The organism is Micromonospora sp. ATLC16 (assembly GCF_057196645.1).
The window spans coordinates 1-114,735 of the sequence record NZ_JBXUOW010000006.1 but is presented as its reverse complement, the minus strand read 5'-3'; the positions used below and the strand labels follow the sequence as shown (position 1 = coordinate 114,735).

General features: G+C 70.9%; 95 protein-coding genes, 1 tRNA gene and 7 pseudogenes (1 of these 103 only partly in view). 65 read left to right on the top strand and 38 right to left on the bottom strand.

The features are described 5' to 3' along the window. A protein-coding gene (gene erm, locus AC2CHE_RS04775; protein WP_484503654.1) for an ErmE/ErmH/ErmO/ErmR family 23S rRNA (adenine(2058)-N(6))-methyltransferase crosses the window boundary here: on the top strand, window positions 1-291 show its 3' portion. Its footprint begins 507 nt before the window's first position; 291 of the gene's 798 nt are visible here — the last part of the coding sequence; its start codon lies beyond the left edge, outside the window; its stop codon occupies window positions 289-291. A gap of 5 nt (window positions 292-296) precedes the next feature. Here the strand turns inward: erm and AC2CHE_RS04770 are convergent, their stop codons facing one another. Beyond that, window positions 297-488, bottom strand: coding sequence for a DUF2795 domain-containing protein (locus tag AC2CHE_RS04770; protein WP_093405351.1), 192 nt, complete (start codon window positions 486-488; stop codon window positions 297-299). 86 nt (window positions 489-574) lie between these two features. Between AC2CHE_RS04770 and AC2CHE_RS04765 the strand changes: the two genes are divergently transcribed. Then, window positions 575-1,831: an erythromycin esterase family protein gene (locus tag AC2CHE_RS04765; RefSeq protein ID WP_484503653.1), complete on the top strand. Its 1,257-nt coding sequence runs from the start codon at window positions 575-577 to the stop codon at window positions 1,829-1,831. Between the two features lie 85 nt (window positions 1,832-1,916). Here AC2CHE_RS04765 and AC2CHE_RS04760 read toward each other — a convergent pair. The 3 genes and pseudogenes from AC2CHE_RS04760 to AC2CHE_RS04750 all read right to left on the bottom strand — a co-directional run. After that, window positions 1,917-3,050, bottom strand: a pseudogene (locus tag AC2CHE_RS04760) (MMPL family transporter); the annotation flags it as partial. 113 nt (window positions 3,051-3,163) lie between these two features. Further along, window positions 3,164-4,169: pseudogene (locus AC2CHE_RS04755) on the bottom strand (MMPL family transporter); the annotation flags it as partial. A gap of 35 nt (window positions 4,170-4,204) precedes the next feature. Beyond that, window positions 4,205-4,756: a TetR/AcrR family transcriptional regulator gene (locus tag AC2CHE_RS04750; RefSeq protein WP_484503652.1), complete on the bottom strand. Its 552-nt coding sequence runs from the start codon at window positions 4,754-4,756 to the stop codon at window positions 4,205-4,207. 126 nt (window positions 4,757-4,882) lie between these two features. Between AC2CHE_RS04750 and AC2CHE_RS04745 the strand changes: the two genes are divergently transcribed. From AC2CHE_RS04745 to AC2CHE_RS04730, 4 genes and pseudogenes are all read left to right on the top strand, one after another. Continuing rightward, the gene (locus tag AC2CHE_RS04745) at window positions 4,883-5,653 is read left to right on the top strand and encodes an isocitrate lyase/PEP mutase family protein (RefSeq protein ID WP_484503651.1); all 771 of its coding nucleotides are present in this window, start codon (window positions 4,883-4,885) and stop codon (window positions 5,651-5,653) included. A gap of 125 nt (window positions 5,654-5,778) precedes the next feature. Continuing rightward, window positions 5,779-6,741 (top strand): DNA polymerase domain-containing protein, encoded by a 963-nt coding sequence (locus AC2CHE_RS04740; RefSeq protein WP_484503650.1) that lies wholly within the window; start codon window positions 5,779-5,781, stop codon window positions 6,739-6,741. A 773-nt stretch (window positions 6,742-7,514) separates the two neighbouring features. Then, window positions 7,515-7,889 (top strand): annotated as a pseudogene (locus AC2CHE_RS04735) (IS701 family transposase); the annotation flags it as partial. A 121-nt stretch (window positions 7,890-8,010) separates the two neighbouring features. Next, a pseudogene (locus AC2CHE_RS04730) lies at window positions 8,011-9,428 on the top strand (IS1380 family transposase). Window positions 9,429-9,926: 498 nt separating this feature from the next. On the opposite strand, the gene AC2CHE_RS04725 reads toward AC2CHE_RS04730, so the two are convergent. Continuing rightward, window positions 9,927-10,178, bottom strand: a complete 252-nt coding sequence (locus AC2CHE_RS04725) for a winged helix-turn-helix transcriptional regulator (protein ID WP_484503649.1) — start codon at window positions 10,176-10,178, stop codon at window positions 9,927-9,929. Window positions 10,179-10,387: 209 nt separating this feature from the next. Between AC2CHE_RS04725 and AC2CHE_RS04720 the strand changes: the two genes are divergently transcribed. Continuing rightward, window positions 10,388-11,227 (top strand): LacI family DNA-binding transcriptional regulator, encoded by an 840-nt coding sequence (locus AC2CHE_RS04720; RefSeq protein ID WP_484503648.1) that lies wholly within the window; start codon window positions 10,388-10,390, stop codon window positions 11,225-11,227. A 170-nt stretch (window positions 11,228-11,397) separates the two neighbouring features. Here AC2CHE_RS04720 and AC2CHE_RS04715 read toward each other — a convergent pair whose 3' ends face one another. The 7 genes from AC2CHE_RS04715 to AC2CHE_RS04685 all read right to left on the bottom strand — a co-directional run bounded on the left by AC2CHE_RS04715 (window position 11,398) and on the right by AC2CHE_RS04685 (window position 17,115). After that, entirely contained in the window at window positions 11,398-12,000 is a 603-nt protein-coding gene (locus tag AC2CHE_RS04715; protein ID WP_484503647.1) for an HAD family hydrolase, read from the bottom strand. Beyond that, a complete protein-coding gene (locus tag AC2CHE_RS04710; RefSeq protein ID WP_484503646.1) occupies window positions 11,997-12,299 on the bottom strand; it encodes a hypothetical protein in 303 nt (100 codons plus the stop codon). Before AC2CHE_RS04710 ends, AC2CHE_RS04715 begins: the two co-directional genes overlap by 4 nt. Before the next feature lie 834 nt (window positions 12,300-13,133). Next, window positions 13,134-14,075: an IS701 family transposase gene (locus AC2CHE_RS04705; protein WP_484503672.1), complete on the bottom strand. Its 942-nt coding sequence runs from the start codon at window positions 14,073-14,075 to the stop codon at window positions 13,134-13,136. 586 nt (window positions 14,076-14,661) lie between these two features. Continuing rightward, window positions 14,662-14,733, bottom strand: a tRNA-Arg gene (locus AC2CHE_RS04700). 59 nt (window positions 14,734-14,792) lie between these two features. Continuing rightward, complete coding sequence (locus AC2CHE_RS04695; RefSeq protein ID WP_484503645.1) at window positions 14,793-15,485, bottom strand: winged helix-turn-helix domain-containing protein; 693 nt, start codon at window positions 15,483-15,485, stop codon at window positions 14,793-14,795. A gap of 171 nt (window positions 15,486-15,656) precedes the next feature. Beyond that, complete coding sequence (locus AC2CHE_RS04690) at window positions 15,657-16,310, bottom strand: DUF305 domain-containing protein (RefSeq protein ID WP_484503644.1); 654 nt, start codon at window positions 16,308-16,310, stop codon at window positions 15,657-15,659. Window position 16,311: 1 nt separating this feature from the next. Continuing rightward, window positions 16,312-17,115: a thioredoxin-like domain-containing protein gene (locus tag AC2CHE_RS04685; RefSeq protein ID WP_484503643.1), complete on the bottom strand. Its 804-nt coding sequence runs from the start codon at window positions 17,113-17,115 to the stop codon at window positions 16,312-16,314. 99 nt (window positions 17,116-17,214) lie between these two features. Here AC2CHE_RS04685 and argS point away from each other — a divergent pair, with 99 nt between their 5' ends. The 11 genes from argS (at window position 17,215) to prfA (ending at window position 32,845) form a co-directional block, all read left to right on the top strand. Next, window positions 17,215-18,879 (top strand): arginine--tRNA ligase, encoded by a 1,665-nt coding sequence (gene argS, locus AC2CHE_RS04680; protein WP_484503642.1) that lies wholly within the window; start codon window positions 17,215-17,217, stop codon window positions 18,877-18,879. A gap of 58 nt (window positions 18,880-18,937) precedes the next feature. Then, window positions 18,938-20,323, top strand: a complete 1,386-nt coding sequence (lysA, locus tag AC2CHE_RS04675) for a diaminopimelate decarboxylase (RefSeq protein WP_484503641.1) — start codon at window positions 18,938-18,940, stop codon at window positions 20,321-20,323. Next, window positions 20,320-21,642: a homoserine dehydrogenase gene (locus AC2CHE_RS04670; RefSeq protein WP_484503640.1), complete on the top strand. Its 1,323-nt coding sequence runs from the start codon at window positions 20,320-20,322 to the stop codon at window positions 21,640-21,642. Before lysA ends, AC2CHE_RS04670 begins: the two co-directional genes overlap by 4 nt. Window positions 21,643-21,677: 35 nt before the next feature. Beyond that, window positions 21,678-22,727, top strand: coding sequence for a threonine synthase (gene thrC / locus AC2CHE_RS04665; protein WP_484503639.1), 1,050 nt, complete (start codon window positions 21,678-21,680; stop codon window positions 22,725-22,727). 125 nt (window positions 22,728-22,852) lie between these two features. Next, window positions 22,853-23,092, top strand: a complete 240-nt coding sequence (locus AC2CHE_RS04660) for a hypothetical protein (RefSeq protein ID WP_484503638.1) — start codon at window positions 22,853-22,855, stop codon at window positions 23,090-23,092. An 8-nt stretch (window positions 23,093-23,100) separates the two neighbouring features. Further along, window positions 23,101-26,379 carry an efflux RND transporter permease subunit gene (locus AC2CHE_RS04655; protein ID WP_484503637.1) on the top strand — a complete coding sequence of 1,093 codons (3,279 nt, stop codon included), beginning with the start codon at window positions 23,101-23,103 and terminating at the stop codon, window positions 26,377-26,379. Window positions 26,380-26,467: 88 nt separating this feature from the next. Continuing rightward, complete coding sequence (locus AC2CHE_RS04650) at window positions 26,468-27,706, top strand: MFS transporter (protein ID WP_484503636.1); 1,239 nt, start codon at window positions 26,468-26,470, stop codon at window positions 27,704-27,706. A 49-nt stretch (window positions 27,707-27,755) separates the two neighbouring features. Further along, entirely contained in the window at window positions 27,756-28,700 is a 945-nt protein-coding gene (gene thrB, locus AC2CHE_RS04645) for a homoserine kinase (RefSeq protein WP_484503635.1), read from the top strand. Between the two features lie 298 nt (window positions 28,701-28,998). After that, window positions 28,999-31,104, top strand: coding sequence for a transcription termination factor Rho (gene rho, locus AC2CHE_RS04640; protein ID WP_484503634.1), 2,106 nt, complete (start codon window positions 28,999-29,001; stop codon window positions 31,102-31,104). Window positions 31,105-31,401: 297 nt separating this feature from the next. Continuing rightward, window positions 31,402-31,626 (top strand): 50S ribosomal protein L31, encoded by a 225-nt coding sequence (rpmE, locus tag AC2CHE_RS04635; protein WP_484503633.1) that lies wholly within the window; start codon window positions 31,402-31,404, stop codon window positions 31,624-31,626. Window positions 31,627-31,756: 130 nt separating this feature from the next. Then, a complete protein-coding gene (gene prfA, locus AC2CHE_RS04630) occupies window positions 31,757-32,845 on the top strand; it encodes a peptide chain release factor 1 (protein ID WP_484503632.1) in 1,089 nt (362 codons plus the stop codon). 3 nt (window positions 32,846-32,848) lie between these two features. Here prfA and AC2CHE_RS04625 read toward each other — a convergent pair whose 3' ends face one another. Beyond that, entirely contained in the window at window positions 32,849-34,399 is a 1,551-nt protein-coding gene (locus tag AC2CHE_RS04625; RefSeq protein ID WP_484503631.1) for a GGDEF domain-containing protein, read from the bottom strand. 127 nt (window positions 34,400-34,526) lie between these two features. Here AC2CHE_RS04625 and prmC point away from each other — a divergent pair, with 127 nt between their 5' ends. The 4 genes from prmC to AC2CHE_RS04605 all read left to right on the top strand — a co-directional run bounded on the left by prmC (window position 34,527) and on the right by AC2CHE_RS04605 (window position 38,902). Then, entirely contained in the window at window positions 34,527-35,435 is a 909-nt protein-coding gene (gene prmC, locus AC2CHE_RS04620; RefSeq protein ID WP_484503630.1) for a peptide chain release factor N(5)-glutamine methyltransferase, read from the top strand. Next, window positions 35,435-36,079, top strand: coding sequence for an L-threonylcarbamoyladenylate synthase (locus AC2CHE_RS04615; RefSeq protein ID WP_484503671.1), 645 nt, complete (start codon window positions 35,435-35,437; stop codon window positions 36,077-36,079). Before prmC ends, AC2CHE_RS04615 begins: the two co-directional genes overlap by 1 nt. Beyond that, window positions 36,080-36,691, top strand: coding sequence for an arsenate reductase/protein-tyrosine-phosphatase family protein (locus tag AC2CHE_RS04610; RefSeq protein WP_484503629.1), 612 nt, complete (start codon window positions 36,080-36,082; stop codon window positions 36,689-36,691). It begins immediately after the preceding gene. Between the two features lie 96 nt (window positions 36,692-36,787). Beyond that, window positions 36,788-38,902 carry a transglycosylase domain-containing protein gene (locus AC2CHE_RS04605; RefSeq protein WP_484503628.1) on the top strand — a complete coding sequence of 705 codons (2,115 nt, stop codon included), beginning with the start codon at window positions 36,788-36,790 and terminating at the stop codon, window positions 38,900-38,902. A gap of 5 nt (window positions 38,903-38,907) precedes the next feature. On the opposite strand, the gene AC2CHE_RS04600 is transcribed toward AC2CHE_RS04605, so the two are convergent. Beyond that, the gene (locus AC2CHE_RS04600) at window positions 38,908-40,401 is read right to left on the bottom strand and encodes an SDR family oxidoreductase (RefSeq protein ID WP_484503627.1); all 1,494 of its coding nucleotides are present in this window, start codon (window positions 40,399-40,401) and stop codon (window positions 38,908-38,910) included. Window positions 40,402-40,435: 34 nt separating this feature from the next. Here AC2CHE_RS04600 and AC2CHE_RS04595 point away from each other — a divergent pair, with 34 nt between their 5' ends. The 14 genes from AC2CHE_RS04595 (at window position 40,436) to AC2CHE_RS04530 (ending at window position 52,536) form a co-directional block, all read left to right on the top strand. Then, window positions 40,436-41,722, top strand: a complete 1,287-nt coding sequence (locus tag AC2CHE_RS04595; RefSeq protein ID WP_484503626.1) for a serine hydroxymethyltransferase — start codon at window positions 40,436-40,438, stop codon at window positions 41,720-41,722. A 26-nt stretch (window positions 41,723-41,748) separates the two neighbouring features. Beyond that, window positions 41,749-42,192 carry a hypothetical protein gene (locus tag AC2CHE_RS04590; RefSeq protein WP_484503625.1) on the top strand — a complete coding sequence of 148 codons (444 nt, stop codon included), beginning with the start codon at window positions 41,749-41,751 and terminating at the stop codon, window positions 42,190-42,192. A gap of 164 nt (window positions 42,193-42,356) precedes the next feature. Continuing rightward, window positions 42,357-42,578 (top strand): hypothetical protein, encoded by a 222-nt coding sequence (locus AC2CHE_RS04585; protein WP_093405421.1) that lies wholly within the window; start codon window positions 42,357-42,359, stop codon window positions 42,576-42,578. Continuing rightward, window positions 42,579-43,400, top strand: coding sequence for a F0F1 ATP synthase subunit A (gene atpB, locus AC2CHE_RS04580; RefSeq protein ID WP_484503624.1), 822 nt, complete (start codon window positions 42,579-42,581; stop codon window positions 43,398-43,400). Window positions 43,401-43,495: 95 nt separating this feature from the next. Beyond that, window positions 43,496-43,717: an ATP synthase F0 subunit C gene (gene atpE, locus AC2CHE_RS04575; RefSeq protein WP_013735640.1), complete on the top strand. Its 222-nt coding sequence runs from the start codon at window positions 43,496-43,498 to the stop codon at window positions 43,715-43,717. A gap of 29 nt (window positions 43,718-43,746) precedes the next feature. Continuing rightward, on the top strand, window positions 43,747-44,277 hold the full coding sequence (locus AC2CHE_RS04570; protein WP_484503623.1) for a F0F1 ATP synthase subunit B: 531 nt from the start codon (window positions 43,747-43,749) through the stop codon (window positions 44,275-44,277). Next, on the top strand, window positions 44,277-45,098 hold the full coding sequence (locus AC2CHE_RS04565; RefSeq protein WP_484503622.1) for a F0F1 ATP synthase subunit delta: 822 nt from the start codon (window positions 44,277-44,279) through the stop codon (window positions 45,096-45,098). Before AC2CHE_RS04570 ends, AC2CHE_RS04565 begins: the two co-directional genes overlap by 1 nt. Window positions 45,099-45,189: 91 nt before the next feature. Next, the gene (atpA, locus tag AC2CHE_RS04560) at window positions 45,190-46,836 is read left to right on the top strand and encodes a F0F1 ATP synthase subunit alpha (protein WP_484503621.1); all 1,647 of its coding nucleotides are present in this window, start codon (window positions 45,190-45,192) and stop codon (window positions 46,834-46,836) included. 9 nt (window positions 46,837-46,845) lie between these two features. Beyond that, window positions 46,846-47,775 (top strand): F0F1 ATP synthase subunit gamma, encoded by a 930-nt coding sequence (locus AC2CHE_RS04555; RefSeq protein WP_484503620.1) that lies wholly within the window; start codon window positions 46,846-46,848, stop codon window positions 47,773-47,775. Further along, the gene (gene atpD / locus AC2CHE_RS04550) at window positions 47,775-49,229 is read left to right on the top strand and encodes a F0F1 ATP synthase subunit beta (protein ID WP_484503619.1); all 1,455 of its coding nucleotides are present in this window, start codon (window positions 47,775-47,777) and stop codon (window positions 49,227-49,229) included. Before AC2CHE_RS04555 ends, atpD begins: the two co-directional genes overlap by 1 nt. A gap of 302 nt (window positions 49,230-49,531) precedes the next feature. Then, window positions 49,532-50,677, top strand: coding sequence for an LCP family protein (locus AC2CHE_RS04545; protein WP_484503618.1), 1,146 nt, complete (start codon window positions 49,532-49,534; stop codon window positions 50,675-50,677). An 88-nt stretch (window positions 50,678-50,765) separates the two neighbouring features. Beyond that, complete coding sequence (locus AC2CHE_RS04540; protein ID WP_093405444.1) at window positions 50,766-51,050, top strand: F0F1 ATP synthase subunit epsilon; 285 nt, start codon at window positions 50,766-50,768, stop codon at window positions 51,048-51,050. Between the two features lie 12 nt (window positions 51,051-51,062). Continuing rightward, the gene (locus tag AC2CHE_RS04535) at window positions 51,063-51,518 is read left to right on the top strand and encodes a DUF2550 domain-containing protein (RefSeq protein ID WP_484503617.1); all 456 of its coding nucleotides are present in this window, start codon (window positions 51,063-51,065) and stop codon (window positions 51,516-51,518) included. A gap of 427 nt (window positions 51,519-51,945) precedes the next feature. Continuing rightward, window positions 51,946-52,536, top strand: a complete 591-nt coding sequence (locus AC2CHE_RS04530) for a hypothetical protein (protein ID WP_484503616.1) — start codon at window positions 51,946-51,948, stop codon at window positions 52,534-52,536. 140 nt (window positions 52,537-52,676) lie between these two features. Here AC2CHE_RS04530 and AC2CHE_RS04525 read toward each other — a convergent pair whose 3' ends face one another. Both AC2CHE_RS04525 and AC2CHE_RS04520 read right to left on the bottom strand, forming a co-directional pair. After that, window positions 52,677-53,093 (bottom strand): VOC family protein, encoded by a 417-nt coding sequence (locus AC2CHE_RS04525; RefSeq protein ID WP_484503615.1) that lies wholly within the window; start codon window positions 53,091-53,093, stop codon window positions 52,677-52,679. Further along, window positions 53,069-53,641, bottom strand: coding sequence for a cob(I)yrinic acid a,c-diamide adenosyltransferase (locus tag AC2CHE_RS04520; protein ID WP_484503614.1), 573 nt, complete (start codon window positions 53,639-53,641; stop codon window positions 53,069-53,071). The genes AC2CHE_RS04525 and AC2CHE_RS04520 overlap by 25 nt, the downstream gene beginning before the upstream one ends. Here AC2CHE_RS04520 and murA point away from each other — a divergent pair. Both murA and AC2CHE_RS04510 read left to right on the top strand, forming a co-directional pair. Beyond that, complete coding sequence (gene murA, locus AC2CHE_RS04515; protein WP_484503613.1) at window positions 53,640-55,082, top strand: UDP-N-acetylglucosamine 1-carboxyvinyltransferase; 1,443 nt, start codon at window positions 53,640-53,642, stop codon at window positions 55,080-55,082. The genes AC2CHE_RS04520 and murA overlap by 2 nt on opposite strands. A gap of 236 nt (window positions 55,083-55,318) precedes the next feature. Continuing rightward, window positions 55,319-56,167 carry a 3-hydroxyacyl-CoA dehydrogenase family protein gene (locus AC2CHE_RS04510; RefSeq protein WP_484503612.1) on the top strand — a complete coding sequence of 283 codons (849 nt, stop codon included), beginning with the start codon at window positions 55,319-55,321 and terminating at the stop codon, window positions 56,165-56,167. Window positions 56,168-56,205: 38 nt separating this feature from the next. On the opposite strand, the gene AC2CHE_RS04505 is transcribed toward AC2CHE_RS04510, so the two are convergent. Both AC2CHE_RS04505 and AC2CHE_RS04500 read right to left on the bottom strand, forming a co-directional pair. Continuing rightward, window positions 56,206-57,054, bottom strand: a complete 849-nt coding sequence (locus AC2CHE_RS04505) for an ABC transporter permease (RefSeq protein WP_484503611.1) — start codon at window positions 57,052-57,054, stop codon at window positions 56,206-56,208. Beyond that, window positions 57,051-57,899, bottom strand: coding sequence for an ABC transporter ATP-binding protein (locus AC2CHE_RS04500; protein WP_484503610.1), 849 nt, complete (start codon window positions 57,897-57,899; stop codon window positions 57,051-57,053). Before AC2CHE_RS04500 ends, AC2CHE_RS04505 begins: the two co-directional genes overlap by 4 nt. A 59-nt stretch (window positions 57,900-57,958) precedes the next feature. On the opposite strand from AC2CHE_RS04500, the gene AC2CHE_RS04495 reads away from it, so the two are divergent. Beyond that, complete coding sequence (locus tag AC2CHE_RS04495; protein ID WP_484503675.1) at window positions 57,959-58,171, top strand: hypothetical protein; 213 nt, start codon at window positions 57,959-57,961, stop codon at window positions 58,169-58,171. A gap of 42 nt (window positions 58,172-58,213) precedes the next feature. On the opposite strand, the gene AC2CHE_RS04490 is transcribed toward AC2CHE_RS04495, so the two are convergent. Together AC2CHE_RS04490 and AC2CHE_RS04485 are read right to left on the bottom strand one after the other, a co-directional pair. Beyond that, window positions 58,214-58,513 carry a DUF1540 domain-containing protein gene (locus tag AC2CHE_RS04490; RefSeq protein WP_210830096.1) on the bottom strand — a complete coding sequence of 100 codons (300 nt, stop codon included), beginning with the start codon at window positions 58,511-58,513 and terminating at the stop codon, window positions 58,214-58,216. Between the two features lie 84 nt (window positions 58,514-58,597). Next, window positions 58,598-59,218, bottom strand: coding sequence for a DUF4126 domain-containing protein (locus AC2CHE_RS04485; protein WP_484503609.1), 621 nt, complete (start codon window positions 59,216-59,218; stop codon window positions 58,598-58,600). Between the two features lie 71 nt (window positions 59,219-59,289). On the opposite strand from AC2CHE_RS04485, the gene nucS reads away from it, so the two are divergent. Next, window positions 59,290-59,949 carry an endonuclease NucS gene (gene nucS, locus AC2CHE_RS04480; protein WP_484503608.1) on the top strand — a complete coding sequence of 220 codons (660 nt, stop codon included), beginning with the start codon at window positions 59,290-59,292 and terminating at the stop codon, window positions 59,947-59,949. 12 nt (window positions 59,950-59,961) lie between these two features. Here the strand turns inward: nucS and AC2CHE_RS04475 are convergent, their stop codons facing one another. After that, window positions 59,962-61,458, bottom strand: a complete 1,497-nt coding sequence (locus AC2CHE_RS04475) for an aldehyde dehydrogenase family protein (protein WP_484503607.1) — start codon at window positions 61,456-61,458, stop codon at window positions 59,962-59,964. Window positions 61,459-61,709: 251 nt separating this feature from the next. Here AC2CHE_RS04475 and AC2CHE_RS04470 point away from each other — a divergent pair, with 251 nt between their 5' ends. From AC2CHE_RS04470 to AC2CHE_RS04450, 5 genes are all read left to right on the top strand, one after another. After that, a complete protein-coding gene (locus AC2CHE_RS04470) occupies window positions 61,710-62,174 on the top strand; it encodes an FHA domain-containing protein (RefSeq protein WP_484503606.1) in 465 nt (154 codons plus the stop codon). Between the two features lie 39 nt (window positions 62,175-62,213). Further along, window positions 62,214-63,311 carry an alpha/beta fold hydrolase gene (locus AC2CHE_RS04465; RefSeq protein WP_484503605.1) on the top strand — a complete coding sequence of 366 codons (1,098 nt, stop codon included), beginning with the start codon at window positions 62,214-62,216 and terminating at the stop codon, window positions 63,309-63,311. Window positions 63,312-63,471: 160 nt separating this feature from the next. After that, a complete protein-coding gene (locus AC2CHE_RS04460; RefSeq protein ID WP_484503604.1) occupies window positions 63,472-65,256 on the top strand; it encodes a 3-hydroxyacyl-CoA dehydrogenase family protein in 1,785 nt (594 codons plus the stop codon). Between the two features lie 35 nt (window positions 65,257-65,291). Beyond that, window positions 65,292-65,621, top strand: coding sequence for a hypothetical protein (locus AC2CHE_RS04455; protein ID WP_484503603.1), 330 nt, complete (start codon window positions 65,292-65,294; stop codon window positions 65,619-65,621). Then, window positions 65,618-66,427, top strand: coding sequence for an alpha/beta hydrolase (locus AC2CHE_RS04450; RefSeq protein ID WP_484503602.1), 810 nt, complete (start codon window positions 65,618-65,620; stop codon window positions 66,425-66,427). Before AC2CHE_RS04455 ends, AC2CHE_RS04450 begins: the two co-directional genes overlap by 4 nt. Window positions 66,428-66,624: 197 nt before the next feature. On the opposite strand, the gene AC2CHE_RS04445 is transcribed toward AC2CHE_RS04450, so the two are convergent. Together AC2CHE_RS04445 and AC2CHE_RS04440 are read right to left on the bottom strand one after the other, a co-directional pair. Beyond that, window positions 66,625-66,807: a DUF397 domain-containing protein gene (locus tag AC2CHE_RS04445; protein ID WP_484503601.1), complete on the bottom strand. Its 183-nt coding sequence runs from the start codon at window positions 66,805-66,807 to the stop codon at window positions 66,625-66,627. Window positions 66,808-66,865: 58 nt separating this feature from the next. Beyond that, window positions 66,866-67,153: pseudogene (locus AC2CHE_RS04440) on the bottom strand (helix-turn-helix domain-containing protein); the annotation flags it as partial. 224 nt (window positions 67,154-67,377) lie between these two features. On the opposite strand from AC2CHE_RS04440, the pseudogene AC2CHE_RS04435 reads away from it, so the two are divergent. Further along, window positions 67,378-67,592 (top strand): annotated as a pseudogene (locus tag AC2CHE_RS04435) (hypothetical protein); the annotation flags it as partial. Between the two features lie 165 nt (window positions 67,593-67,757). Here AC2CHE_RS04435 and AC2CHE_RS04430 read toward each other — a convergent pair. The 4 genes and pseudogenes from AC2CHE_RS04430 to mce all read right to left on the bottom strand — a co-directional run bounded on the left by AC2CHE_RS04430 (window position 67,758) and on the right by mce (window position 72,340). Further along, a complete protein-coding gene (locus tag AC2CHE_RS04430) occupies window positions 67,758-69,935 on the bottom strand; it encodes a coiled-coil domain-containing protein (RefSeq protein ID WP_484503600.1) in 2,178 nt (725 codons plus the stop codon). A 185-nt stretch (window positions 69,936-70,120) separates the two neighbouring features. Continuing rightward, entirely contained in the window at window positions 70,121-71,389 is a 1,269-nt protein-coding gene (locus AC2CHE_RS04425) for a DivIVA domain-containing protein (protein ID WP_484503599.1), read from the bottom strand. Between the two features lie 290 nt (window positions 71,390-71,679). Further along, window positions 71,680-71,847: pseudogene (locus AC2CHE_RS04420) on the bottom strand (crotonyl-CoA carboxylase/reductase); the annotation flags it as partial. Window positions 71,848-71,866: 19 nt separating this feature from the next. Beyond that, window positions 71,867-72,340: a methylmalonyl-CoA epimerase gene (mce, locus tag AC2CHE_RS04415; protein WP_484503598.1), complete on the bottom strand. Its 474-nt coding sequence runs from the start codon at window positions 72,338-72,340 to the stop codon at window positions 71,867-71,869. 61 nt (window positions 72,341-72,401) lie between these two features. Between mce and AC2CHE_RS04410 the strand changes: the two genes are divergently transcribed. From AC2CHE_RS04410 to AC2CHE_RS04385, 6 genes are all read left to right on the top strand, one after another. After that, window positions 72,402-73,601 carry an acetyl-CoA C-acetyltransferase gene (locus AC2CHE_RS04410; protein WP_484503597.1) on the top strand — a complete coding sequence of 400 codons (1,200 nt, stop codon included), beginning with the start codon at window positions 72,402-72,404 and terminating at the stop codon, window positions 73,599-73,601. Window positions 73,602-73,666: 65 nt separating this feature from the next. After that, window positions 73,667-74,602, top strand: coding sequence for a methylmalonyl Co-A mutase-associated GTPase MeaB (meaB, locus tag AC2CHE_RS04405; RefSeq protein ID WP_484503670.1), 936 nt, complete (start codon window positions 73,667-73,669; stop codon window positions 74,600-74,602). Window positions 74,603-74,699: 97 nt separating this feature from the next. Beyond that, window positions 74,700-75,092, top strand: coding sequence for an Asp23/Gls24 family envelope stress response protein (locus AC2CHE_RS04400; RefSeq protein WP_484503596.1), 393 nt, complete (start codon window positions 74,700-74,702; stop codon window positions 75,090-75,092). Window positions 75,093-75,196: 104 nt separating this feature from the next. Beyond that, entirely contained in the window at window positions 75,197-76,885 is a 1,689-nt protein-coding gene (icmA, locus tag AC2CHE_RS04395) for a coenzyme B12-dependent isobutyryl-CoA mutase large subunit (RefSeq protein ID WP_484503595.1), read from the top strand. A 99-nt stretch (window positions 76,886-76,984) separates the two neighbouring features. Further along, a complete protein-coding gene (locus tag AC2CHE_RS04390; RefSeq protein ID WP_484503594.1) occupies window positions 76,985-77,896 on the top strand; it encodes a tetratricopeptide repeat protein in 912 nt (303 codons plus the stop codon). Window positions 77,897-78,188: 292 nt separating this feature from the next. Continuing rightward, window positions 78,189-79,379 (top strand): arginase family protein, encoded by a 1,191-nt coding sequence (locus AC2CHE_RS04385; protein WP_484503593.1) that lies wholly within the window; start codon window positions 78,189-78,191, stop codon window positions 79,377-79,379. Window positions 79,380-79,738: 359 nt separating this feature from the next. Here AC2CHE_RS04385 and AC2CHE_RS04380 read toward each other — a convergent pair whose 3' ends face one another. Beyond that, window positions 79,739-81,694 (bottom strand): penicillin-binding transpeptidase domain-containing protein, encoded by a 1,956-nt coding sequence (locus AC2CHE_RS04380; protein ID WP_484503592.1) that lies wholly within the window; start codon window positions 81,692-81,694, stop codon window positions 79,739-79,741. 286 nt (window positions 81,695-81,980) lie between these two features. Between AC2CHE_RS04380 and AC2CHE_RS04375 the strand changes: the two genes are divergently transcribed. Further along, window positions 81,981-87,035 (top strand): NAD-glutamate dehydrogenase, encoded by a 5,055-nt coding sequence (locus tag AC2CHE_RS04375; RefSeq protein WP_484503591.1) that lies wholly within the window; start codon window positions 81,981-81,983, stop codon window positions 87,033-87,035. 138 nt (window positions 87,036-87,173) lie between these two features. On the opposite strand, the gene AC2CHE_RS04370 is transcribed toward AC2CHE_RS04375, so the two are convergent. Both AC2CHE_RS04370 and AC2CHE_RS04365 read right to left on the bottom strand, forming a co-directional pair. Next, window positions 87,174-87,872, bottom strand: coding sequence for a class F sortase (locus AC2CHE_RS04370; protein WP_484503590.1), 699 nt, complete (start codon window positions 87,870-87,872; stop codon window positions 87,174-87,176). Continuing rightward, window positions 87,856-88,755, bottom strand: a complete 900-nt coding sequence (locus AC2CHE_RS04365) for a hypothetical protein (protein WP_484503589.1) — start codon at window positions 88,753-88,755, stop codon at window positions 87,856-87,858. Before AC2CHE_RS04365 ends, AC2CHE_RS04370 begins: the two co-directional genes overlap by 17 nt. Window positions 88,756-89,287: 532 nt before the next feature. Between AC2CHE_RS04365 and AC2CHE_RS04360 the strand changes: the two genes are divergently transcribed. Further along, entirely contained in the window at window positions 89,288-91,123 is a 1,836-nt protein-coding gene (locus tag AC2CHE_RS04360) for a glycoside hydrolase family 6 protein (protein WP_484503588.1), read from the top strand. A 200-nt stretch (window positions 91,124-91,323) separates the two neighbouring features. Here the strand turns inward: AC2CHE_RS04360 and AC2CHE_RS04355 are convergent, their stop codons facing one another. From AC2CHE_RS04355 to AC2CHE_RS04345, 3 genes are all read right to left on the bottom strand, one after another. Next, the gene (locus AC2CHE_RS04355; protein WP_484503587.1) at window positions 91,324-91,704 is read right to left on the bottom strand and encodes a hypothetical protein; all 381 of its coding nucleotides are present in this window, start codon (window positions 91,702-91,704) and stop codon (window positions 91,324-91,326) included. A gap of 154 nt (window positions 91,705-91,858) precedes the next feature. Next, window positions 91,859-92,824: a hypothetical protein gene (locus AC2CHE_RS04350; RefSeq protein WP_484503586.1), complete on the bottom strand. Its 966-nt coding sequence runs from the start codon at window positions 92,822-92,824 to the stop codon at window positions 91,859-91,861. Between the two features lie 10 nt (window positions 92,825-92,834). Further along, on the bottom strand, window positions 92,835-93,434 hold the full coding sequence (locus AC2CHE_RS04345) for a hypothetical protein (RefSeq protein ID WP_484503585.1): 600 nt from the start codon (window positions 93,432-93,434) through the stop codon (window positions 92,835-92,837). 297 nt (window positions 93,435-93,731) lie between these two features. On the opposite strand from AC2CHE_RS04345, the gene AC2CHE_RS04340 reads away from it, so the two are divergent. From AC2CHE_RS04340 to AC2CHE_RS04310, 7 genes are all read left to right on the top strand, one after another. Next, on the top strand, window positions 93,732-96,515 hold the full coding sequence (locus AC2CHE_RS04340) for a sensor histidine kinase (RefSeq protein ID WP_484503584.1): 2,784 nt from the start codon (window positions 93,732-93,734) through the stop codon (window positions 96,513-96,515). Further along, the gene (locus AC2CHE_RS04335) at window positions 96,515-96,934 is read left to right on the top strand and encodes a roadblock/LC7 domain-containing protein (protein WP_484503583.1); all 420 of its coding nucleotides are present in this window, start codon (window positions 96,515-96,517) and stop codon (window positions 96,932-96,934) included. The genes AC2CHE_RS04340 and AC2CHE_RS04335 overlap by 1 nt, the downstream gene beginning before the upstream one ends. Beyond that, window positions 96,924-97,313: a DUF742 domain-containing protein gene (locus AC2CHE_RS04330; RefSeq protein WP_484503582.1), complete on the top strand. Its 390-nt coding sequence runs from the start codon at window positions 96,924-96,926 to the stop codon at window positions 97,311-97,313. Before AC2CHE_RS04335 ends, AC2CHE_RS04330 begins: the two co-directional genes overlap by 11 nt. Beyond that, window positions 97,294-97,896, top strand: a complete 603-nt coding sequence (locus tag AC2CHE_RS04325; RefSeq protein WP_281564464.1) for a GTP-binding protein — start codon at window positions 97,294-97,296, stop codon at window positions 97,894-97,896. Before AC2CHE_RS04330 ends, AC2CHE_RS04325 begins: the two co-directional genes overlap by 20 nt. Before the next feature lie 127 nt (window positions 97,897-98,023). Continuing rightward, entirely contained in the window at window positions 98,024-99,058 is a 1,035-nt protein-coding gene (locus AC2CHE_RS04320) for a lactonase family protein (RefSeq protein ID WP_484503581.1), read from the top strand. Window positions 99,059-99,202: 144 nt separating this feature from the next. Then, window positions 99,203-100,966, top strand: a complete 1,764-nt coding sequence (locus AC2CHE_RS04315) for a substrate-binding domain-containing protein (protein WP_484503580.1) — start codon at window positions 99,203-99,205, stop codon at window positions 100,964-100,966. 206 nt (window positions 100,967-101,172) lie between these two features. Then, window positions 101,173-102,657: a sugar transferase gene (locus AC2CHE_RS04310; protein WP_484503579.1), complete on the top strand. Its 1,485-nt coding sequence runs from the start codon at window positions 101,173-101,175 to the stop codon at window positions 102,655-102,657. A 19-nt stretch (window positions 102,658-102,676) separates the two neighbouring features. Here the strand turns inward: AC2CHE_RS04310 and AC2CHE_RS04305 are convergent, their stop codons facing one another. Then, window positions 102,677-103,801 carry a PP2C family protein-serine/threonine phosphatase gene (locus AC2CHE_RS04305; RefSeq protein WP_484503578.1) on the bottom strand — a complete coding sequence of 375 codons (1,125 nt, stop codon included), beginning with the start codon at window positions 103,799-103,801 and terminating at the stop codon, window positions 102,677-102,679. A 92-nt stretch (window positions 103,802-103,893) separates the two neighbouring features. On the opposite strand from AC2CHE_RS04305, the gene AC2CHE_RS04300 reads away from it, so the two are divergent. Next, on the top strand, window positions 103,894-104,442 hold the full coding sequence (locus tag AC2CHE_RS04300; protein ID WP_484503577.1) for a MarR family winged helix-turn-helix transcriptional regulator: 549 nt from the start codon (window positions 103,894-103,896) through the stop codon (window positions 104,440-104,442). Between the two features lie 61 nt (window positions 104,443-104,503). Here AC2CHE_RS04300 and AC2CHE_RS04295 read toward each other — a convergent pair whose 3' ends face one another. After that, window positions 104,504-106,183, bottom strand: coding sequence for a PP2C family protein-serine/threonine phosphatase (locus AC2CHE_RS04295; RefSeq protein WP_484503576.1), 1,680 nt, complete (start codon window positions 106,181-106,183; stop codon window positions 104,504-104,506). 126 nt (window positions 106,184-106,309) lie between these two features. Next, complete coding sequence (locus AC2CHE_RS04290; RefSeq protein ID WP_484503575.1) at window positions 106,310-107,569, bottom strand: ROK family transcriptional regulator; 1,260 nt, start codon at window positions 107,567-107,569, stop codon at window positions 106,310-106,312. A gap of 49 nt (window positions 107,570-107,618) precedes the next feature. On the opposite strand from AC2CHE_RS04290, the gene xylA reads away from it, so the two are divergent. The 3 genes from xylA to AC2CHE_RS04275 all read left to right on the top strand — a co-directional run bounded on the left by xylA (window position 107,619) and on the right by AC2CHE_RS04275 (window position 111,851). Further along, window positions 107,619-108,806, top strand: coding sequence for a xylose isomerase (gene xylA / locus AC2CHE_RS04285; protein WP_484503574.1), 1,188 nt, complete (start codon window positions 107,619-107,621; stop codon window positions 108,804-108,806). Between the two features lie 10 nt (window positions 108,807-108,816). Continuing rightward, the gene (gene xylB, locus AC2CHE_RS04280) at window positions 108,817-110,274 is read left to right on the top strand and encodes a xylulokinase (RefSeq protein WP_484503573.1); all 1,458 of its coding nucleotides are present in this window, start codon (window positions 108,817-108,819) and stop codon (window positions 110,272-110,274) included. A gap of 131 nt (window positions 110,275-110,405) precedes the next feature. After that, the gene (locus tag AC2CHE_RS04275; protein WP_484503572.1) at window positions 110,406-111,851 is read left to right on the top strand and encodes an MFS transporter; all 1,446 of its coding nucleotides are present in this window, start codon (window positions 110,406-110,408) and stop codon (window positions 111,849-111,851) included. Between the two features lie 26 nt (window positions 111,852-111,877). Here AC2CHE_RS04275 and AC2CHE_RS04270 read toward each other — a convergent pair whose 3' ends face one another. Together AC2CHE_RS04270 and AC2CHE_RS04265 are read right to left on the bottom strand one after the other, a co-directional pair. Continuing rightward, on the bottom strand, window positions 111,878-113,521 hold the full coding sequence (locus AC2CHE_RS04270) for a glycoside hydrolase family 13 protein (protein WP_484503669.1): 1,644 nt from the start codon (window positions 113,519-113,521) through the stop codon (window positions 111,878-111,880). A 60-nt stretch (window positions 113,522-113,581) separates the two neighbouring features. Continuing rightward, window positions 113,582-114,613: a LacI family DNA-binding transcriptional regulator gene (locus AC2CHE_RS04265; protein ID WP_484503571.1), complete on the bottom strand. Its 1,032-nt coding sequence runs from the start codon at window positions 114,611-114,613 to the stop codon at window positions 113,582-113,584. Window positions 114,614-114,735 lie beyond the last annotated feature (122 nt).

Sequence of the window (114,735 nt, the reverse complement as noted above, 5' to 3'; positions counted from 1 at the left end):
GTGCCGCGTACCGCGTTCCGCCCGGTGCCCCGGGTCGACGCGGGCATCCTGCGCATCGCGCGACGGACACAGCCGCTGCTGCCACCTCGGGCGCTGCCGGCGTACCGGCGGATGGTCGAGCTGGGGTTCGGCGGGGTCGGCGGCTCGCTCGCCGCCTCACTTGCCCGCGAGCATCCACGGGCCCGGCTGACGGCGGCGCTGCGCGCCAGCCGGCTCGACCCGGACCTTCCGGTCGGGCAGGTCTGGCCGGAGCAGTGGCTGGTGCTGTACCGCCTGCTGCACGCCCGCTAGGCGGCTCAGGGCAGGGTGCCCAGCGCCTCGGTCAGCTCGGTTGGCGAGCTGAACTGGTCCACCGGCAGCGCCCGTACGGCCTGCAACTGTTCGGTGCTCGCGCCGTTCTCCTGGCACCAGCGGATCAGGTCCTCGCGGGAGACGGGATAGTCCAGCCCGGCGAGGTATTCGTGCAGGGCGGCACCGCTGTCGGTCATGCTGTCCGATCTACCCGCGCAGGAGCCCCGGCACACCCCCGGCGGGCCGCTGCGTTTGCCCGTCGGGGTGCCGGGTAGCCGCTGGCATGCTGGTACAGCGGCTCGGTGCGCCGAGCGACCTCGATCCGTTGCTGGAGCGTGTCCGGGACGCGCGGGTGGTGATGATCGGGGAGGCGACGCACGGCAGCTACGACTACTACCGCATCCGGGAACAGTTGACCCGGCGGCTGGTCGCCGAGTGCGGCTTCTCCTTCGTGGCAGTGGAGGGTGACTGGCCGGACTGCGACCGGGTGCACCGTTCGGTGACCGGGACCCGCGGCGGGGCGGCCGAGCCGCAGACCGCGCTGGAGGGCTTCGAACGGTGGCCGACATGGATGTGGGCCAACGCCGAGGTGGCCCGCTTCTGCCGTTGGCTGCGGGCCTGGAACATGGAGCGGGCCGAGGCGGCCCGGGTCGGCTTCCACGGTCTGGACGTCTACAGCCTCTGGGAGTCGATGCAGGCGATCTTCGACTACCTCGGCGAGGAGGAGCCGGCGTCGTTGGAGGCCGCCCAGGACGCGTACCGGTGCTTCGAGCCGTACGGCAAGCGGGTCGAGGAGTACGGTGCGGCGAGCCGGTTCGTCTCCGCCCGGTGCGAGCAGGAGGTGATCCGGCTGCTGGCCCGTACCCGCGAACACGCCGCCACCGACGGGCCGGGCGCCTTCTCGGCCTGGCAGAACGCGGAGGTGGTGGCCGGCGCGGAGCGCTACTACCGGGAGATGGTGGCCGGGGGGCCCGGTTCGTGGAACGTCCGGGACATCCACATGACCGACACCCTGGACCGGTTGCTCGACCGCTACGGGCCGGGTGCCCGGGGCGTCGTGTGGGCGCACAACACCCACGTCGGTGACGCGCGGGCGACCGACATGGCCGCCGACGGGATGGTGAACATCGGCCAGTTGGCGCGGGAACGCCACGGCACGGACCAGGTGGCGTTGATCGGCTTCGGCAGTTGGCGGGGCACGGTGATCGCCGCGCCGCGCTGGGGCTCGCCTTCGGAGGCGATGGTGGTGCCGCCGGCCCGAAGCGGTTCGCTGGAGCACCGGCTGCATGAGCTGATGCCCGAGCGCGCGGTGTTGGTCTTCGGCGGTCCGGACCAGCCGGGCTGGGTCACCGACCTGCTCGACCACCGGGCGATCGGGGTGGTGTACGACCCGTCGTTCGAGTCGTGGGGCAACTACGTGCCGACCCGGCTGGGGGAACGATACGACGCCTTCATCTGGTGCGACGAGACCACCGCCCTGCATCCGTTGCCCGCCCTGGCCGCCCCGGGCGAGATGGAGACCTACCCGGCCGGCGTCTGAGTTGCGCCGCCCTGAGCCGGGGCGCGGATGTGGGAGGGGCCCCCGGCCACGCACCAGGCGTCAGCCGGGGGCCCCTGCGCACCCGTCAGGTGCCCGCACCGACCTTGTCGTCGAGCCTGGCGCGCAGCTTCTCGCCCTCGATGTCGACGTTAGGTAGCGCCCGGTCCAGCCAGCGGGGCAGCCACCAGGCCACCTTGCCGAGCAGTGACATCACCGCCGGGACGATGGTCATCCGGACCACGAAGGCGTCGATGGCCACGCCGATGGCGAGTGCGAAGCCCATCGACTTGATCACCGGGTCGTCGAGGAAGATGAAGCCGCCGAAGACCGAGGCCATGATCAGGGCGGCGGCGGTGACCACGCGTGCTCCATGCCCCATCCCGTTGATGGTGGCCTGCTGGGCGGTGTCACCGTGGACGAAGTCCTCCCGCATCCGGGAGACCAGGAACACCTCGTAGTCCATGGCCAGGCCGAACAGGATGCCGATCAGCAGGATCGGTAGGAAGCTGATCAGGGGACCGGGAGTGTCCAGGCCGACCAGGTCGGCGAGGTGCCCCTGCTGGAAGACCGCGACCGTGATGCCGAAGGTGGCGGCGACGGTGAGCAGGAAACCGAGCGCCGCCTTGACCGGCACCAGCACCGAGCGGAACACCAGCATCAGCAGCAGGATCGACAGGCCGACCACCAGTGCCAGGTAGATCGGCAACGCGTCGGAGAGCTTCTCCGAGATGTCGATGCCGATCGCGGTCACGCCGGTGAGCAGCACGTCGGCACCCTGGATGCCGCCGACGGCGGTGCGGATGTCGTGCACCATCGTCTCGGTGGCCGGGTCGGTCGGACCGGTCTGCGGGATCACCGCGAGTAGCGCGGTCCGGCCGTCCGGGCTGAGCTGCGGTGGGGCCACGGCGAGCACGTTGTCGGTGCGCTGGACCAACGCGGTGACCTGAGGAACGGCTGCGGCGGTGGCGCCGGCGTCGTCGCCGGCGACAACCACTGCGAGCCGGCCGGTGAAGCCCGGGCCGAAGCCCTCCGTGATCAGGTCGTTGGAGACGCGGGCGGCGGAGCCGACCGGAGCGGTACCGTCGTCGGGCAGCGCCAGGCGCATGTCCGGTGCCGGCAGCGCGAGCAGCCCCAGGCCGAGCAGTCCGACGAGGATCACCGGGATTCGGAGCCGGGTGATCAGTCGGGCCCAACGGAAGCCGAACGCCGAGGTGTCCTCGCTGTGGTTGGTGGCGGTCTCCGACGCCGCGCGGTGGATGGTCACGTCGCTGCGGCGGGCAGCGTCGTCCGGGATGTCGTCGGCGGCCGGGGCCACCGACACCGACGAGCGCAACCTGCGGGGCAGTACCCGGCGTCCGGCGAAGCCGAGCAGCGCCGGTTGCAGGGTGATCGCCACCAGCACGGCGACGGTGACGGTGCCGGCGGCCGCCAGGCCCATCACGGTCAGGAACGGGATGTTCACCACCGCGAGACCGGCCAGGGCGATGACCACCGTGGCTCCGGCGAAGGTCACCGCCGAGCCAGCGGTGCCGACCGCCCGGCCGATCGCCTCGTCCGCCGGCACGCCGTCGAGCAGGTTCTGTCGATACCGCGACGTGATGAAGAGCGAGTAGTCGATGCCGACGGCCAGGCCCAGCATCAAGGCGAGGATGGGTGCGGTGCTGGTCAGCTCGACCACGCTGCTGAGTGCGAAGAGGCCGGCCATGCCGACGCCGACGCCGATGAGCGCGTTGAGCATGGTCATGCCCGCGGCCACCAGCGAGCCGAAGGTGACCACCAGGACGACGAGGGCCACCGCGACGCCGATCGCCTCGGTGGAGCCGACCTCGGGCGGGGTGTTGAGCACCTCACCGCCGGGCGCCACCTGCCAACCCTGGGCCTCGGCTTGGGCGCCGAGCTGCTCGTACGCCTCCCGCTGTTCCTCGGTGATCTGGTCGGCACCGTCGTTGAACTGCACCTGGATCAGCGCGTACTGGCCGTCGGGAGAGACCGAGCCGACCTGGAACGGATCGACGGCGGCGAGCACACCGGGGACGGTGGTTGCCTCCTGAATGATCGACTGGATCGCCGCCTGGCCATCGGGTGTGCCGAGCTGTCCCGGAGCCGGTGCCTTGACCGCGATGGTGCCGGTGGCGCCGGCCGCCGCTGGGAACTGCTCGTTCAGCAGGTCGAGCGCACGCTGCGACTCCGTGCCGGGCATGGTGAAGTTGCTGGCTGCCGGGCCGCGCAGGGTCGCCGCTGCCAGGCCGAGCCCGACGAGTACGACGAGCCAGATCGCGGCGACGAGTCGCCGCCGACGCATCGATCCCCGGCCTAGCCGGTAGAGCAGGGTCGCCATGAGGTCCTTTCCTCGGTCGTGGATGGTGGGACGGGTCAGTGGGCGGGCGGTTCGAGCGCCCGCCGCAGCAGGGCCAGCAGCGCATCGCCCAGTTCCTGGTCGGGCACGTCGGCGAACTGGCCGCAGGTCTCGGCGATGCCGGCGAGCAGCACCAGCGCGGTGATCCGGGCGGAGGCCCGCTCGGACTGCCCGGCGAGCGTATCGATGAGCCGTTCGGAGATCTGGTGAATGTGGACGAAGTCGGGCTGTTGCAGCAGTTCCGGGAACTCGCCCCGGAGCAGGGCGATCTCGCTGCGGAACCGGACCGCGAGATCGACGAAGCCTTCGGCGGCGACCCGCTGGGCGGCGGCCGGCCCGGGCTGGGCCGCGATCCGGTCGTCGAGCGACCGCAGCACCTCGATCGCGGGCGCCATCAGCGCGGTGAGGATCGCCTCCTTGTTCGCGAAGTGGTACAGCACCGCCGCCTTGGAACAGCCCACCTCGGTGGCGATGTCTTGCAACGACGTGCCCCGGTAGCCGGTTGCGGCGAAACGTCTCGCCGCGGCCGCCAGGATCTCGCCGTGGGTCTGCGGGGTGGTGCGGGCCATGACTCTCAGCATGCCTGACCGATCGGTCAGACGCTGACCGATCGGTCAGATCAGTGACGATCCCCACAGCCAGCGGTGCCGAATTGGCTCTGCGGATGGGCGTCGCGCCGGGCCGAGAATGAGATCGTGACCGACTCGACGGCGGCCCGGGCGGTCGCGCTTCGTGCCCTGCACCGACCCGGCGACCCGCTGGTGCTCCCCAACGCCTGGGACGCCGGCTCGGCCCGGGCGGTGACCGACGCCGGCTTTCCGGCGGTGGCCACCGGCAGTGCCGCCGTCGCCGAGTCGCTCGGATACGCCGACGGCGAGCGCATCCCGCCGGGGGAGATGTTCGCGGCCGTGACCCGGATCGCCCGCGCGGTCGCCGTGCCGGTCACCGCCGACCTGGAGCGGGGTTACGGTCTGCGTCCGGCCGAACTGGTCTCCCGGCTGCTCGACACCGGGGCGGTCGGGCTCAACCTGGAGGATTCGGATCCGCGTACCGGCGTCATGGTCGATGCCGAGGACCAGGCCGACGTGCTGGCCGGTGTCCGGGCGGCGGCGGAGGACGCCGGGGTCGCGGTGGTGGTGAACGCCCGGGTGGACGTCTTCCTACGGCCCGGCGGTGAACCGGCCGACCGGCTCACCGAGGCGATCCGCCGGGCGCGCCGCTACCTGGCCGCCGGGGCGGACTGCGTCTACCCGATCCTGCTGGCCGACCCGACTCAGCTGCGGAGTTTCGTGCAGGACGTGGCGGCACCGGTCAACGTACTGGCCCGACCCGCTGCGCCGGGGCAATCGGAGCTGGCCGCCCTGGGGGTGGCCCGGATCAGCTACGGCTCCGGCCTGTACGCGGCGACCCGCGCCCACACCACCCGCCTGCTCGCCGCCGTCGCCGCCGGAGATCTCCTCGTCTGAGCGGTGGCTGGCCCGTCAGGCGGTGGCCCGCAGGCAGGTGCCGCTGACTGTCGAGCTGACGGCGCGGACGGATCGGGCGCGCCGTTACGGTTGACCGCCGGGCGTCCGGCCGGGATGGTGATCGGATGAGCGGGGCTGATGAAACCCGGCACGGGGTCGCGCTGACCAATCTCGATCAGCCGTTGTCCGACGGGTCGGGAGAGAGCAAGCGCGACCTGGTCGACTACCTCGACGCGGTGGCCGACCGGATCGTCCCGCAGTTGCGCGGCCGTCCGCTGTCGGTGGTCCGGGTGCGCCCGGGACAGCCGCAGTTCATGCAGAAGAACCTGCCGCGTTACACGCCGGACTGGGTACGTCGGGTGTCGATCTGGGCCGAGGCATCCCGTCGGGAGATCGCGTACGCGCTCTGCGACGACCGCCGTACCCTGCTCTGGTTCGCCAACCAGCGGGCCGTCGAGTACCACCCCACCCTGGCCGTGGCCGACGACCTGAGCCGTCCCACCCACCTGGTGCTGGACCTCGATCCGCCGGAGACCGGTGGGTTCGGGGGCGCGGTGGCGGCCGCGCTGCTGGTCCGGCAGGCTCTCGCCGACGCCGGGCTGGCGGGCGCGGTGAAAACCAGTGGCGCCAAGGGGGTGCACGTCTTCGTCCCGGTCGAACCCGGCCCCGACGCCGAGGAACTGGCCGCTGCCACCCGGGCCCTCGCGGCTCGGGCGGAACGACTGGATCCGGCGCTGGCGACCACCGCGTTCATCCGCGAGGACCGGGGCGGCAAGGTCTTCGTCGATCCCACCCGCACCGGCGGCGCGACAGTCGTGTCGGTCTACAGCCCCCGGCTGCGTCCCGGCGTGCCGGTCTCCTTCCCGGTGCCCTGGCCGGACCTGGAATCCGTCACCCCGGCGGACTTCACCATTCGGACGGTGCCGGAGCTGCTCACGCAGGGGGACCAGTGGAGCGACCTGATGCCGGCGCCGGTGCGGCTCCCCGGTGACCTGATCGAGGAGGGCCGCGCCATCCCGGTGCCGAGGGTGCAGGCCATGCACGAGGGTCGCCGCCGGGCCCGCGCCCGACGCGCCGCCACCGACTGAGGAGGTCGGTGCCCAGCCGTCGCCGTGACACCCGTCGCCGGACCGTGTTCACGGGTCCGCCCGAGCGGTGGTCGCCAAAGCTCGTGCCCCCTCCGGACATCCCAAATCTGCTCCCATCGGGTCGGCTGGCCACGGCGGCTGACCTGGCGATCGGCTACGTGTAGCAAGCCAAGTCGACCGAGGTCGTCGACGTGCGGATCTGCCGGGAAGCGGATGCCTGCACCTGTGTCGCGGCACTTGGTCGCGCGGCCCGAACGGCAAGAGGTGGTTGCTGCTGTGCGCGACCGCCGGTTCGGCTGTCGGCGCTCTGGTCGGGCACCGAGTGACGGGCGCCCGACCAGAGGCATCTGGGACGTCGGCCGCCGGCATGGTGCCCCGCAGTCGGACCCGACCCAGCGTGACGTTGCCAGAGAAGTGCAAGGCCTTCATGATGCGCCCACGGCGGTGGCATGGTCGGCTGCACCGGCCTCTTCGTGCTGGTCTTGGATGGTGCCCCCGGCAGGGCACGTCACAGAACTGCAAATGGTCGCCGCCCCCGCCGTCGTCGTCGCCGGGGGCAGCTTCGTTTGCGCTGGTATGGCGGTGGGTGGCGGGGTGGGGGCCATCTGCGGTAGCGCGGGTTAGCCGGGCCAGGTGTGGGGCGGCGTGTTGGCTGACGGTGGCTCGGAACGCGACCTGGTTGGTGCGGACGTCGTGGTAGATCTGCACGGCGAAGGCGTCCAGAAGGCGACGAAGACGGTCCGTGGGTAGCAGGCTGAGTTCCGCTGCGCATGCTGGTCAGGGTGGCCGGGACCCGATGGTCGATCGAGACCTGCTTCCAGACCGGCAAAACCATCGGCCTGGACGAACCCCAGGTCCGCCGCTGGCACGCCTGGCACCGCCACGTCACCCTCGTCATGCTCGCCCACGCCATCCTCACCGTGATCGCCGCCCGCGAACGCGGCGACCACGAGGCGGCCGATCAAACCCTCATCCCGTTGACCCTGCCCGAAATCCGCCGCCTCTTCGCGAAGCTGATCACCAACACCGTCCACCCGATCAGCCACTGGCTGACCTGGTCACACTGGCGACGCCAACACCAAGCACGCGCCCGGACCAGCCACTACCACCGCCGCACCCAACCGATCCATCAACCAGCATCTACATAACGAACCCGGACTGCCGTACTAGCCTCGGCCCTTCGTTAAGGGCTGCGTGGCGGCGGTCGCGGGGACGCGAAAGTGCCTTCTGATCTGGAACGATGTGACTTGTCTAGGGTCTCATCCATCCATCACGGAAGGCACTTTCGAGGTGCAGCGTACCGGCATGCGTCCCAAGCTTGCGGTCTCTGGTGGAGGTCGAGGCGTGGTCGGTCACGCCGGTGCCCGCCTGCTGGCCGACATCGCCGAGGTGACTGGGTTGGTCAGCGGTTTTGGTGATGCGCTGGCCGGGTTGCGGCAGCGACGCTCGGTTCATGAGCCGGGCCGGGTCGCCGTCGATCTGGCGTTGATGCTCGCCGACGGCGGTGAAGCGATCGCTGATCTGGGCGTGTTACGCCATCAGCCCGAATTGTTTGGGCAGGTCGCATCGGACGCGACCGGGTGGCGGGTCCTGGACAGCCTCGACACGGCAGCGTTGGCCCGGTTGCGGCAGGCCCGCGCGGCGGCGCGGGAAGTCGCGTGGGCACAGACCTGTGAGACCCGCGGCCGGTTGCCCGCCTCGGTCGCGGCGGGCCGCGAGGTCCCCGGGCTGGTCTTGGACATGGATGCCACCCTGGTCGTCTGCCATTCCGAGAAGGAATCGGCGACGCGGACGTGGAAGAAGACATTCGGCTACCACCCGCTGCTGTGCTTCCTCGACAACACCGGCGAAGCCCTGGCCGGACTGCTGCGCGAAGGACGGGCCGGGTCGAACACCACCGCCGACCACATCACCGTCCTGGATGAGGCCCTCACGCAGATCCCGACGCCCACCGGCACGGGACACCGTTGCTGATCCGCACCGACGGCGCCGGCAGCACCCACGGCTTCCTCGCCCACATCCGAGGCCTGCGCGAGCACGGCATCGACGCCCGATTCAGTGTGGGCGCCGCGATCACCGCAGCAGTCAGGGCCGCGATCGAACAGGCCAACGACTGGATCCCCGCGATCAACACCGACGGCGGCCTGCGTGACGGCGCCGAAATCTGCGAACTCACCGGCTTGGCCGACACCAGCGGTTTCCCGGCCGGGACCCGCCTGTTCGCCCGCCGGGAACGACCACACCCCGGCGCCCAGTTGTCGCTGTTCGACACCGTCAACGGCATGCGGCACCAGGTCATCGCCACCGACACCCCGCCCGGTCAAGGATCCCTGCAGTTCCTGGAGGCCCGTCACCGCGCCCACGCCCGCGTCGAGGACCGCATCCGCACCGGCAAAGCCACGGGCTTCGGCCGGTTCCCGTCACGAATCTTCGCGATCAACCAGGCCTGGTTGCAGTTGGCGTTGACCGGCATTGACCTGCTCGCCTGGACCCAAACCCTGCTGCTCGACGGCGACCTCGCCCGCGCGGAACCGAAGAAACTGCGCTACCGGCTCCTGCACGTCCCAGCCCGCATCGCCCGCACCGCACGCCGAACCTGGCTACGCATCGCCGACAGTTGGCCCTGGGCCGCGGAGATCATCACCGCGTTCACGCGGCTCACCAACCTGCCCCGACCCCTTTCCTGAACCACAATCCCCGCCCCAGCAACAGCATCGAGGAACCCGGCCACGCGTCGGGCCCACACCATGCCTACCGGCAGAAACACCACCAGCCGCACCCACAACACCAAGATCAATCACTCATGAAAGACCGAGGCTAATTGGCCCGCCGTTTTGCCGTAAATAGTACCGCCAACTATCGCGCTGACGACACCCACTGTTACGAAGCGTATCCCTTCCGAGTCGCGCCTGGAAGCTGGCGACGCGGCAGCTTCTCTCCGGCGGCGTTGAGGGCCGGAATCCGGGTGTGTCCGGCTCAGTCCGGAGCGGTCCGTCCGGGTAGTTCGACGTCCGAGCACAACGCGAGCACAACGCGAGCACAAGACCCGCGGCTTGCAGCCCGCACGCTTGCAGACCGGATGGACCACGTTCGAGGCCCGGCGGGAGGCAGGCTCGCCGAACTGCCGCACGTCGGTGCCGGGCGCCACAGCGACGACACCGCCATGCTTCGCCTGCGCTGGCCCATCAACCAGCCGGCGACCGAGGACGGGCGGTCGCCTGGGTGGCCACGAACGAGAGCGCCTGCTCCGGCGGCATGTGTGCTTCGACCACGGGTCCCTGGTCGATCAGCTCACGGACGGCTTCAGAGATCGTCGGAGGGGTCAGACCCATGGTGCCCGTCAACTCGATTCGGCTGATCGAGCGGGCCGCCCTGATGAGGTCGAGCACCATGCCGGATGTTCTGGGCCGATTCGCCCACACCAGGCCGGTCACCATGCAATCCCCTCCGCGGCCATCGATCGGCCTCGCCGGTCAGCTTACGGAAGCCGCTCGACACCGAACGCTCCCCTCGCTGGTGCGGTGACTGGATACGGTGCGCCAGAGGTGGTGCGAAGATCCGACATGGCGCCATCATGGTGTCAGATAGGGGAATGCGCCCACCCACCCCGGTCTCATAAGGTTGGGGGAAACTGGAGGAGAGTGGGATGAAGCGGCCGACGATGGCTGACGTGGCAAGGCGCGCCGGCGTGTCGAAGGTCGCCGTGTTCTATGCCCTGAATGGCCGGCCGGGTGTGTCGCAGGCTGCCCGCGAGCGCATCGTCAACATCGCCCGGGAGCCTGGTTTCAGCCCGAACAACGCGGCCCGCGCATTGACCGGCGCCAGTGCCCGGGCCGTCGGCTTAGTCGTGTGCCGGCCGGCACACACGCTCAACGACGTCCGCATCCCGGTGCTGCAGCAACTGCAGCTGCCGGCGGTGGTCATCGGCGGCCCGGGCGACACGGGTGACGTCGCACAGCTGTGGTCCGACGATGCGAAGGCGATGAGGGAGGCGGTCCGCTATCTGGTCGCGCTCGGTCATCGTCGCATCGCGCACGTGAGCGGCTTCCCCCGCCTGTTGCACACCCAGGCGCGGATCCGGGGGTTCGTCGACAGCACCACCGAACTCGGGCTCGGCGAAGCGGTCACCCTGGAGGCCGATTACACCGGCGAGGAGGCGCGCCGGATCACCCGGCGGCTGCTGATCGGAGCGGCCCGCCCCACGGCGATCATCTACGACAACGACGTGATGGCGGTCGCCGGGCTGGCGGTGGCCCGGAAGATGCGCCTCAGCCTGCCGGCCGAGCTGTCCATCGTCGCCTGGGACGACTCGTTGCTGTGCGAGCTGGTGCATCCGCCGCTGACTGCCCTGACCCGCGACATCGTCGGCTACGGCGAGCATGCCGCCCGGGCCATCTTCAAGGCGATCGAGGGCGAGCCGGTCGACAGCGTCGAGGGCAGCGCGGCACACCTGACTCCCCGGGGCAGCACCGCGCCGCCGACCTGACCGTCCCGCGAGTCCAGCCGCGACGGTCCGGGCCGATGAGGTGGCCCCGGCGTGCTGCGCGAGGCCGTCCTCGCCGTGGCCCGGCTCGACGAGCGGACCGCACCTCGGTCAGCGCCGGCCCGCCCGGACGTTGTCAGCCCCAGGAACAGCTGCGTAGCTCCAGGAACGGCTCAGTTCCAGGAACGGCGCTGGGGCCGCACGTCGACGACCGGCATGCCGGCCGCGTGGGCGGCCGCGATCCCCTCGTCACTGTCCTCGTAGACCAGGCACCGCCGCGGCTCGACGCCCAGCCGCCGGGCGGTCACCGCGAACAGGTCCGGGGCCGGCTTGCCCCGGCTCACGTCCTCCCGGGTGACCACCAGGTCGAAGACCTCCGCCAGGGCCGTCGTCCGCATCACCGCCTCGATGATCGGCCGGGAGCTCCCGGAGGCCACCGCGATCGGACCGCGACCGCGGAAGGCGCGGGCCGTGTCGGCCACCGGCCGATGCTCCCGGATGGTGTGCGCGACGGTGCGGAAGAGGTCATCGCGGCGGGCCACCACCTGCCGCACGTCGCCGGTCAGGCGCTGCCCGGTCTCCGCAAGCAGCGTCTCCACCATCTCGGCGCTGGAGATTCCCGTGTGGGCCGCGAACCAGGGCTCGGGAAGGTCGACCCCCTGCTCGGCGAGCGCGCTTCGCAGCGCGCGGTAGTTGGCCGCCTGTGTGTCGACCAGGGTGCCGTCCCAGTCGAAGATCAGGCACTCGATGTCCGGGCCGGGGGCCAGTGTCGTCATACCATCTCCCTCGCGAGGTCGGGTGCGGGCGCGCTGGAAAGGCGGGCCGCCGGGGCGAGCAAAAAGATCACCGCGTTCAGCCCGACGATGATCGCCAAGGCTAGCGGCAGGCTCATCGCCGAGGCGAGCATCCCGATCAGCGGGGGGCCGCCGACGACGCCGATCCAGCCGGCGCTGGATACCGCGGCCACCGAGGGGCCGGTGGGCGAGTCCGGTAGCCGGCCGGCGACCCGCAGGACGGTCGGCATCAGGCAGGAAAGGCCCACACCGAGCAGGGCGAACCCGGCGACCGCCGACACCGAGTAGCAGCTCAGAATTGTCCGGCTCCAGAATGCCGCTGGTCTCGACGACCTCGTAGGAGACTGGCAGGGCGGCGTTGACCTGCCAACGGGCGGAGTTGGCGCGCGCTTTCTGCATCTCAGGGCTCCAGTTTCATGAGTGTTGTCCGAGGGTTTCGGAACTGTTCGTACAAACAGGCATCGAACGGGGCCGAATGTGGCCATGGTCCGACGCGAATGTTCCGCGAACCATTCCTCGGCCGTTTCGCTTCGATGAACGACAGGCACGCTCGCGCCGGCGACCGCACAGGACGGAGTGATGGAATACGAGAACAGCGGCGCTCGGGTCTACCGCCAGCGAAACCGCTCGGCGCGTGGGCTTCGGCAGCGGCTGCCGCCACCCACGGTCAGGTCGCCACCGTGACCGCGATTAGTGCTGGCGCCTCGGATTACCTGCCTCAAGCGCAGTCATGACCGCTGAGGTGACAGGACACCGCGGCTTGCCTGGCGTCGATTGGCCGACATAATGTCGTCGCCATTGTGGAAATTCCCCCCGTCCGATCTTTTGGTGACCAATCTAGGGGTACGCCAGCCGATCGTCAACGTTGTTTTCCGGCGGCCTCCGTCACGGTGCTCAACGGCCGGCAAACGGCGAGGGAGCAGCGCTTGTCCACAACGATGTAGGTCCGAAATGCCGGTCTCGAAACCATACCGGATGTCCGCCTGCGGCAGTGTGACGTGTCCCCTAGCCTCGGCCCTTCGTTAAGGGCTGCGTGGCGGCGGTCGCGGGGACGCGAAAGTGCCTTCTGATCTGGAACGATGTGACTTGTCTAGTACGGCAGCCGCCGTTCGTGATCATGGTTGGAGTTCGAGGTTGAGGCGTCGGGTGTAGTGGGATCGTCGGGCGCGGGCTTGATGGCGGCGTCGCCAGTTTGACCAGCGCAGATGGTGGGCGAGATCGCGGATCGGTGTGAGGACGAGAGTGTTGATCAGCCGACGGACCTCGTTGACGGTCAGGTTGATCAGTGCGGTGTCGGCCGGGTTGTCCTCGGCGGCGTCGGCGACGCAGATCGCCAGGACGGCGAGGGCTGCCAGGGCGAGGGTGGTGAAGCGGTGCCAGGATTCCCAGCGGCGGACCTGGTGTTGGTCGAGGCCGACCTGGCCCTTGGCGGCCTGGAAGCTCTCCTCGACCGTCCAACGGATGCCCGCGACCTGCACGAGTTGGGCCAGGGTGCCCGGGTGCGGGGTCCAGCAGCGGTAGAAGGCCAGCTCACCGGTGGTGTTGTTGCGGCGGATCAGGAGGCTGTGGTGGCCGCCGTCGTCGGGGTCGGCGTCGGTGGTGACCTGATCGAGCCAGGCCCAGTCGTAGAAACGCGGGCCCTTGGATCCGGCTGCGGCGCTGCGGCGCTGCCACGCCGAGGCCGGTAGCTCGGCGGCGACCCGGTCAGCCCGAACCCGGGTTTTGCCGCCGTCGAGGGGGACCAGGTGGCTGCGGGACACGGCCAGGACATAACCCAACTGGTGGTGGCGCAGGTGGGCGCGAAAGACGCTGCTGTTGCCGTAGGCCTCGTCCGCAGCCGCCCACCTGGCCGGGACCCCGGCGTCGAGAGCTGCGGTGATCATGTCGGCGGCCAAGTCGGGCTTGGTAGCGAAGACGACCGTGTCGGGGACCCCGGCGGCCTGGCAACGGGCCTGGTCATCGGTCCAGGACACCGGTAAGTAGACCCTGCGGTCGATCAGCGTGTGCCCGTGCCGGCTGGCGTATCCGCAGAACACCCCGACCTGCGCGTTCTCGATCCTGCCGGCAATCTACCGGCCTGCCGCTTGACTCCTGGCCGGATAAGGTCGCAGGGCTCCGCTGCTCAAGGGCGACCGGTTTGTGGCCGTCGCCTGCGCCGCGAAGCGCCTTTGGCGGTGGAGGGTGGCCGAACCATGCGCGCCGCACCCGGAGCTCGACGACCGTGACGCGCTCTGCGGCCGGACGCGGGCAGCTGGTGCACGTCGTCCAGGCGGTGCCGGTCGGCCGCCGGCCAAATTTCCCACCCTCATAACCCACGATTTGTCTGTGGTCGGCGCGGCCCGACTCCGCTCTACGCCAGCCAACGGGCTGCCTGCGTGTCCGGGCCAAAGCGCCCGAGGTAGCGCCGCGCGCTCGACCATGTCCGCTAACCTACGATCGCGACTGTGGTGGCAGCGAGCCGCCGACCTGGCCACGACGCGCAGATTTGGCGCGATCCGGGCGCGTTTGGCGCCCGTGTATCGAGCCAACGTCCGATGCCCCGGCCGGGCGGCCGGGGCATCCTCGGTCGTCTACTCGAACCCGAAACTCGCTTCCACGATCAGTGACTGACCGGTCGCGTTTCGCGTTTGCAGTTCTGTGACGTGCCCCCGGCAGGATTCGAACCTGCGCCCCCGCCTCCGGAGGGCGGTGCTCTATCCCCTGAGCTACGGGGGCTCAGCGACTGGAGAAGACTAGCAAACGCCCCACTCGATCGCCGAATCGGTATCGGCGCGTCAGGCGGCGAGGGTGCGTCCACAGCTGGGTAGCGGGTGCGGCACGATGCGCCGGGGGAGCCGTCGCGGCCATTCGTTGCGGGCCCATGAGCCGTCCACGATCAGGTGCACGGTACGCCGTTCGGCGCCGCTGAGCCGGTGCGCGAACTCCCGGGGCAGCGGCGGGTCGACCGACGGGGTGGTGACCATGAACCGGACCCGCCCCCGCGAGGAGACCGCCGAGAGGACGTCGGCCGCCGGCATGGTGCCCCGCAGTCGGACCCGACCCACCCAGTACACCTCGGCCAGGTGTTCCTGGGCCGCCCTGGTGATCGCCGGGTACTCGCTGCGGACCCAGCGCTCGACCGCACCGACGCAGAGCCCGCAGGCCCGCTCGCGAGGCTCGCGCGGACCCAACCCCCAGGCCCGCAGGTACGCCCCGACGACTCCCGCGTCCAGCGTCAGGCCGAAGTGCTGCTGGATGAGGGCGTGCAGACTCTGGCGGGTCCACAGCTCCTCTTCCAGCCCGAATGCGTCGGGGTGGACGCCCCGGAGGGTGTCGATGAGTTCGAGCTCCTGCTCGCGGCTGAGTGTTCCCGGCTCACCCTGCCGCTGTCCGCGACGGACGGCTGCCACCGCTCCGTCACCGCCGATGGTGTGGCGTCGGCACCAGCTGGTGACCGAACGCCGCGCGTCTCTGAGTGCAACCCCCACGTCCGGACAACGAGTGCACTTCGCTCCAAGTAACCCCTAGCGGGAAAATCGGTCTTATAACCCCAAGGTGGGGCGGAGGTGGCGATCCCGATGGCGCTCGGCCGCCTACGCGTCGCCGCCCCGCTCGAATGGTCGAGCGGGGCGGCGCGGGTCGGTTCGGCTACGAGCGGCTCAACCGCCGGCGGGGGTCATCCGGCGCAGCTCGTTGATCTCCTTTTGCTGCGCCTGCTTCGATGCCTCGGCCAACCGGACCACCTCGGGCCGGTCCGAGACCTTCAGCACTCCGTCGGCCATGTGAATGCCGCCAAGGTGGTGATTGATCATCAGCTTGATGAAGAGGCGGTCGACCTCGACGCCCTGGGCCTCGTGCAGCTGGGTGATCTCCTCGCGGGTCGCCATGCCGGGCATCAACCCGTCCTGGCCGACCGGCACGGCGTCGGGCATCCACTCCATCGCCGGTCGCGAGCCGGTGGGCAGCAACTCCCACTCCTGCAACCAGCGCTGCATGTGACCGATCTGAGCCTGCTGGGTCAGGGCCATGTCGTAGCCCATCTGCCGGAGCGCCGGATTCTGCGCCTTCGCGTACGCGATCATCGCCATCTCCACCGCCTGGGCGTGGTGACGGGACATGTCCCGGGCAAAGCCGGCCTCGGCGGAGTCCTCACCCGGGGCCCGGTTCGACACCAGGGTCGCGGCCGTCCACCCGATGCCGAGCAGCAGCACCGCCGCCATCGCCAGGGTCAGGTAGCGCAGCGTCCGGGACGGCCGGCGGAGTTCGGTGCCGTCGCGTTCCGTCGGTGGGGCCTCCTGAATCGCGCTGGGCATGTCAGCCGCCCGTCGGCGGAGCCAACTCGCGCGGCTCGGTGCCGGTGCCGGTGGTGTAGTTGCCGGAGGAGCAGGGCACGCCCGGCTCGATCGAGGCGTTCTGCGCCAGCGTGGTGGAGAACTCCTTGATCCGCGGGTCGTCGGCGCTGTCGACCTTGAGCTGGTAACCCCACGCCTGAAGCGACACGGCGCTGTCCAGCCCCTCGTACGGGCTCATCAGCATGAAGTCGTTGCCCCGGATCACGCTGGCCAGCTTCTCGACGTCGGCCGCGGGCAGGTCCGGGCGGTAGGTGAGCCAGACCGCGCCGTGCTCCATGCTGTGCACCGCGTGCTCGGCCGCGATCGGCGCGTCGTACACGTCGCCGAGGCAGCGCTGCCAGGCGTTGTTGTGCGCGCCACCGACCGGCGGGGTGTACTTGTATTCGAGCTTGCCGGACTGGTGCGACTCGTAGGTGAGGCTATCCGGGTCGCTCTCGCGGTAGTTGAGGATGCCCGCGATGTCGGCGGCCTTGTCCTCCCAGGACTGGCTGCCCTTGAAGGTTGCCCAGGCACCGAACCCGATGATCGACGTGGCGAGCACGCCGACGGCGACGAAGAGCGCGATCGGCCCCCACGATCGGCCCTGGCTGACCTTTACCGGAGTGATCGGCTTACGTGGCCCCTTGCCGCCCCTCGCGCGCTGGGCCGAGCCGGACTTGCCAGGGCCAGCCTTGGCGCCGGCGGCCGGCCGTCCCGCCGCCGGCTTCTTGCCGGTGCTGACCACGGTCGGGCGGCGTTCCGGGCCGCCCGGGGTGCTGATACTCATCGTGCCTCGTCAGGTCGGTCGGGCAGGGGCTCTGGCGGGCCGGGTCGGTTGCTGGGTCGCCGCCGCGGGGGCCGAGTCTACCCCCGATAACATGGATTGGTGACTCCTGCAGAACTCGCCGAAGCCGTCCTCGCCGCCGCTCACGCCGTCTTCGCCGACCGAGAGCTGGACCGCTCCGCGCTGCCGGAGCACACCACAGTCGAGCGGCCGCGCAACCCCGAGCACGGCGACTACGCTGCCACCCTGGCGCTTCAGCTGAGCAAGAAGGTCGGGCTGCCGCCCCGGGAGCTGGCCGCCGCGCTGGCCGCCGAGTTGGCCAGTACGTCGGGGATCAAATCGGTTGAGATCGCCGGCCCGGGCTTCCTCAACATCCGGCTCGACGCCGCCGCCGCGGGACAGCTCGCCCGGTCGATCGTCGAGGCGGGCGAGGAGTACGGCCGAAGCGACCGGCTCGCCGGTCTGAAAATCAACCTGGAGTTCGTCTCGGCCAACCCGACAGGTCCCGTACACATCGGTGGCGTTCGCTGGGCGGCGGTCGGCGACGCACTGAGCCGGCTGCTGCGGGCCACCGGCGCCGACGTCGGCACCGAGTACTACTTCAACGACGCCGGCTCGCAGATCGACCGCTTCGCCCGCTCTCTGCTCGCCGCCGCCCGCAACGAGCCGGCGCCGGAGGACGGCTACGGCGGGGCGTACCTCGCGGAGATCGCCGAGCAGGTCACCGCCCGGCGGCCCGACGTGCTGACCCTGGACGACGCCGCCGCCCGGGAGGTCTTCCGGGTCGAGGGCGTCGCGTTGATGTTCACAGAGATCAAGTCCTCGTTGCGGGACTTCGGGGTCGAGTTCGACACCTACTTCAACGAGAAGGACCTGCACGATCGCGGCGAGCTGGAGCACGCCCTGGCCCGGCTGCGCGAGCAGGGCCACCTCTTCGAATCCGAGGGCGCCACCTGGTTGCGCACCACCGACTTCGGCGACGACAAGGACCGGGTGCTGCGCAAGTCGAACGGTGAGTGGACGTACTTCGCCGCCGACTGCGCCTACTACCTCGACAAGCGGGAGCGTGGCTTCGACCGCGTCGTGATCATGCTCGGTGCGGACCACCACGGCTACGTCGGCCGGATGAAGGCGATGGCGGCCTGCTTCGGCGACGACCCCGAGCAGACGCTGGAGATCCTCATCGGCCAGTTGGTGAACCTGGTCCGCGACGGCGCGCCGGTTCGGATGAGCAAGCGGGCCGGCACCGTGGTGACCCTGGAGGACCTGGTCGACGCGATCGGGGTGGACGCCTCGCGCTACGCGTTGGCCCGGTACTCCAGCGACTCGCCGATCGACATCGACATCGAGCTGTGGACCCGGGCCACCCGGGACAACCCCGTCTACTACGTGCAGTACGTGGCGGCCCGCACGGCAAGTGTCGGCCGCAACGCCGCCGAGGTCGGCCTCACCCGGGGCGACGCGGCGTCGTTCCGGCCCGAGCTACTCGACCACGGGAAGGAGAACGAGCTGCTCAAGGCGCTTGCCGAGTTCCCCGCCGTGGTGGCCGCCGCCGCCGAGTTGCGGGAGCCGCACCGGGTGGCCCGCTTCCTTGAGGACCTGGCCGGGGCGTACCACCGGTTCTACGACAACTGCCGGATTCTGCCCCGCGGCGACGAGGCCGTCGCCGACCTGCACCGGGCCCGGCTCTGGCTGAACGACGCGACCCGGGTGGTCATCGCCAACGGGCTGCGCCTGCTCGGCGTCTCGGCGCCGGAGCGGATGTAGTCATGAGCGTGCGGAATGGGCTGGTGAGCCCCGCAGTCGCGAACCCGGGGAGGCACTGATGAGGGCGCACGAGGCGGGCGCGCTGCACGGCGACATCGGCAACCGGGGGCCGGCCTGGCTGCGTACTCCGGACGACGTCAACGCCCTGGTGCCGCAGCTGTGGCCGCGCAACGTGACGCGCGGTACCGACGGTGCGCTCGCCGTCGCGGGTCTGGGCGTACGCGACATCGCCGCCGAGTTCGGCACCCCGGTGTACGTGCTCGACGAGGACGACCTCCGCTCGCGCTGCCGGGACTTCCAGGCGGCCTTCCCGGACGAGGACATCTACTACGCCGGTAAGGCCTTCCTCTGCCGCGCGGTGGTCCGGATGATCGCCGAGGAGGGCATGTTCCTCGACGTTTGCAGCGGCGGGGAGCTGGCCGTGGCGCTGGCCGGTGGGATGCCGCCGGAACGGATCGGCTTCCATGGCAACAACAAGTCGGTGGCCGAGCTGACCCGGGCTCTCGACGTCGGGGTGGGCCGGATCATCGTCGACTCGTTCCACGAGATCGAGCGGCTCACCGCGCTGGCCCGGGAACGCGGCGTACGGCCCCGGGTGCTGATCCGGGTCACCGTCGGGGTGGAGGCGCACACCCACGAGTTCATCGCCACCGCCCATGAGGACCAGAAGTTCGGCTTCTCCCTCGCGGGTGGGGCGGCCCTGACCGCGGCGCTGCGCGTGCTCGACGAGGGGGTGCTGGAGCTGCGCGGCCTGCACTCGCACATCGGCTCGCAGATCTTCGACACCAGCGGTTTCGAGGTCTCCGCCCGGCGGGTGCTGGCCCTTCAGGCGCAGATCCGCGACGCCCGCGGCGTCGAACTGCCCGAACTGGACCTCGGTGGTGGGTTCGGTATCGCGTACACCTCGCAGGACGATCCCGCGGCCCCGCACGACCTGGCCAAGCGGCTACGCAAGATCGTGGACTCGGAGTGCGCGGCGGAGCGGCTGGTCACCCCGCACCTGTCCATCGAGCCGGGCCGGGCGATCGTCGGCCCGGCCGTGCTCACCCTGTACGAGGTGGGTACGGTCAAGGATGTCGATGGCATCCGGACGTACGTCAGCGTCGACGGCGGGATGAGCGACAACATCCGGACCGCCCTGTACGACGCGTCGTATTCGGCGACCCTGGCCTCCCGGGGGAGCGTCGCCGGCCCGATGCTCGCCCGCGTGGTGGGAAAGCACTGTGAGTCCGGGGACATCGTGGTGAAGGATGAATTCCTGCCCGCCGACGTGCAGCCCGGAGATCTTGTCGCGGTGCCCGGCACGGGCGCGTACTGCCGCAGCATGGCCAGCAACTACAACCACGTACCCCGCCCCGGCGTGGTCGCGGTTCGCAACGGCCGGGCCCGGCTGATCGTTCGACCGGAGACCGAAGAGGACCTGCTCGCCTTGGATGTGGGATGACGTCACCTGTACGCCTCGCCGTGCTCGGCTGCGGCACCGTCGGTGCCGAGGTGATCCGGCTGCTGCACGAGCAGTCGGCGGACCTCGCCGCCCGCGTCGGTGCTCCGTTGGAGATCGCCGGCATCGCCGTACGCCGGATCGGACGCGACCGCGGCGACCTGCCGGTGGACCCGGCCCTGTTCACCACCGACGCGCTCGGGCTGATCAAGCGGGACGACGTGGACGTGGTGGTCGAGGTGGTCGGCGGCATCGAGCCGGCGCGCGGCTGGCTGGTGGAGGCGTTGCGGGCCGGCAAGAGCGTGGTCACCGCCAACAAGGCGCTGCTCGCCGAGGACGGCGGCACCCTGCACGACGCGGCGGCCGAGGGGGGCGGCGACCTCTACTACGAGGCGTCCGTGGCCGGTGCCATCCCGCTGCTGCGCCCGCTGCGTGAGTCGCTGCACGGCGACCGCATCACCCGGGTCACCGGCATCGTCAACGGCACCACCAACTTCATCCTCTCCGCGATGCACGCCACCGGTGCCGGGTTCGCCGAGGCGTTGGAAGAGGCGACCGAGCTGGGCTACGCCGAGGCCGATCCGACCGCCGACGTGGAAGGCTTCGACGCCGCCGCCAAGGCGGCCATCCTCGCCTCGCTCGCCTTCCACAGCCGGGTCGCCGCCGCCGACGTGCACCGCGAGGGCATCACCGAGGTCACCGCTGCGGATGTGGCCAGCGCCAAGGCGATGGGCTGCACGATCAAACTCCTCTGTATCGCCGCGCGTGGTGCCGACGGGCAGGGCCGGGAGACGGTCAGCGTCCGGGTGCACCCGGCGATGATCCCGGTGACCCATCCGCTGGCCAGCGTGGGCGACGCGTTCAACGCGGTCTTCGTGGAGGCGGAGGCGGCCGGGCAGTTGATGTTCTACGGACGGGGTGCCGGTGGGGCACCGACCGCCAGCGCGGTGCTCGGTGACGTGGTGGCGGTGGCCCGCAACCGGCTCGCCGGGGTCCGCGCGGCCAGCGAGTCCGCCTACGCCGACCTGCCGGTACGGCCGATGGGTGAGGCCCTCACCCGCTACCACATCAGCCTCGACGTGGCCGACCGGCCCGGTGTGCTGGAGTCGGTGGCCGGGATGTTCGCCCGGCACGACGTCTCGATCGCCACCGTCCGTCAGGGGCCGGCCGCCGGTGCCGCCGGAGCGGCCGGTGATGCCGTACTGGTCATCGTGACCCACGTCGCCCGGGACGCGGCGCTCGCAGCGACCGTCCAGGAACTGCGTGGACTGGACAGCGTCCGTTCGGTGGCGAGCGTGCTGCGGGTCGAGGGCGGGTTGTGAGCGGCCGGATCAAGCGCAGAGGCGAGGAGAGCGAGATGTGGCGTGGCCTGATCGACGCCTACCGGGACCGGCTGCCGGTCACCGATGCCACGCCGGTGGTCACCCTGCACGAGGGGAACACGCCGCTGTTGCCGGCGCCGGTGCTCTCCGCCCGGCTCGGCTGCGACGTGTACCTCAAGGTGGAGGGCGCGAACCCCACCGGCTCCTTCAAGGACCGGGGCATGACGATGGCCGTCTCCAAGGCGGTCGAGGCCGGTAACAAGGCCATCATCTGCGCCTCCACCGGCAACACCAGTGCCTCCGCCGCCGCGTACGCGGCCCGGGCCGGGATGACCTGCGCGGTGCTGGTGCCGCAGGGCAAGATCGCGCTGGGCAAGCTGGCTCAGGCGCTCGTGCACGGCGCTAAGCTGCTCCAGGTCCACGGCAACTTCGACGACTGTCTGGCGCTGGCCGCCAAGCTCGCCCAGGACTATCCGGTGGCCCTGGTCAACTCGGTGAACATCGACCGGCTGCACGGTCAGAAGACGGCCGCCTTCGAGATCGTCGAGGCGCTCGGCGACGCACCCGACATCCACTGCCTGCCGGTGGGTAACGCCGGCAACATCTCCGCGTACTGGATGGGTTACGCGGAGGACCATGACGCCGGCAACGCCAGCCGGCAACCGAAGATGTACGGCTTCCAGGCGGCCGGCGCGGCGCCGATCGTGACCGGGCAGGTGGTGGCCGAGCCGTCCACCATCGCCACGGCCATCCGGATCGGCAACCCCGCGAGTTGGACGAAGGCCCTGGACGCGCGGGACACCTCCGGCGGCCTGATCGAGGCGGTCACCGACCGGGAGATCCTGGCGGCGTACCGGCTGCTGGCCCGGGAGGTCGGTGTCTTCGTGGAACTGGGCAGCGCGGCCAGCGTCGCCGGTCTGCTCCAGCAGGCCGCCGCCGGCCGGGTGCCGGCCGGGTCCACGGTGGTCTGCACGGTCACCGGGCACGGTCTCAAGGACCCGGAGTGGGCCATCTCCACCGCGCCCGCCCCCGTAACCATCGCCAACGACCCCCTAGTCGCCGCCCGCTCCCTCGACCTCGCCTGAAGCCGCCCCGCCCCCCGGCCCCGAGCACCCGCCGATCATGCAGTTGTGGCACTCGCAAGGGTGGATAAAGGTGGGCGTTCCGGGAGCCACAACTGCATGATCGCCGCAAGGGGCGGCTGGGGGGGGTGACCATTGCCCACCGGCTCTCCACCGTGCTCGACGCTGATCAGATCGTCGTGATGGACCGTGGCCGGGTCCGGGCGGTCGGCGACCATGCCAGCCTGCTGCGCACCGACGAGCTGTACCGCGATGTGGTGGCGTCGTCGCGCATCGGTACCGCCGAGGCCCCGGCCGCCCCGGGGGCCGACGGACCGACCGGGTCGGGCACACTGCTCGTACCCCTCGACCGTCTTCCTCAGGAGTGAGCCACGCGATGTCGCTGCTCGCCAGATTCAGCCTCGCCAACCGAGGGCTGGTAGCCCTCATCGCGGTGGTGATCACGGCGTTCGGTGCGTACGCCGTGCCGTCACTGAAGCAGCAACTCCTGCCGTCGCTGGAGTTTCCCGCCGCCTTCATCGTGGCCCAGTACCCCGGTGCCGCACCGGAGGTCGTCGAGTCCGAGGTCGCCGAGCCGATCGAGAACGGTCTGCGCGGCATCTCCGGTCTCGACTCGGTCATCTCGACCTCCCGCGAGGGCCTGACCACCATCCAGGTGCAGTACGAGTTCGGCACCAAGCTCGACGACATGGTCAGCAGGATGCAGACCGCGATCAACCGGACCAGCCTGCCGGAGGGCGTCGACCCGCAGGTGATCGCCGGCAGCACCGACGATCTGCCAGCGGTGGTGCTGGCCGCGTCCGGCGAGGACGACGAGCGGATCCTCGTCGGCAAGCTGCGGGACACCGTGGTGCCGGAACTGGCCGCGATCGACGGCGTACGCGGTGTCGAGCTGACCGGTGTCCGGGACGAACTAGTGGTGATCACACCGGATCCGGCGAAGTTGGCGAAGGCGAAGGTGCAGCCGACCGCGATCGGCACCGCGTTGCGGGCCAACGGCGTGGCGGTGCCGGCCGGCGCGGTGTCGGACGGCGAGCGCACCCTGCCGGTCCAGGTGGGAGCACCGCTTACCACCCTGGACGAGCTGCGGGACGTGATCGTCGCGCCGCCGGTCAAGAAGGCCGGTCCGGTCCGACTCGGCGACGTCGCCACGGTCGAGGAGCAACTCGCCCCGGCCACCGCCATCACCCGTACCAACGGCCGGGAGAGTCTCGGCATCGCGGTCACCGCCGACCCGGACGGCAACGCCGTGGAGATCTCGCACGCGGTCGCTGACCGGCTCGACGACCTGCGCTCCGCCACCGGTGCCGAGCTGACCGTCGTGCTCGACCAGGCACCATTCGTGGAGAAGTCCATCAAGACGCTGAGCACCGAGGGCCTGCTGGGTCTGATCATGGCCGTGGTGGTCATTCTGGTGTTCCTGTTGTCGGTGCGCTCCACCGTGGTCACCGCGGTCTCCATCCCACTGTCGGTGGTGGTCGCGCTCATCGCCCTGTGGATCGGTGACTACTCGCTCAACCTGCTCACCCTCGGCGCGTTGACGGTGGCGGTCGGCCGGGTGGTGGACGACTCGATCGTCGTGCTGGAGAACGTCAAGCGGCACCTGACGTACGGCGGGTCCAAGCGGCAGGCGATCCTCACCGCCGTACGCGAGGTGGCCGGCGCCGTCACCGCGTCCACGTTGACCACGGTTGCCGTCTTCGCACCCATCGCCCTGGTCGGTGGGTTCGTCGGCCAGCTCTTCGCGCCCTTCGCGATCACGGTCACCGTGGCCCTGCTCGCCTCGCTGCTGGTGTCGCTGACGGTGATCCCGGTGCTCGCGTACTGGTTCCTCAAGCCGGTCAGCGGGGCGGCGGTCCGTCGGGCGGCGGAGGAACGCGAGCTGCGCAGCCCGTTGCAGCGGGCGTACCTGCCGGTCATCCGGTTCGCCACCGGGCGGCGGGCCTACCGTTGGGCGACCCTGGCGGCGGGGCTGCTGGTGCTGTTCGGCACCTTCGGGCTGGCCCGACAGTTGGAGACGAACTTCCTCGACGACTCCGGTCAGGACACGCTGAACGTCCGCCAGGAACTGCCGGTCGGCACCGGGCTGGCCGGCACCGACGCGGCGGCCCGGCGGGTCGAGGCGGTGCTGGCGGACACCCCGGGCATCGAGTCGTACCAGATCACCGCCGGAGGCGGCGACACACCGTGGGCCGGCAGCGCCGGGAACAACGTGGCGAACTACGCCCTGCGTCTCGGCGGGGAGACCGACGCCAAGGCGATGCGCGGCGTGCTGCGGGACCGGTTCGCAGCGCTCGGGTCCGAGGCCGGAGAGATCACCTTTCCGGCGGGGCAGGGCGGGGCGTCCGCCAACGAGCTGGCGGTCATCGTCCGGGCCGCCGATCCCGAGGTGTTGGCCGCGGCCGCGAAGGAGGCCGAGACGGCCCTGACCGGCATCGGTGGGGTCGAGGACGTCTCGACCACCCTGGCCGAGCGGGTGCCCCGGGTCGACGTGACCGTCGACCGGGTGGCGGCCAGCCGGGCCGGGCTCACCGAGTCCGCCGTCGGTCAGCTGGTGTCGCAGGCTTTCCGGGGTACGCCGCTGGGGCAGGTGACCGTGGACGGCACCGCCCGGGACGTGGTTCTGCGCCTGACGGCGGCACCACCGGCGACCGTGGCGGAGCTGCGGGCCCTGCCGGTGGGCGCGGTCAAGCTGGACGACGTCGCCGATGTCACCGAAACCACCGGTCCGCAGCAGGTACGGCGGATCGACGGTGAGCGCAGCGCCTCGGTGACCGGCACGGTCATCGGCTCCGACCTGGGCGCGATCAGCACCGAGCTGCAGCGTCGCCTCGACGCGATCGACGTGCCGGGGGCAACGTTCTCCCTCGGCGGGGTCAGCGCCGAGCAGCGGGAGACCTTCGCCGATCTGGGTCTGGCCGTGCTGGCAGCGATCGCGATCGTCTTCCTGATCATGATGGCGACGTTCCGCAGCGTGGTGCAGGCGCTGATCCTGCTGGTCTCCATTCCGTTCGCGGCCACCGGCGCGGTCGCCCTGCTGCTGGTCACCGGCACCGCGCTGAGCGTGCCGGCGCTGATCGGCGTGCTCATGCTGGTCGGCATCGTGGTGACCAACGCCATCGTGCTGCTCGACCTGGTCAACCAGTACCGGGCCCAGGGGATGGGTGTGCGGGAGGCGGTGGTGGAGGGCGGACGGCATCGCCTGCGGCCGATCCTGATGACCGCGATAGCCACCATCTTCGCGTTGACGCCGATGGCCTTCGGGCTCACCGGGGAGGGTGGTTTCATCTCGCGTCCGTTGGCGATCGTGGTGATCGGCGGCCTGCTCACCTCCACCCTGCTCACGCTGATCCTGGTGCCGACGCTCTACGCCATGGTGGAGGACACCAAGGTGTCGGTCCGGGCGTGGCGACGTCGTCGGCACGGTGACCCGGCCGGTGAACCGGGTGACGGCGAGGCCGACGGCACCGAGCCGGACACCGACCGGACGCCGGCTGGTGCGCAGGCCGGTGCCGGCACGGCGGACACCGGGCGGCGGGAGAGTCGGCCGGTGCCGGCGGCGCCCTCCGGCGCACTGATCGAGAACACCGACCAGTTCGAGGTGCTCCGGCTGCCGAAGAGCCGCAACTCACCGTTCCCGCCTCCGAACGAGTGACCAGCCGTCCCGGAGGGCCCTCGGGCCCACCGGGACGCTGTCCGTGCCGTGACGCATCCATTGACGACGGCCGGGTATGGTCCGCTCCGTGGCGTCCACCCTCTCGGTCCTCACCCGCAACCGGGATTTCCGCAACCTCTTCCTGGCCGAGCTGGTGGTCTTCGGTGCGGACTGGTTCGTCATGGTGCCGTTGCTGGTGCTGCTGCCGAAGTTGACCGGCAGTGGCGTGTGGGGCGCCCTGGTGCTCGCGGTGGACACCGGCGTCGTGGCACTGCTGCTGCCGTACGCCGGCACCATCGCGGACCGGTTCGACCGACGCAAAATCATGATCGTCTCGAACGTCGCGGCGCTGGTCGGTGTCCTGCTGCTGCTCGGGGTACGCGATGCCGGCACGGCCTGGCTGGCGCTGCTCGGCATCGGCGTGGTCGCGGTGGCCAAGGCGTTCTACTCGCCGGCGGCCCAGGCGGCGCTGCCGAACGTGCTCGATCCGGATGAACTGGCCGCCGGTAACGCGGTGGCCGGTTCGGCGTGGGGCACGATGACCGTCGTCGGCGCCTCGCTCGGTGGGGTGCTCAGCGCGGCAGCCGGACCGTACGCGTGCTTCTGGGTCGGTGCCGTCGGATTGGTGATCGCCGCGAGCCTGGCCACGCTCATCCGCCGTCCATTGCAGGCTCCCCGCGAGCGGGGCGCGAGCCCACCGCAGACCTGGGCGGCGATCCGCGAGGCGCTGGTCTACATCGGGCACCGTCCCCGGGTGCTGGCGTTGGTGACGGTCAAGTCGGCGGTGGGCCTCGGCAACGGCGTGCTCACCGTTTTTCCGCTGCTCGCCGGGGTGTACGGGGTCGGTGCGCTCGGGGCCGGCCTGCTGTTCGCCGTCCGGGGCGCCGGCGCGCTGGTCGGCCCGATCATGATGCGTCGGGTGTTGACCAACCGCGCCTGGCTGCTGCCCGGCTTGGCACTGTCCATGTCGGCGTACGGTCTGGCCTACCTCGGCACCTCGGTGGTGGGCTGGTTCCCGCTGGTGCTGGTGCTGGTGTTCGTGGCCCACTTCGCCGGTGGCAGCAACTGGGTGATGTCGAACTTCGCCCTGCAGGGCCAGGTGCCGGACCGGCTACGGGGTCGGGTCTTCGCCACCGACATGATGCTGGCGACCCTGGCGATCTCCGTCAGTCAGCTGGTGGTGGCCGTGGTCGTGGACGTCGTCGACGAGCGTGTCGTACTGGCCGGCTGCGGCCTGGTCACCCTGGGCTACGCGGTCGGCTGGCGGATCGCGACCCGGCGTCTGTCGCTCGTCGCGTCGCCACCGGCCATCGCGGAGAACCGGTAGCAGGTCCGGCACGGTGAAGTCCTTGGCCACCCCCATTAGCATGGGCGGTGTGTCGATCACATTCGTCGCCGAACCGGTCCGGGTCCGGGTCCCCGCCACCAGTGCGAACCTGGGGCCGGGTTTCGACGCGCTGGGGCTGGCCCTCGCGCTTCACGACGACGTCGCCGCCGAGGTGACGGCCGGGGGCGTGACGGTGACGGTGACCGGCGAGGGCGCCGGCGAACTGCCGATCGACGACGGGCACCTGGTGGTACGCGCCATGCGGGAGGCCTTCGACGCCCTTGGCGGGCAACCGCCCGGGCTGGCAGTGGAGTGCGTCAACCGCATCCCGCAGGCGCGCGGGCTCGGCTCGTCATCGGCGGCGATCGTCGCCGGGGTGCTGCTGGCCCGGGCGCTGGTGACCGAGGGCGAGAGTCGCCTCGACGACGACGCGGCGCTGCGGTTGGCCGCCGAGATCGAGGGGCATCCGGACAATGTCGCGCCCTGCCTGCTCGGTGGCTTTACCCTGGCCTGGACGGAGCCGACCGGCGCTCGGGCGGTGTCGCTGCCGGTGGCCGACGGCGTACGCCCCACGGTGCTGGTGCCGGCCGAGCGCGGGCTGACCGCCTCAGCCCGCGCGGCGCTGCCGGCCACGGTGCCGCACGGCGACGCCGCGTTCAACGCCGGCCGCGCGGCACTGCTGGTGCACGCGTTGACCGCGCAGCCGGCCCTGCTGCTGCCGGCGACCGCCGACCGGTTGCACCAGGATTGGCGGGCGCCATCGATGCCGGGCACCACTGCGATGGTGAACGGGCTGCGTGCGGCCGGTGTGGCGGCTGTGGTCAGCGGGGCCGGCCCCACCGTGCTCGCCCTGTCTGAGCTGCCGGTAGGATTCGACGCGGGAACAGATTGGCGGCTGCTGCGGTTGCCGGTAGTTGTATGCGGCGCACAGGTCGAGCGGGGTAGACTCGGACACGCGGAGCGGGACCCTGTTGCCGCAGGTCGCAAGAGTTGATTACGCTCTAGACTTAGCACAGCCGCGAAGCATGCGATCTCCCTGCGGGTCGGCGCACCCCCGAAGCTTTCGGCGGTAAGCCCGTCATCCCTGCCTAGGCCCACGCCGCACCGCAGTCTTCACTGGTCGCCGCAGACGGCGAAACCCCCGCTCACCGCTCCACCTGGTGGGTTGGGAGACCGACCGGCTGCTGTGTTGCAGACTCCCGCGAAGCGTCATGCGAGGCGGGTGTACCGAGGCCGCCCGGCCACCTGTTGTCGATTCCGGGCAGTCCCGGCCTATCGAGGGAAGGAATCCATTGAGCGACACCACCGACGTGACGTCGGATGTTTCCAACGTCGCTGGCGATGCCACCACCGCTGCCCCCGCCCGCCGTCGGCGCAGCGGCACGGGCCTGTCGGCGATGCTGCTGCCGGAGCTGCAGAGCCTGGCCGCGTCTCTCGGCATCTCGGGGACGGCTCGCATGCGTAAGGGCGAGCTGATCAGCGCGATCACCGAGCGGCAGGGCGGCGCTGCCGGAGCCCCTCGACCACGGGCCGAGGTCGCGGCGGCCGCCGCACCGGTCCGCGAGGAGGTGCACGCGGAGGTACGGGACACGGGTGAGCGGCCGGAGGCCGAGCGCCGTGGCACCGAACAGCCGGCCGCCAGCGTCGAGAGCGAAGGACGTGGCCGTAGCCGGCGTAGCCGGACGGCCGTGGCGGAGCCGCGTGCCGAGGAGGCTGCCGCCGAGGGCGAGCGGTCCGAGGGCCGGTCCGGCCGCGACCGTGCGGAGCGTGCCGATCGGGGTGAGCGCGGCGAGCGCGGTGAGCGTGCCGACCGGGGTGACCGTGCCGACCGGGGTGATCGCGCCGAGCGCGGTGATCGCGCCGACCGGGGTGAGCGTGCCGACCGGGGTGAGCGTGCCAACCGGGGTGAGCGTGCCGATCGGGGTGAGCGTGCCGACCGGGGTGACCGGGGTGACCGTGCCGAGCGCGGCGAGCGTGCCGACCGGGGTGACCGTGCCGACCGCGGCGAGCGTGCCGACCGGGGTGACCGTGCCGACCGCGGCGAGCGTGCCGACCGCGGCGAGCGTGGCGACCGGGGTGACCGTGGCGAGCGTGGCGACCGGGGTGACCGTGGACAGCGCGCCGAGCGGGACAACGACGGTGACGACGACGGCGATAGCGGCGGTCGGCGCAGCCGGCGCAGCCGCTTCCGGGACCGTCGTCGGGGCCGCGGTGACCGCAACGATTCCGGCGGCGACGGTGGCCGTGAGCCGCAGGTCGGCGAGGACGACGTGCTCGTGCCGGTGGCCGGCATCGTGGACGTGCTCGACAACTACGCCTTCGTCCGGACCACCGGCTACCTGGCCGGCCCCAACGACGTCTACGTGTCGATGTCCCAGATCAAGAAGTACGGCCTGCGACGCGGTGACGCGATCACCGGCGCGGTCCGGGCGGCGCGCGACGGTGAGCAGCGGCGCGACAAGTACAACCCGCTGGTCCGGCTGGACACCATCAACGGGATGGAGCCCGACGAGGCCAAGCGCCGGCCGGAGTTCTACAAGCTCACTCCGCTGTACCCGCAGGAGCGGCTGCGGCTGGAGAGCGAGCCGCACATCCTCACCACCCGGGTCATCGACCTGGTCATGCCGATCGGCAAGGGGCAGCGGGCGCTGATCGTCTCGCCGCCGAAGGCCGGTAAGACCATGGTGCTGCAGGCGATCGCCAACGCCATCACGCACAACAACCCGGAGTGCCACCTGATGGTGGTGCTGGTGGACGAGCGGCCCGAAGAGGTCACCGACATGCAGCGGTCGGTCAAGGGCGAGGTCATCGCGGCCACGTTCGACCGCCCGCCGCAGGACCACACCACCGTCGCCGAGCTGGCGATCGAGCGGGCCAAGCGCCTGGTCGAGCTGGGTCACGACGTGGTCGTGCTGCTCGACTCGGTGACCCGGCTCGGCCGGTCGTACAACCTGGCGGCGCCGGCCAGCGGCCGGATCATGTCGGGTGGTATCGACTCCACCGCGTTGTACCCGCCGAAGCGGTTCCTCGGCGCGGCGCGCAACATCGAGAACGGCGGCTCGTTGACCATCCTCGCCACCGCCCTGGTGGAAACCGGTTCGATGGCGGACACGGTCATCTTCGAGGAGTTCAAGGGCACCGGAAACGCGGAGCTGAAGCTGGACCGGAAGATCGCTGACAAGCGGACCTTCCCGGCCATCGACATCCACCCGTCCGGCACGCGTAAGGAGGAGATCCTGCTCGCGCCGGAGGAACTGGCCATCGTGCACAAGCTCCGCAAGGTGCTGCACTCGCTGGACTCGCAGGCGGCGCTGGACCTCCTGCTGGACCGGCTGAAGCAGTCCCGTACCAACATCGAGTTCCTGATGCAGATCGCCAAGTCGACGCCGGGGGAGTAACGTCCGCCGACGACGATCGACGAAGGGGCGGGGCCGGCCGGCCCCGCCCCTTCGCGTACCCGGATCGGCCGGAGCGCGGCGGCGGGACGGCAGAGGAATGCTTCCTGCGGGTGGTGGGAATGCGTACGGCTGGCCCGATGTTGCTACCGGCGACCAACAGGTGCGGCCCGATTCCAGGGCCCACCGAAGCCCGTGGCAGACTGGTCAATCGGCCACCGGTTCCGGTTCACGCCCCCATCGCAGGCAGCGGCAGACCAGGGGCGACCCGGCGACCACAGACGAGAGGACCGAGGCGACATGAAGCCCAACATCCACCCGGAGTACTCGACCACCGAGGTCAGCTGCTCCTGCGGTAACACCTTCACCACCCGCAGCACCGCCAAGGGCGGCTCGATCCACGTCGAGACGTGCAGCGCCTGCCACCCGTTCTACACGGGCAAGCAGCGCGTGCTGGACACCGCTGGTCGGGTCGCGAAGTTCCAGCAGAAGTACGCCAAGGTTCAGGGCAAGAAGGCCAAGTAGCTCCTCGTCTGACGCCCGCGTCCGGTTCATCGCCGGGCGCGGGCGTCGGTCGTCTGTGTCCGGTTCCCCCGCGAGCGACGGCGGGACACCGCGCGGGGTTTCCGACAGTCTGCAAGGAGCGATCCCCAGCATGAGCAGTGAACGCCTCACCGCCCTCCTCGACGAGTACGCCGAGTTGGAGAAGCGGCTGGCCGACCCCGCGATCCACGCCGACCAGGGCACCGCCCGTCGGGTCGGCCGTCGTTACGCCGAGCTGGTGCCACTGCACAAGGCCGCCGCCGAGCTGGAGCAGGCTCGGGCAGATCTTGCCGCCGCACGGGAACTGGCCGCCGAGGACGCCTCCTTCGCGGCTGAGGCCGAGACGATCGCGGCGACGCTGCCGGTGCTGGAGGATCGCCTCGCCGAACTGCTCATTCCGCGCGACCCACACGACGCCAAGGACGTCATCGTGGAGATCAAGGCGGGCGAGGGCGGCGAGGAGTCCGCGCTGTTCGCCGGTGACCTGCTGCGCATGTACACCCGGTACGCGGAGCGGCGCGGCTGGGTCACCGAGGTGATCGACGCGCAGGACTCCGACCTCGGCGGGGTGAAGGACGTCTCGCTGGCGATCAAGACAAAGGGTGCGCCCGAGGGCGGCAACGGCGTCTGGTCCCGGTTGAAGTGGGAGGGCGGTGTGCACCGGGTGCAGCGGGTTCCGGTCACCGAGTCGCAGGGGCGCATCCACACCAGCGCGGCCGGTGTGCTGGTGCTGCCGGAGGCCGAGGAGGTCGACGTCACGATCGACCCGAACGAGTTGCGCATCGACGTGTTCCGCTCGTCCGGTCCCGGCGGGCAGTCGGTGAACACCACCGACTCGGCGGTGCGGATCACCCACCTGCCCACCGGCATCGTGGTCTCCTGCCAGAACGAGAAGTCCCAGTTGCAGAACCGGGAGCAGGCGATGCGGATCCTGCGCGCCCGGCTGCTGGCCGCCGCGCAGGAGCAGGCCGACGCCGCCGCGTCGGACGCCCGCAAGGCCCAGGTGCGCACGGTGGACCGCTCGGAGCGGATCCGGACGTACAACTTCCCGCAGAATCGGATCACCGACCACCGGATCGGCTTCACCGCGTACAACCTCGACCTGGTGCTCGCGGGGGAGCTGGACGGCGTGCTCGACGCGCTCAGCGAGGCGGACCGGGCCGCGCGCCTGGCGGGCGACCCGGAGCTGACCCGCCGCTGAGCCTCAGGCGCTACGTGGCCGGGCCTTGGCCCGCAGCATCTCCCGGTCGGCGGCCTCGAAGGCCGCGCCGAGCGCGTCCCGCTGCCCGGGGCCGCCCGCGCCCACCTCGGCGAAGCCGATGCTGACGCCGACCGGGGTGCCCGGTACCAGTGACTCCCAGTCCTCGGTGCGCACGGCGGCGTCGATCCGCCGAGCCACCTCAACCGCCTCGGCCATCCCCGCTTCCGGCAGCACCACCACGAACTCGTCGCCGCCGTAGCGGGCGACGAAGTCGCCCCGACGCATCACCCGGTTGATGACTCCGGCGACGCGTTGCAGGACCAGATCCCCCGAGTGGTGCCCGTGCCGCGTGTTGACCGCCTTGAACCCGTCCAGGTCGCAGACGCCGATCACGACCCGTTCGCCCCGGGCCACCACGGCCGCGATGTAGCGTTCCAGCCGGCGTCGGTTGGGCAGCCCGGTCAGCGGGTCGGTCAGCGCCTCCCCCTCGAACCGCGCCGCCTCCCGGCGCATCTCCTCATGGTCGATCCGGGCGGCGATGCCGTCGATGTAGACGTCGCGGAGCCGGTCGTGGCGCTGCGCGGCGAGTCGGAAGGCCCGCCGGTCGGCCCGGTGCGCGGCGGCGTGGTCGCCGGCCCGTCCCAGTGCCATGCTGCGCAGCCGGGCCGGCTCGGCCGCGCCGAGCGTCTCGGCGGACACCTGGACCGTGTCCAGCCGGGTGACCGCCTCGATCGGACGCCCGCCGGCGATGGCGAGGCAGACCTGGCCGAGCTGGCGCATGTCGCGGGCCCGGGCACTGTCCGCGCCGTAGCCGAGCAGCCGGGCCGGGTCCCGGCCCGGGGCAAGGTCGACCTCGTCGCCGAGGGCGCACCGGCGGACGGCGGCGTAGCCGTAGGCGGCCAGGCTGCTGGGGCGCAGCCGGTCGGCACGTCCGGCGGTCACGAACCGGCCCAGGTCGCCGCCGACATCCCGCAGTACCCGCAGACAGCCGTCACTGTCACCGGTGTGGTCGAGGGCTACCGCGTTGCGCAGTCGGATGCCCGGCGCGGCGAACGTCTCCTCCGGGATGCCGGCGGCGGTGCCGAGTTGGCGGGCGCGTTCGATCGCGCCCAGGGCGTAACCGTGGAAGCTGAGGTACGAGTAGGCCATCGCCAGGTCGTGCCAACCCCAGGCGGTGTCCCGGTCCGGATCCTCCACCGCCCCGAGCGCCCGCGCGGCCTTGACCAGGTGCGTCACGCAGCGGTCCAGGGCACCCTGATGGTGGGCGGCCAACGCGGCCAGGGCGTTGAGGTGCCCGTGCAGATAGGGCTCGGCGAGGTCGCGTACGGCCGCGGACGCCTCCTCGATGGCGCGGGTGTACTCGGCGGTGCGCCCGAGATTGATCAGAGCCGAGAGCCGCTGCACGAGCGCGTCGGCTTGGGCGTTCGGGTCGCGGGTGGCACGCAGCACCCCCTCCAGGAGTCCGTACGCCTCGGTGGAACGGCTCACCTCCTGCAACGCCCGCGCCTTCGTCAGGGCGTCAACCTGGTCCTCGACCCGGTCGAGCCAGCCCACCCGCGACCTCCTGTCGGTTTGCCGCTGCACCCGCTTATGCACGTGCACGGCGACGCTTCATGATTGTTGCGTGACCACCGCACCGCAACACCCGTCCGAAGGGACGGGACGTCACCGTCCGACGCCCATGATCGCCGAAGCGGCCCGTGCTCTCGCCGCCAGCGGCGTGACCTCGGCCCGCGCGGAGGCAGAGCTGCTGGCCGCGTACGTGCTCGAGGTCCCTCGTGGGCGGTTGGCCCTGGCGAACGGATTCACCGACGAGCAACTTGACGGGTACCGCGCGCTGGTGGCCCGCCGGTCGCGACGGGAACCGTTGCAGTATCTCACCGGCGCCGCCGGCTTCCGGCACCTGGAGTTGGCCGTCGGGCCGGGCGTCTTCGTGCCGCGCCCGGAGACCGAACTGCTCGCCGGCTGGGGCGTCGACCAGGCCGGAACGGCCGCGCGGGCCGGCGGACGGCCGGAGCCGCTGGTGGTGGATTTGTGCAGTGGGTCCGGCGCGATCGCCCTCTCGGTGGCGTCCGAGGTGCCGCAGGCCCGGGTGGTGGCGGTGGAACGCGCCCCGGAGGCGCTGTCCTGGCTGCGGCGCAACGCGGGGGCCCGGGCAGCCGCCGGTGACCGGCCGATCGAGGTGGTGTCGGCGGACGCCACCGATCCGGCCCTGCTGGACGAGTTGGCGGGCCGGGTGGACGTGCTGCTGTGCAACCCGCCGTACGTCCCGCTGGCCGTGGCCGTGCCCCCGGAGGTCGCCGACCACGACCCGGCGGAGGCCGTGTTCGGTGGGGCGGACGGGCTGGACGTCATCCGCCGGGTGATCGACCGCGCGGGCTTCCTGCTGCGTCCCGGCGGTGTCCTCGGCATCGAGCACGACGACAGCCACGGCGTGGTGGTGCCGAGTCTGCTCGCCGCCGACGGTCGGTACGCCATGATCGTCGACCACCGCGACCTCGCCGATCGGCCGCGCTTCGTCACGGCGTCCCGTCTCGCGGACCGCCCGCCGACCGGTGCGGCCGCGACGTGGCAGACTGGCTCCTCGTGATGCTCTACGACTGCCGATCGCTCGCCGACCGGGACCGCGGCATCGCCGCGGCCATCGAGGCGGTCCGCAACGGCGAGCTGGTCGTGCTGCCGACCGACACGGTCTACGGGATCGGCGCGGACGCGTTCACTCCGTACGCGGTCAAGGCGCTGCTGGACGCCAAGGGCGTCCCGCACGCCCCGCCACCGGTGCTGATCGGCTCCCGGCACACCCTCGACGGCCTGGCCTACACCCTGCCGACGGCGGCGCGAGACCTGGTCGAGGCGTTCTGGCCGGGTGCGCTGACCATCCTGATCAGGCACTCGGCGAGCCTGCGGTGGGATCTCGGCGACGACAGCGGCACGGTGGCGGTGCGCATGCCGCTGCACCCGGTGGCGCTGGAGGTGCTGCGGGAGACGGGGCCGATGGCTGTCGCTTCGGCCAACACGATCGGCCAACCGGCCGCGCTCACTGCTGACCAGGCACGCGACCAGCTCGCCTACTCCGTCCGGGCCTACCTGGAGGCGGGGCCGGCAGTGGATCCTTGGCCCAGCACGATCGTGGATCTGACCGGCGACGAGCCGCTGCTCGTCCGGGCGGGCGCGATCGACCTGGCTCGGCTGCGTGAGGTGGTACCGGAACTGCGTGAGAGTCAGGTGGCGTAGGTGCCCCCCTTCACCGTCCTGCACGTCTGCATGGGCAACATCTGCCGTTCGCCGATGGCCGAGCGGCTGCTCACCCTCGCCGTGGCCGACCGGCTGGCCCGGCGCGAGGTCGATCCGGAGCGGGTCGAGGAGCTGCTGCACAGCCACAGCGCGGGCACCGGTGGTTGGCACGCCGGTGAGGAGATGAACCCGCCGGCCGCCCGGCAGGTCACCAACCGGGGCGGCAACGTCGCCGGGTTCACCGCCCGCAAGCTGCGCTCCGAACACATCGACGCCGCCGACCTGGTCCTGACCGCCACCGCCGACCAGCAGGAGTACGTGACCGCGTTGCGGCCCGACGCCGCCGCCCGCACGTTCGTGCTCGGCGAGTTCGGCCGGCTGCTGGCCGCCCTCGGTCCGGCCGCGTTGCCGGCGGCAGAGGCCACCGCCGACGCGGTTCACACCCGTGGCGTGGCGCTGGTCGAGGCGGCACACGGCGCCCGACAAGGCACCGCCGCGTTGCCCACCGACGACCTCGACGACCCCTGGGGGCGCGGTGACCAGTGCTTCACCCGGGTGGCCGACGAGATCGAGGAGACGGTGCGGCCGCTCGCCGCGCTACTGCTCCCCTGATCGGCGAATTCCATCCGGGTTTGGGGGAAAGGCACGGCAGAAAGGGCGATTAGCGCCATCCTGAGGGAGTCCTGACGGCTCCTGCGGGGAGAGCTGATGACCCGGGCGTTCCTGCCGAAGATGTTCACCGTACTGCTGGCCGGCACGCTGGCCGGCCTGGCGCTGGCGGTGGCGGCGTTGCCGGCCGCGCTGGTGTTCGGCATCGGATTCTCGGCTCTCTCCGCGCCCTACGCGGAGCTGCCGAACACGCTGCGGACGCCGCCGACGGCGCAACGATCCAACCTCTACGCCAACGACGGCACCACCCTGATCACCTCCTTCTACCAGGAGGACCGGGTCGATGTGCCGCTGGACGAGGTGGCGCCGGTGATGCGGCAGGCCATCATCGCCGCCGAGGACGCCCGCTTCCACCAGCACAGCGGGGTGGACCTGCGGGGCATCGTGCGGGCCTTCACCGCCAACCGGCGCGACGGCACCACCCGGCAGGGCGCCTCCACGCTGACCATGCAGTACGTGCGCAACGTGCTGAGCACGGATCCCCGGCTCAGCGAGGCGCAGCGGGCCGCGGCCACCGAGGTGAGCACCGCCCGCAAGGTCCAGGAGATCCGGTACGCCCTGGCGTTGGAGCGGGAGCTGACCAAGGACGAGATTCTCACCCGCTACCTCAACATCGCGTACTTCGGTGCCGGCGCGTACGGCATCGCCGCCGCCAGCAAACGGTACTTCTCCACCTCACCGGCGAAGCTCACGCTGGCCCAGGCGGCGCTGCTGGCCGGGCTGGTCCGCTCTCCGCACACTGACGACCCGATCAACGGGGACGCCGACAGCGCGACCGCCCGGCGCGGTTACGTGCTGGACCGGATGGTCGAGTCGGGCGTGGCCGCGCCGGAGGAGGCGGCCCGGATCGCCGCCCAGCCGTTGGCCCTGCGGCCCAGCGAGACTCCGAACGACTGCACCGCGGTGCCCGAGGGACACAACGACTGGGGGTTCTTCTGCGACTGGTTCACCCGCTGGTGGAGCAGTCAGAAGGCGTTCGGCGCCAGCGTCGACGAGCGGCAGCGCACCCTGCGCCGGGGTGGGTTCAGCATCGTTTCCTCACTCGACCCCGGCGTGCAGCGGGCCACCACCGAACAGGTGCGGCGGGTCTACCCGGCCGAGCACCCGCACGCCATGCCGACCGCGGTGGTCCAACCCGGCACCGGACGGGTGCTCGCCATGTCGGTCAACCGGGTCTTCAGCGTGACCGCGAACCCGGGTGGACAGCAGAACCACCCCAACACCGTCAACCAACTCGTCGCCGGCGGCGGCACCATCGTCGGCTACCAGGCCGGCTCCACGTTCAAGCTTTTCACCATGCTGGCCGCGCTGGAGGCCGGGCTGCCCCTGAACACCGTCTTCGACGCGCCCCGGCGGATCGTGACCGACTTCCAGGTCAGCGGCAGCGAGGCGAACTGCGGCGGGTACTGGTGCCCGGAGAACGCCAGCGCCTCGGTGAGCGGCCGGCACGACATGTGGACCGCCTTCGGTGACTCGGTCAACACCTACTTCGCCTGGCTCACCCAGCGGGTCGGCGCGGACCGGGTGGTGGAGATGGCCGAACGGCTCGGCATCGTGTTCCGGGCCGACGACGACGCCCGGCTGGCCCGGTACGGGGCACGTGAATGGGGGCCGTTCACCCTGGGCGTGTCCGCGACCACCCCGCTCGACCTGGCTGGCGCGTACGCGACGCTGGGCGCGGAGGGCACCTGGTGCGCGCCGACGCCGGTTACCTCGATCACCGACGCCGACGGTCGTCCGGTGGCCGCCGGGCAGCCGGACTGCCGGCAGGTGCTCGACGTCGACGTGGCCCGGGCGGCGGCGGACGCGGCCCGCTGCCCGGTCGGCGACCAGTCCATGTACCAGGGCTGTGCCGGTGGCACGGCGACCCGGCTGCGCGGTCAGCTCAACCGGCCGGTGGTGGGCAAGACGGGCAGTTCCGAGCGGTACGCCACGGAGACCGTCGTGGCGCTCACCCCGCAGCTGGCGGTGGCGGCGATGGCAGCCAACCCCGACGAGCCGCGCGACGCTGTCGGGCGCGCGGTGCAGACCGCCATGGTGGAGGCGGTCGGCGAGATCCTCTCCTACGCCCTGCGCGACGAGCCGGTCCGCGACTTCGTGCCGCCGAGTGAAATGACCGCCTGGCGGGTCACCGGGCAACGCACCGGCAACTGACCGCCTCAGCCGGCGGCCGGTCCACGGGCCGGGGCGGCTGCCGCCAACCGTTCGGCGCCCTCGGCGATGTTGCGGGCCATCCCGCCGAAGACCACGGCGTGGAACGGGGTCACCGCGGCCCAGTAAGCGTGCCCGGCCAGTCCTCGGGGCAGGAAGACCGCCCGCTGCCGGTAGCTGACCTGACCAGTGTCGTCCCGTTGGACCCGCATCTCCAGCCAGGCCCGGCCGGGCAGCCGCATCTCGGCGCGCAGCCGCAGCAGTTCGCCGGGGATGATCTCCTCCACCCGCCAGAAGTCAAGTGCCTCGCCGATTTGCAGCCGGTGCGGGTTACGGCGGCCCCGGCGCAGCCCCACCCCGCCGACCAGCCGGTCCAACCAGCCGCGTACGGACCAGGCGAGCGGGAACGAGTACCAGCCGTTCTCTCCGCCGACCCCCTCGATCACCTGCCACAACGCCTCCGGCGGTGCCGCCACCGTCTGCTCCCGCAGGTCGGTGTAGGCGGTGCCGCCGCTCCAGTGCGGGTCGCTGGGCAGCGGCTCGGCGGGCGCGTCCGCTCCGACCGCGTTCGACCAGCGGGTCTCCACCTGGGCGTCGCGTACCTTGGTCAGCGCCAGCTCGACGGCCCGGTCGAAACCGGTGAGCCCGTCCGCCGGGTCCGGCAGGTATTCCGCGATGTCGTGCTCGTGCGCGACCGCCTCGTGCACCAGGCTCTCCACCAGGGGCCGGGCGAGCGCGTTCGGCACCGGGGTGATCAACCCGACCCAGTGCGACGAGACGGTGGGCGTCAGCAGGCGTACCGGTAGCAGGATCCGGCGGGAGAGCCCGGCCACCCGGGCGTAACGCTGCATCATCTCGGCGAAGGTCAGCACGTCCGGACCGGCGATGTCGAAGGCCCGGTGGACCTCCGGCGGCAGCGCCGCGCTGCCGACCAGGTAGTACAGCACGTCGCGGACCGCGATCGGCTGGATCCGGTTGCTCACCCAGCGTGGGGTGACCATCACCGGCAGCCGCTCGGTCAGGTAGCGCAACATCTCGAAGGAGGCCGAGCCGGAGCCGAGGATCACCGCCGCCCGCAGCACCACCGTGGGCACCCCGCTGTCCAGCAGGATCCGGGCCACCTCGGCGCGGGAACGCAGGTGCGCCGAGGCGACGTCGTCGGGTGCCGGCTCCGGTCCGCCCAGGTAGACGATCCGGCGTACGCCCGCGGCGCGGGCCGCCTCGGCGAAGGTCGTCGCGGCCTGCCGGTCGGCGGCCTCGAAGCCGGCCTGACCGAGCGAGTGCACCAGGTAGTACGCCACGTCGACGCCGTCGAAGACCCCGGCGAGGCTTTCCGGCCGGCTCAGGTCACCCTCGACCACCTCGACCTGCGCGGCCCACGGCACGTCGCGCAGCCGGTTGGCCCGCCGTGCCAGGCAGCGCACCGTGTGCCCCTCGTCCAGCAGGCGCGGCGCCAGGCGCCCGCCGATGTATCCGGTCGCTCCGGTCACCAGGCATCTCACGCCTCCAGTCTGCGGTCTCCTAGACTCTGGCGCTGTGGAGACCGCCGAGGGCACCTTCTGGGGGCCGGACTTCGAGCAGCTCAGCACGGCCGACCCGGAGATCGCGGAGGTGGTGCTGGGCGAGCTGGGCCGGCTGCGTGGCGGGTTGCAGCTGATCGCCAGTGAGAACCTCACCTCGCCCGCGGTGCTGGCCGCGCTGGGCTCGACGCTCACCAACAAGTACGCCGAGGGCTATCCGGGCCGGCGCTACTACGGCGGCTGCGCGCAGGTGGACCGGGCCGAGGAACTCGGCATCGCCCGGGCGAAGGACCTCTTCGGCGCCGAGCACGCCAACCTCCAGCCGCACTCCGGCGCGAGCGCCAACCTGGCCGCGTACGCCGCCCTGATGCAGCCGGGTGACACCGTGCTGGCGATGGAGCTGCCGCACGGCGGGCACCTGACGCACGGCAGCCGGGTGAACTTCTCCGGCCGGTGGTTCAAGCCCGTCGGCTACACCGTCCAACGGGACACCGAGCTGATCGACTACGACGAGGTCAGGGATCTCGCCCGTACCCACCAACCAAAGATGATCATATGCGGGGCGACCGCCTACCCACGGCTGATCGACTTCGCCCGGTTCCGCGAGATCGCCGACGAGGTCGGCGCGTACCTGATGGTGGACGCCGCGCACTTCATCGGGCTGGTTGCCGGGCAGGCGATCCCGTCGCCGGTGCCGTACGCCGACGTGGTCTGCGCGACCACCCACAAGGTGCTGCGCGGCCCGCGCGGCGGCATGATCCTCTGCCGGGAGCCGCTGGCCGAGCGGATCGACAAGGCGGTCTTCCCGTTCACCCAGGGCGGCCCGTTGATGCACGCCGTGGCGGCCAAGGCCGTCGCGCTGCACGAGGCGGCGCAACCGGCGTACCGCAGCTACGCCGCGCAGGTGGTGGCCAACGCGCGGGCGCTCGCCGCCGGCCTGGCCGCCGAGGGGATGCGGCCGGTCTCCGGCGGCACCGACACCCATCTGGCCCTGATCGACCTGCGGGAGACCGGGGTCACCGGCGCCGAGGCCGAGCGGCGGTGTGACGCGGCCACGATCACGCTCAACAAGAACGCGATCCCGTACGACCCGCAGCAGCCGATGGTCGCCTCGGGGATCCGGGTGGGTACGCCCAGCGTCACCACCCAGGGCATGCGGGAGGCGCAGATGCGCCAGGTCGCCGGGTTGATCGCCCGAGCGGTGCGGACCGACCCGTCCGCCCCGGGTGGCGCCGACGAGCTGACCCGGATCGCCGCCGAGGTGACCGAACTGGCCGCCGAGTTCCCGGCGTACCCCCGATGAGCGCGCACCCTACGGGCGGATCCGGCGTGCCCCCGGCGACCGCGCCCCGGGCCGGGGAGCCCGGCGCCATCCGGGCCCGGTTGCCGTACCTGCGCCTGCCGCTGCTGGCCTGTGCCGCGCTGGCCGTGGTCGCGGTGCCGGCCGCCGCGGTGCTTCGCGGCCCGACGGGGGCGGCGGGGGTGGCCGCCGGCATCGCCCTGGTGGTCGTCAGCTATCTGATCTCGGGTCTCTCGGTGGCCTGGGCGGACGCGGTCCATCCGCGACTGATCATGTCGGTGGGGTTGGTCACCTACGCCACGAAGATCGTCATCCTGGGGGTGGCGATGGCGGCCGTGGCGGCCACCGGATGGCCGGGGCTGACGGACATGGGCGCGGCGATCATTGCGGCCGTGGTGGTGTGGACCGGCGCCCACCTGACCTGGGCGTTGCGCTCCCCGCTGCCCAGCGTGGACCGTCCGTCGGATCACTGACCGTACGGCTGGCGTTTCCCCGGCGTTTGTCGGCCTGTCCTGCCGGCCGGACAGGAGTAGGCTGACTTCGGCTTGACGCGCCGCATCCGCCGCCCGCACGCTGCTCGCAGTGTGGGGGGTGCCGCACACTCGCGAAACACCCGGCTGATAGTGTTCGCCTCGTCATGGCCGACAACCCTCACCGCAGAAGCCCCGACGAACACTCGTCGGAAGGTGTCGCCGGAGCCGTCCTCGGCTACCTGCTCGCCGGCATCGTGGTGTGGGGATTCCTCGGCTGGTTGGCGGGGGAGTTCCTGGGCCTGCCGACCGGCGTCGGAATCGCCGTGGGCATGATGCTCGGCGCAGCCGGAGCGATCTACCTGATCATGAAGAGGCTCAGTGCCTGAGTGCCGGCACACGCGGGTCTGTCGAGTGCGGAGGATGACACGGTGAGCGGACAGTTTATCGCCGCAGAGGGCCTGCCCTGGCCCCCCAAGGTCGATGACTTCTACCTGCCGGATGTCGCCGGCCCGTTTGTCACGAAGTTCACGCTGATGATCTGGCTGGCCGTCGGGCTGCTGATCATCTTCTTCATGGCCACCTACCGGAACCCGAAGCTGGTGCCGAGCAAGGGCCAGTGGATGGCCGAGTCGATCTACGGTCTGGTCCGGGACAACATCGCCCGCGAGCAGATGGGCAAGGACGGCATCCGGTTCGCGCCCTACTTCACCGTGCTGTTCTGCTTCATCGCGGTGACGAACCTCTTCGGTGTCACCCCCGGGTTGCAGATCTCCCCGAACTCGCACATCGCCTTCCCGATCGTGCTGGCCGCGATCACCTACGTGATGTACCTCTACATCGGTGTCCGCAAGCAGGGTCTGGGCCGCTACCTCAAGCAGAGCCTGATCATCCCGGGCGTGCCGTGGCCGATGCACGTCCTGCTGATCCCGATCGAGTTCCTGCAGAACTTCATCAACCGACCGGTCACCCTGGCGGTACGACTCTTCGCCAACATGTTCGCCGGCCACCTGATCCTGCTGGTCTTCACCGTCGGCGGCTTCGTGATGCTCGCCTCGGACAACGTCTTCGTCCAGGTGACGTCGGTCTTCTCGTTCCTGATGGCGATCCTGATGGCCTTCTTCGAGGTGCTCGTCGCGCTGTTGCAGGCCTACGTCTTCGTCACCCTGACCGCCAACTACATCGGCACGTCGCTCGCCGACGGGCACTGATCCACCGACCTCGGCGGGCCGCCCGGCCCGACCAAGCTTCCGGTACGACCGCGTACGCGTGAGAACTCACGCGTCTACTAGGAGGAATACCCGCAATGGACGTTATTGCCGCCATCGAGGGCAGCGTCAACACCATCGGTTACGGTCTCGCCGCCATCGGCCCCGGCATCGGTGTCGCCCTGGTCTTCGCGGCCTACATCCAGGCCAGCGCCCGCCAGCCGGAGTCCGCCGGCTACAACCGCACCTGGCTGGTCCTGGGCTTCGCGCTGGTCGAGGCGCTCGCCCTGTTCGGCCTGGTGCTCGCGTTCGCAGTCTGACGTAGCCCGACGCGACCCGGAGGTCTGACATGTATGTCGCCGCTGAAGGTGTAGAGCACCACCCGCTCGTGCCGATCTGGCAGGAGCTCGTCGTCGGGACGATCGCCTTCATCCTGCTCTGCTTCGTGTTGCTCAAGTTCGTGATGCCGCGCATGGAGGCGATGTACCAGGCGCGGGTCGACGCGATCGAGGGCGGCCTCAAGCGTGCCGAGGCCGCTCAGGCCGAGGCCAACCAGCTGCTGGAGCAGTACCGGGCCCAGCTTGCCGAGGTGCGTACCGAGGCGGCCCGGATCCGGGACGACGCCCGCGCCGACGCCGAGTCGATCCGTACGGAGATCCTGGCCAAGGCCCGGGAGGAATCGGACCGGATCATCGCCGCCGGCCGGGAGTCGCTGGCCGTGGAGCGCCAGACCATCGTGCGCGAGCTGCGCGCGGAGGTCGGCGGCCTCGCGGTCGACCTGGCCAGCCGGATCGTGGGCGAGTCGCTCGCCGACGAGGCCCGCCGCAAGGGCACCGTCGAGCGGTTCCTCACCGACCTCGAGAGCGCGGGGGCCCGCTGATGCAGGCCGCCAGCCGGGAGTCCTACGCCGCCGCGCTCGCGCGGCTGGAGGCGTACGTCGCCGGTGCCGAGCCGACGACCGTGGCCGACACCGGTGCGGAACTGCTCGCCGTCGCGGACCTGCTGCGGCGGGAGGTCCGGCTGCGCCGGGCGCTCTCCGACCCGGCCCGCGCCGGTGCGGACCGCACCGGCCTGGTGAACTCGGTGCTCTCCGGCAAGGTCGGCGCGGACCCGCTCGACCTGCTCGGGACCCTGGTCGCCGGCCGCTGGTCCGCGCCGTCGGAACTGCTCGACGGCGCGGAGAGCCTCGGTGTGCAGGCGCTGCTCGCCAGCGCGGACCGCGCCGGCGAGCTGGGCGAGGTGGAGGACGAGCTGTTCCGCTTCGGCCAGATGGTCGCGGCGGATCCGCAGTTGTCCAACGCCCTGTCCGACCCGATGGCGCCGGTGGCGCAGCGGGCCGAGCTGGTCGGAATGCTCCTGACGGGTAAGGCCCGGCCGGTGACGGTGCGGTTGGCGGAGGCGGCGCTGGCCGGCTTCGGTGGCCGGTCGTTCACCGCCGCGTTGTCCCGGCTGGTGGAGTTGGCGGCGGAGCGGCGAGACCGGCAGGTCGCGTACGTGACGGTGGCTGCTCCGCTGACCGAGGAGGAGGAGCGGCGCCTGGGCGATCGGCTTTCCGCCATCTACGATCGACCGGTCGCTGTCAAGCTTACGGTTGACCCGACGATCCTCGGTGGAGTGAGCGTACGGGTGGGTTCGGACCTCTACGACGGGACGATCCTGCGCCGCCTCAACGAGACCCGCAACGCGCTCGCGAAGCGCTGACCAGCGCCCGCGAAGCGCCCGGAAAGACAGTCGACCCGAGGACCGGTCGGTACTAGGTATCCCGGGCCCCTGATACTTAAGGAAGCAGAGGATGGCCGAGCTGACCATCTCGACGGAGGAGATTCGCGGCGCCCTGGAGCGCTACGTCTCCTCCTATTCGCCCGACGTCTCCCGTGAGGAGGTCGGCACCGTCGCCGACACCGGCGACGGCATCGCCCACGTCGAGGGCCTGCCCTCGACCATGACCAACGAACTGCTGGAGTTCGAGGACGGCACGCTCGGCGTGGCGCTGAACCTCGACGTCCGGGAGATCGGTGTCGTCGTCCTCGGCGACTACTCCGGGCTCGAAGAGGGGCAGCGCGTCAAGCGCACCGGCCGGGTGCTCTCGGTGCCGGTGGGCGACGGCTTCCTCGGCCGCGTGGTCAACGCGCTCGGCCAGCCGATCGACGGCCTCGGCGAGATCGCCGACGAGGGCTACCGCGAGCTGGAGCTGCAGGCCCCCAACGTGATGGCCCGGCAGTCGGTCTCCGAGCCGCTGCAGACCGGCATCAAGGCCATCGACGCGATGACGCCGATCGGGCGGGGTCAGCGGCAGCTGATCATCGGTGACCGGAAGACCGGCAAGACCACGGTTGCCCTGGACGCCATCCTCAACCAGCGGGAGAACTGGGCCTCCGGCGACCCGAAGAAGCAGGTCCGCTGCATCTACGTCGCCATCGGCCAGAAGGCCTCCACCATCGCCTCGATCAAGGGGCAGCTGGAGGAGGCGGGCGCGATGGAGTACACCACCATCGTCGCCTCGCCGGCCTCGGACCCGGCCGGCTTCAAGTACCTCGCCCCGTACACCGGCTCGTCCATCGGCCAGCACTGGATGTACGGCGGCAAGCACGTGCTCGTGGTCTTCGACGACCTGAGCAAGCAGGCCGAGGCGTACCGGGCCGTGTCGCTGCTGCTGCGCCGTCCGCCGGGCCGCGAGGCGTACCCGGGTGACGTCTTCTACCTGCACTCCCGGCTGCTGGAGCGCTGCGCGAAGCTCTCCGACGAGATGGGCGGCGGCTCGATGACCGGTCTGCCGATCATCGAGACGAAGGCCAACGACATCTCGGCCTTCATCCCGACCAACGTCATCTCCATCACCGACGGTCAGATCTTCCTGGAGACCGACCTGTTCAACCAGGGCGTCCGGCCGGCGATCAACGTCGGTACCTCGGTCTCCCGGGTCGGTGGCGCCGCGCAGGTGAAGCCGATGCGCAAGGTCGCCGGTTCGTTGCGGCTGAACCTGGCTCAGTACCGTGAGCTGGAGGCGTTCGCCGCCTTCGCCTCCGACCTGGACAAGGCCTCCCGCGCCCAGCTCGACCGCGGTGCCCGCCTGGTGGAGCTGCTCAAGCAGCCGAACTACTCGCCGTACCCGGTACAGGAGCAGGTGGTGGCCGTTTGGGCCGGCACCGAGGGCAAGCTGGACGACGTCCCGGTCGGGGACGTGCGGCGCTTCGAGACCCAGTTCCTGGAGCACCTGCGGCGCAAGCACAACGCCACGCTCCAGGCGATCGCCGACAACAAGTGGGACGACGAGATCATCGCCACCCTCGACTCGGCCGTCGCGGAGTTCAAGCAGGGCTTCCTCGGCCGCGAGGACGAGCGCACGATCAACGAGGCGCCGGTGGCGCCGCTGGAGGGCGAGGCCGAGCACGAGACGGTCACCCGCTACAGCGGCGAGGCTCCGGCCGAGAAGCAGTAGGGCCGGGCCATGGCGGCGCAGGTACGTGTTCTTCGTCAACGGATCCGCTCGGCGAAGGGGATGAAGAAGATCACCAAGGCGATGGAGCTCGTGGCGACGAGCCGGATCGCCAAGTCCCAAGCCCGGGTGGAGGCGTCCCTGCCGTACGCCCAGGCCGTCACCGGCGTGCTCACCGCGCTGGCGTCCAACGCCTCGGTCGACCACCCGCTGCTCACCCCGCGCGAGCGGGTGCGGCGGGCGGGCGTGCTGCTGGTGACCTCCGACCGTGGCCTGGCCGGTGGCTACAGCTCCAACGCCATCCGGACGGCGGAGTCGTTGATCGCCCGGCTCAAGGCCGACGGCAAGGAGCCGGTGCTCTACGTCATCGGACGCAAGGGCGTGTCGTTCTACCGGTTCCGCAACCGGCCGATCGAGGCCAGTTGGACGGGCTTCTCGGAGCAGCCGACCTTCGCCGACGCCCGCGAGGTCGGTGAGACCCTGATCAAGGCGTTCACCGCCGGTGCGGACGACAGCGACGGCGATCCGGGGCCGGACGGGGTACGCGGAGTGGACGAGTTGCACATCGTCTACACCGAGTTCAAGTCCCTGATGACCCAGAACCCGATCACCCGCATCGTCGGGCCGTTGCAGATCGAGGAACGGCCCCGGTCGGAGGGTGCGCTGCCGGCGTACGAGTTCGAGCCGGACGCGGAGGCGCTGCTCGACGCGCTGCTGCCGAAGTACATCAACACGCGGATCTACGCGGCGTTGCTGGAGTCGGCGGCCAGCGAGTCGGCGGCCCGGCGGCGGGCGATGAAGAGCGCCACCGACAACGCCGAAGAGATGATCGACAAGTACACGCGTGAGATGAACTCGGCCCGCCAGGCCGGGATCACCCAGGAGATCAGTGAGATCGTCGGCGGCGCGAACGCGCTGGCCGCGTCGGGAAGTGAAGTGTGATGACTGTTTCCACCGCTGCTGGAGGACCAGCCGAGACCAAGGCGGCCACGGGTCGTGTGGTCCGGGTCATCGGCCCGGTCGTCGACGCCGAGTTCCCGCGTGACGCCATGCCGGCCCTGTTCAACGCGCTGCACGTGGACGTGACCCTGTCCGGCGGCGAGAAGACGCTGACCCTGGAGGTCGCCCAGCACCTGGGTGACAACCTGGTCCGCGCCATCTCGATGCAGCCGACCGACGGCCTGGTGCGCGGTGCCGACGTGCGGGACACCGGCTTCCCGATCCGGGTGCCGGTCGGCGACGCGGTCAAGGGCCACGTCTTCAACGCCATCGGCGAGTGCCTCAACCTCACCGAGGGCGAGACCATCCAGGCCGACGACCACTGGGGCATCCACCGCAAGGCCCCGGCCTTCGCGGACCTGGAGCCGAAGACCGAGATGCTGGAGACCGGCATCAAGGTCATCGACCTGCTCGCCCCGTACGTGAAGGGCGGCAAGATCGGCCTCTTCGGTGGTGCCGGTGTGGGCAAGACGGTGCTCATCCAGGAGATGATCACGCGGGTCGCCCGCAACTTCGGTGGTACCTCGGTCTTCGCCGGCGTGGGTGAGCGCACCCGTGAGGGCAACGACCTGATCCACGAGATGACCGACTCCGGCGTCATCGACAAGACCGCTCTGGTCTACGGCCAGATGGACGAGCCGCCGGGCACCCGGCTGCGGGTGGCGCTCTCCGCGCTGACCATGGCGGAGTACTTCCGTGACGTGAAGAAGCAGGAGGTGCTGCTCTTCATCGACAACATCTTCCGCTTCACCCAGGCCGGTTCCGAGGTCTCCACCCTGCTCGGCCGGATGCCCAGCGCGGTGGGTTACCAGCCGACCCTGGCCGACGAGATGGGTGAGCTGCAGGAGCGGATCACCTCCGTCCGGGGCCAGGCCATCACCTCGATGCAGGCGATCTACGTGCCGGCGGACGACTACACCGACCCCGCGCCGGCCACCACGTTCGCCCACCTGGACGCGACCACCAACCTGGAGCGGTCCATCTCCGACAAGGGGATCTATCCGGCGGTGGACCCGCTGGCCTCCTCGTCGCGGATCCTGGCCCCCGAGTTCGTCGGCCAGGAGCACTTCCAGGTGGCCAGCGAGGTGAAGCGGATCCTCCAGCGCTACAAGGACCTGCAGGACATCATCGCCATCCTCGGTATCGAGGAGCTCTCCGAGGAAGACAAGATCACGGTCCAGCGGGCTCGGCGGATCGAGCGCTTCCTGTCGCAGAACACCTACGCGGCGGAGCAGTTCACCGGCGTGCCGGGCTCGACGGTCCCGATCAAGGAGACCATCGAGGCGTTCCGCAAGATCAGCGAGGGTGAGTACGACCACTTCCCCGAGCAGGCGTTCTTCATGTGCGGTGGGCTCGACGACCTGGAGAAGAAGGCCGCCGAGCTGATGAAGGGCTGACCTTCGCGCCTCGCACCTTCGAGACACGAAACAGAAGGCCGCCCCGGTAACTCCGGGGCGGCCTTCTGTTCATCTTCGCTACGTATCATCGCCGCTGCCCGGTGACCCGTTCCCGGCGATCAGGTGAGACGCGAGATACCGTCGGTGCGACGTCCAGGAAGGCAACCCGCGCCGTGTCGAGGCACCGCGCGGTGCAAGTCGTGGGGCACCGTACAGCCACGCTCATGCGCCAATGAGCGTTGATTGGTTAAACCATTCGGCCCCGCGCGCCCGTACTTCCCCCGGGGGCGCGACGAACGGAGATGCTTGTGGGTAAGGCCGGCAGACGCGGCAAGCGTGGTGGGCGCACGTCGGTGTGGCGGGGCGTGCCCCGCTGGGCGCAGCTCTGCACCATCTTCGGCGTCGCCCTGATGGTGCTCAGCGGGACCAGCCTGGTGGGCGCGGAGGCGCTGATGGCCCGCTACGAGGGCGCGGTCGGCAAGGCGGACCTCTTCGGCGACCAGGCGGCCGGTGCCACTCCCAAGAGCGACATCAAGGGTCCGCTCAACATCCTGCTGGTCGGCATCGATCCTCGCGACAAGGACACTCCGCCGCTGTCCGACGCGATCATGGTGCTGCATGTGCCGAAGGAGATGGACCGCGCGTACCTCTTCTCGCTGCCGCGTGATCTCTACGTGGAGATCCCGCCGTTCGAGAAGGCGGACTTCCTCGGCGACACCACCAAGCTGAACGCGGCTATGTCGTACGGCAGTCGGGTGCCCGGCGGGAAGCCGGACGCGGCGAAGGGCTTCGAGCTGCTCGCCATCACCGTGCAACGGGTCACCGGCATCAAGCGGTTCGACGCGGGCGCGATCATCAACTTCTCCGGCTTCCAGAAGATCGTCGACGCCATGGGGGGCGTCACGATGAACGTGGAGCGGGAGGTCCGCTCGGAGCACCGGGAGCCCAACGGCAAACACCGTCAGGGCAAGCCTGGCGGCGGCGGATACGTCGGGCCGCAGGCGGTCTACCCGAAGGGCAAGCAGCACCTGAGCGGCTGGCAGGCGCTGGACTACGTCCGCCAGCGGTACCCGGAGAACGGTGTCCCCGACGGCGACTACGGCCGGCAGCGGCACCAGCAGCAGTTCGTCAAGGCGATGGCCGGTCAGGCCCTCAGCGCCGACGTGGTGACCAACCCGGTCAAGTTGGACAAGGTGCTCCGTGCGGCCGGCGAGTCGCTGATCTTCAGCGGCCGGGGGCACAGCGTGGTCGACTTCGCCGTCGCCCTCAAGGACATCCGTCCCGGCAACATCCAGATGATCAAGCTGCCGGGTGGCGGAATCAAGGAGAACGGCAGGTACCTCGGTGAACAGTTCGCGCCCGAGGTGGACGACTTCTTCGTCGCTCTGGAGCGAGAACTGTTGGACCCGTTCCTGCTCGAACATCCGAAGCTGGTGAACCGGAGCTGATAGTGGCGCGGGTCTTGGCACCCGCCTGAAGAACAGGTCCCGGGCGCGACTAGAATTTCCCCATCCGCCGCCTCAGCAAGGAGACAGCGTGGCAGAGCAGCTTAACGTCCAGCTCGTGGCCGTCGAGGAAAAGGTCTGGTCGGGCAAGGCCGAGATGGTCATGGCCCGGACGACCGAAGGTGAGCTGGGTGTGCTGCCGGGGCACGCGCCCCTGCTCGGCCAGCTCGCCGAGCCCGGCCAGGTACGCATCAAGCTCCCCGGGGGTGAGCAGCTCAGCTACGACGTGGCAGGCGGTTTCCTCTCGGTCAGCGAGCAGGGCGTGACGGTGCTGGCCGAGACCGCCACTCCGGCCTCCGCAGCCTCCGGCAACTGAGCCGATTCGCCGATGGAGATCGTCGAAGGGGCCGGAATCGGCGTCGCCGTGCTCCTCGGCGCGTTTCTGTTTCTCTTCATCCGGCGGGCTCTGGTCACCCGTAGCGGAGGCATCATCCGGCTCAGTGTCCGGACCTCCACCATGCTCGACGGCCGCGGCTGGTCACCCGGTTTCGGCCGCTTCGTCGGCGACGAACTCCGCTGGTACCGGATGTTCAGTTTCGGCGTACGCCCCAAACGGGTGCTGTCCCGTGAAGGGCTGGCGGTCGATCGACGGCGATTGCCCGAGGGGCAGGAACGAATGTCCATGCCTGCCGACTGGATCATTCTCCGCTGTGCCAGTCGACACGCCCCGGTCGAGATCGCCATGGCGCGATCCACCGTCACCGGATTTCTCTCCTGGCTTGAGGCCGCCCCTCCGGGGGCGGCCTCGCCACGTATGGCCTCCCAGGACTGGCCCGCCGCCTGACCCACCCTTACCCCCACCGATGCGCCTCGTTGATCATGAGGTTAACGGCGTTCTTGATCTCCAAGACTGCCGCTAACCCCATGGTCAACACTGTGGTGCTGGGGGGTGCGGATGTCGGGGATGGGGTGGGGTGTCGGGTTCGGGGGTCCGCTCGGGGTGGAATGGGTGCGGGGTCGGGGGCGTTGTAGACGGGTGAACGACCGTGGAAGACGGCGCCCGCCGGTGGTGGGTGCGGGCCCCCGGGAATGATGGCGGGCCGGCGGTCGTTACACATGGTCCCGGCGACGCGAAGCGGCCCTGAGGCCCCGCGCCCCCGAGGATCGAGAACCTTCCCCCTTTGTTCTTTGAGCGCCTTTGGTGCTTGCGTGCGCGCACCCCGTCCCCCCTGTGGGTGTGCTGTGCGTCGACCCCCGAATGGAGCTTTGTGATGAACACGGTGCTGCGTAAGAGCGTTCTGGGTATCGCGGGTCTGGCCTTCACCGGTGGTCTGTTCGCCGGTCCGGTGGCCGCCCACGCCGAGGCCACCCCGGTCACCAGCAACCCGGTCGCGGCGGTGGTGCAGGCCGACAAGCCCGACACCAGCAAGCTGCTGCCGCACGGCGTCCCGTCCAACCAGTCGAACGTCGACCTGAACGACGAGCAGATCGACAACGTCAAGGCGATCATCGGCGCGACGAAGAAGGCCGGTATGGACGAGCGCGCTGCGGTGGTGTCGATCGCGACGGCGTTGCAGGAGTCGAAGCTGGAGAACCTGGGCCACCTGGGTGACCGCAACGACCACGACTCGCAGGGTCTGTTCCAGCAGCGCCCGACGAGCGGGTGGGGCACGGTGGAGCAGATCACCGACCCCGAGTACTCGACCCTGGCGTTCCTCAAGGGCCTCAAGCAGGTCGACGGTTGGCAGGACATGCCGCTGACCGAGGCCGCGCAGACGGTGCAGGTGTCGGCGTACCCCGACCACTATGCCCAGTGGGAACAGCAGGCCGCCGACCTCGTCGCCGAGCACTGGACCAGCTGACCCCACCAACGAACCAGCTGACACCACCCGACAACCGACGACATTCCTCCACAGGGGGAGCAGAAAGCCGCTGGCCGGCACCCGACACCCCGGGTGCCGGCCCCCAGCCCCAAACAGCAACCAAACACCCGAAGACAAGCTCAGCCCGAGGCCACCAACTCCACCTCGTACCCCTGCCCGTCCGCCAGATACCCGGCGTACGTGTCGGGTCCGCCGGCGTACGGGTGCCGGTCGGCGAAGAGCAGCTCCCAGCCGTACGTCGGTGCCTGCTCGACCAGCCGGTCCACGGCGGCGGCCGAGCCGGCGTGGAAGGCCAGGTGGTTGAGGCCCGGGGCGAGCCGGTCGTGACGTCCGCCGGTGAGCGCTGGTGACGCCTCCAGCACCAGATAGGTCGGGCCGAGTCGCCAGGATTGGCCGACCGGCCACTGCTGGAACGACGTCCAGCCCAACTCGCCGAGCAGCCAGCCCCAGCTACGCATCGCGGCGTTCAGGTCGGGTATCCAGACCTCCACGTGGTGCAGTAAACCGAAGGTCACCGGCCTCCACCCGGCACCCATAGCACGTCTCCGTCCGGATTTGCCGTTCTTGACAGGATAAAGAGCAGATCCGACAGCCGGTTGAGATACTTTGCCGGGAGGCGGCTGGTCCGGTCGGGGTCTTGGGTGATGAGCGCCCACGCCGACCGCTCGGCGCGCCGGGCGATCGTCCGCGCCACGTGCAGCAGCGCCGCGCCTGCGGTGCCGCCGGGGAGGATGAAGGAGTCGAGCTTGCTCAGGCGCGCGTTGTACTCGTCGCACCAGCCCTCAAGGCGCTCGACGTACCCCTCCGTGACCCGCAGCGGCGGGTACTTCGGATCCGGTTCGACCGGCGTGGACAGGTCGGCGCCCACGTCGAACAGGTCGTTCTGGATCGACCCCAGCACCGTGCGGAGTTCGTCGGGTAGCTGGCCCAGAGCGAGTGCCACGCCGAGCGCGGCGTTGCACTCGTCGACGTCGGCGTACGCGGCGATCCGCGGATCGTTCTTCGGCACCTGCTCGTTGTTGCTCAGCCTGGTCATGCCGGCATCGCCGGCCTTGGTGTAGATGCGGGTGAGGTGGACGGCCATGACGCACAGCCTACGTATACCGGACCTGACGATCCCGGCCAGGGCGGACGCCGACACGGGTTGGCCTGCGAGTGTCGGCCCGGGTGACGCCGGTGATTCCGCGATCGCCGACGTCGACGTCATCCGGGTACGCGGCGGCGCCCGACTCGCCGGCACGGTGCACGTGGTCGGTGCGAAGAACTCGGCGCTCAAGCTGATGGCCGCCGCGCTGCTCGCGCCCGGCCGGACGGTGATCACGAACGTGCCCCGGATCACCGACATCGCCATCATGGGTGAGGTGCTGCGCCGCCTCGGCTGCGGCGTACGGTTCGACGCCGACGACCCGGTCGACCCGATGGTGGCGGTCGGTGGGGTGGCCCGGTCCCGGTCGGTCGTCATCGACGTGCCGGAGCAGCCGGGCGTCGAGGCCGACTACGACCTGGTCCGGCGGCTGCGGGCGTCGATCTGCGTGCTGGGGCCGTTGTTGGCCCGACGCGGGTACGTGCGGGTGGCTCACCCGGGCGGTGACGCGATCGGCTCGCGGGGTCTGGACATGCACATCTACGGGCTGACCCGAATGGGTGCCGACATCGCCGGCGAGCACGGCTTCGTGATCGCCTCGGCCCCTGATGGGCTGCGGGGCGCGGAGATAGTGCTGGACTTCCCCAGCGTCGGGGCGACCGAGAACCTCATCATGGCGGCGGTGCTGGCCGAGGGCACCACGGTGATCGAGAACGCGGCCCGTGAGCCCGAGATCGTCGACATCTGCACGATGCTCCAGCGGATGGGTGCGCTGATCGACGGCGAGGGCACCTCGACCATCACCATCGTCGGCGTACCCCGGCTGAGTCCGGTCCGGCATGCCACGGTGGGGGACCGGATCGTCGCGGGAACCTGGGCGTTCGGTGCCGCGATGACCCGTGGCGACGTCACCGTGACCGGACTGGATCCCGCTTTCCTGGAGGTCGCGCTCGACAAGCTGGTGACGGCCGGTGGCATTGTGGAGACCCGGGCGGACAGCTTCCGGGTACGCCTGGACGACCGGCCCCGGGCGGTGGACGTGGTGACGCTTCCCTATCCGGGCTTCGCCACCGATCTGCTGCCGATGGCGATCGGGCTCGCGGCGCTCAGCGAGGGTGCCTCGCTGATCACCGAGAACATCTTCGACGGCCGGTTCATGTTCGCCAACGAGATGATGCGGCTGGGCGCGGACATCAAGACCGACGGGCACCACGCGGTGGTACGCGGCCGGGAGCGGCTCTCCGGCGCTCCGGTACGCGCGACCGACATCCGGGCCGGCGCCGGGCTCATCATCGCCGGGCTCTGCGCCGACGGGATGACCGAGGTGTCGCACGTGCACCACGTCGACCGGGGCTATCCCGACTTCGTGGCCGACCTGCGGGCACTCGGCATCGAGGTGGAGCGGGCCACCGCACCGGAGGAACCCGAACTGACCATCTGAGCGTCCCAGCGCGACCGGCAATAGGATCGGCGGGCTGCGGCGTGCCCCGGCGCTTCGGCTGGCAGCGTTGTCGTCGTCGGCCATGCAACACCGGCATGGTCTCCTCCTCCGCCTTGCCATCCTCGGCCAGGACCCGCCTCGCCTCCACCGCCCTATTGGCGGTCGCGCTTAGTCATCGTTCAGCCCTGCCGACTAGGGTGCAGACAGACACTCATTCGCAGCGAGGGAGAAGCAGCATGGCGGGTCGACTCGCGGTCGTCGGTGCCGGTCTGATGGGTTCGGGCATCGCTCAGGTGGCGGCGCAGGCGGGCTGGCAGGTGGTGCTGCGGGATCTGGACGAGACGGCGACGAAGCGTGGTCTGGACGGTATCCGGCGGTCGCTGACGAAGTTCGCGGAGAAGGGCAGGCTCTCCGAGGACGAGGTCGAGGCGACGCTCGGGCGGATCACCCCCACCACCGAGCTGGATGCGGCCGGTGACGCGGACATCGTCATCGAGGCGGTCTTCGAGAAGCTGGAGATCAAGCACGAGGTGTTCCGCGCGCTGGACAAGATCTGCAAGTCGGACGCGGTGCTGGCCACCAACACCTCGGCGATCCCGGTGACCCAGATCGCGACGGCCACCGAGCGCCCGGAGGCGGTCGTCGGCACCCACTTCTTCTCGCCGGTGCCGATGATGAAGCTCTGCGAGCTGGTGCGCGGCTACAAGACCAGCGACGCCACGCTGGAGCGGGCGAAGTCCTTCGCCGAGGAGATCGGCAAGACCGTCGTGGTGGTGAACCGTGACATCGCCGGCTTCGTCACCACCCGGTTGATCTGCGCCCTGGCCATGGAGGCGGTCAAGCTGGTCGAGGCGGGCGTGATCTCCGCCGAGGACCTGGACACCGCCTGCCGGCTCGGCTTCGGGCACGCGATGGGTCCGCTGGCCACCGTCGACCTGACCGGCGTCGACGTGCTGCTGAACGCGACCCGCAACATCTACACCGACACGGCCGACGAGAAGTTCTTCCCTCCGGAGCTGTTGCAGCGGATGGCCACCGCAGGCGATCTGGGCCGCAAGACCGGCCAGGGCTTCTACGCGTACTGACGCGGTGTGGGGGAGGGCCGTCGGGCCCTCCCCGTGGCTCAGCCGTCGCGGCGGGTGGTCCAGCGGAAGGTGGTCAGGCAGAGCACCAGACCGATCACGCACCAGACGCCAAGCACCAGCGCGACCCGGGTCAGCTCGAACGAGCCGCCGGGCTCGTCCGCGCCGAAGCTCTCCGGCAGGAAGACCGCCCGAAGGCCCTGGCACATCCACTTCAGCGGGAACAGCGCCGCCACCTGCTGCATCCAGGTCGGCAGGTTGGTGAAGACGAAGAACACCCCGGAGATGAACTGGAGCACCAGCGCGACCGGAGTGACCACCGCCGAGCCGCTCCGGGCGGTCCTGGCCAGCGACGAGATGGCGATGCCGCACAGCGTGCAGGCGGTCACCCCCAGGGCGCTGACCCACCCGAAGGTCAGCCAGGCCGTGGTGCTGGTCGGCAGGTCCAGGTCGAACAGTGTCACCGAGACCGCGAGCAGCAGCGCGGTCATCACGACGCCGGTCACCAGCACCATGATCACTTTGCCGGCGAACCAGACCCACTTCGGCATCGGCGTGCCCCGGTATCGTTTGAGCACACCCCGGTCCCGCTCGATCGGGATCCAGATGCCGAGGTTCTGGAAGCTGACAGTCATCAGGCCGGTCGCGATCATGCCGGTGATGAAGTACTGCGTGTAGCTCACCCCGGGGGCGATCTCCTCGTCGAAGATCGACGCGAAGATCAGCACCATGATGAGGGGGAAGCCCAGCGTGAACACGACGGACTCGCGGCTGCGCAGGAACTGCCGGATCTCCAGCCGCCCCTGACGCAGCGCCAGGCCGGTCGGGCCGCTCCGCCGGGCCGGGGCTGCCGATGTGACCGGCTCGGCCGGTCTCGTAGTGGTGGTCATCGCTGTCCGATCATCGTCAGGTAGATGTCTTCGAGGGTGGGCCGGGTGACGGTCAGGCCGGGTACCTCGCCGCCGAACCGCGCGGCGAGTTCCGTCACCAGGCCCGTCGGCGTCGCGCTCTGCGCGCTCTCCAGGGTGCCATCGGGGGTACGCCAGGCGACCGTGGCCAGCGCCTCCTGCCGGTTGCCGAGCTGGTTAGGCGCGGCGACCTCGACCAGCCGGCCACCGGCGATCACGCCCACCCGGTCGGCGAGCGCCTCCGCCTCGTCCAGGTAGTGGGTGGTCAGCACGATGGTGGTGCCGGCGGCGGCGAGATCGCGGATCAGCTCCCAGAACTCCCGCCGGGCCTCCGGATCGAAGCCGGTGGTCGGCTCGTCGAGGAAGAGCAGCTCCGGGCGGCCGACGATGCCGAGCGCCACGTCGAGCCGACGCTTCTGGCCGCCGGACAGGGTGTGCGTACGGGCGCGGGCCTTGGTGGCCAGCCCGACCCGTTCGATCACCTTGCCGGGGTCGTCGGCGTCGGCATAGAAGCCGGCGAAGTGGTCGACCACCTCGGCGACGGAGAGTTCGTCGAACTCCCCGGTGCCCTGGAACACGATGCCGACCCGCCCCCGCCAGTCGCGCGTCGGGGCGGCCGGGTCGACGTCGAGGACGCGTACCTCGCCGGCGTCGCGCTGGCGGTAGCCCTCCAGGATCTCCACGGTGGTGGTCTTGCCGGCACCGTTCGGCCCGAGCAGGGCGAACACCTCGCCCCGGTGGACGTCCAGGTCCAGGCCGGCGACCGCGAGGCTGTCGCCGTACGTCTTGCGCAGCCCCCGGACGCGGATCGCGACGTCGTCACTCATGCCGTCAAGTGTGCGGCCCGCCGGCACCCGGCGTCCGCACCGGGGGTGGTGGCGGCTGTGTGGTTTTGCACAACCCCGAGCCCGAACCGTCACCGCTGACCGCTGCCGAGGCGGTCGTGCAGGTCGATCCCGCTGTGGAGGCCGCCGCCTCGGCAGCCGTACGCGCCTGGCTGCGGTGCCGGCCGTACTCGACGGGCTGCGAGCCACCGGCCGACCGGAGCGACATCATCGACGAGCTGGTCACCGTTATTCGGCAGGCGAACGAGCTGTGACGCGCGGACCCGGCAGTTGACCGGGATCCGCGCCGCCGAGTCTCAGCGGTGGTCGTAGGTCATGCAGTCGGCCATGTCGGCGTCGGGGCCGACCCGGATCGCCGGCGCCTGGCACTCCAACTGCTCGTTGTGCCGGCAGTCGGCGCGCTGACACGCCCCGACCTGGGCGATCTGCCCGTCGAGGCCGGCCCGGACGGCGGGCATCTCGATGAAGGTGTGGCAGTGCGCGTGGTCCATGCTGCCGATGGTGATGGCGAAGGCGTGGCAGTCGCCGGTGTGGTTGTACGCGCAGGCGGCGACCACACATTCCTGGACCCGGGGCATCTCCATTGCTGCGGTCATGACCCAACCTCCTCCGTTGATTGCCCCAATTTTAGGCTTTAGGGCGGATCGCGGAGGCGATTTGGTCGAGCCAGCGGTGCGCGGTCAGACGCGGAAGCCCGCCTCGCGTGCCGCCCGCCGCTCCCGCCGTCGGTCCGCCCGGCGGCGCAGCAGCCACGGGAGGACGAGCACGAGGCCGACCAGGAACACCAGCATCAGCACCGGCAGGATGATCGCGACGAGCGACATGACCACGCTGGTGGCGTCCTCGGCGGCGCTCGCCACCGGCGCGCCCACGCCGGCCGTGGCCGCATTGATCACCGGACGGGCGGTCGACTTCAGCAGATGTACGCCGAGCGCGATGAGCATCCCGACCAGCACCGGCAACCACTGGCCGCCGCTGGCGAAGAAGCTGTCCGGGTCGCTCACGGTCACGGTCTCGGACGCGGATCCGGCCCCGAACGCCAGCCCGCCGGCCGTCGGCCGGACGACCGTCTGCACCATGTCGTTGACGTGGTCGACCACGGGCACCTTGTCCGCGACGACCTCGACGACGAGCAGCACCGCGAGGATGCCCAGCACCCACTCGTTGCCGAGCCACTGCCACCCGCCAGGCAGGTCTATGACACTGGTGAACCGGGCCAGCAGACCCATCGCCAGCAACGGGATGTAGGCGTTCAGCCCCGCCGAGGCGGCGAGGCCGGTACCGGTGAGCACTTCGAGCACCAGCACAGCATGGCACCGGCACGCCAGCGCCGCTCGGTGGCGAGGTCGCGCGACTCCGCTACCCTGCTCGGGTGCGGTTGGTGATTGCGAAATGCTCGGTGGACTATGTCGGACGGCTCTCGGCCCACCTGCCGCCGGCCACCCGGCTGCTGATGGTGAAGGCGGACGGATCGGTGTCCATCCACGCCGACGACCGGGCGTACAAGCCGTTGAACTGGATGAGCCCGCCGTGCCGGCTGGAGGAGGCCCCGGGCGTCTGGCGGGTGGTCAACAAGGCCGGCGAGGAACTGCGGATCACCCTGGAGGAGATATTCCAGGACACCTCGTACGAACTCGGTGTCGATCCCGGGCTGCGCAAGGACGGCGTGGAGGCTCACCTCCAGGAGTTGCTGGCGGCCAACCCCGAGACGCTGGGTGACGGGTACACCCTCGTCCGTCGTGAATACATGACCGCGATCGGCCCGGTCGACCTGCTCTGCCGGGACGCCGACCAGGGCGCGGTCGCCGTCGAGGTGAAGCGCCGTGGCGAGATCGACGGCGTCGAGCAGCTCACCCGCTATCTGGAACTGCTCAACCGGGATCCGCTGCTCGCCCCGGTCGCCGGGGTGTTCGCGGCACAGGAGATCAAGCCGCAAGCCCGGGTACTCGCCTCCGACCGGGGGATCCGCTGCGTGGTGGTCGACTACGACCGGTTGCGCGGCATCGAGCGCGACGAGCTGACGCTCTTCTAGGCGGCGCCGCGGTCACCGGCCGTAGAGCAGCTTGACGGCCTTCACCAGCCGGGCGACGTCGGCCGGGGTGCGCTCGAACGTGGTCGAGGGCAGCAGTGAACGCCCCCGGCGGCGGGTGACGGCCTTGGCCCGGGCGAACTCGCGTAGCCCGTCCTCGCCGTGGATCCGGCCGAAACCGGACTCGCCGACCCCGCCGAACGGCAGGGTGGACATGCCGGCGAAGGTGAGCGTCGAGTTGACCGAGGTCATGCCGGAGCGCAACCGCCGGGCGATCGCGATCGCGCGCCGCTGACCGAAGACCGACCCACCCAGGCCGTACGGCAGGGCGTTGGCCCGAGCGAGCGCCTCGTCGACGGTGCGGACCCGGTTGACGGTCAGGGTCGGTCCGAAGGTCTCCTCGCGTACGGCGGCGGCCTCCTCCGGCACCTCGACCAGCACGGTCGGGTGGGCGTACGGCGGTCGTACCGCGTCCGGCCCGCCGAGCGCCGCCCGACCACCACGGGCCACCGCGTCCTCGATGTGCCGTCGGATGACGTCGAGTTGACTCGGCATGGTGATCGGACCGATGTCGGCGTCATCGGGGCCGACGGTGAGGCGCTCCGCGCGCTCGACCACCTTGTCGACGAACGCGTCGAAGACCGGCTCCACGACATAGGCGCGTTCGATGCCGATGCAGGTCTGCCCGGCGTTGGTCATCGCTCCCCAGACGCAGGCCTCTGCGGCGGCGTCCAGGTCGGCGTCGGCGTCCACGATCATGGCGTCCTTGCCGCCGGCCTCCAACAGCACCGGAGTCAGCGACTCGGCGCAGGCCGCCATCACCTTCTTCGCGGTGGCCGTCGAGCCGGTGAAGGCGAGCTTGTCGACGCCGGCCCGGCACAGGGCCGCGCCGACCTCACCCAGGCCGTGCACCGCGCTGAGCACCGGATGCTCGGGCACCACCTCGGCGAAGCTGTCGACCAGCCACTGACCGACGACCGGGGTGTACTCGCTCGGCTTGAAGACCACGGCGTTGCCGGCCGCCACCGCGTACGCGATGGAACCGATGGGGGTGAAGACGGGATAGTTCCACGGACCGATCACGCCGACCACGCCGTGCGGTTGGTACTCCAGGTGAGCCGAGAACTCGGCCAGGACGAGCCGCGAGCGGACCCGCCGGGGGCCCAGTACCCGCCGAGCGTTACGGGCCGCCCAGTCCACGTGCTCCACGGCGGTCACGATCTCGACGAGTGCGTCGGCGACCGGTTTGCCGCCCTCGGCGTGCATCAGGCCGGCCAACTCTTCCATTCGCTGCGCGAGCAGCCGCCGCCAGCGCAGCAGCCGCCTCCGCCGCCCGGTGAAGCCGAGCCCTGCCCACCACTGGCCGGCGGCGCGGGCCCGCTCGACGGCACGTTCGACGTCGACGGTGGCGGCGACCGGAACGCGTCCCGCTTCGTCACCGGAGGCCGGGCTGGTCGAGATCAGGTGTCTGCCCTGGATCGCTGGGGTGCCGGGAGGTAGCACAGCCGTCATGGCGGAAGTCTAGACGCGAAAATTACTCACCGGTAGGCAGGGGAAACGGGTGAATTCTCCCGGCCGTCCGGGCGGTTGATTCGGATGAACCTCTCGTCCGGACAAGAGTTCCGTTGCCGGCCGCCGTGGAAGATGTGAACACAAAGCACCCGGATGGTTACCGGTACGCGTCCGGCCGGATGGTGAAGGTGCACACCCGGTGATGACACGCTGACTCGAGATCGTCGCACGGGTGGAAGGACTGACTGTCCATGGAGGAACATCCGCAGCTGATGCCGCTGCTGACGGTGGCTGCCGGGCCGATGCGGGGGCGACGCTTCCGGCTGCCGCGTCGACCGCAGGTGATCGGCCGCGACCCGGCGGTCGACATCGTCGTGCACGATCCGCACCTGAGCCGTCGACACGTCGAGATCTGGCGGGCCGGTGAGGGTGCCTCTCTGGTGGACCTCGGTTCCACCAACGGGACCTGGGTGAACGACCACCGGGTCACCGAGGTCGTCCGGCTCAGCGACGGCGACGTGATCTGGATCGGCGGTACCGAGCTGAGGTTCTTCGACCCGGGCGTGGCCCGGACGGATCCGGTGGGCCTGAGCTTCGAACTGCCTCGCCAGGAGCGACGACCGATCCGGCCGCTGCCCGCCACGGTCGCGACACCGGTGGTGCCCGGGCAGGCCGGCGCGCCGGACGCCGCAGCCGCAGCCGGCGTCCGCCGCTGACCACCGACCATCTGGACCGGCGATGTCGATCGTGGCAGCATGCCGCGGATGGAGACCCAGCAGCAGGTCGTGACCGCCAACGGAATCACCCAGGCCGTCCGGGTGGCTGGACCCGTCGACGGCGTGCCGGTGCTGCTCGTGCACGGCAACTGTTCCTCGGCCGCCTTCTGGGAGCCGCTGGTGCGCCGCCTGCCGGATACCCTGCGAGTGGTCGCGCCGGATCTGCGTGGCTACGGCGCCACGCAGACCGCCCCGGTCGACGCCAACCGGGGCCTGACCGACTTCGCCGACGACGTGGCGGCATTGCTCGACGAGCCGTCGCTCTTCCCCGAGGACGCCCGGCCCGTGGTGGTCGGCCACTCGCTCGGTGGCGGAGTGGCGATGCGCCTGCTGGTGGACCACCCCGACCGGATCGCCGGGCTGCTGCTCGCGGCACCGGTGTCCCCGTACGGCTTCGGCGCCACCCGAGACCTGGCCGGCACCCCGAACACGCCCGACCTCGCCGGCTCCGGCGCGGGCACGACGAGCGGCGACTTCGTCACGCGGCTGGCCGCCGGTGACCGCAGCGCCGAGGCGCGGACCAGCCCGCGCAGTGTGCTGCGGACCGCGTACGTGGCGGACCCCGCCTGCCTCGGCGACGACGAGGAACTGCTGCTCGACAGCGTTCTTTCCACCGCCACCGGCCCGGACAACTACCCCGGCGACGCGGTGTCCTCGACGAACTGGCCGGGTAGCGCACCGGGCGGCCGGGGCGTGCTCAACGCGCTCGCGCGTTTCCGGGTCGCCGAGGAGCTGGTGGCCGTGACACCGAAGCCTCCGATCACCTGGATCCGCGGTGAGTCCGACGTGATCGTCTCGGACACCTCGCTGTTCGACCTGGCACAGTTGGGGGCGTTGGGCGTGGTGCCCGGCTGGCCCGGGCCGCAGGAGTGCCCACCGCAGCCGATGATCGGGCAGACCCGTGCGGTGCTCGACCGGTACGCCGGGACCGGCGGCAGCTACCGGGAGGTGGTGCTGCCCGGCTGCGGGCACAGCCCACACCTGGAACGCCCGGCGGAGCTCGTCGTGGAGTTGCTCGCCCTCGCCGCGGCCGACCCGGCCCGAGCCGGGTCACCCGGGTCTGCGCCGGGCCGGTGACCGGCCCGGCGCCCGCGCCGACCCGCCAGGTGGGTGAACCTGACATCGGTGACATGTGCCACGGCGTCTCGACAACGGTGCGTCACCTGGCAGACTCGCGCGCATAACCTTAGCGGCCGTTCATGTCGGGCCGTGCCGTTGTGGACAGGGAGGCCGGATCGTGGCGCGCGAGTTCACCAGCGTCGGTGTGGTGGGTCTGGGCACCATGGGTGCCGGCATCGTCGAGGTCTTCGCCCGCAACGGCATCGACGTGGTGGCCGTGGAGATCTCCGACGCCGCGCTCGACCGGGGGCGGGCGAACCTGACCGGCTCGACGGACCGGGCGGTGGCCAGGGGCAAGCTTCCCGAGGCGGACCGGGACGCCCTGCTGGCCCGGGTCGACTTCGCCGTCGGGCTGGACGCGCTGCACGCGGTGGACCTGGTGATCGAGGCGGTGCCCGAGCACCTCGACCTCAAGCAGCGGCTCTTCGCCGAGCTGGATCGGGTCTGCAAGCCCGAGGCAATCCTCGCCACCAACACCTCGTCGCTGAGCGTCACCGAGATTTCGGTGGCCACCGCGCGCCCCAACCAGGTCATCGGCATCCACTTCTTCAATCCGGCACCGGTGATGAAGCTGGTCGAGGTGGTACGTACGGTGGTCACCTCGGCCGACGTGGTGGCCGACGTGGAGGCGCTCTGCGGACGGCTCGGCAAGGTTGACGTGACCATCAGTGACCGGGCCGGGTTCATCGCCAATGCGTTGCTCTTCGGCTACCTCAACCACGCCGTCGACATGTTCGAGTCCCGGTACGCCACCCGCGAAGACATCGACGCGGCGATGAAGCTCGGCTGCGGGCTACCCATGGGGCCGCTCGCGCTGATGGACCTGATCGGCCTGGACACCGCGTACGAGATCCTGGACACCATGTACCGGCGTGGTGGCCGGGACCGCCGGCACGCCCCGGTGCCGTTGCTGAAGCAGATGGTGACCGCCGGGCTGCTCGGGCGGAAGTCCGGCCGGGGGTTCTACACCTACGAGCGGCCCGGTTCGCCGAGGGTCGTACCGGACGAGCAGACGCCGACCCCGGCGGAACCGGCACTGTCCGACGCGGCGGTCACCAAGATCGGCATCGTGGGTTCCGGGACGATGGCCACCGGGATCATCGAGGTCTTCGCCAACGCCGGCTACGAGGTCGTGTCGGTGACCCGGGGTGCGGAGCAGTCGGCCAGGGTCTTCGAGGCGGTGCGGACCTCGCTCAACAAGGGCGTGGTCCGGGGCCGGCTCAGCGAGGCGGACCGGGACGCCGCGCTCGGGCGGATCAACTGGTCGGCGGCGCTGGACCACCTGGCCGACGTGGATCTGGTGGTCGAGGCGGTGGTCGAGGAACTCAGCGTCAAGAAGGCCCTCTTCGCCAGCCTGGACGAGATCTGCAAGCCGGGCATGGTGCTGGCGACCACCACCTCCTCGCTGTCGGTGATCGAGCTGGCGATGGCCACCCAGCGGCCGGCCGACGTGGTCGGTCTGCACTTCTTCGACCCGGCCCCGGCGATGCCGCTGGTGGAGATCGTTCGAACGATCCGTACTTCTGCCGAGACCATCGCCACCGCTCAGGCCGTCAGTGCCACGCTGGGCAAGACCGGTGTGGTCTGCGGGGACCGGTCCGGTTTCATCGTCAACGCGCTGCTGTTCCCGTATCTCAATGACGCGGTGCGGATGCTGGAGGCCAGCTACTCCACCACCGACGACATCGACCACGCGATGAAGCTGGGCTGTGGTTACCCGGTGGGCCCGTTCGAGCTGCTCGACGTGGTGGGCCTGGACGTGGCGCTGGCCATCCAGCGTGAGTTGTACCTGGAACTGCGCGAGCCCGGTTCCGCCCCGGCGCCGTTGCTGGAGCACCTGGTCACCGCGGGCTACCTGGGCCGCAAGACCGGCCGCGGCTTCCGCGACCACACCCGCCGCTGACCGGGTCACGGCAGCTCGACCGTACGCTTGACGACGTGAGTCCCCGTCGCAACCGTCCCCGCCGCGACGATGCGGCGCACCTCGACACCGACCGCGCCCGGCACGGCGTCGCCGCAGTCCAACAGTGGCGGGACGGCGAGTGGCAGGTGCGCGGCATCAGCGGTGGCGCGTCCACCAAGACGTACCGTTGCCCCGGGTGCGACCAGGAGATCCGGCCCGGCGTGGCGCACGTGGTCGCCTGGCCGGCGGACGGCCGGGGTGACCTGACCGACCGGCGGCACTGGCACACCGGCTGTTGGCGCGCCCGCGACCGCCGTGCCCCGGTCATCCAGCGCGGCCGTCGGAACGGGAGACTGGAAGCATGAGCACACCGATTCGCGCCTCATCGATCCTGCCGGGGCACCGGGAGGACATCGAGCTGCACACCGCGGACGACCTGCGGTTGGTCGGCGAGTTGGCCCGCCCGGTCGACCGAGAGCCAGCCGCGACCCTCGTCTGTCTGCACCCGCTGCCCACCCACGGCGGGATGATGGACAGCCACGTGTTCCGCAAGGCGGCCTGGCGCCTGCCCGCCCTGGCCGACCTGGCCGTGCTCAGGTTCAACACCCGGGGCACCAGCAGCGTACGCGGCACCAGCGAGGGCAGCTTCGATTCCGCCGTCGGCGAGCGCTTCGACGTCGCCGCCGCCATCGAGTACGCCGAGTTCCACGAGTTGCCGAACGTCTGGCTGCTGGGCTGGTCGTTCGGCACCGACCTGGCGCTGCGCTACGGCTGCGACCCGGCGGTGACCGGCGCGATCCTGCTCTCCCCGCCGCTGCGCTACTCCGGCCGGTCCGACCTCGACCAGTGGGCCGAGTCGGGTAAGCCGCTCACCGCGCTGGTGCCGGAGTTCGACGACTACCTTCGCCCGGAGCAGGCCCGCGAGCAGTTCGCGGCGATACCGCAGGCCGAGGTCGTCGGCGTACCCGGTGCCAAGCACCTCTGGGTCGGCGACGCCGAGACGGTGTTGGACGAGGTGGTCCGGCGGGTCAACCCGGCGGTGGCGGTGCCGCTGCCGACCACCTGGGACGGCCCGATGGAGACCGGCGACGCCAGCGCGTACGCCGACCGGACGGTCGCCGCGTTCGCCGACACGCCGGTGTCCGGCCCACCGCAGCGTCAGGCCGACTGAGCTCCCGGCCCGACGAAGGCCGGTGCCGGTCTGCCGTGATCGACAGGTCAGGCCGACCAGACTGACGATCACGGCACCGAGGGTGCCGGCGGATCATGCCGCCCTGGCCGGCGAGCCGCTGCGCGAACCTGGGGTGTGGTGCGGGCGCGATGTCGAGCTGACGGCGTGGGTGGCTCGGTGCGGGCAGCCGCGGCGGATCACGCCTGCTTGAGCCGGGCGACGAAGGACCGCCAGGTCGACGGGGTGAACGCGAGCACCGGACCCTGCCGGTCCTTGCTGTCCCGGACGGCCACCACGCCGGGCAGGTTGTCGGCCACCTCCACGCAGTCGGTGCTCCCGCTGCGGGTGGAGGTACGCCAGGTCGCGCCGTTCAGGGCCATGACTTCACCATCTCGTTGAGGAGTGCGATCGACTGCTGGCGGGACAGCGCCTCGTTGCCCGGAGCTGCCGGGCCTGGCGTTCGGCGTCCAGCCAGGGCAGGAACCAGGACGGCTGTCCTTCCCGCTCGGCGATCCGCAGCAGCGACACCAGCAGCCCGCCGGAGGTCAGCACCTCGTCGGCCCGGGCCAGCAGCTGACGATCGTACGGCCGGGCGCCGGTCTCGACGGCGGAGACCATGGACGCCGAGTAGTGCACCAGTTTCCCGAACTCCTCCTGGTTGTGCCCGGCGGCGACGCGCAGCCGGCGTAGCTGTGACCGGATCAGATCCGCCGTGGTCTGCTCCACACTGCCTCCACAATCGCCTGCCGAGAATCACTCGGCGTCCGTCGCCGGCCTCCGGGTCACGCACCAGGGCCACCACCAGCCTCGATGCCTTCCGACGGTAACGGTCCCGTCACCAAACTGTCAGCCATGCCGGATTCGTTCGTTGCCCGGAGGGCGCGGACGGGTTCGGGCGGGGGCCGCTCGCAATCCCCCTGCGAGCGGCCCTACCCAGACCCGCTCCGGAGATTGATGTGTCAAACGCGCGCGCCGCCGTGCCGGCTCGACCACCACACACCCCGCTACGGCCTACCTGGTGCTGCCGCACCGACGGGCAGCCCTGGCCCTGTGGGGAGGCGCGACTACTGCTGCGGGCGGAGTACGAACACAACCTGACCGGGCCTGTCGATCTACCTCGCCGGCCTGATGCACGAGGCCATGCGCGACCTCTACCACCTCAACGCCCGGTGGCAGGGCGCGCCCCACCCCAGCGTCCATGCCGACTTCCGGGGCGGGGTGGCCTGGCCGTGCCTGGGACAGCGTCCTCGCCGACGTCAGCCGCCCTCGGCGGCGGCTCGCCGTTGGAGGTGGGCCGTAGCCGATCCGGGCCAACGCCCAGGGCGAGACGTCAGTCGGAGGTGACCTTGCTGGGCTTGGCGCTCCGCTCGTCGGTGGTCGGCTTGGTCGGGCGCTTGCCGTTCTCGCCGGTGCTGGTGATCTTTGTCGGGGTGGCGCCTCGGCCACCCTCGCCGGGGACCGCCGCCACCGTCGGCTCGCCGTCCAGCCCTTCGCTCGCCGTGTCGCCGTCAACGCTTGTCGGCTCGGCCGCCGGTCGGGCCGGCGCGGAATCCTCGACAGTGGTGACCGGTTCCGCGACCGGCTTCGTCGCCGGCTCGGCATCGTTGCCGCTCGGCCGGTCACCGGCTCGGCCGCCCCCGGCCGGGGCATCGTCGCCGGGGCGGTCGGCAGCGCCGCCGGCGGGAGCGACCGCCAGCGGGTCGCCGGAGGGCTGAGTGCCGTTCGTCGAGACGCCGGTGGGATGTGCCCCGTTGGTGGACATAGCGGCAGCCGCCGGTGGCGTCGACCCGTCGGGCGCTGACGTGGCCTGTAGCCGCAGGCCGAGCAGCTTGCGCTCCAGCTCGTCGGACTCCTGCCGGGACTTCCACGTCTCCTGACGCAGGTCGGCGAGCTGCTGCTGGGCCTTGGCGATCTCCAGCATCACCTGGGCGAGCTGCTGCCGGCCGGCTGCGGCCTCCTGCTGCGTGGCGGCGAGGTGCTGCTGGGTGGTGGCCAGGTGCTGCTGGGTGGTGGCCGCGTACTCCTCGAACTGGCGGCGGGACGCCGCGACGTGCTCGTCCGCCTCCCGCCGTACGGCGGTGACGTGCTCGTCCGCCTCCCGCCGGGTGGTCTCGGCGTATTCGTCGGTCTCGCGTCGCTTCGCGGCCGACTCGGTCTCCGCCTGGCGCAGCAGCTCACCGGCCTGCTCCTCGGCCCGCCCGCGTACCGTGGCGGCCTCCTGCTCGGCGGCCTGGCGGATCTGGTCGGCGCCCTGTTCAATCTCGTTCTTCCGCGCGGAGTACTCCGACTCCAACTGGGACCGACGGGTCTCGAACCCGGACTCCAACTCGGCGGTACGGGTGCGGATTTGCTCGTCCAGCTCGGCGTTGCGGGTCTTGTACTGCTTCTCCAGCTGATCGCGGCGGGCGGTGAACTCGCGTTCGGCGGTCGCCGTGCGCTCGGTCAGCTCCCGGTCGGCCGCCTCGCGTCGCCCGTTGACCTCTTTCTCCACCCCGGCCCGCCAGGCGCCCAACTCCTGCTGCGCCTGCGCCCGGGCTTGCTGCACGTACGCCTCGGTCTCGCTGCGCATGCGCTGGGCGTACGCCTCGGTCTCGGCGCGGGTGCGCTTGGCCGCCTCGTTCGCCTGGGTGCTCTGCCGCTCGGCCTCCTGGTGGGCCTTTTCGCGGGCGGCCCGGCCGGCCTCAGCGGCGTCGTCGATGATCTGCTTGGCCTCCTGCTGGGCCTTGGCGTGGGTGGCCCGGCCGGCCTCGGTGGCCTGGTCGACCAACCGTCGCGCCTCCTGCTGGGCCTTGACGTGCACCTCTTTGGCGGCGTCGCGAAGCTGGGTCGACTCCTGCTGGGCGGTGGCGAGCGCCTCACGGGCCGCGTCGCGCAGCTTTGTCGCCTCCTGCTGGGCCCGGTTGTGGATCTCCTTGGCCGCGTCCCGGAGCTGCGTCGCCTCCTGCTGGGCCCGGGCCAGCGCCTCCTGAGCGGACTTGCGTAGCCGGGCGGCCTCCTCCTTCGCGGACTTCGCGGCGGCCTCCGACTCGGCCCGGCGGGCCGCGGCCTGCCGCTCCTCCTCGGCCCGGCGGGCGGCCAGGGCGATCTCGAAATCCTTGAGCGCGGTGGCTGCCGCGACGCGGGCCTCCTCGATGATGTGCTCGGCGGCGGCCCGGCGGGCTTCGATCTCCTCGTTGGCGGCGGAGAGGATGTCCTCGGCCTGCTCCTCCGCCAGCATGAGGATCTGCTCCACCCGCGGCCCGAGGTGCCGGAAGGCGGCCCGGTCGACGACCCCGACCTGCTTGCGCACCTGGGCGAGGTCGCGTTGCAGCACCTCGACCTGGCCGGCGAGCTTGTGGATCTGGGTGTACGCCTGTTCCCGTTCGGCCGCGAGCGCGGCGATCTCGTGCTCCGCACGAGCGACGTATCGGTCGACCTGTCGTTTCTCGTACCCCCGCAGGGCGGACTCGAAGCTGGGCTCCGTGGTCACGTCCCCGCCGAGCGCGAACAGTTCCTCGCCGTGCGACATGCTCCCATCCTCACACGCATCGGGCCCTCCTGGGGCGATACGGACGCCCCTGTTGGGACCTACTTCACGGCGCGGGAAAGTCGATGCTGGTAGCCGGCCTGGGCACCGCGAAACGCAGGGCGGCGCGGGGTGTCACCGGTCACCCGATGTCACCCCGCGCCGTGGATTATGCCCCGGTAATTCGATCAGCTGGAGGTCTCCGCGGTCACCTTGTCGTCCGCCCCGTCCGCCTTCTTGGCCGCCGGCTTGTCGCCCCCGGCAGCGGCGGCGTTGTTCGGCACGCCCGGAACGATGCCGGCGAGGCCGGAGAGCATCTGCCCGAGCTGCGAGGTGACGGCGTCCTTCTGCCGGGTGAGGTCCTCGACCTCGCGGCGCGCCGCCTGGGTGGTCAGTTCGGCCTCGGTGCGCGCCTCGTTGAGCAGGCGCTGCGACTCGGCGCGCGCGTCGCTCAGCGTCCGCTCGGACAGCGCCTTGGCCTTCTCCACCGTCTCGGTGGCGGTGCGCTCCGACTCGACCCGGCGGGCCTCGGCCCGCTGCTCGATCTCCTTGGCCCGGTCCTGCGCGGCGCGAGCCCGCTGCTCGGCCTCGTTGACCAGCTTCTGGGTCTGCGCGACCTGGGCGGCGTGCCGCTCCGACTCCTCGCGCTCGGCCTTTTCCCGTCGCTCCGCGAGCTGCAACTCCAGGGCCTGAAGGTCCTTGTCGCGCTTGTCGCGGGCGTCGGTGAGCAGCTTGGTCGCCTCGGCGCGCTTCTCCTCGGCCTCGCGGGCGGCCTTTGCCCGCTGCTGGGTGATCTCGCGCTCGGCGGTGGCCCGCAGGGTGGCCACCTCCCGTTCCACTGTGGACTTCAGCTCGGCGACCTCGTGGGCGGTCACCGTACGCAGCTGCTTGGTCTCCCGGTCCGCGTCGGCGCGTAGTGTGTCGGCCTCGCGGCGGGCCTGGACGCGCACCTCGGCGGCCTCGCGCTCGGCGGCGGTGCGGACGTTGCCCGCCTCTCGCTCGGCGGTCGCCTTCATGGCTGCCGACTCGGCGCGCGCCTTGTCGGTGATCTCCCGCGCTTCGAGGCGGGCGGCGGAGAGGATCCCCTCCGACTCGCGCTTGGCCTCGTTGCGGTGGTCGTTGGCCTGCTCCTCGGCGAGCCGGAGGATCTGCTCGACCCGGGTGCCGAGGCCGGACAGCGTGGGCCGGCTGTTCTCCTCCAGCTGCTTGCTGGTGTCGGTGAGCTTCTGCTCAAGGGCAGTGAGCCGCTGCTCGGACTGCCGGAGCCGGCGCTGCGCGTCGTTGAGCGCCTGCTCGGCGTCGGCGCGGTCCTTGTTGGCCTGGCTCAGCGCGGCGTTCAGCCGGCCGATGAAGTCGTCGACCTGACCGGTGTTGTATCCGCGCAGGCCAACCGTGAAATCTGGCTGCGAGTTCGCGTTATCGAAGAACGCGAGAGGGGAGGACTGCTGCTGGGGCATTGGGACATACTGGCAGACTCCCCGGGGTGCTTCGCAAGAGCGTGGCATTCTTTGCCACCCGCATTACATGGTCAACTCTCGGCCGGGGCCGACCACCAGGGCGACACGCGATCTTGCCAGCTCCGGGGCGAGCCGGATGGCACGGAGCGTGACGTGGAAAAGGGCCGTGACGCGGTCGCGTACGGCCCTTTGTTTCCCGCGCCGTGCGATGGCACGAATGGGTGTCGGGTCGCCTGTGTGGAAAGCCAATCGGCGTTCACCGAATGGCCATCGGTGCCTCGGCCGTCAGGTCAGCGCCCGCAGAACCGGTTGATCGCCTCGACGTGCCGGGCCCGCAGCTCGGAGTCGCGCACGCCGAGTCCGTCCTCTGGGGCCAGACAGCGGACGCCGACCTTGCCCTGGTGGGCGTTGCGGTGCACCTCGTACGCGGCCTGGCCGGTCTGCTCCAGCGCGTACGTCACCGCCGCGGCCTTCGGGTCAGTGGGATGCGGCCGGTTGGACCAACTCGATCAGCACGCCGCCGGCGTCCTTCGGGTGTACGAAATTGATCCGCGAGTCGGCGGTGCCGCGCTTCGGGGACTCATAGAGCAGCCGTACGCCACGCTCGCGCAGCGCCGCGCAGGCCGCGTCGATGTCGGGCACCGTGTACGCCACCTGCTGAACGCCCGGGCCGTTGCGGTCGAGGAACTTCGCGATCGTCGACTCCGGGGTCAGTGGCGCGAGCAGTTGCACGCAACCGCCCTCGGTGCTCGGTCCGACCGCCAGCATCGCCTCCCGGACACCCTGCTCGGTGTTGGTCTCCGTGTGCACGCAGCGCATCCCGAACGTGCGCTGGTAGAAGTCGATGGCGGCGTCGAGATCGGGCACCGCGATCCCGACATGGTCGATGCGCCGCAGCTCGATGTCTGTGACATAGTCGGCAGCGGGCTCGACGGGGGAGTTCTTAGGCATGACGTTAGTCTGGCCGAACAATCGTTAAGGCGTACAGGTCGGCACCCCCTCGGAGGCAGGTATGGCTTCGGTGATCGTCAGCGGCGCGCGGACCCCGATGGGGCGCCTGCTGGGCAACCTCAAGGACCTACCGGCGACGAAACTCGGCGGCATCGCGATCTCTGCCGCCCTGGAACGGGCGGGAGTCGCACCCGACCAGGTGCAATACGTGATCATGGGCCAGGTGCTCCAGGCCGGCACCGGGCAGATCCCCGCCCGGCAGGCTGCCGTCGAGGCGGGCATCCCGATGTCCGTATCGGCCCTGAGCATCAACAAGGTCTGTCTCTCCGGGCTCGACGCCATCGCCCTGGCCGACCAGCTGATCCGGGCCGGCGAGTTCGACATCGTGGTGGCCGGCGGCATGGAGTCGATGACCAACGCCCCGCACCTGCTGCTCGGCCAGCGCGGCGGCTACAAGTACGGTGACGTGACGCTCAAGGACCACATGGCGCTCGACGGGCTGACCGACGCCTGGGACTGCTGCGCGATGGGGGAGTCCACCGAGCGGCACGGCAGCACCCGGAGCATCAGCCGACAGGAGCAGGACGAGTTCGCGGCCAGCAGCCACCAGCGCGCCGCCGCCGCCCAGAAGAACGGCCACTTCGCCGAGGAGATCACCCCGGTGGTCATCCCGCAGCGCAAGGGTGATCCGCTGGTGATCAGCGAGGACGAGGGCATCCGGCCGGACACCACCGCCGATTCCCTGGCCAAACTCCGCCCGGCGTTCACCCCCGACGGCACCATCACCGCGGGCAGTTCCTCGCCGATCTCCGACGGCGCCGCCGCCGTCGTGGTGATGAGCAAGGCGAAGGCCAAGGAACTGGGCCTGGCCTGGCTGGCCGAGGTGGGGGCGCACGGCAACGTGGCAGGCCCGGACAACTCCCTGCACTCGCAGCCGTCGAACGCCATCCAGCACGCCCTGCGCAAGGGTGGCCTGGCCGTCTCCGACCTGGACCTGATCGAGATCAACGAGGCGTTCGCCCAGGTCGGTATCCAGTCGACCCGTGACCTCGGGATCAGCCCGGACAAGGTCAACGTCAACGGCGGCGCGATCGCGCTCGGCCACCCGATCGGCATGTCCGGCGCCCGGCTGGTACTCACCCTCGCGTTGGAACTCAAGCGACGTGGCGGCGGCACCGGTGCGGCGGCGCTGTGCGGGGGTGGCGGCCAGGGCGACGCACTGATCATCCACGTTCCCGACCCCGCCGAGACCGATCTGTGAGCGAGTCGAACACCCGCGTCCCGGCGTCGGCCACCGGTTCGGTGCGCCGCAGTCGGGACGTACCGATGCTTGTCGAACGGGCCCGCGACGGTGACCCCCGCGCGGTGGCCCGGCTGATCACCCTGGTCGAGTCGGGCGACGAGACCGTGCCGGCCATCGCCGCGGCGCTCGCCTCGTACACCGGACGAGCCCAGGTGGTCGGCCTGACCGGCTCGCCGGGGGTGGGCAAGTCCACCACCACGAACGAACTGGTCCGAGCGCTGCGGGCACACGGGCACCGGGTCGGCGTGCTGGCCATCGATCCGTCCAGTCCGTTCACCGGCGGTGCGATCCTCGGTGACCGGGTGCGGATGCAGGACCACGCCACCGACCCGGGCGTCTACATCCGCTCGATGTCCAGCCGCGGGCACCTCGGTGGGTTGTCGGCGGCCACCCCGCAGGCGGTGCGGGTGCTGGAGGGCGCCGGCTGCGACGTGGTGCTGGTGGAGACCGTCGGGGTCGGGCAGGCGGAGGTCGAGGTGGCCTCGCTGGCCGACACCACCCTGGTGCTGCTCGCGCCGGGCATGGGCGACGCGATCCAGGCGGTGAAGGCCGGCATCCTGGAGATCGCCGACGTCTTCGTGGTGAACAAGGCCGACCGGGACGGTGCCGACGCCACCGTCCGGGACATCCAGGGCATGATCGCCCTCGGCGAGCGCGGGCCGGGTCAGTGGCGTCCGCAGGTGGTGCGGGCGGTCGCCGCCCGTGGCGAGGGCATCGACGACGTCGCCGCCGCCATCGACAAGCACCGCGCGTGGCTGGTCGAGCACGACGAGTTGCGGCGTCGGCGGGAGGCGCGGGCCGCCGCCGAGGTCGAGGCGATCGCGCTCGGCGTGCTCCGCGCCCGGATCGGCTCGCTGCGCGACGGTACGCAGCTGCCGGCGCTCGCCGCCGAGGTGGCGGCCGGTGCGACCGATCCGTACGCCGCGGCCGAGACGTTGCTCGCCCAGCTCGCCGGGTGACCGCGTCCACTGCGGACCGTCGGGGACGGTTAGGCTCGCACCGCCGCGCGGTTGCGCGGACGCCGCGACGGCCGCTGGGGGACGCATGGACCACGAGATGACGCAGGAGTTGGCGATGACGCCGGACGCGGTGGCGGGCGGGCGTACGCACATCTCGGACGAGGTGGTGGAGAAGATCGCGGTGGCCGCGGCGAAGGCCGTGCCCGGCGTGGTCGAGCTGGGTGGCGACATCGCCCGGTTCTTCAACGCGGTGCTGGACCGGGTCGGGCTCGACCAGGTCGGCGACGCGCGCCGGGGCTGCTCGGCGCACGTCACCAACGGCGGTGCCGTGATCAACCTGGTGATCGTGACCGACGCCGGGCATCCGGTGCCGGAGGTGACCACGGCGGTGCGGGTCGAGGTGACCCGGGCGGTCGAGGCGTACGGACTGCGGGTCGACGAGATCAACATCCGGGTGGACGACGTGGCCATCGACGGTCCCGCCGCCTGAATCCGGGCAGCTCAGATTACCGGTCGGTACGAACTGCCTTATCGATCGTTCAGGTGAGGGCTCTACACTCGATTGCAGTCGAGGACTCGAGGAGGAGCCCGGGGATGAACGCCGACGACATCGCGGCCGGGCGGGCCCGCTGGCAGGCCCGCTACGACTCCGCGCGCAAGCGGGACGCCGACTTCACCACGCTCTCCGGGATGCCCGTCGAGCCGGTCTACGGTCCACCGGAAGGTGCCGCGTACCCGGGATTCGAGCGGATTGGCTGGCCCGGGGAGTTCCCCTACACGCGGGGCCTCCACCCGACCGGCTACCGGGGACGGACCTGGACGATCCGCCAGTTCGCCGGGTTCGGCAACGCCCGACAGACCAACGAGCGCTACAAGATGATCCTGGGTGCCGGTGGCGGCGGGCTCTCGGTCGCCTTCGACATGCCGACCCTGATGGGGCGCGACTCCGACGACCCGCAGTCGCTCGGCGAGGTGGGCCACTGCGGGGTGGCGGTGGACAGCGCCGCCGACATGGAGGTGCTCTTCGACGGCATCGACCTGGCCGGGGTCACCACCAGCATGACCATCTCCGGCCCGGCGGTGCCGGTGTTCTGCATGTACCTGGTCGCCGCCGAGCGCCAGGGCGCCGACCTGTCGAGCCTGGACGGGACGCTGCAGACCGACATCTTCAAGGAGTACATCGCGCAGAAGGAGTGGCTGTTCGACCCGGAGCCGCACCTGCGCCTGATCGGCGACCTGATGGAGTACTGCGCGGCTGAGATTCCCCGGTACAAGCCACTGTCGGTCTCCGGCTACCACATCCGTGAGGCCGGCTCGACCGCTGCGCAGGAGCTGGCGTACACCCTGGCCGACGGCTTCGGTTACGTCGAACTGGGACTGTCGCGCGGGCTCGACGTCAACGTCTTCGCCCCCGGGCTGAGCTTCTTCTTCGACTCGCACGTCGACTTCTTCGAGGAGATCGCCAAGTTCCGGGCCGCCCGCCGGATCTGGGCCCGCTGGCTGCGCGACGTCTACGGCGCCACCAGCGAGAAGGCGCTCTGGCTGCGGTTCCACACCCAGACCGCGGGCGTGTCGCTGACCGCGCAGCAGGCGGTCAACAACGTGGTACGCACCGCCGTCGAGGCGCTCGCCGCCGTGCTCGGTGGCACCAACTCGCTGCACACCAACGCCCTGGACGAGACCCTCGCCCTGCCCACCGACGAGTCCGCCGAGATCGCCCTGCGTACGCAGCAGGTGCTGATGGAGGAGATCGGGGTGACCAACGTGGCCGACCCGCTGGGCGGCTCCTGGTACGTCGAGGCGCTCACCGACCGGATCGAGGCCGAGGCGGAGGAGATCTTCGCCCGCATCCGCGCGCTCGGCGGCGACGGCCCGCACCAGATCGGGCCGATGACCTCCGGCATCCTGCGCGGCATCGAGGACGGCTGGTTCACCGGGCAGATCGCCGAGGCTGCGTTCGTGTACCAGCAGGCGTTGGAGAAGGGCGATAAGAAGATCGTCGGCGTCAACTGCCACACCGGCACGGTCGCCAAGGAGCTGGAGATCCTCCGCATCTCGCACGAGGTGGAGTTGGAACAGCGCCGGATGCTGGCCGAACGCAAGCACGGTCGGGACGACTCCCGGGTACGTGCCGCAGTCGAGGCGATGGTGGCGGTGAGCCGTACCGGGGAGAACATGGTCCCGGCGATGCTCGACGCCGTCCGGGCGGAGGCGACCCTCGGCGAGATCTGTGAGGCGTTGCGGGCCGAATGGGGCGTTTACCGCGAGCCCGCACGGTTCTGACCTTCGCCCCATCAGGGCGGCTGGGCAGGGGTGACAGTGGCAACTGCGCGGGCCGAGGCTGATCCGAGTTCGGCGAACTGCGTGCGAGACTAGATAACCATGAGCGACCCACGGATCACCTCGTCGATCTTTACCCGCGGCGCGGTCGACCTCAGCGCGCTGCGCACCCCTGCCCCCAGTTCCACACCGGCTCCGGTTCAGGCCGGCCCGCCCGCCGGGGCACCCGGCGGCGCCGTCGGCGGAGTCACGGTCATCGACGTGACCGAGGCGACCTTCCAGTCGGAGGTCCTGGAGCGCTCGTTGACCACACCCGTCGTGGTCGACTTCTGGGCCGAGTGGTGCGAGCCCTGCAAGCAACTGTCTCCGGTGCTGGAACGGCTGGCGGTCGAGGGCGGCGGTGCCTGGGTGCTCGCCAAGGTCGACGTGGACGCCAACCCGAGGCTCGCGCAGATGTTCCGGGTCCAGGGCATCCCGATGGTGTACGCCGTGGTCGGCGGTCAACCCGTCGACGCCTTCTCCGGCGTGGTGCCCGAGGCGCAGCTTCGCCAGTGGCTCCAGGCCGTGCTCAAGGCCGGTGGGGCGAGCGTGGTCGAGCCGGAGGACCCACGGCTCAACGAGGCGGACGACGCGCTGATGAGTGGCGACCTGGACGCCGCCGAGCAGGCGTACCGGAAAATCCTCGCCGAAACCCCGGCGGACGCCGCGGCCGAGGCCGGGCTGGCCCAGGTGGGACTCGCCCGCCGAGTGGCCGGAGCCGATCCGCAGGCGGCGCTCACCGCCGCGGCGGCCGACCCTGACGATGTCGACGCCCAACTGCTCGCCGCCGACATCGAGGTCCTCAGTGGCCTGGCCGATCAGGCGTACCAGCGCCTGGTCGGGCTGGTACGCCGCACCGCTGGCGACGACCGGGAGAAGGTCCGTCAGCACCTGATCGGCCTGTTCACCATCGCCGGGCCAGAGGATCCCGCAGTCGCATCGGCCCGCCGGGCCCTGGCCAGCGCCCTGTTCTGAGTACCTGCCACGCCAGCGCGGGCCGGCGTGTCGCCGGCCCGCCTTCACCCTCCAAGAGGACGGGAGCCCCGGTGAGCGCGAGGAGTGAGCTTGCGAGCCCCGCAGTCGCGAGCGGAGGGTGGGCTCGGTGAGCGCGAGGAGTGAGCTTGCGAGCCCCGCAGTCGCGAGCGGAGGGTGGGCTCGGTGAGCGCGAGGAGTGAGCTTGCGAGCCCCGCAGTCGCGAGCGGAGGGTGGGCTCGGTGAGCGCGAGGAGTGAGCTTGCGAGCCCCGCAGTCGCGAACGACGGCGGCCCATGATGCGCCGGATCGCCGTCCTCGACGCGCCGAGCAACCTCGGTCTGCGCCCGCCGACGCCCACCTCCGTGCCAGGCTGCGGGAAGGCGCCGGGCGCGCTACGGGACCAGGGGCTGTTGCCCCGGTTGCGCGCCCGTGACGCGGGTTGCCTGACCCCGCCCCGCTACGACGCCGGTGACTGGCGACCCGGCGACGGTGTCTGCCATGCGCGGGAGATCGCCGACTACTCGGCGGCACTGGCCGACCGGATCGGCACGATCATCGACCGGGGAGAGTTCCCGGTGGTCCTCGGCGGCGACTGCTCGATCCTGCTCGGCTCGGCGCTGGCCATGCACCGGCTGGGTGAGGCGGTCGGCGGCCGGATCGGGTTGATCTTCGTCGATGGCCATTCCGACTTCCGGCACCCTGGCAACGCCTCGTACGTGGGTGCGGCGGCGGGTGAGGATCTCGCCCTGGTGACCGGTCGGGGCCAGGCCGACCTGGCGGCCATCGAGGGCCGGCGACCATACTTCCGGGACGTCGATGTGGTGGTGCTCGGCATCCGCGCCCAGGACGAGTATCGGCTTGACCTGCAGGCCGCCGGAATCATCACCCGGCCGGTGCCGGCGCTCCGCGCCGAGGGCGCGGCGCGTACCGCCCAGTGGGCGCACGAGCAGTTGGCCGACTGCGCCGGCTATTGGGTGCACGTCGACGTGGACGTGCTCGACCCGGCTGTGATGCCGGCGGTCGACGCGCCCGACCCGGGCGGCATCGCCTTCGCCGAGCTGGAGATTCTGCTCGCCGGTCTGGTCGACACCCCGCACTGCCTCGGTATCGAGCTGACCGTCTTCGACCCCGACTACGACCCGGACGGCGCGTACGCCGCGGAGATCGTCAACACCGTGGTATCCGGCCTGCATCCGGTGACCGCTCCCGGTTCGGCGCCACCTCGGTCGCGTCCCGAGGAGAGTCCCCGTACCACCCCCGGTCCGCGCCGGAGCATCGATCAGCCCAGCCCACGGGACGCGCCGGCACCGGTCGACCGCGGTCAGGCCGACGACCATGACCCGAGCGGCGGTGGCGCGGGCGGTGGCAGCGCGGGTGGCGATGACGTGGCCGATGGTGGTGTGGCCGATGGTGACCTGGGTGGCACCGGTGTCTCGACGGGAGCCGTTCGTCCGGCGACCGCCGCCGGCGGGCCGGCCGCCTGACCCACCCATGGCCGTTCCCGGCCGCCCCGAGGTCTCAGTGGTCGGCGTTGTGCCTGTCGTGAGGGTACCGGGCCGCCTGACGATGCATGCCTCGATCACGGTGACCTCGCTGACGTGACGCTCCGTGAGGTCGGCGAGGACGACTAGTCGTCTGCTCGCCGGGCAAAACCATGACTGTCCGCCGAGCAGGTACAGGCCGGCTTGAGTAGTTGAGGCCAGGGCGATCTGGCGGGCCGAGGGCCTGACCGGTCGCGTGGGGCAGGACAGGGTCAAGGCAGAGGGGTCGGTCCAGTCGGGCCGGACAGGGGCAGGCTCGGGCCGGGGCGGACCGAGGTGGCAGGCGGGAAGGGCTGAGGCGTTCAGTCGGGTAGGGCACGTAGGAAACTCTCGGCGATCGGTACCGCGGTGCCGCTGCCCGAGCCGCCCTTCTCGACGAAGACGGCGAAAGCCACGTCGCCCTGCCAGCCGACAAACCAGGCGTGGGTGTTGTCCGGGTTGTCGTCGTACTCGGCGGTGCCGGTCTTGCCGTGCACCGGCTCGCCCGGCACATCCCGCAGCGCCGTGCCGGAGCCGCTGGTGACCACCTCGCGCATCATCTCCTGGACCGCCGTGACCGCCTCGGGCTTCAACTGCGGTCCCGGCCCGGGGGCCGAAGCCGGCACCGGATCCAGCAACAGCTTCGGCGGGACGAACTGGCCCCTGGCCACGGCCGCGGTCGCCGCCGCCATGGCCAGCGGGCTGACCACAGTGGTGCCCTGACCGATCGCCGCGGCGGCCTGTTCGGTGGCGCCGCCGTTCGCCGAGACCTTGCCGGTGAAAGCGTCGAGCCCCAGGTCTCCCCACTCGCCTTCCAGGCCGAGGGTGCGTCCGGCGACGGCCAGACCGTCCGCGCCCAACTGAGGGGCGAGCGCGGCGAAGGCAGTGTTGCACGACTTGGCGAAGTCGGTGCGGAACGGCACCTCGCCCAGGGCGAAGTTGTCGGAGTTCTTGAAGGAACGTCCTTCCACGACGACCCTCTTCCGGCAGGCGACGGTGGTGTCGGGGGTTACCGCCCCGCGTTCGATCAGCCCGAACGCGCTGACCATCTTGAAGGTGGAGCCGGGTGGCACCTGCGCGGTGAAGGCCAGGTTCTCCCCGGCGGCACCGGGGCCGTTGGCGGCGGCGAGTACGGCGCCGTCGGTGACCCGTACGGCCACCAGGGCGGAGCGTCGGCGTTCGCCGCGCAGCGCCCGGTCGGCGGCGTTCTGGGTGGTCACGTCGAGCGTGGTACGAACTGGCTGGCCGGGCTGGGGCTCACGGCGGAACACCTCGGTGCCTGTCGATTCCACGGTGCCGTCCGGCCCGGCGCGGTTGATCACGACGGCCAGCCCCGGTACGCCGCGTAGTCGTTCGTCCCAGCGGCCCTGCAATCCTCCGTGGCCGACGAGGTCGCCGGGGGAGTAGCGCTCGGGGTGGTTGGCGAGGTCCTCGGCGTACGCGGGGTCGACGGTTCCGAGCACCGCCCGGGCGAACTCGCGGGTGGGTGCGAGGTCCAGCTTGTCGGTCGGGAACTTCGTCCCGGACAGGGGGTAGATGCGGGACTTGATCTGCCGGTACGCCTCGTCACGCAGAGTGACCACCTCGACGAACGCGTCCGGTTTCGCCTCCTTCAGCCGCTTCGGCAGGTCCGACAGGTCGACCGGCGGGGTGATCGCCGGCCGGATGGCGCGGAACGCGGCGTCCAGTTCGCGGATCATGGCCTTGACGTCGGTCACCTCGTTGGGCTGCAACCCCACCCGGACCACGCTGCGGGGCGCCACGATCGGCTCGCCGGCACCGTCGAGCACGGTGGCCCGGGGCGCACGGTCCCGCCGCAGCCCCAACCGGTCGCCCCGGGTGAGCTGTTCCTGAACGATCTGCGGCTCCCAGATCACCTGCCACTTGTCGTCGCGGCCCTGGCTGAGTCGCAGCGGACGGTCGTACGTCCAGAGCGTCCCGCCGGGTAGCGTCCACTCGGCGCGGATGGTGGCGGTGGCGGTGTCCCGGACCACCTCGGGATCGCCCTGGCGGGTCAGCGCGAGCGGAGCGTCGACGAGTCCCCCGGAGAGTTCCCGGATCTCCCGGACGACGTCGGCTGCGGGAATCTTCGCGCCGGTCGGGTCGACGAGACCTACCGCGTTCAGGTCGCCCTTGCGCCAGCCGTCGAGGAAGGCCTCGACGGTGCGCTGCGGGCCGTCCTCGCCAGAGCAGGCGACCAGGCTGGCAGCTATGACCAGGCAGGTGATGACCACGCCAAGTGGTGACCGGCTGTGGCGTTGTCGACGCGGAACGCACATTTGGTGCTCCCTCCCGGTCTGCTGTTCCGCACGCTAGTACGCCGGGGCGGCGGCCACTGTCCCGGACGGGCCTGGTCAGGAGAAAAGACGGTCTCGTGACGGTGTGATGAACAACATCAGGCGGGGTACTCCGAACCCGGTCGAACCTCGTACCGCAAAGGGTGAGAGGACGGCGTCGGAGATCCGGACGTCCGGCCGGTGGTCCGCCGATGGAGGAAACGATCGGTCGGCCTAGGCTTGGCGGCAGACTGACCCACAGTGTTGTGGGTCGAGGGGAGTGGCACCGATGGACCGGCGTCCGGCGATCAAACCGGAACCCGACCTCCGGCAGGTTGACACCGGCCGGGACGACAGTTTCGACACGGCGACCGACGGGGACGGTTTCGGTCGGCTAGACACAGGTGCGACCGGGATGACCGGTTCGAGCCTCGACACCCTCTACGACCTGGGACTTCCGCCGGAGGCGCTGGCCGACGACGCGGAGGACGCCGAGTTCGACGAGCCGGTGCCCAACGCCGAGCGACTTGTGGCCCAGGCGGTGTCGCTGGCCGGCGACGACCATGACGCGGCGACCCTGGTGGGCAGGTTCTGGCGGTTCGCGCCGGACGAGGAACTGATCGGGTTCACCGCCGAGGAGATGCTCGACGCCGCTCGCGCGCACCGGGAACTGGCCCGGCAGCGGGTGCCGGGTGAGTTGAAGCTGCGGATCCACTCGCCCGACGCGGAGCAGCACCACAGCGTCATCGAGATCGTCACCGACGACATGCCGTTCCTGGTCGACTCGGTGACCGCCCTGCTCAACACCCATCATCTGGACGTCCACCTGCTGGTGCACCCGCTGGTCGTGGTGCGCCGGGAGCCGTTGGGTCGGCTGGTCGAGGTCGCCGCCGACGTGGAGCCGGACGATGCGATCTCCGGTGACCTGGTCGAGAGCTGGATGCGGATCGAGATCGACCCGGTCCGTGACCCTGAGGAGCGGGACAAGCTACGCCGGGAACTGCAACGGGTGCTGACCGACGTGCGGGAGGCCGTGGAGGACTGGCCGAAGATGCGCCAGCGCGCCCTCGCCCTCGCCGATGAGTTGGCTGCCGCGCGGACCAGCGACAACCGGCCACCGGTGCCGGAGAAGGACATCACCGACTCGGTGGAGCTGCTGCGCTGGCTCGCACACGATCACTTCACCTTCCTCGGGTACCGGGAGTACCGGCTGGTGCCGGACTCGGCCGAGGGCGGGTCGGCGCTGGAAGCGGTGCTCGGCACCGGACTGGGCATCCTGCGTCAGGACTCGCCGGAGGCGCGGGCGTTGTCCTCGATGACGCCGGAGGCGCACGAGAGAGTCACCGAGAAGCGCCTGCTGATCATCACGAAGGCGAACTCGCGGGCCACCGTGCACCGCTCGGCGTACCTCGACTACATCGGCTTCAAGATCTTCGACGAGGACGGCGAGGTGGTGGGCGAGCGGCGATTCCTGGGCCTGTTCTCCAACGCCGCGTACCGGACCAGTGTCCAGGAGTTGCCGGTGGTCCGGCGCAAGGTCGCCGAGGTGCTTGACCGCTCCGGACTGAGCCTGCGCAGCCACTCCGGCAAGGATCTGATGCAGATCCTGGAGACGTACCCGCGCGACGAACTGTTCCAGATCAAGACCGACGACCTGTACCACGCGGTCGTCGGGGTGTTGCGGATGGCCGGTCGCCGGCAGCTGCGGGTGTTCCTGCGCCGGGACGCGTACGGGCGGTTCATCTCCTGTCTGATCTACCTGCCCCGGGACCGGTTCACGACCCAGAACCGCCTGCGCATGCAGGACATCCTGCTGCGTGAGCTGAACGGTGTCGGGGTGGACTACACCACCCGGGTGACCGAGTCGATGCTGGCCCGGGTGCACTTCATCGTGCGGACCGACCCGACGAGCCCGCCCGGCGAAGTCGACGCCGACCTGCTGGCCGAGGAATTGGCCGACGCCACCCGGTTGTGGGACGACGACTACCGGCTGGTGCTGGAACGCAAGCTCGGCGACGAGCAGGCCAAGCACCTGTTCGGCCGGTACGCCGACGCGTTTCCGGAGGGCTACAAGGACGGGCACACGCCGTACGAGGCGATGAAGGACCTGGCCAAGCTGGAGCTGCTGGAGGAGCCCGGCCAGCTGGAGATGCACCTGTTCCGCAAGCAGTTGGCGCCGCGTGCCGCCGGCCGGGGTCCGGACGTCGACGAGTCGATGGACGTGCGGTTCAAGGTGTACCGCTACGGCGAGCCGATGATGCTCTCGGCGGTGCTGCCGGTGCTGCACTCACTCGGTGTGAAGGTGGTCGACGAGCACCCGTACGAGGTGGAACGGGTCGACGGCCGGATCTGGCTCTACGACTTCGGGCTACGGCTGCCCGAGGGGCACCAGGAACTGGCCGAGGTGCGCCCGCACGTGGAGAACGCCTTCGCGGCGGCGTGGCGGAGCGAAGCCGAGGTGGACCGCTTCAACGAGCTGGTGTTGCTCGCCGGGCTGACCTGGCGTCAGGTGGTGGTGCTGCGGGCGTACGCGAAGTACCTGCGACAGACCGGCACGGTGTTCTCGCAGGACTACATGGAGTCCACCTTCATCGCGTACCCGCACCTGGCCACGTTGTTGGTGCAGCTCTTCGAGGCGCGGTTCGAGCCGGGTCCGGTCGACGCCGAGCAGCGCCAGCGGCGGGGCGCCGAACTGGTGACCGAGATCCGCGCCGCGCTCGACGACGTGGCCAGCCTCGACCAGGACCGGATCCTGCGGTCGTACCTGAGCCTGATCCAGGCCACCCTGCGGACCAGCTTCTACCAGCGGCCGGTGGGCGGGCGACCCAAGCCGTACGTCGCCTTCAAGCTCGACCCGCAGGCGATCCCCGAGTTGCCCGCGCCGCGACCGAAGTTCGAGATCTTCGTGTACTCGCCCCGGTTCGAGGGTGTGCACCTGCGGTTCGGGCCGGTGGCCCGGGGCGGTCTGCGCTGGTCCGACCGGCGGGAGGACTTCCGTACCGAGGTGCTCGGTCTGGTCAAGGCGCAGATGGTGAAGAACGCCGTGATCGTGCCGGTGGGCGCGAAGGGCGGCTTCGTGCTCAAGCAGAAGCCGGGTGACCGCGACGAGGCGGTGATCTGCTACAAGGAGTTCGTCTCGGCCCTGCTGGATGTCACCGACAACATCGTGGCCGGTGAGATCGTGCCGCCCGACGACGTGGTCCGGCACGACGGCGACGACCCGTACATGGTGGTGGCGGCGGACAAGGGCACCGCCACCTTCTCCGACACCGCCAACGCGATCTCGACGGCGCACAACTTCTGGCTGGGTGACGCCTTCGCCTCCGGCGGCTCGGCCGGCTACGACCACAAGAAGATGGGCATCACCGCCCGAGGTGCGTGGGAGTCGGTCAAGCGGCACTTCCGGGAGATGGGGCACGACACTCAGAGTCAGGACTTCACCGTGGCCGGGGTCGGCGACATGTCCGGTGACGTCTTCGGCAACGGCATGCTGTTGTCGGAGCACATCCGGCTGGTGGCCGCGTTCGACCACCGGCACATCTTCCTGGACCCGGACCCGGACCCGGCCACCTCGTACGCCGAACGCAAACGGCTGTTCGACTTGTCCCGGTCCACCTGGGAGGACTACAACGCCGAGCTGATCTCGGCCGGGGGTGGGCTCTACCCGCGTACGGCGAAGTCGGTGCCAGTGTCACCGCAGGTCCGTGCCGTGCTCGGGCTCGACGACGATGTCGACCAGCTCAGCCCGCAGGAGTTGATGAAGGCCATCCTCACCGCGCCTGTCGATCTGTTCTGGAACGGCGGCATCGGCACCTACGTCAAGGCGTCCAGCGAGACCAACGACCAGGTGGGCGACAAGTCCAACGACGCGATCCGGGTGGATGGTCGCAGCCTGCGCTGCCGGGTGGTCGGTGAGGGCGGCAACCTGGGCTTCACCCAGCACGGCCGGATCGAGTACGCCCAGGCGGGCGGCCGGATGTACACCGACTTCATCGACAACGCGGCCGGGGTGGACTGCTCCGACCACGAGGTGAACATCAAGATCCTGCTGAACACCGCGGTCGCCGACGGTGAGCTGAGTGTCCCCGAGCGGGACGAGCTGCTCGCCCGGATGACCGACGAGGTCGCGGAGCTGGTGCTGCGGGACAACTACGACCAGGCTCGGGCGATCAACAATTCTCAGGCCCAGGCGACCTCGCTGCTTCCGGTGCACCGACGGATGATCATCGAGCTGGAGCGTGCCGGCGTCCTGGATCGGTCGCTGGAGGCGCTGCCACCGGACGAGGAGTTGGCGGTACGCACCGAGTCCGGGTTGACCGCGCCGGAGTTCGCCGTGCTGCTGGCGTACGTGAAGATTGCCCTGGAAAAGGAGATCCTCACCGACGGGCTGCCCGACGAGGAGTGGACCGGCGAGGTGCTGGTCAACTACTTCCCGACGCCGATGCGGGAACGGTTCGCCGACCGGATGAACCGGCATCGGCTGCGCCGCGACATCGTGACCACGGTGTTGGTCAACGAAGCCATCAACCGGGGCGGGATCTCGTTCGTCTTCCGGGTCGTCGAGGAGACCGCCGCGACGGCGGCGGACGTGATTCGGGCGTACGTGGTGGTCCGCGAGGTCTTCGGACTGCGCGAGCTGTGGGACGCGGTCGAGGCACTTGACAACCGGATCGATCTGGAGTTGCAGACCAGCGTCTATCTCGACACCCGGCGGCTGCTCGACCGGGCGGTGCGGTGGCTGGTGACCAACCGCCGCTCGCCGATCGACGTGCCGGCCGAGATCGCCCGGCTGCGGGACGGGATCACCCGGCTGCTGCCTCAGATGGAGACGCTCTTCTACGGCAGCGAACGCGAGTCGATCGTGGCACACATCGACTCCATGACCGAGCGCGGGGTGCCGCGTGAGCTGGTCGAGCGCAGTACCCGCCTGATGTACAGCTTCGGTCTGCTGGACGTGGTGGAGACCGCGACCCGCACCCGACGGGACGTCGCTGAGGTTGCCGCGGTCTACTTCGTGCTCTCCGACCGGTTCCGGGTGGACTCGCTGCTGTCGAAGATCTCCCTGCTGCCGCGCGAGGACCGCTGGCAGACGCTCGCGCGGATGGCGCTGCGGTACGACCTGTACGCCGCACTCGCCGCGCTCACCGCGGAGGTGCTGGACTCCACGCCGGGTGCCCTTTCGCCGCAGGAGCGGGTACAGCAGTGGGAGCAGTCGAATGCGACCTCGATCCACCGTGCCGAACGGGCGATGGGCGAGTTCGACGAGTCCCGTGCCGACCTTGCCGCACTCTCGGTCCTGCTCCGCCAGATCCGCACCCTGGTCCGCACCTCCGCCGCCACCTGACCCACTCCCACCATCGCGATCATGCAGTTGTGGCGCTCCGAACGCGTGGATAACCGGCTTTTGTCCGGTGTCACAACTGCATGATCGGCGGGGCCTGGTGGGGTGGGGGTGGGTGGGGGTGGGGGTGGGTGGGGTGGATCAGGATGTGAGGGAGGCGAAGACGATCACGTTGTCGGGATAGTCGCCGGTTGCCTCGTCGAACTGGCCGCCGCAAGTGATCACCCGAAGGCCCGGGCGGTCGCTGGGGCCGTACACCTGCTCGGTGGGGAAGGCGTCCTTCGGGTACGAGGCCACCGAGTCCACCCGGAAGGTAGCCGTCCGGCCGTCGGCCCGTTCGACGCTGACGGTGTCGCCGGGCTGTAGGGCGCCGAGGGAGAAGAAGACGGCGGGACCGATCGCGGCCGAGTCGACGTGACCGACGATGACCGAGTTGCCCGGCTCGCCGGGGCTCGGGCCGGGCTCGTACCAACCGGCGAGCAGCGCCTGGTCCAGCGGAGGCACCTGGACGGTGCCGTCGGAGTTTGTGCCGAGCGTCATGATGTTGGCCCGGACCCCGATGCGGGGGATGTTGATGCTGGTGGGAGCGGCACGGGGTAGCCCGGACGACACTCGCTGCGCGCCGTTGAGGCCGGCCTCGGCGGACGGATTCGGGGACGGGGCGCTCGTCCCCGCCATGGGCTGCGGTGGGCGCGGCGAGTCGGTGGTCTTCAGCGCGGCGCCGATGAGGCCGGAGCCCATCATGGCGAGCAGGACGACGATGGCGGCGCCGACGGCACGCCACGGTCCACCGTGACGGCCGCCGGCCCCACTCGTCGTCGCGTCAGGCCGCGAACTCATCGGTCCGACGACGGCGCATCAGCACGAGGCCACCGAGGGCAGCCGCGCCGACCAGGCTCGCCCCGGCGGTGGCCAGGCCACGGTCGGCACCGGTGACGATGCCACCGTCGCCGCCGTCGACCCCACCGTTCGGCAGGACGACCAGTTCGCCCGTGCCACAGGAGCCCTCCAACTCGTACGTGCCGGGCTTGGTGTCCTCGGCGACCTGGGCCTCGCCGTAGTAGACGAAGTCCTTCTCGTGCTCCCAGCTGTCCTTGCCGCGCTCGTCGGCTTCGTCCGCCGCCCAGTCGCGCTCGCCGGAGCGGTCTTCGCCTTCGCTGGACCAGTCGCTCTCGTCCGACTTGCCGGACCAGTCGTCCTTGTGCGACTCGGCGGAGTCCGCGCCGCTCTCGTCCTGGCCCTTCCAGTCCTTCTCGTCCTGGCCCTTGGAATCGCGGCCACTTTCGGCGTCCTGGCCGTGCTCGTCGCCCTTCCAGTCGTCGTGCACGTCAGCGCCGCCGCCCCAACCGCCGCCGGACTCGCCCTCGGCCGGCTGCGAACGCTCGTGGCCGGACCAGCCCTCGCTGTCCTTGCCGCCTTCGGCGGTGCCGTTCTCCTCGCGCCAATCCTTGTGGTCGCCACGCGAGTCGCCGTTCCGGGCCGTTTCGAGCTTGACCTTCCCGGTGACCTTTGACCAGACGAAGGGGTGCTCCTGCTCCTTGGTGCAGATCTGCATGAGCTTGACCTCTTCGCCCGCCTTGACGGCGTGCGGCCTGGCGAAGACCTTGCCTTCGTCCGTCTGCGGTTGGCTGTCGGCGTACGCGGCCCCTGGCGCGAACACCAGCAGAGAGGCGCTGCCGAGGGCAGCACCCGCAACGACCTTCCCCAGAATCTTCTTAGCCATGACCTGTGTCACTCCATCCCTGTTGTCCTGCGGCCGGCAACAACCGAGCCAGAACCGACGTTAGACCGTTTCATGGCTTATGCAGGGAAAATTCGCGTTCTGCCATTAGTTCGGTATGCCAGGTTCTACCGCTCCGCTTGCCCCGGGTGCGCCGGCTTGTCCGGCGCCTGGGGGGATGGGTGGTGCAGTGCTTGCCAGGGCGACCCATCCGCGTTGTAGTGGTGTTGGGGTTTTTGCCCCGGTAGGGTTTCGAAAATATCGAACCATTGCCATGGAAGCGCTCCCATGCAAGAATCGCAGCACGCGGTGAGCAGAGCCACATCGCGTAGGCAGGTGTCGAGGGCATCCGGTTCGCCGGACGACCACCTGGCCGCCGACCGGTGACTCCGGTCGTCGCACCACCACCAACGCCCGTCCGGGTCGGGCGCTCCCGAAGAATCCCGTTGGCGCCGACGGCCGTCCGCGTAGGACGTCCTTCGGGCCACGTGCCGGGCCGTACGCGGATCCGGTCTCGCCCAAGGAGATCAGTGGCATGAATGTGTGGAGAAGGCTGTCCGGTCGACGCCGGGCCGTCGCGCTGGCCGGCGCGAGCGCGCTGGTCGCGGGCGGTTTGGTGACGCTGCCGGTGACCGCGGCGCACGCGGCGACTCAGTGCGACGTGTCGTACACGACCAACGACTGGCAGGGCGGCTTCACCGCCAACGTCACCATCAGGAACGTCGGTGACGCGCTCAGCAACTGGACGCTCGGCTTCACGTTCCCCGACGCCAACCAGCGGCTCGTCCAGGGCTGGTCGGCCCGGTGGAGCCAGTCGGGCCGTAACGTGACCGCGCAGAACGAGTCGTGGAACGGAAACCTGGCCACCGGCGCCAGCATCGGCATCGGCTTCAACGGCTCGTGGAGCGGCAGCAACCCCAAGCCCACCTCGTTCACCGTCAACGGCGTTGCCTGCAACGGCGGCACGACGCCGACCACGCCGCCGCCCACCACGCCGCCGCCGACGACCCCGCCGCCGACGACCCCGCCCCCCACCACGCCACCGCCCACCACGCCACCGCCCACCACGCCACCGCCCACCACGCCGCCGCCGACGACCCCGCCGCCCGGCACCAAGGTGGACAACCCGTACCTGAACGCCCAGGGCTACGTGAACCCGGAGTGGAAGGCAAGGGCCGAGTCGGTCACCGGCGGTAGCCGGGTGTCGAACAACCCGACCGCAGTCTGGATCGACCGGATCGCGGCGATCGAGGGTACCGACAACAGCCAGTCCAACGGCCCGATGGGGATCCGGGACCACCTGGACGAGGCGCTGGAGCAGAACGCCGACTACATCCAGTTCGTCATCTACAACCTGCCCGGCCGCGACTGCGCGGCGCTCGCCTCCAACGGTGAGCTGGAGGCGGACGAGCTGCCGAGGTACAAGGCCGAGTACATCGACCCGATCGCGGCGATCCAGGGTGACCCGAAGTACCGCAACATCAGGATCATCAACGTCATCGAGGTCGACTCGCTGCCGAACCTGGTGACCAACACCTCCGGCAACGCGGGTGGCACCGTCATGTGCGACACGGTCAAGGCCAACGGCGCGTACGTGCAGGGTGTCGGCTACGCCCTGGCCACGCTGGGCGCGTACTCGAACGTGTACAACTACGTCGATGCCGCTCACCACGGCTGGATCGGCTGGGACAGCAACTTCACCCCGACCGCCCAGATCCTGAAGGAGGCCGCCACGGCCTCCGGCAGCACGGTCAACCACGTGCACGGCTTCATCGTCAACACCGCGAACTACTCGGCGACCCTCGAGCCGTATGTCAAGATCAGCGACTCGGTGAACGGCCAGACGGTGCGGCAGTCGGACTGGATCGACTGGAACCAGTACAACGACGAGCAGAGCTTTGCTCAGGCGTTCCGTCAGGAACTGGTCGGGCAGGGCTTCCCCAGCGGTATCGGCATGCTGATCGACACCTCGCGTAACGGCTGGGGCGGCCCCGACCGGCCCACCAGCGCGGGCCCGACGACCAGCGTGAACGCCTACGTGGATGGTGGCCGCGTCGACCGCCGCATCCACCCTGGTAACTGGTGCAACCAGTCCGGTGCGGGTCTGGGCGAGCGGCCGAAGGCCGCTCCGGCCTCCGGCATCGACGCGTACGTCTGGATCAAGCCTCCGGGCGAGTCGGACGGCTCCAGCAGCGAGATCCCGAACAACGACGGCAAGGGCTTCGACCGGATGTGCGACCCGACCTACACCGGTAACGACCGCAACGGCAACAGCATGAGCGGTGCCCTGCCGGACGCCCCGATCTCGGGCGCCTGGTTCCCGGAGCAGTTCGCCGAGCTGATGGCCAACGCATACCCGCCGCTGTCCTGACGGGCACAGGCATACCTGCCGCCGACAGTAGGTGAGGCGCTGCGGCGGCAGGTCACCCGGGCCCCTGGTCCGACCGCACCGGTCGGACCAGGGGCCCCTCGCGCCGCCTGCGCCACGGTTGCCGTCACCCGCTCGACGGCGTTGGTACGCCGCAACCGGCTACCGCCGCCCCGGCGAGGGCCCACCGTGGCGCGGGCGGGTCAGGGAACCGTCTTCTCGATCGCCGTACGGCCGGTCTCGTCCAACTCGCGTCGGGCCCGCTCTATGTTCTCGGCGGTGAGGTCCTGCCCCCGGGCCATCACCAGGTCCTCCGGCTCCCAGGGCTGCTCCGCCCCGGTGCGGACGTTGTCCCCGCCGGCACCCGTGCCGGTGCCCGTCGCACCGGTCCCGGCGGCGTACGGATCGGCGATGATGTCGTCGGTCGGCCCGCTTCCGGTCGGATCATCCGGTTCGGCGAACGTCGGATTGTCCCGGTCGGGACCGCCCCCGGTCATCAGCTGAGGAACGGTGCTGTCGTCGTCGACCGCCGCAGCCGCCTCGGGGCGCTCCTCCAGCGGTCGTTGCCGATCACGATCCGTCATCGCTGCTGCCCTCCTGTCCGCGGCGCTCTCCGGCCCTGTTGGGCGTACCCGCCTCGCCGGTGGCCATGCCTGTCGGTGGTACGCCGAAGGCGGGTGCCCCGGATCCGGAGCACCCGCCTTCGGGTGAAACGTCGTGGTGCTGAACTGCCGCCGGTCAGCGGCCGAGTACCCGGTCGAGGAAGTCCCGGTACTCGCGTACGGCCACCCGCAGCTGCTCGGTGTCGGACGAGCTGGCCTCCTGCCAGCCGCCGAGCTTGTTGCGGTGCTCGGCCAGCGCGGCCGAGAGCGCCTCCATGGCCTCCTCCACCAGTGACTGTGCCTCGCCGGCAGCCGCCCGGGGGTCGTCCACAAAGCGCAGTTGGACGTCGCGCCAGCGGTCCCGGAAGCCCTGTGCGGTCGCGCCGTCGAACAGGGTCGCCGCTCCGGTCGGAACCGCCGCCCCGGGGCTGGTCGTGTCCTCGCCCGGGGTCTGCGTGTCGGGGTCGACCATCGTGGGTGTGGCACTGCCGTAGCCGGTACCGCCCGCCTCCGCCGTCTCGTCGTCCGCCGCCGTCGGTGGGGAGTCGTCGTCCGTCGCCCGGTCCACGTCGACGGGGCTGTCGGTCAGCCGGTCGTCCGCCGTGCCGTCGGCGTCGGCGTCGGTCGAAGCCTCGACGTCGGCGTCGGTCGAAGTCTCGAGGTCGGTGTCGTCGAGGTCATCGTCGGTGTCGTCGCCGGTCCGGTCGAACTCGGCCGTCGGGTCCGCCCGCCGTCCCTCCCGCTCACCGTCGACCGCGCCGTCACCAGGTTGGGCGGTGTCCTCCTCGCGCGGGTCGCGCTCGTCCTCGGGGCGCGGACTGGCCAGTGCGGACGCGGCGACCGCGCCACCGACGGTGGTCGCGCCGAAGGTGGTTGGCGTCGGACCCGGCTCGTGGAATTCGGCCCGCTCGCTGTCGGAGCCGGGACGGCCGTCCCAGGGGCGGCCCCGGTCGGTCTCCGACACGTCGTGATCCGTCGGCTCGTCGACGGTGTCGACCCCGTCGTGCGTCTCCCGGTCGTCCTCGGTGGCCGGCACCGCCACCGGGGCGGAGCGTACGGCCTCGGGGTGGTCGTTGTTGAGCTGCTGCTCTTCCTGCCGCATGGTGATCTCCTCAGCGGTTGGTGGCGTCGTGGGCGGCGTCGGGGTGGCGCTGTTCCGGCGCCCCCGCAGCGACCGGCGGCTCCTCGCCGAGCAGGTCACTGAAGAGAGCGCGGTAGTGGACGACGGCCTGGCGGAGATCCTCGGTGCCGGCCTCGCCCCGGGAGTTGCGCAGATGGATCTCGTGCGCGTCGCGGTAGTGGCTGAGCGTGCGCGCGTGCTCGACGGAGAGATGGGAGATCTGGTCGTCGAACTCACCGGTGGGGTAACCGCGTTCGGCGATGAGCCGGCTGACCAGTTCGTCGGCCTGCCCGACGGTCTCGGCAGGAGAGTCGACGAAACGTACCTGAAGCTCCTCCCACGCCTCGGTGTACCGGGCACGCGATTCGGGGGTGAGCGGGACCAGTTCGAGTTCGGCGTGCCGGCGCTCCCGGTCCCGCAACTCGCGCTCGGCGGCGCTGCGGCTGTCCTGCTCGGCGACGACGTGGTCGTACTCGGGGCCGAAACGCTGCCGGAGCGCCCGGCGACGGCCGGCCACGACGACGGCGACGGCGGCGATGGCGGCGACCACCAGGATGACGATGGCGATGACGATTATCTGCGTGGGCGACATGGCTCCTCCTTCGCCTGCAGGTATTCCCGCCACCCACTGATCGCCAATCCCGTTTCGGAGCACTTTCCTGGCCCGACCTGGCTGCCCGTGGGCTGGAAAACCGACAGGCAGTTCGTCGCCGGGACGTTCGGCGACGTACCGGTAGTCTCGACGGACGGTAGTGCGGCCGGCGCGGATTACGTATCCTGCCCAAGGCGCCCGAGCCGGCGTCCCGGTGGGACGACCGGGGCGCGCCCGGTGACGGCGCTGCCCGGCTGTGCCGGAGCCCTTCCAGCCACCCTTCCGGGCGAGGTCCGATTGAACACCCGCGACTGGCCGATCCGCTCGAAGCTGGCTGCGTTGGTCGTCGTGCCGGTGACCGCGCTGCTGGCACTGTGGATCTTCGCGACCACGCTCACCTTCGGGCCCGCGCTCGATCTGCTCGCCGCCCGTACCCTTCTGTACGACCTCGGCCGGCCCGGTGAGACCGTGGTGGCCGAGCTGCAACGGGAACGACGGCTCTCGGTGGTCCATCTCGCCTCGCCCCGCACCGAGTGTGGACAGCCGCCGGCCAACTGCGTGCTGCCCGCCCTGATGGAACAACGGGTCCGCACCGACACGGCAGTCGCCGAGTTGCGTCGGCGGGTCGGTGGGGAGCAGCTGCGGGACGCCGCCGGAGAGCTGCTCGAAGCCCGGCTCGATCGCTTCATCGGTGAGCTGGACGCGTTGCCGGCCGGCCGTGGCTTCATCGATCGTCGTGATCTCGACCGCGCCGGTGCCGTCGGCCTCTACAGCGCAATGATCTCCTCGGCCTTCGAGACCTTCACCGCCCTGGCCAACCTGCCGGATCACGATCTCAACCGCGAGGCGTTGGCGCTGACCAGCCTCGGTCGCTCACGGGAACTGCTGGGACAGACCGACGCGCTGTTGGCCGGTGTGCTGACGGCCGGTGGGTTCGCCGAGGGCGAGCACACCCTGTTCGTGCAGGGCATCGGCAATCAGCGGTTCCTGGCCGAGGCCGCGGTGGCCGACCTGCCCGAGGCGGACCGGACCGCGTACCAACGGCTGACCGAGCAGGAGGCATTCGATCGGTTGCGGGCGATGCAGGACGACATCGTGACCGCGGATCCGTCGGCCCGGCCCCGGCTCGACCCGCAGGTTTGGCAGACGAGCTACGACACGGTGCAGCAGTCGCTGCGAGACTTCGAACTGACCCAGGCGGACGGACTTGCCGACCGGTCCGTGCCGATGGCGGTTCGGACCATGGTGCGGCTGGCCGCCGCCGGCCTGCTCGGCCTGATCGCCGTCGTGCTCTCGCTGGTGGTGGCGGTCCAGGTCGGCCGCTCCCTCGCGCAACGGCTGACCCGGGTACGCGGCACCCTCGCCGACGCCGAACGGCGTCTGCCGGAGGTGGTGGACCGGCTGCGCAGGGGCGAGCAGGTCGACCTGGCGCGGGAGTCGTCGGTGGCCGATCGGGGCGCCGACGAGATCGGCCAGGTCGCGCAGGCGTTCTCCGAGGTGCACCGGGCCGCCATCCGTTCGGCCATGGTCGAGGTGAGCCTGCGGCACGGACTCAACGATGTCTTCCTGAACGTCGCGCGGCGCAGCCAGGGGCTCGTGCACCGTCAGTTGGCTCTACTCGACCGGTTGGAGCGCGACGCGGAGGATCCCGATCACCTGGCCGAGCTGTTCCGTGTCGACCACCTCGCCACCCGGCTGCGGCGGCATGCGGAGGACCTCGTCATCCTTGCTGGGGCCACACCAGGACGGGGCTGGCGTAACCCGGTCGCGATGGTGGACCTGATCCGTGGGGCGATCTCCGAGGTCGAGTCGTACGACCGGGTCGACATCACCACCGTGCAGCCCGCCGGCACGGTCGGCCGGGTGGTGGGGGACATCATCCACCTGCTCGCCGAGCTGATCGAGAACGCCACGACGTTCTCGCCGCCCGATTCCCGGGTCGAGATCTCCGGGGCGCACGTGGCCCATGGCTACGCCCTCTCCGTCACCGACGAGGGCCTCGGCATGAGCGAGGCGGTCGTCGACGAGGCGAACCGGAAGCTGGCTCGGTCGCCGGAGTTCGATCCCACCGAGACCGCCCGGCTGGGGCTGTTCGTGGTGGCGCGACTGGCCGCCCGGCACGACGTCCGGGTGCGGTTGCGTCGGTCGGAGGGTGCCGGACTCACGGCTGTGGTGCTCATCCCGACCGAGCTGATCACCGAGGAACCGTCGCCGTTGCCCGGCCCGGAGGCGCTGGCCGGCGACGACCGGGGCGCCACGCCGGAGCAGCGGAGGCTGGTCCGGGCCACGCGGCTGACCACGGTGCCCCGACCGCGAACCCGCACCGTCGAACGCGGCACGGCGGTATCGACCGGCGCCCCGGTCCCCGGCGCACCGACGTCCGGCGCGACTGCCCGGGCTCCGGGCGGACGCTCGACGGTCGGGCCCGCGGAGGCCGACGGCCTGCCTCGTCGGATCCGTCGCCGCGACGCCGGCACCGCCGGCGCCGCCCCATCGGGCTCGCCGACCGCGTCGGGCACCGAGGCCGTCGCCGTCCCGTCCGGTACCGAGGTGGCATCCGCCGGTCCGTCCGCCGCCGGGACCGGGACGGAACCACAACGAGCAGCGACACGGCCATCCGGGGCCGATGGGGCGTCGGCCGGGTCGGTACCCGCCCACCCGGAGGCACACCGTGGGCTGGATGCGCCCACGATCCAGTTGCCGGCGATGACCGCACCGCCCGTACGGACGGCCGCGCTCGACGCTCCGACCGTCCGACAACCGGTGGTGGCAGCCCGGCCGCGCCGTGATCCGACGCCCCGAAGCCCGGAGGAGGCACGTCGGGTCATGTCGGCGTTGCAGGCGGGCACCGCGCGGGGCCGGCGCGACGCCGTTCGCACCTCGAACCCGGAACCGGGCGGACCGCCACCCGAGAACGTGCCCGACCGGGCCGCGCCGTCCCCGGCGGAGCCGAACCACCAGGCCGGCGCAACTTCCGTGGGCCCGCCCGACCAGGCCCGGACCAGCGCACCGCCCGGATCCCCGGCGGGCGCCGCACCGACGCCGGTGGATTCCCCGACCGCGACTGAGAGGGACGCCTGATGCGATCGACGAGGCATAACGCAGATCTCGACTGGTTGCTGAACGATCTGCTGGAGCGGGTGCCGACCGCGCGGCACGCCGTGGTGCTGTCGGCGGACGGGCTCCTGCTGGGCACCTCCGCCGGCCTGGACGCCGCCGATGCCGAGCACCTCTGCGCGCTGGCGTCCGGCCTGTCCAGTCTCGCCCGGGGTGCGAGCCGGCACCTCACCGGTGGACCGGTCCGGCAGACCGTGGTGGAGATGGAGTCCGCGTACCTCTTCGTCACCGCGGCGGGGCAGGGCGCGTGCCTGGCGGTCGCCAGCGACGCCGACGCGGACATCGGCCTGGTGGCGTACGAGATGGCGATGCTGGTGACCCGGGTGGGCGAGAACCTGCAAGCGCCAGCCCGAGCGTCGGCGGGTGCCACCGATGCGGACTGACTTACCCGAGCATCGACACGAGTGGCTCGACGACGACGCAGGGCCGGTGGTGCGGCCGTACACCCTCACCGGTGGGCGCGTGCGTCCCAGCGCGGACGGGTTCGACCTGGTCGCGTACGTGATGGCGAAGCCGGACCCGGACCTCGCGGCCTACCCGGAGCTGTATCCGGAGCACCGGCTGCTGGTGGAGTTGGCCGGCCGCGGCACCCCCGTCGTGGAACTCGCCGCGGACCTGGACCTGGCGGTCGGCGTGGTCCGGGTGCTACTCGGCGATCTGCTGTCCCGGGGACTGGTCGCCGTGCACCAGCCACCGCGCGCCACATACCTGCCCGACAACAACATCCTCAAGGCGGTGGTCGATGGACTCCGTGCGTTATGACGGCGATCGGCGGGGACATCGGGTGCCCATCGCGCTGAAGATCCTCATCGCCGGCGGTTTCGGCGCCGGCAAGACAACGCTGGTGAGCGCGTTGAGTGAGGTCCGGCCGTTGCAGACCGAGGAGATCCTCACGGGTGCTGGCATCGACACCGACGACGTCTCCGGAGTGGAGGCCAAGTCGACCACCACGGTGGCGATGGACTTCGGGCGGATCACCATCAACGACGATCTTCAGCTGTACCTCTTCGGTACGCCGGGACAGGACCGGTTCTGGTTTCTCTGGGACGAACTGGCGTTCGGTGCGCTCGGTGCGGTGGTGCTCGCCGACACCCGGCGGCTGGCCGACTGCTTCCCCTCGATCGACTATTTCGAGCAGCGGGGCATCCCGTTCGTGGTGGGGGTGAACTGCTTCGACGATTCCCGTCGGTTCAGTCTGGAAGCCGTGCGTAGGGCCCTGGATCTGGACCCGGAGGTGCCGATGGTGCTCTGCGACGCCCGGGACCGGCAGTCCGGCAAGACCGTGCTGATCTCCCTGGTCGAGCACGTCGCCCGGCATCGGGGCGAGCCGGTGCCGACGGCCTGAGTCGACCGGCCGGAGGTCGGTCGGCGGGGCCACGGGCGGCCGGATCGCAGTGCGGAGGTCTAATCCGCCGGTGCCGGGGGAAGGCTTCTGAGATGGTTCGACGGAAACGAGCGGAGGGCGGCAGCCGGTGGCAGGTCGAGGCGAGATCGTTCATATCGGCGGCTACACCGCGCCCAGCGGCGGGCGCGGCACCGGCATCGTCGCCGCGCGTCGGGACCCGCGTACCGGCGAGCTGACGTCGCTGGGCACCGTCGCGGTCACCCCGTCGCCCTCCTTCCTCGCCCGCCACCCGACGCGGCCCGTGCTGTACGCGGTCCACGAGTTGGCCGACGGCCAGATCGGCGCCTGGCAGGTCGGGGCCGACGGTGACCTGTCGTCCATCGGCTCGTGGCCCACCGGTGGCGCGGAGCCGTGCCACCTGGCGGTCGCGCCCGACGGTGGGCACCTGTTCGTGGCCAACTACGGTGGCGGCAGCGTGACGGTCTTCCCGCTCCATCCGGACGGGGTGCCGGGCGAGCGCACCGACGTGGTGGCGCACCAGGGGCACGGGGCCGACCCCGACCGCCAGGACCGTGCCCACGCTCACATGGTGTCGCCGGGCCCGGGTGGGTCGCCGTTGCTGGTGGTCGATCTGGGCACCGACTCGATCTACCGGTACGACCTCGACGCCGCCAGCGGACGACTGGTGCCACGGGCGCCCCGGTTTCGAACCGCCGCCGGGGTGGGTCCTCGGCACCTGGCCCGGCACCCCGACGGGCGGCGCTGCTACGTCTCCGGTGAGCTGGATGGTTCGGTGCTGGCCTACGAGCTGAGCGACGGGGCGCTGCACCAGCGGGGGCGGGTCGACGCCAGCGACCGGGGCGGGCATGTGCAGCCGTCCGAGATCGGAATCGGTCCGGATGGCCGCTTCCTCTACGTCGCCAATCGGGGCGTCGGCACGGTGACCGTCTTCGCTCTCGGTGCGGGCCTGCCGGAAATCGTGGCCGAGGTGGAGACCGGTGGCGGGTGGCCCCGCCACTTCGCGCTTATCGGGGAACACCTCTACGTCGCCGACGAACGGGCGGACATGGTGCGCACTTTCCGGGTCGAGCCGGCCACGGGCGTGCCGGTGGCGGTCGGCGAGCCGTTGCCGATCGCGAGCCCGACTTGCGTCCTGTCCTGATCGTGGGACTGGGACATAGATGTATCCACATTGAGGTTCTGATCCATCACTCAAAGTTACGAAATCGGAGAAACTGTTTCTCCTCTGTAACTTTCGTCCGAACGGCCATGGCAGTAGAACGGTCGGATACGCAAGATGGTCTGCGTGTCAGCAGGCCGCCATCGCATGCGTTCAAGTATTCACGGTGCCGCCGCCGCAGCAGCGGTCGGCGTACTCCTCGTCACCGCTGGTGGGTGGGTCGGCTATCGCCAACTCGCCGGCCAGGACTGCTCGGGCAAGATCGAGCTGTCCGTCGCGGTGGCGAGCGAGCTCGCCCCGGCGGTCGACCAGGCGGCCACCGAATGGGAGGAGAAGGGCGCCGCAGTCGATGGCACGTGCATCGACGTGACGGTCGCCGCCTCCGACCCGGTCGAGGTGGCTGCGGTGGTCGCGGCCAAGCACGGCGCCATCCTGGCCGGGGTGGGGCAGGCCAGCGGCACCGCAATCAGCCCGGACGTCTGGATCCCGGACTCCTCGACCTGGCTGCTGCGACTCAAGACCGGGGGCGCGGCGGCCTTCGAGCCCGGCAACGGCTCCTCCATCGCCAGCAGCCCGGTGGTGGTCGCCATGCCGGAACCGATCGCCACCCGGCTGGGCTGGCCGCAGCAGGAACTCGGCTGGACTCAGCTGCTCTCCCGGCTCAACAGTGACCGACCGCTGAAGACGGGCATCGTCGAGCCGACCCGGGACGCCGCCGGCCTGTCCGGCCTGTTGTCGTTGATGACGGCTGCGGCGTCGACCGGCGGCGAGACCGCCGAGCAGGAGCGCGTCGGCGCGTTGCGCGCGTTGGCCTCGGGTGCCTCGGCGCTGCGCCAGGACCTGCTCGCCAAGTTCCCGACGGCCACTGACGCCACCACTCTGGCCAGCGCCCTCGGTGCGGCGGCGCTGTCCGAGGAGGACGTCATCGAGTACAACGCCAAGAAGCCTCCGGTGCCGTTGGCGGCGCTCTATCTGAAGCCGGCGCCGTTGCCGCTGGACTACCCGTACGCGGTGCTGCCCGGCATCGAGCCGGCCAAGGCGTCCGCGGCGGGGGTGTTGTTCGAGGCGCTGACCACGACGTCGTTCAAGGACAAGCTGGCCGCGCAGTCGTTGCGCGCGCCGGACGGCAACTGGGGCACCGGTTTCAACGCGCCGCAGGGCGCGCCGAGCCCGGCCGGCGGGGACGCCTCCGTCGCGCCTCCGGCACAGGGCGGCGTCGCCGCCGGTGGGCTGGCGCCGGACGCGGTGGAGCGGGCGGTCTCCAGCTGGTCCATCGCCACGCTGTCCGGCCGGATGCTCTGCATCATCGACGTCTCCGGCTCGATGAAGAACGAGGTGCCGACGGCCAACGGGGCGACCCGACAGCAGGTAACCACGGAGGCGGCCCGGCGGGGGCTGAACCTGTTCGACGACTCCTGGTCGATCGGCCTGTGGGTCTTCTCGACCAACCTGGTGGGCTCGCGGGACCACCAGGAACTGGTGCCGATCGCGCCGCTGTCGCGGCAGCGCAGCGAGTTGGAGCGGGGCCTGGACCGGGTCGTCTCGTCGAGCGGGGACACCGGCCTGTACGACACGCTGCTGGCCGCGTACAAGGACGTCCAGGCGAACTGGGAACCGGGCAAGGTCAACTCGATCGTACTGTTCACCGACGGCAAGAACGAGGACGCCGACGGCATCTCCCAGAAGGCCCTGCTCGCCGAGTTGAAGCGGGTCAAGGATCCGGACCAGCCGATCCAGGTGATCATCATCGGTATCGGCACCGACGTCAGCAAGTCGGAGCTGGACACCATCGCCAAGAGCGCCGGTGGCGGCGCGTTCGTCGCCACCGACCCCACCAAGATCGGTGACATCTTCCTCCGAGCGATTGCGCTGCGGAAGGCGCCCGCCTGACCTGAGAACTCCCGAAAAGGGGCCTGTGGTACCGGTTTCGCCGGTACCACAGGCCCCTTTCTCGTTGTCCTACGCCTTGGAAACTGACGGCAATACGTCGGAAGCAATTGGTAGTCATGGTTGTCAGGGCAGGATGTCGTCGTGCATCGGCAGACCCGGCTCACCCGGCCGGGCCCGTGCCGTCGGCGAGCGAAGTGGGAGGGCTGGTGACCTCGGCGACGCTGTTGACTCCGGTCAGATCGTCATCGCGACCGCACGACCCACCGCCACCGGGGCGACCGGTGCGCACCGACCAGCGGGCGTACATCCGCACTCTGGTCGTGCTGGACGCCGCCGTGCTGGCGGTGGCGGTGCTGGTGGGATATGCGGTCCGGTTCGGTGAGGCCGTCCCCCGCGGCCCGGTGCCGTACGTCCTGGTCGCTCCGGCGCTCGTCCTGGCCTGGCTGGTCTCGCTGAAGGCGCTGCGCTGCTACGACGACCGGGTGGTGGGCTACGGCGCGGACGAGTACCGACGGGTGAGTATGGCGAGTCTGCGGCTGGCTGGCGCCACCGCGATCGCGGGCTACGTCGCCGACGTCGGTGTCTCCCGAGGTTTCCTGGCCATCGCCTTCGCGGTGGGCACGATCGGTCTGGAGGCGGCCCGGTTCGCCGCCCGTAAGCGCCTGCACCGCGCCCGTTGGGAGGGGTCAGGCTGGTCACGACGGGTGCTGGTGGTCGGTGACACCGCCCACGTGCTGGAGTTGGTGCAGACCCTGCGTCGTGAGCCGTACGCTGGCTACCAGGTCGTCGGTGCCTGCATTCCGGACGCCCTGCTCGCCCCGGTCGCCCAGCGGCTTGGCGACGTGCCGGTGGTCGGCTCGTTCCGGGCCATCCCGGAGGCCGCCGCCGCGATCGGTGCGGACACGGTCGCCGTCACCACCTGCGGGGAGCTGACCGCCACCCGGCTGCGTCGGCTCGGCTGGCAGCTGGAGGGCACCGGCATCGACCTGGTGCTGGCTCCGGCGCTGACCGACGTGGCTGGCCCGCGCATCCACACCCGGCCCGTCGCCGGCCTGCCGCTGATCCACGTGGAGGCCCCCGAGTTCCGTGGCGTCCGCAAGCTGGTCAAGGCGTTCGTCGACCGGTCGCTGTCGCTGATCGCGCTGGCCCTGCTGCTGCCGTTGCTGGGGGCCATCGCGTTGGCCGTCAAACTGGACAGCCGGGGGCCGGTGCTGTTCCGGCAGACCCGGGTCGGGCAGGGTGGCCAGGAGTTCGGAGTCTTCAAGTTCCGCACCATGGTGGTCAACGCGGACGTGCTGCTGGCGGAGTTGGCCGCCCGCAACGAGACCGACGGCCTGCTGTTCAAGATGCGCGACGATCCCCGGGTGACCCGGGTCGGCCGGTTGTTGCGCAAGTGGTCGCTGGACGAGCTGCCGCAGCTGGTCAACGTTCTGCTGGGGCAGATGAGCCTGGTCGGTCCCCGGCCGCCGCTGCCCTCCGAGGTCGCCCGCTACGACGGAGACGTCGCCCGCCGGTTGCTGGTCAAACCGGGAATGACCGGGCTCTGGCAGGTCAGCGGACGGTCCGATCTGAGTTGGGAGGACGGCATCCGGCTCGATCTCTACTACGTGGAGAACTGGTCACTGGCCGCCGATCTGACGATCCTGTGGAAGACGGTCGGCGCGGTGGTCAACAGCCGCGGCGCGTACTGACTCGGCGGGAGAGGGGGTCTCAGGGCGGCGGACCGAGCCAGTCCAGGCAGACCACGACGGCGTCGTCGGTGAGATCACCGGCGACGAACGCCCGTAGGTCGCCGAGCAGGGCGCGCACCGCGTCCAGCGCCGTCATCGGTGCGGTCCGGCGCAACATCCGGTCCAGCGCCGTCTGGCCGTACTGCTCCGTGCTCCCGGCCGCCTCGATCACCCCGTCACCGATCACGAACAGTCGGTCCCCGCGCTGGAGCTGGACGAACTGCTCCCGGTAGTTGGTCCCCTCGAACATGCCGAGCGGGAACTGCTCCTCCAGTGGCTGAATGCTGACCTCGCCGTCGCGCAGCAGGACGAGCCGGGGCGAGCCGGCGTCGACGGCGGTGAGTAGCCCGGTACGCAGGTCGAGATCGAGCAACAGGGTCGCCAGGTACTGCTCGCCCCGGTGCAGGTCGTAGACGGCCTGGTCGGCGAGGGCGGCCTGGTCAGCCAGGGAAATGCCGGCCCGCCGGGCGTTGCGCAACGCGCAGGTGGCGAGGGTGGTGAGCATCGACGCGGCGACCCCCTCACCCATCCCGTTGATCGTGGCGAGCCAGACCCGCTCACCATCGTCGGACCAGTCGAAGCTGTCGCCGCGCACCGCGTACGCCGGCTCCAGCTGACCGGCGAGGCTGAAGGAGGGACGGAGCCGGCTGCGCCCCGGCAGCAGCTCCCACTGCACCTCGGCGGCGAGGGTGAGGCGGCGGCTGCGCCGGGCCACGCGGTAGACGTCCGTGCCGGCGTCGACGGCGGCCAACTCGTGCGCCAGCGCGGTGGCGACCTCCGCCAGCTCTGCCAGTCGGGTCTCGGTGACCGGCGTCACCCGGAGTACGCCCCGCCGTTCGCCCCGCATGCTCACCGGCAGGTACCCGACGTCGTCGGCGTGGATCGGGCTCTGGTGGTCGAAGCAGCGCCAGGCCGGGTGCCCGGGCGTCGTCACCGCCTCCCCACCGCCCAGCGGCAGCAGCGCCGCGAGCCGGTAGTCGACCTGGAGGAGTTCCGTTTCGGTGATGCCGTACTCCTGCTCGAAGAGCGCCCCGACGCGCGTCACGAGGAGGTCCACCGGGGCGGCGGTGATGGCCGCACGGCCCTTGTCGACCGGCTCGCTCATGGTCTCTCCTTGATCACAAGCCCATCCTCCGACGGAATCGGGGTACGCTCAGGCGCACCATGGCGAAACTGCATGGTCCACCGGGACCCGAGATGAGTATGGCTGCCGAGCTGGATACCGCGGCAGGTGCCCTGCTGACGGTCTGGGACGGTGCGCGGGAGCGGGCTGCCAACCGGATTTCCACCGCCCAGCTGCGCGCCGTCATGCTCGTCGAACGGCATGACGGGATCAACCTGCGTCGCCTCGCCACCGGCCTGGACATGCTGCTCTCCTCTGCCAGCCGACTCTGCGACCGGTTGGTGGCCGCCGGGATGCTGGAGCGGGAGCCGGGTCGTACCGATCGGCGGGAAATCTCGCTGCATCTGACCGCCGAGGCCCGCCGGTTGCTGGCCGAACTGCGCGACGACCGTCGTCAGCAACTGGCGGCGGTTCTGGCCGACATGACTCCCGGGGGCCGGGAGTCGCTGCTGCGCGGGCTGCGCGCCTTCGACGAGGCCGCCCGCGGGTGGGTCATCCGACCGGTGTCGTCGCTGGTGCCCCAGGCCGAGGAACCACGCCTGGAGCAGACGGAAGGCCGGGATGCCGTCGAGGCGGCGCGTGGCTGGGCGGCGGGGGACGCCTCCGTCTTCCGGACGGCCTGACCGGGGCCGCACCGCGCCGCCCAGCCGGATGGCCCGTCGGTGGCGCCGGATGGCCGCCTGATCAGTTCCCGGTCGGCCCGATGGCCAGCATCGCGACGTCGTCGTGGCGGTGCCCGGCACACCACGTGTCGACCTCGTGCAGCACGCGGTCGACAAGCGTCGCCGGGGGCAGCCCGGCGCCGGCCGCCAGTGTCCGGCGTAGCCGACGTTCACCGAAGATCTCGGTACCGCGCCGGCCGCCCCGGGCCTCGGCGGCCCCGTCGGTACGAGTGAACAGCAACTCACCGGGGCGCAGCCGAACGTCGGCGCTGGCGAACCGGGCGCCGGGCAGGGCGCCGATCGGCATGCCGCCCACCCGAATCGCCCTAACCGTGCCGTTGGCGCGGATCACGAGGGGCGCCGGATGCCCACCACCGGCGATCCGCACCCGCAGCCCACCCTGAGGGCCGGCACGTACGGCGCCCAGCAGCAGGGTGGTGAACTGGCCACGCCGGGCCGCGTCCGGAGTGTCGAGCAGCGCCTGGTCGAGCAGCCGGAGCAGCTCCTGCGGTTGCTGCTCGACCAGCCGCAGGGTCTGCAACGATTGGCGTACCCGGCTGGTGAGCACGGCCGCACCGACGCCCTTGCCGCAGACGTCCCCGACGGCGAACAGCGCACCGTCGCCGGCCGGCAGCACATCGTAGAAGTCGCCACCGATGCGCAGGCTGTCCCCGGCCGCGCGGTAGCCGCCGGCCATGCTCACCCCGGCCATCGTGGGCAGCCTCGGCGGCAGCAGGCTGTCCTGGAGCACCCGGGCGAGGTGGCTCTGTGCGTCGTGCAGCTGCGCGGTGGCCAGTGCGGCACCGGCCCGGGCGGCGAGTTCCCGGACCAGCTCGACGTCGCGCCGGTCGAAGCCGGCCCGCTCAGGGGGGCGGAGCAGCACCAGGGCGCCGGCCGTCCGGCCGGCGCCGGGCATCGGGCTGACCAGCAGGGTCGCGGACGAATAGCGGCCCGCCGGAAGCAACGGGTCGAGTCTCCCCGACCCGAGAGCCGGCCAGGTGCGCGGATCGGTCGTCTCGCCATCGAGGGCCTCGACCAGACCGGGTACGGCAGCGACCGCGTCCCAGTCGACCGTGCCGGTGATCGGCGCGGTGTCGCCCGCGGCGTACCGGACCCAGTGCGGCCGGTACTCGGTAGGCGTCGTTGGCAGGTGCACCACCAGGGCCAGCTCGGCCAGATAGGGCACGGGCAGGGTGGCAACGGCGTGCAGCGCCTGGTCACGCTCCACTGCCAGGCCCAGCCGACGGCCGGCACCGGCGAGGAACCGGGTACGGTCACGCTCGGCGAGCAGTTCCGCCACTCGGCCGTGCTCGTCGGTGACATCCCGCACGTACCAGGCGGACCGGTGGCCGCCCAGCGCGCGGCGGACCCCCCGCAGTCGCCGACCGTGGTGCTCACCCTCGAAGTCGTCGACACCGTTGGCGCTCGCGGCCGCCAGTGCCGGCAGCGGACAGCCGGCCAGGTCGGTTCCGACGACGATGTCCGGCAGCAACTGCCCGGCCAGCGTGTTGACCAGCACCACCAGCCCGGCGTCGTCGGTGGTCAGCACCCCCTCGTCGAGCCCGTCGAGCAACTCAAGGGCCAGTTCGGCGTCCACGGGAGGCGTGAGGTGCGGTACCTCGGTGGCGGCGTGGTCCGACCGCCCGTCGTCGGCCCACTCGTCGGCCGCACCGGTGAAGGTGCCCTGTCGGACGCTGGTCACCGGCGGACACCGGGCGCCGGGCGCTGTCGACCAGTACGCATTCCGGTGGTGCGCTCCTCGGGTGACGATTGGTTGCCTGGAGGCAAGCGTACCGAGCCGTTGCTCGGGTGCTCCATACCGAGACGGTCAGAGCCGGGCCAGCCAGCCGCCGGGGCGAGCGATGATCCCGCGTACCACCGAACCGGCCGCTCCCACCGCGGCCGCAGTGGCACCCAGGGTGGCCGGTCGGACGGTGACCGGCGACCAGGCCGCGGTGAGCACCCGGCGCTCGATCTCGGCGAGTACGGGCGGCCGGAGCCAGCCGGTGAGCGGGGCGTAGCCGCCGCCGAGCACCACCGTGTCGAGGTCCAGCAGGTTGACCACGCTCGCCACAGTGACCCCGATCGCGGTGCCGGCCTCGGCCAGGGCGCGCAGCGCCTCGGGGTGCTCGGCGGCGGCGAGCTGGGTCAGCCGGGTCGACGCCCGGTCGGCCGGTAGGTCCGCTCCGGCCAGGCCGGCGGCGGCCAGGATCGCCTCCTGCCCGGCGTACAGCTCCAGGCAGCCACGGCCGCCGCAGCGGCAGGGTGGCCCGTCCGGGCGGACCGGGATGTGCCCGATCTCGCCGCTCCAACCACGGGCACCTCGGAACAGCGCGCCGTTCAACACGATGCCCGCGCCGATGCCGACCTCGCCGGAGATGTGCAGGAAGCTGCCGGGTGCGGCACCGGCGTGCAATTCGCCCAACGCGGCGAGGTTCGCCTCGTTGTCCACCACCAGGGGCGGCACCCCGTCGACTGTCTCGGTAAGTGGGGGATGGTCGGCCAGCAGCTCCGGCACCGGCACGTCCCGCCAGCCCAGGTTCGGTGCGAGGCGGACCTTCCCGGCGTCGTCGACCAGGCCGGGTACCCCCAGGGCGGCACCGGCCAGGGTCAGGCCCTGGGCCTCGGCGTCGACGCGGGCCCGGCGGGCCAGCTCGGCGAGTTGGCCGAGCGCCTCGGCCGGCGACACGGGTCGCAGGTCGGCCCGGTATACCGTGTGGTGCCGGACCTGGCCGGCGAGGTCGACGACGCACGCGGCCAGATAGTCGACGTTGATCTCCAGCCCCAGACCGGCCGGACCGTCGCCGGCCAACATCAGACCGCGTGCCGGACGCCCGGCGCCGGCCCGGGGCGTCGGGTCCGCCTCGGTGACGAGACGGCCGGCGACCAGATCCTCCACCACTGCCGAGACGGTGGCCCGGGTGAGGCCGGTGTCGGCGGCCAGCGCGGCCCGTGACGGGGGGCGACGGGCGGCAGCGATGCGGCCGAGCACCAGGGCGAGATTCAGCTCACGCAGGCTGCCCTGCCGCACCGCGCCGGCCGGGGCTGCGGGTGGTTTCACCCCTTGACACTGCCACATCACAGTCATTTAATTCAACCACTGAACAAATAGCGGATGACATCACCGGAGGTCTGCCATGGCACCCCGTCCCACCCCTGCCGACAAATTCTCCTTCGGGCTCTGGACGGTCGGCTGGCAGGGCCGAGACCCGTTCGGCCACGCCACCCGAGACGCGCTGGACCCGGTGGAGTCGGTGCACCGTCTCGCCGAGCTGGGCGCGTACGGCGTCACCTTCCACGACGACGACCTGGTGCCGTTCGGCGCGGACGCCGCCACCCGGGACGCCCAGATCGCGCGGTTCCGCAAGGCGCTCGACGAGACCGGCCTGGTGGTGCCGATGGTCACCACCGACCTGTTCCAGCAGCCGGTCTTCAAGGACGGCGGCTTCACCAGCAACGACCGCGATGTCCGGCGGTACGCGCTGCGTAAGGTGCTGCGCAACGTCGACCTCGCCGCCGAGCTGGGCGCGAAGACCTTCGTCATGTGGGGCGGCCGGGAGGGCGGCGAGTACGACCTGGCCAAGGACGTCCAGGCCGCGCTGGAGCGCTACCGCGAGGCGGTCGACCTGCTCTGCCAGTACGCCATCGACCGCGGCTACGACCTGCGCTTCGCGCTGGAGCCGAAGCCGAACGAGCCGCGCGGTGACATCCTGCTGCCCACCGTCGGGCACGCCCTGGCGTTCATCTCCACCCTCGCCCACCCGGAGCGGGTCGGGCTGAACCCGGAGGTCGGCCACGAGCAGATGGCCGGGCTGAACTTCGTCCACGGCATCGCCCAGGCGCTCTGGCAGGGCAAGCTGTTCCACATCGACCTCAACGGTCAGCGCGGCGTCAAGTACGACCAGGACCTGGTCTTCGGTCACGGTGACCTGCTCAACGCGTTCGCGCTGGTCGACCTGCTGGAGCACGGCGGCACGGCCGGCGGCCCCGGCTACGACGGTCCCCGCCACTTCGACTACAAGCCCTCCCGCACCGAGGACATCGGCGGGGTTTGGGCCTCGGCCGCCGCCAACATGAGCACCTACCTGCTGCTCAAGGAGCGGGCGGCGGCGTTCCGGGCCGACCCGGAGGTGGCCGAGGCGCTGGCCGCGAGCAAGGTCGCCGAACTGGGCGTGCCGACCCTCGGCGAGGGCGAGGGCTACGCCGAGCTGCTCGCCGACACCAGCGCGTTCGAGGAGTTCGACGTCGACGCGGTGGCCGCCAAGGGCTTCGGTTTCGTCCGGCTGAACCAGCTCGCCGTCGAGCACCTGCTCGGCGCGCGCTGAGGCGGTCGGCATGCCGCTCGTCGCCGGGGTGGACTCCTCCACCCAGTCCTGCAAGGTGGTCGTCCGGGACGCGGAGACCGGTGCCCTGGTCCGGCAGGGCCGGGCACCGCACCCGGACGGCACCGAGGTCGACCCGTCGGCCTGGTGGTCGGCCCTCCGGACGGCGATCGACGCCGCCGGTGGGCTCGCCGACGTCGCCGCGGTCTCCGTGGCGGGTCAGCAGCACGGCATGGTCTGCCTCGACGAGTCCGGCGAGGTGGTCCGGCCGGCGCTGCTGTGGAACGACACCCGGTCCGCCGGTGCCGCGGCGGAGCTGATCCAGGAGGCGGGCGAGGGGCAGGCCGGGCGCCGGTTCTGGGCCGACGCGGTGGGCAGCGTGCCGGTGGCGAGCTTCACCGTCACCAAGCTGCGCTGGCTGGCCCGCAACGAGCCCGCCAACGCCGACCGGGTGGCGGCGGTCTGCCTGCCGCACGACTGGCTGACCTGGCGGCTGGCCGGCGCGCCCGGGCTGGACGCGCTGCGTACCGACCGCAGCGACGCCAGCGGCACCGGCTACTGGTCGCCGGCGGCCGGCGAGTACCGGCCGGACCTGCTGGAGCGGGCGTTCGGCAGGGCGGTGCGGGTACCGACGGTGCTCGGCCCCGCCGAGACCGCCGGCCGGTTGGCTCCGGCGGCGTTGTCCGGTGCCGTTTCCGCCACGACCCCGGGCGCGGCGCTGCTCGGGCCGGGCGCGGGTGACAACGCCGCCGCCGGCTTCGGCGTCGGTGCCCGCCCCGGTGACGTGGTGGTGTCGATCGGTACCTCCGGCACGGTCTTCAGCGTCGCGGACACCCCGGCGGCCGACCCGAGCGGTATCGTCGCCGGCTTCGCCGACGTGACCGGCCGGTTCCTGCCGCTGGTCTGCACGCTGAACGCGGCCCGGGTGCTGGACGCCGCCGCAGCGATGCTGCGGGTCAGTCTGGGCGAGCTGGCCGACCTGGCGTTGTCCGCGCCGCCCGGCGCGGACGGGCTGGTCATGGTCCCGTACCTGGAGGGGGAACGGACCCCGAACCGGCCGGACGCCACCGGGGCGGTGCACGGGCTGACCCTGCGTACCTCGACCCCGGCGCACCTGGCCCGGGCCGCCGTGGAGGGAATGCTCTGCGCCCTCGCCGACGGGCTCGACGCGCTCGCCGCCCACGGCGCGACCGTACGTCGGGTGATCCTCGTCGGCGGCGGCGCCCGCTCGGCGGCGGTGCGTCGCATCGCGGCGCAGGTCTTCGGCTGCCCGGTGGTGGTCCCACCGCCCGGCGAGTACGTCGCCGACGGTGCCGCCCGGCAGGCCGCGTGGTTGGCCCTGGGCACGGGGGAACCGCCGTCCTGGACACCCGCCGGCACCGAGGAGCACGCCGCCGAACCGGTGCCCGGCATCCGGGAGCGCTACGCGCAGGCCCGGGAACGCCATCTGGACCGGTTGTCCCAGGGGTGATCACGCCGTTCCCGGGTCGGGTGGTGTCCGCGTGACGAGGAGCCACCCGATCCGGGACCGAGCACGATCTCGGCCGCGCTGAAGGGTGGCCCGGTGATCGGCTCGTTATCCCGCCCTGGTTGGCTGCCCGCATGACCTCGACCACAGGCGGACCCGCGCGGGTGTGGGGCAGCAGCGCGCCGCGTCGGCTCTACAGCGTCGTGGTCTTCGTGCTGCTCGCCTCGCTGGACAACGTGGCGATCGGTCTGGTGCCCCCGCTGTACGGTGCGATCGCCGACTCCTTCGACGTGCCGCAACGGCTGCTCGGCCTGGTCACCGCGATCAGCTTCCTGGTCAGCGCGGTGGCGGCGGTGGGTTGGGCGTACTTCGGCGACCGTACCAACCGCAAGCCGTTGCTGATGATCGGCACACTGCTGTGGGCGGCCGGTACGGGCGGCAGCGCACTGGCCGGGAACTACCCCACCTTCCTGACCGCGCAACTGCTCTCCGCAGTGGGTCTGGGCGCGGTCGGGTCGGTCGGTTACTCGGTCGTCACCGATCTCATCACGCCACGCCGTCGGGGCCTGGTGATGAGCTTCTGGGGGCTCTCCCAGGGGGTCGGCACGGTGGCCGGCGGCCTCGTCGGCGGGCTGCTCGGCGCGGCCGACTGGCGTCGGCCGTTCCTGGTGCTCACCGTCGTCGGGTTGGCCGCCACGGCGGCCTATTTCTTCACGTACGACATCCGGCGCGGCCAGAGCGAGCCGGTACTGGCCGCCGCGCTCGCCGCCGGTGCCGACTACGACTACCGGATCAGCCGGGCCGACCTGCCGGTCATCCTGGGCCGGCGGACCAACCGGTGGCTCATCCTCCAGGGACTCACCGCGCAGGCCGCCTTCGGCTCGCTGGTCTGGCTCCCGGTGCTGTTCCGCGAGCGGGCCGAGGAGCAGGGGTACACCACGGCGACCGCCATCGTGGTGGGCGCCGTCTTCGCCGCGCTGTTCCAACTCGGTGGGGTCTTCTCCATCGTCGGCGGGCTGATCGGCGACGCGCTGCAACGGCGTACGCCCTCGGGCCGGGCGTTGGTCGCCTCCGTCGGCATCTTCGCGGCGCTCCCGTTCTACCTGGTGCTGTTCTTCGTGCCGATGCGCATCGACGTGCCCGACGGCGCCGGCACCGGCGCGGTGGTGCGGGCGGTGCTGGGCAGCGTGGTCAGCGAACCGACGGTCGGGTTGAGCCTGCTCGCCGCGTTACTGGCCCTGGCACTCACCTCGGCGAACTCGCCGAACTGGTTCGCGCTGATCGCCGACGTCAACCCGCCGGAGAACCGGGGCACCGTCTACAGCCTCGGCAACCTGGTCAACGGGGTGGGGCGGTCGGCCGGCAACGGCCTGGTCGGGGTGGCGTTCCACGGGCTGCGGGTGGCCTTCCCGCCGCCGCTGAACTACGCCGTCGGGCTGGCCGCCTTCCAGCTCTTCTTCATCCCCACCGGTGTCATGTACTGGCTCGCCGCCCGCACCTCACCCAAGGACATCGCCGACGTGCGGCAGCTGCTGCACACCCGCGCCCACAAGGATCCGAGTGCGGAACCGCCCGCATAGCGGCGGTTCCGCACTCGGATCTCTGGCTAGACCTCGACCCAGACGGTCACGTCGGTGGGCACCGAACCATCCTCGTTCAGCGGTCCGCTGCTGTGCACCACCTCGCCGTCGGGCTTCGCTACCGGGTCCGCGCCGAAGTTGGTGAACACCACCAGGTTGCCGTTGCGGAACGACAGCACCTCGTCGCCGGAGGTGAGCCACTCCAGGGTGCCCCGACCGAGTTCGTACGCGCGACGCAGCCGCAACGCCTCCCGGTACAGCTCGTACGTCGAGCCGGGCACCCCGCGCTGACGGTCCAGGGCGTACTCGGCCCAGACCGGCGGCTGCGGCAGCCAACTCGCGTCGGTCGGCCCGAAGCCGTACGAGGGCGCGTCGGCCTCCCACGGGATCGGCACCCGGCACCCGTCGCGGCCCCGCTGGGTGTGCCCGCTGCGTTCCCAGGTGGGGTCCTGTCGCGTCGCGTCGGGCAGGGTGGTGTGCTCCGGCAACCCCAGTTCCTCGCCCTGGTAGAGGTAGGCCGAGCCGGGCAGGGCCAGCATCAGCAGGGTGGCCGCCCTGGCCCGGCGCAGCCCGGTGGTGGCGTCCGGCTGCTCGTCGCCGACACCGATGCCGTTCGGTCGGGGCGCGCCGATCGGCAGCCCGAGGCGGGAGGCGTGGCGTACCACGTCGTGGTTGGAGAGCACCCAGGTGGTGGGCGCGCCGACCGCGTCGGTGGCCTCCAGCGATCGCGTGATCACCGCGTACTGGGCGGGGGCCGTCCACGCGGCGAGCAGGTACTCGAAGTTGAACGCCTGGTGCATCTCGTCGGGACGTACGTAGCGGGCCAACCGTTCCGCCGGCTCCACCCACGCCTCGGCGACCAGGATCCGCTCACCGGGGTAGCCGTCCAGCAGCCGCCGCCACTCACGGTAGACCTCGTGTACGCCGTCCTGGTCCCACATCGGCGGGCGGGGCTTGTCCGCCTCCTGCCCGGAGAGGATCTCCTGCGGCTCCTGCCAGTCGGCCAGATCGGCCTGCTTGACCAGACCGTGCGCCACATCGACCCGGAAGCCGTCCACGCCACGGTCCAGCCAGAACCGCAGCACGTCCAGGAACTCGGCACGGACCTCGGGGCTGTCCCAGTTCAGGTCGGGCTGGGCGGTGTCGAACAGGTGCAGGTACCACTGGCCGTCGGGAACCCGGGTCCAGGCCGGGCCACCGAAGACGCTCTGCCAGTCGTTGGGTGGCTCGGCTCCGCCCGGTCCGCGGCCCTCGCGGAAGATGTACCGTCCCCGCTCGGCGCTGCCGGGGCCGGCGGCAAGTGCGGCCTGGAACCAGGCGTGGGCCGAGGAGGTGTGATTGGGGACCAGGTCGACGATCACCCGAAGCCCGTGGGTGTGCGCCTTCGCGATCAGGTCGTCGGCGTCGGCGAGCGTGCCGAACAGTGGCTCGACGTCCCGGTAGTCGGCCACGTCGTAGCCGGCGTCGGCCTGCGGGGACGGGTAGAACGGGGAGAGCCAGACCGCGTCGACACCCAAGTCCGCCAGATGGCCGAGGCGGGCGGTGATCCCGGGCAGGTCGCCGATCCCGTCACCACCCGAGTCGGCGAACGAGCGGGGGTAGATCTGGTAGATCACTGCCTCCGTCCACCAGCCGGTCGGTGGGGTCTGCTGCGTCGCGTCGTGGTTCAGGATGTACTCCCATGGTCGAGCCGTTCGGGCGGCGGGCCCGGACGGCGTGCTGGCTGCCGTTCAGTGTGCCCGGGCGGGCGCGGTCGAATCACGCACGACCAGCCGAGTGTTCAGGATCACCGATGAATCTTGTTTGATCATGTTGGCGTCGCCCGCTCCGCAGAGCGGGTCGAGCAGCAACTGCGCGGCCAGTCGGCCCTGCTCCAGTGCCGGTTGGGCGATGGTGCTCAGCCCCAGCACACCGGAGAGGGCGTGGTCGTCGATCCCGATCACGCTGACGTCCTGGGGCACCCGCAGGCCGGCGTCGCGCAGCGCGGTCAGCGCCCCCATCGCCATCTCGTCGCAGGCGGCGAAGATGGCCGTCGGCGGGTCGCCTCGGCGGAGCAGTTCCTCGGTGGCCCGGGTGCCGCCGGCGATGTCGAAGCTGGACTCGACGTCGAGGCTCGGGTGCGGCTGTAGCCCGGCCGCGCGCAACGCGTCCTGATGCCCCCGCCGCCGGTCCAGATGGGCGCGGAAGGCGAGTTCGTCGTCGGGATCACCGGAGATGTGCGCGATCCGGCGGTGCCCCAGATCCAGCAGATGCCGGGTGGCGGTCCGCGCCGCCGCCACGTCGTCGATGCGTACGCACGGCCAGCCCGGCACGGTGGTACCGGAGCTGATGGTGACGCCGGGCAGGTCCAGCGCCGCCAGGGCGGTCACGTCGCTGGCCCCAAGCGGGGTGGCGACGAGCATGATCGCGTCCACCCGCTTGTGCAGGTGGGCGGCGTGCAGGACGCGCTGCCGGTTCTGCTCCCGCCCACCCAGGTTGTGCAGCAGCAGGTCGTACCCGGCCCGGTGGAAGAAGTCCTCGGCCGCCTCGACGACCACGCCGAAGAACCACCGGGTGATCCGGGGCACCACCACCGCCACGGTGCCGGTCCGGCCACCGGCCAGCCGTGAGGCACTGGGCGACACGGCGTACTGCAACTGCTCGGCGGCGGCGAGCACCCGGCTGCGGGTCGCCGCCGACACCGTCGGCAGTCCGCGTAGCGCGCGGGAGACGGTGGCCGTGGAGACGCCGGCCAGCCGGGCGACATCGTCGATCTTCGTCACCTGACACCCCGCTCACGTCCCGCGTGGGGGGGGGGGGGGGGGGGGGGGGGGGGGGGGGGGGGGGGGGGGGGGGGGGGGGGGGGGGGGGGGGGGGGCGGGGCGTCGGGTTGCGGCGGATCATC

What these genes read in the sequence shown, in the direction of transcription:
- AC2CHE_RS04770 (WP_093405351.1), bottom strand. Translation starts at nt 488, where the DNA reads ATGACCGACAGCGGTGCCGCCCTGCACGAATACCTCGCCGGGCTGGAC.
- AC2CHE_RS04765 (WP_484503653.1), top strand. Translation starts at nt 575, where the DNA reads ATGCTGGTACAGCGGCTCGGTGCGCCGAGCGACCTCGATCCGTTGCTG.
- AC2CHE_RS04750 (WP_484503652.1), bottom strand. Translation starts at nt 4,756, where the DNA reads ATGGCCCGCACCACCCCGCAGACCCACGGCGAGATCCTGGCGGCCGCG.
- AC2CHE_RS04740 (WP_484503650.1), top strand. Translation starts at nt 5,779, where the DNA reads ATGAGCGGGGCTGATGAAACCCGGCACGGGGTCGCGCTGACCAATCTC.
- AC2CHE_RS04725 (WP_484503649.1), bottom strand. Translation starts at nt 10,178, where the DNA reads ATGGTGACCGGCCTGGTGTGGGCGAATCGGCCCAGAACATCCGGCATG.
- AC2CHE_RS04720 (WP_484503648.1), top strand. Translation starts at nt 10,388, where the DNA reads ATGAAGCGGCCGACGATGGCTGACGTGGCAAGGCGCGCCGGCGTGTCG.
- AC2CHE_RS04715 (WP_484503647.1), bottom strand. Translation starts at nt 12,000, where the DNA reads ATGACGACACTGGCCCCCGGCCCGGACATCGAGTGCCTGATCTTCGAC.
- AC2CHE_RS04690 (WP_484503644.1), bottom strand. Translation starts at nt 16,310, where the DNA reads ATGCCCAGCGCGATTCAGGAGGCCCCACCGACGGAACGCGACGGCACC.
- AC2CHE_RS04685 (WP_484503643.1), bottom strand. Translation starts at nt 17,115, where the DNA reads ATGAGTATCAGCACCCCGGGCGGCCCGGAACGCCGCCCGACCGTGGTC.
- lysA (WP_484503641.1), top strand. Translation starts at nt 18,938, where the DNA reads ATGAGGGCGCACGAGGCGGGCGCGCTGCACGGCGACATCGGCAACCGG.
- AC2CHE_RS04670 (WP_484503640.1), top strand. Translation starts at nt 20,320, where the DNA reads ATGACGTCACCTGTACGCCTCGCCGTGCTCGGCTGCGGCACCGTCGGT.
- thrC (WP_484503639.1), top strand. Translation starts at nt 21,678, where the DNA reads ATGTGGCGTGGCCTGATCGACGCCTACCGGGACCGGCTGCCGGTCACC.
- AC2CHE_RS04655 (WP_484503637.1), top strand. Translation starts at nt 23,101, where the DNA reads ATGTCGCTGCTCGCCAGATTCAGCCTCGCCAACCGAGGGCTGGTAGCC.
- rpmE (WP_484503633.1), top strand. Translation starts at nt 31,402, where the DNA reads ATGAAGCCCAACATCCACCCGGAGTACTCGACCACCGAGGTCAGCTGC.
- prfA (WP_484503632.1), top strand. Translation starts at nt 31,757, where the DNA reads ATGAGCAGTGAACGCCTCACCGCCCTCCTCGACGAGTACGCCGAGTTG.
- prmC (WP_484503630.1), top strand. Translation starts at nt 34,527, where the DNA reads ATGATCGCCGAAGCGGCCCGTGCTCTCGCCGCCAGCGGCGTGACCTCG.
- AC2CHE_RS04615 (WP_484503671.1), top strand. Translation starts at nt 35,435, where the DNA reads ATGCTCTACGACTGCCGATCGCTCGCCGACCGGGACCGCGGCATCGCC.
- AC2CHE_RS04605 (WP_484503628.1), top strand. Translation starts at nt 36,788, where the DNA reads ATGACCCGGGCGTTCCTGCCGAAGATGTTCACCGTACTGCTGGCCGGC.
- AC2CHE_RS04585 (WP_093405421.1), top strand. Translation starts at nt 42,357, where the DNA reads ATGGCCGACAACCCTCACCGCAGAAGCCCCGACGAACACTCGTCGGAA.
- atpE (WP_013735640.1), top strand. Translation starts at nt 43,496, where the DNA reads ATGGACGTTATTGCCGCCATCGAGGGCAGCGTCAACACCATCGGTTAC.
- AC2CHE_RS04570 (WP_484503623.1), top strand. Translation starts at nt 43,747, where the DNA reads ATGTATGTCGCCGCTGAAGGTGTAGAGCACCACCCGCTCGTGCCGATC.
- AC2CHE_RS04565 (WP_484503622.1), top strand. Translation starts at nt 44,277, where the DNA reads ATGCAGGCCGCCAGCCGGGAGTCCTACGCCGCCGCGCTCGCGCGGCTG.
- atpA (WP_484503621.1), top strand. Translation starts at nt 45,190, where the DNA reads ATGGCCGAGCTGACCATCTCGACGGAGGAGATTCGCGGCGCCCTGGAG.
- AC2CHE_RS04555 (WP_484503620.1), top strand. Translation starts at nt 46,846, where the DNA reads ATGGCGGCGCAGGTACGTGTTCTTCGTCAACGGATCCGCTCGGCGAAG.
- atpD (WP_484503619.1), top strand. Translation starts at nt 47,775, where the DNA reads ATGACTGTTTCCACCGCTGCTGGAGGACCAGCCGAGACCAAGGCGGCC.
- AC2CHE_RS04545 (WP_484503618.1), top strand. Translation starts at nt 49,532, where the DNA reads ATGCTTGTGGGTAAGGCCGGCAGACGCGGCAAGCGTGGTGGGCGCACG.
- AC2CHE_RS04535 (WP_484503617.1), top strand. Translation starts at nt 51,063, where the DNA reads ATGGAGATCGTCGAAGGGGCCGGAATCGGCGTCGCCGTGCTCCTCGGC.
- AC2CHE_RS04530 (WP_484503616.1), top strand. Translation starts at nt 51,946, where the DNA reads ATGAACACGGTGCTGCGTAAGAGCGTTCTGGGTATCGCGGGTCTGGCC.
- AC2CHE_RS04525 (WP_484503615.1), bottom strand. Translation starts at nt 53,093, where the DNA reads ATGGGTGCCGGGTGGAGGCCGGTGACCTTCGGTTTACTGCACCACGTG.
- murA (WP_484503613.1), top strand. Translation starts at nt 53,640, where the DNA reads ATGACGCACAGCCTACGTATACCGGACCTGACGATCCCGGCCAGGGCG.
- AC2CHE_RS04520 (WP_484503614.1), bottom strand. Translation starts at nt 53,641, where the DNA reads ATGGCCGTCCACCTCACCCGCATCTACACCAAGGCCGGCGATGCCGGC.
- AC2CHE_RS04510 (WP_484503612.1), top strand. Translation starts at nt 55,319, where the DNA reads ATGGCGGGTCGACTCGCGGTCGTCGGTGCCGGTCTGATGGGTTCGGGC.
- AC2CHE_RS04505 (WP_484503611.1), bottom strand. Translation starts at nt 57,054, where the DNA reads ATGACCACCACTACGAGACCGGCCGAGCCGGTCACATCGGCAGCCCCG.
- AC2CHE_RS04500 (WP_484503610.1), bottom strand. Translation starts at nt 57,899, where the DNA reads ATGAGTGACGACGTCGCGATCCGCGTCCGGGGGCTGCGCAAGACGTAC.
- AC2CHE_RS04490 (WP_210830096.1), bottom strand. Translation starts at nt 58,513, where the DNA reads ATGACCGCAGCAATGGAGATGCCCCGGGTCCAGGAATGTGTGGTCGCC.
- AC2CHE_RS04475 (WP_484503607.1), bottom strand. Translation starts at nt 61,458, where the DNA reads ATGACGGCTGTGCTACCTCCCGGCACCCCAGCGATCCAGGGCAGACAC.
- AC2CHE_RS04470 (WP_484503606.1), top strand. Translation starts at nt 61,710, where the DNA reads ATGGAGGAACATCCGCAGCTGATGCCGCTGCTGACGGTGGCTGCCGGG.
- AC2CHE_RS04465 (WP_484503605.1), top strand. Translation starts at nt 62,214, where the DNA reads ATGCCGCGGATGGAGACCCAGCAGCAGGTCGTGACCGCCAACGGAATC.
- AC2CHE_RS04450 (WP_484503602.1), top strand. Translation starts at nt 65,618, where the DNA reads ATGAGCACACCGATTCGCGCCTCATCGATCCTGCCGGGGCACCGGGAG.
- AC2CHE_RS04445 (WP_484503601.1), bottom strand. Translation starts at nt 66,807, where the DNA reads ATGGCCCTGAACGGCGCGACCTGGCGTACCTCCACCCGCAGCGGGAGC.
- AC2CHE_RS04430 (WP_484503600.1), bottom strand. Translation starts at nt 69,935, where the DNA reads ATGTCGCACGGCGAGGAACTGTTCGCGCTCGGCGGGGACGTGACCACG.
- AC2CHE_RS04425 (WP_484503599.1), bottom strand. Translation starts at nt 71,389, where the DNA reads ATGCCCCAGCAGCAGTCCTCCCCTCTCGCGTTCTTCGATAACGCGAAC.
- mce (WP_484503598.1), bottom strand. Translation starts at nt 72,340, where the DNA reads ATGCCTAAGAACTCCCCCGTCGAGCCCGCTGCCGACTATGTCACAGAC.
- AC2CHE_RS04410 (WP_484503597.1), top strand. Translation starts at nt 72,402, where the DNA reads ATGGCTTCGGTGATCGTCAGCGGCGCGCGGACCCCGATGGGGCGCCTG.
- meaB (WP_484503670.1), top strand. Translation starts at nt 73,667, where the DNA reads ATGCTTGTCGAACGGGCCCGCGACGGTGACCCCCGCGCGGTGGCCCGG.
- AC2CHE_RS04400 (WP_484503596.1), top strand. Translation starts at nt 74,700, where the DNA reads ATGACGCAGGAGTTGGCGATGACGCCGGACGCGGTGGCGGGCGGGCGT.
- icmA (WP_484503595.1), top strand. Translation starts at nt 75,197, where the DNA reads ATGAACGCCGACGACATCGCGGCCGGGCGGGCCCGCTGGCAGGCCCGC.
- AC2CHE_RS04390 (WP_484503594.1), top strand. Translation starts at nt 76,985, where the DNA reads ATGAGCGACCCACGGATCACCTCGTCGATCTTTACCCGCGGCGCGGTC.
- AC2CHE_RS04385 (WP_484503593.1), top strand. Translation starts at nt 78,189, where the DNA reads ATGATGCGCCGGATCGCCGTCCTCGACGCGCCGAGCAACCTCGGTCTG.
- AC2CHE_RS04380 (WP_484503592.1), bottom strand. Translation starts at nt 81,694, where the DNA reads ATGTGCGTTCCGCGTCGACAACGCCACAGCCGGTCACCACTTGGCGTG.
- AC2CHE_RS04375 (WP_484503591.1), top strand. Translation starts at nt 81,981, where the DNA reads ATGGACCGGCGTCCGGCGATCAAACCGGAACCCGACCTCCGGCAGGTT.
- AC2CHE_RS04370 (WP_484503590.1), bottom strand. Translation starts at nt 87,872, where the DNA reads ATGAGTTCGCGGCCTGACGCGACGACGAGTGGGGCCGGCGGCCGTCAC.
- AC2CHE_RS04365 (WP_484503589.1), bottom strand. Translation starts at nt 88,755, where the DNA reads ATGGCTAAGAAGATTCTGGGGAAGGTCGTTGCGGGTGCTGCCCTCGGC.
- AC2CHE_RS04360 (WP_484503588.1), top strand. Translation starts at nt 89,288, where the DNA reads ATGAATGTGTGGAGAAGGCTGTCCGGTCGACGCCGGGCCGTCGCGCTG.
- AC2CHE_RS04355 (WP_484503587.1), bottom strand. Translation starts at nt 91,704, where the DNA reads ATGACGGATCGTGATCGGCAACGACCGCTGGAGGAGCGCCCCGAGGCG.
- AC2CHE_RS04350 (WP_484503586.1), bottom strand. Translation starts at nt 92,824, where the DNA reads ATGCGGCAGGAAGAGCAGCAGCTCAACAACGACCACCCCGAGGCCGTA.
- AC2CHE_RS04345 (WP_484503585.1), bottom strand. Translation starts at nt 93,434, where the DNA reads ATGTCGCCCACGCAGATAATCGTCATCGCCATCGTCATCCTGGTGGTC.
- AC2CHE_RS04335 (WP_484503583.1), top strand. Translation starts at nt 96,515, where the DNA reads ATGCGATCGACGAGGCATAACGCAGATCTCGACTGGTTGCTGAACGAT.
- AC2CHE_RS04330 (WP_484503582.1), top strand. Translation starts at nt 96,924, where the DNA reads ATGCGGACTGACTTACCCGAGCATCGACACGAGTGGCTCGACGACGAC.
- AC2CHE_RS04325 (WP_281564464.1), top strand. Translation starts at nt 97,294, where the DNA reads ATGGACTCCGTGCGTTATGACGGCGATCGGCGGGGACATCGGGTGCCC.
- AC2CHE_RS04305 (WP_484503578.1), bottom strand. Translation starts at nt 103,801, where the DNA reads ATGAGCGAGCCGGTCGACAAGGGCCGTGCGGCCATCACCGCCGCCCCG.
- AC2CHE_RS04300 (WP_484503577.1), top strand. Translation starts at nt 103,894, where the DNA reads ATGAGTATGGCTGCCGAGCTGGATACCGCGGCAGGTGCCCTGCTGACG.
- AC2CHE_RS04290 (WP_484503575.1), bottom strand. Translation starts at nt 107,569, where the DNA reads ATGACTGTGATGTGGCAGTGTCAAGGGGTGAAACCACCCGCAGCCCCG.
- xylA (WP_484503574.1), top strand. Translation starts at nt 107,619, where the DNA reads ATGGCACCCCGTCCCACCCCTGCCGACAAATTCTCCTTCGGGCTCTGG.
- xylB (WP_484503573.1), top strand. Translation starts at nt 108,817, where the DNA reads ATGCCGCTCGTCGCCGGGGTGGACTCCTCCACCCAGTCCTGCAAGGTG.
- AC2CHE_RS04275 (WP_484503572.1), top strand. Translation starts at nt 110,406, where the DNA reads ATGACCTCGACCACAGGCGGACCCGCGCGGGTGTGGGGCAGCAGCGCG.